The 110,455-nt window shown below is 71.8% G+C and carries 103 protein-coding genes and 1 pseudogene (1 of these 104 cut by a window edge); 47 read left to right on the plus strand and 57 right to left on the minus strand.

All coding sequences use genetic code 11. The annotated features are described in order from the left end of the window. Positions 1-149 precede the first annotated feature (149 nt). Positions 150-500 (minus strand): hypothetical protein, encoded by a 351-nt coding sequence (locus tag AC5JJ1_RS12895; protein ID WP_495785508.1) that lies wholly within the window; start codon positions 498-500, stop codon positions 150-152. A gap of 25 nt (positions 501-525) precedes the next feature. Further along, positions 526-981, minus strand: a complete 456-nt coding sequence (locus AC5JJ1_RS12900) for a MaoC family dehydratase (protein WP_495785509.1) — start codon at positions 979-981, stop codon at positions 526-528. Between the two features lie 86 nt (positions 982-1,067). On the opposite strand from AC5JJ1_RS12900, the gene AC5JJ1_RS12905 reads away from it, so the two are divergent. The 6 genes from AC5JJ1_RS12905 to AC5JJ1_RS12930 all read left to right on the plus strand — a co-directional run bounded on the left by AC5JJ1_RS12905 (position 1,068) and on the right by AC5JJ1_RS12930 (position 11,232). Continuing rightward, the gene (locus AC5JJ1_RS12905; RefSeq protein ID WP_495785510.1) at positions 1,068-2,642 is read left to right on the plus strand and encodes an ABC transporter substrate-binding protein; all 1,575 of its coding nucleotides are present in this window, start codon (positions 1,068-1,070) and stop codon (positions 2,640-2,642) included. Between the two features lie 5 nt (positions 2,643-2,647). Then, positions 2,648-3,361: a metallophosphoesterase gene (locus AC5JJ1_RS12910; protein WP_495785511.1), complete on the plus strand. Its 714-nt coding sequence runs from the start codon at positions 2,648-2,650 to the stop codon at positions 3,359-3,361. A 281-nt stretch (positions 3,362-3,642) separates the two neighbouring features. After that, positions 3,643-4,734, plus strand: coding sequence for a carbohydrate-binding domain-containing protein (locus AC5JJ1_RS12915; RefSeq protein WP_495785512.1), 1,092 nt, complete (start codon positions 3,643-3,645; stop codon positions 4,732-4,734). A gap of 498 nt (positions 4,735-5,232) precedes the next feature. Beyond that, positions 5,233-6,960 (plus strand): ATP-binding protein, encoded by a 1,728-nt coding sequence (locus AC5JJ1_RS12920; protein ID WP_495785513.1) that lies wholly within the window; start codon positions 5,233-5,235, stop codon positions 6,958-6,960. A gap of 190 nt (positions 6,961-7,150) precedes the next feature. After that, the gene (locus AC5JJ1_RS12925; protein WP_495785620.1) at positions 7,151-9,478 is read left to right on the plus strand and encodes a helicase-related protein; all 2,328 of its coding nucleotides are present in this window, start codon (positions 7,151-7,153) and stop codon (positions 9,476-9,478) included. Between the two features lie 80 nt (positions 9,479-9,558). Continuing rightward, positions 9,559-11,232: a DEAD/DEAH box helicase gene (locus tag AC5JJ1_RS12930; RefSeq protein ID WP_495785514.1), complete on the plus strand. Its 1,674-nt coding sequence runs from the start codon at positions 9,559-9,561 to the stop codon at positions 11,230-11,232. 256 nt (positions 11,233-11,488) lie between these two features. Here the strand turns inward: AC5JJ1_RS12930 and AC5JJ1_RS12935 are convergent, their stop codons facing one another. Beyond that, complete coding sequence (locus AC5JJ1_RS12935) at positions 11,489-11,872, minus strand: response regulator (protein WP_495785515.1); 384 nt, start codon at positions 11,870-11,872, stop codon at positions 11,489-11,491. Between the two features lie 300 nt (positions 11,873-12,172). On the opposite strand from AC5JJ1_RS12935, the gene AC5JJ1_RS12940 reads away from it, so the two are divergent. From AC5JJ1_RS12940 to AC5JJ1_RS12950, 3 genes are all read left to right on the plus strand, one after another. Next, entirely contained in the window at positions 12,173-12,655 is a 483-nt protein-coding gene (locus tag AC5JJ1_RS12940) for a HutD/Ves family protein (protein WP_495785516.1), read from the plus strand. Positions 12,656-12,794: 139 nt separating this feature from the next. Then, positions 12,795-13,871, plus strand: a complete 1,077-nt coding sequence (locus tag AC5JJ1_RS12945; protein ID WP_495785517.1) for an LLM class flavin-dependent oxidoreductase — start codon at positions 12,795-12,797, stop codon at positions 13,869-13,871. Beyond that, positions 13,868-15,544, plus strand: a complete 1,677-nt coding sequence (locus tag AC5JJ1_RS12950) for a M3 family oligoendopeptidase (protein ID WP_495785518.1) — start codon at positions 13,868-13,870, stop codon at positions 15,542-15,544. Before AC5JJ1_RS12945 ends, AC5JJ1_RS12950 begins: the two co-directional genes overlap by 4 nt. 304 nt (positions 15,545-15,848) lie before the next feature. On the opposite strand, the gene AC5JJ1_RS12955 is transcribed toward AC5JJ1_RS12950, so the two are convergent. Further along, positions 15,849-16,118 carry a twin-arginine translocase TatA/TatE family subunit gene (locus AC5JJ1_RS12955; RefSeq protein ID WP_495785519.1) on the minus strand — a complete coding sequence of 90 codons (270 nt, stop codon included), beginning with the start codon at positions 16,116-16,118 and terminating at the stop codon, positions 15,849-15,851. Positions 16,119-16,421: 303 nt separating this feature from the next. On the opposite strand from AC5JJ1_RS12955, the gene AC5JJ1_RS12960 reads away from it, so the two are divergent. Then, a complete protein-coding gene (locus AC5JJ1_RS12960; protein ID WP_495785520.1) occupies positions 16,422-17,378 on the plus strand; it encodes a TerC family protein in 957 nt (318 codons plus the stop codon). Between the two features lie 12 nt (positions 17,379-17,390). Here AC5JJ1_RS12960 and AC5JJ1_RS12965 read toward each other — a convergent pair whose 3' ends face one another. From AC5JJ1_RS12965 to phnD, 5 genes are all read right to left on the minus strand, one after another. Beyond that, a complete protein-coding gene (locus tag AC5JJ1_RS12965) occupies positions 17,391-18,362 on the minus strand; it encodes a Bug family tripartite tricarboxylate transporter substrate binding protein (RefSeq protein WP_495785521.1) in 972 nt (323 codons plus the stop codon). 65 nt (positions 18,363-18,427) lie between these two features. After that, positions 18,428-19,261: a phosphonate ABC transporter, permease protein PhnE gene (gene phnE, locus AC5JJ1_RS12970; protein ID WP_495785522.1), complete on the minus strand. Its 834-nt coding sequence runs from the start codon at positions 19,259-19,261 to the stop codon at positions 18,428-18,430. Beyond that, positions 19,258-20,133, minus strand: coding sequence for a phosphonate ABC transporter, permease protein PhnE (gene phnE / locus AC5JJ1_RS12975; RefSeq protein WP_495785523.1), 876 nt, complete (start codon positions 20,131-20,133; stop codon positions 19,258-19,260). The genes phnE (AC5JJ1_RS12970) and phnE (AC5JJ1_RS12975) overlap by 4 nt, the downstream gene beginning before the upstream one ends. 118 nt (positions 20,134-20,251) lie before the next feature. Next, the gene (phnC, locus tag AC5JJ1_RS12980; protein WP_495785524.1) at positions 20,252-21,142 is read right to left on the minus strand and encodes a phosphonate ABC transporter ATP-binding protein; all 891 of its coding nucleotides are present in this window, start codon (positions 21,140-21,142) and stop codon (positions 20,252-20,254) included. Between the two features lie 7 nt (positions 21,143-21,149). Beyond that, positions 21,150-22,136, minus strand: coding sequence for a phosphate/phosphite/phosphonate ABC transporter substrate-binding protein (phnD, locus tag AC5JJ1_RS12985; RefSeq protein WP_495785525.1), 987 nt, complete (start codon positions 22,134-22,136; stop codon positions 21,150-21,152). Between the two features lie 139 nt (positions 22,137-22,275). Here phnD and AC5JJ1_RS12990 point away from each other — a divergent pair, with 139 nt between their 5' ends. The 5 genes from AC5JJ1_RS12990 (at position 22,276) to AC5JJ1_RS13010 (ending at position 27,846) form a co-directional block, all read left to right on the plus strand. After that, entirely contained in the window at positions 22,276-23,241 is a 966-nt protein-coding gene (locus AC5JJ1_RS12990) for a Bug family tripartite tricarboxylate transporter substrate binding protein (RefSeq protein WP_495785526.1), read from the plus strand. A 222-nt stretch (positions 23,242-23,463) separates the two neighbouring features. Then, positions 23,464-24,468 carry an ATP-grasp fold amidoligase family protein gene (locus tag AC5JJ1_RS12995; RefSeq protein ID WP_495785527.1) on the plus strand — a complete coding sequence of 335 codons (1,005 nt, stop codon included), beginning with the start codon at positions 23,464-23,466 and terminating at the stop codon, positions 24,466-24,468. Between the two features lie 81 nt (positions 24,469-24,549). Next, a complete protein-coding gene (locus tag AC5JJ1_RS13000) occupies positions 24,550-26,184 on the plus strand; it encodes a long-chain fatty acid--CoA ligase (protein ID WP_495785528.1) in 1,635 nt (544 codons plus the stop codon). Further along, on the plus strand, positions 26,177-26,740 hold the full coding sequence (locus tag AC5JJ1_RS13005) for a nucleotidyltransferase family protein (protein ID WP_495785529.1): 564 nt from the start codon (positions 26,177-26,179) through the stop codon (positions 26,738-26,740). Before AC5JJ1_RS13000 ends, AC5JJ1_RS13005 begins: the two co-directional genes overlap by 8 nt. Beyond that, positions 26,740-27,846, plus strand: a complete 1,107-nt coding sequence (locus tag AC5JJ1_RS13010; RefSeq protein ID WP_495785530.1) for a DSD1 family PLP-dependent enzyme — start codon at positions 26,740-26,742, stop codon at positions 27,844-27,846. Before AC5JJ1_RS13005 ends, AC5JJ1_RS13010 begins: the two co-directional genes overlap by 1 nt. Before the next feature lie 92 nt (positions 27,847-27,938). Here the strand turns inward: AC5JJ1_RS13010 and AC5JJ1_RS13015 are convergent, their stop codons facing one another. After that, complete coding sequence (locus AC5JJ1_RS13015; protein WP_495785531.1) at positions 27,939-29,093, minus strand: D-alanyl-D-alanine carboxypeptidase family protein; 1,155 nt, start codon at positions 29,091-29,093, stop codon at positions 27,939-27,941. Between the two features lie 346 nt (positions 29,094-29,439). Here AC5JJ1_RS13015 and AC5JJ1_RS13020 point away from each other — a divergent pair, with 346 nt between their 5' ends. The 4 genes from AC5JJ1_RS13020 to AC5JJ1_RS13035 all read left to right on the plus strand — a co-directional run bounded on the left by AC5JJ1_RS13020 (position 29,440) and on the right by AC5JJ1_RS13035 (position 33,581). Continuing rightward, complete coding sequence (locus AC5JJ1_RS13020) at positions 29,440-29,961, plus strand: phasin family protein (protein WP_495785532.1); 522 nt, start codon at positions 29,440-29,442, stop codon at positions 29,959-29,961. A gap of 271 nt (positions 29,962-30,232) precedes the next feature. Further along, positions 30,233-30,574 carry an ATP-dependent Clp protease adapter ClpS gene (gene clpS / locus AC5JJ1_RS13025; protein ID WP_495785533.1) on the plus strand — a complete coding sequence of 114 codons (342 nt, stop codon included), beginning with the start codon at positions 30,233-30,235 and terminating at the stop codon, positions 30,572-30,574. Positions 30,575-30,800: 226 nt separating this feature from the next. Continuing rightward, the gene (gene clpA / locus AC5JJ1_RS13030) at positions 30,801-33,155 is read left to right on the plus strand and encodes an ATP-dependent Clp protease ATP-binding subunit ClpA (RefSeq protein ID WP_495785534.1); all 2,355 of its coding nucleotides are present in this window, start codon (positions 30,801-30,803) and stop codon (positions 33,153-33,155) included. 87 nt (positions 33,156-33,242) lie between these two features. Beyond that, positions 33,243-33,581 carry a carboxymuconolactone decarboxylase family protein gene (locus AC5JJ1_RS13035; RefSeq protein ID WP_495785621.1) on the plus strand — a complete coding sequence of 113 codons (339 nt, stop codon included), beginning with the start codon at positions 33,243-33,245 and terminating at the stop codon, positions 33,579-33,581. Here AC5JJ1_RS13035 and AC5JJ1_RS13040 read toward each other — a convergent pair. The 4 genes from AC5JJ1_RS13040 to AC5JJ1_RS13055 form a co-directional block, all read right to left on the minus strand. After that, positions 33,570-34,016: an NUDIX hydrolase gene (locus AC5JJ1_RS13040; RefSeq protein ID WP_495785535.1), complete on the minus strand. Its 447-nt coding sequence runs from the start codon at positions 34,014-34,016 to the stop codon at positions 33,570-33,572. The two genes, AC5JJ1_RS13035 and AC5JJ1_RS13040, sit on opposite strands and share 12 nt — an antisense overlap. A gap of 95 nt (positions 34,017-34,111) precedes the next feature. Continuing rightward, complete coding sequence (gene upp, locus AC5JJ1_RS13045) at positions 34,112-34,741, minus strand: uracil phosphoribosyltransferase (protein WP_495785536.1); 630 nt, start codon at positions 34,739-34,741, stop codon at positions 34,112-34,114. A gap of 10 nt (positions 34,742-34,751) precedes the next feature. Then, a complete protein-coding gene (locus AC5JJ1_RS13050; RefSeq protein ID WP_495785537.1) occupies positions 34,752-35,867 on the minus strand; it encodes a URC4/urg3 family protein in 1,116 nt (371 codons plus the stop codon). After that, positions 35,864-37,114: a GTP cyclohydrolase II gene (locus tag AC5JJ1_RS13055; protein ID WP_495785538.1), complete on the minus strand. Its 1,251-nt coding sequence runs from the start codon at positions 37,112-37,114 to the stop codon at positions 35,864-35,866. Before AC5JJ1_RS13055 ends, AC5JJ1_RS13050 begins: the two co-directional genes overlap by 4 nt. 127 nt (positions 37,115-37,241) lie before the next feature. Here AC5JJ1_RS13055 and AC5JJ1_RS13060 point away from each other — a divergent pair, with 127 nt between their 5' ends. Then, on the plus strand, positions 37,242-38,330 hold the full coding sequence (locus AC5JJ1_RS13060; RefSeq protein ID WP_495785539.1) for a TRAP transporter substrate-binding protein: 1,089 nt from the start codon (positions 37,242-37,244) through the stop codon (positions 38,328-38,330). Between the two features lie 9 nt (positions 38,331-38,339). Here the strand turns inward: AC5JJ1_RS13060 and AC5JJ1_RS13065 are convergent, their stop codons facing one another. From AC5JJ1_RS13065 to AC5JJ1_RS13090, 6 genes are all read right to left on the minus strand, one after another. Beyond that, on the minus strand, positions 38,340-39,971 hold the full coding sequence (locus AC5JJ1_RS13065) for a GMC family oxidoreductase (RefSeq protein ID WP_495785540.1): 1,632 nt from the start codon (positions 39,969-39,971) through the stop codon (positions 38,340-38,342). 26 nt (positions 39,972-39,997) lie between these two features. Beyond that, positions 39,998-40,789 carry a 2-keto-4-pentenoate hydratase gene (locus AC5JJ1_RS13070; RefSeq protein WP_495785541.1) on the minus strand — a complete coding sequence of 264 codons (792 nt, stop codon included), beginning with the start codon at positions 40,787-40,789 and terminating at the stop codon, positions 39,998-40,000. 23 nt (positions 40,790-40,812) lie between these two features. After that, positions 40,813-41,823: a zinc-binding alcohol dehydrogenase family protein gene (locus tag AC5JJ1_RS13075; protein ID WP_495785542.1), complete on the minus strand. Its 1,011-nt coding sequence runs from the start codon at positions 41,821-41,823 to the stop codon at positions 40,813-40,815. Beyond that, positions 41,820-42,986, minus strand: a complete 1,167-nt coding sequence (locus tag AC5JJ1_RS13080; protein ID WP_495785543.1) for an epoxide hydrolase family protein — start codon at positions 42,984-42,986, stop codon at positions 41,820-41,822. Before AC5JJ1_RS13080 ends, AC5JJ1_RS13075 begins: the two co-directional genes overlap by 4 nt. A 90-nt stretch (positions 42,987-43,076) precedes the next feature. Then, entirely contained in the window at positions 43,077-43,994 is a 918-nt protein-coding gene (locus AC5JJ1_RS13085) for a glycosyltransferase family 2 protein (RefSeq protein WP_495785544.1), read from the minus strand. Continuing rightward, a complete protein-coding gene (locus AC5JJ1_RS13090) occupies positions 43,991-45,079 on the minus strand; it encodes a glycosyltransferase family 2 protein (RefSeq protein ID WP_495785545.1) in 1,089 nt (362 codons plus the stop codon). Before AC5JJ1_RS13090 ends, AC5JJ1_RS13085 begins: the two co-directional genes overlap by 4 nt. A 320-nt stretch (positions 45,080-45,399) precedes the next feature. On the opposite strand from AC5JJ1_RS13090, the gene AC5JJ1_RS13095 reads away from it, so the two are divergent. The 4 genes from AC5JJ1_RS13095 to AC5JJ1_RS13110 all read left to right on the plus strand — a co-directional run bounded on the left by AC5JJ1_RS13095 (position 45,400) and on the right by AC5JJ1_RS13110 (position 50,540). Further along, positions 45,400-46,845, plus strand: a complete 1,446-nt coding sequence (locus tag AC5JJ1_RS13095; RefSeq protein WP_495785546.1) for a UbiA family prenyltransferase — start codon at positions 45,400-45,402, stop codon at positions 46,843-46,845. Between the two features lie 11 nt (positions 46,846-46,856). Further along, entirely contained in the window at positions 46,857-48,218 is a 1,362-nt protein-coding gene (locus tag AC5JJ1_RS13100; RefSeq protein WP_495785547.1) for an FAD-binding protein, read from the plus strand. Continuing rightward, complete coding sequence (locus AC5JJ1_RS13105) at positions 48,215-48,958, plus strand: SDR family NAD(P)-dependent oxidoreductase (protein ID WP_495785548.1); 744 nt, start codon at positions 48,215-48,217, stop codon at positions 48,956-48,958. Before AC5JJ1_RS13100 ends, AC5JJ1_RS13105 begins: the two co-directional genes overlap by 4 nt. Positions 48,959-49,103: 145 nt before the next feature. Continuing rightward, positions 49,104-50,540: an oligosaccharide flippase family protein gene (locus AC5JJ1_RS13110; RefSeq protein WP_495785549.1), complete on the plus strand. Its 1,437-nt coding sequence runs from the start codon at positions 49,104-49,106 to the stop codon at positions 50,538-50,540. A gap of 18 nt (positions 50,541-50,558) precedes the next feature. Here AC5JJ1_RS13110 and AC5JJ1_RS13115 read toward each other — a convergent pair whose 3' ends face one another. Genes AC5JJ1_RS13115 through AC5JJ1_RS13125 form a run of 3 tightly spaced genes read right to left on the minus strand, consistent with a single transcriptional unit; the run spans position 50,559 to position 52,642 of the window. Then, positions 50,559-50,840, minus strand: a complete 282-nt coding sequence (locus tag AC5JJ1_RS13115) for a hypothetical protein (protein ID WP_495748548.1) — start codon at positions 50,838-50,840, stop codon at positions 50,559-50,561. Positions 50,841-50,879: 39 nt separating this feature from the next. Then, on the minus strand, positions 50,880-51,761 hold the full coding sequence (locus AC5JJ1_RS13120; protein ID WP_495785550.1) for a polyphosphate kinase 2 family protein: 882 nt from the start codon (positions 51,759-51,761) through the stop codon (positions 50,880-50,882). A gap of 11 nt (positions 51,762-51,772) precedes the next feature. Continuing rightward, positions 51,773-52,642 carry an endonuclease/exonuclease/phosphatase family protein gene (locus AC5JJ1_RS13125; protein WP_495785551.1) on the minus strand — a complete coding sequence of 290 codons (870 nt, stop codon included), beginning with the start codon at positions 52,640-52,642 and terminating at the stop codon, positions 51,773-51,775. Between the two features lie 45 nt (positions 52,643-52,687). Between AC5JJ1_RS13125 and AC5JJ1_RS13130 the strand changes: the two genes are divergently transcribed. From AC5JJ1_RS13130 to AC5JJ1_RS13145, 4 genes and pseudogenes are all read left to right on the plus strand, one after another. Further along, positions 52,688-53,278 carry a hypothetical protein gene (locus AC5JJ1_RS13130; protein WP_495785552.1) on the plus strand — a complete coding sequence of 197 codons (591 nt, stop codon included), beginning with the start codon at positions 52,688-52,690 and terminating at the stop codon, positions 53,276-53,278. A gap of 7 nt (positions 53,279-53,285) precedes the next feature. Next, positions 53,286-54,071, plus strand: coding sequence for an SDR family oxidoreductase (locus AC5JJ1_RS13135; protein WP_495785553.1), 786 nt, complete (start codon positions 53,286-53,288; stop codon positions 54,069-54,071). Further along, on the plus strand, positions 54,068-54,517 hold the full coding sequence (locus AC5JJ1_RS13140; protein ID WP_495785554.1) for a MaoC family dehydratase: 450 nt from the start codon (positions 54,068-54,070) through the stop codon (positions 54,515-54,517). The genes AC5JJ1_RS13135 and AC5JJ1_RS13140 overlap by 4 nt, the downstream gene beginning before the upstream one ends. 57 nt (positions 54,518-54,574) lie before the next feature. Continuing rightward, positions 54,575-55,566: pseudogene (locus AC5JJ1_RS13145) on the plus strand (IS481 family transposase). Here AC5JJ1_RS13145 and rfaE1 read toward each other — a convergent pair. The 5 genes from rfaE1 to uraH all read right to left on the minus strand — a co-directional run bounded on the left by rfaE1 (position 55,563) and on the right by uraH (position 60,793). Continuing rightward, positions 55,563-56,999 (minus strand): D-glycero-beta-D-manno-heptose-7-phosphate kinase, encoded by a 1,437-nt coding sequence (rfaE1, locus tag AC5JJ1_RS13150; protein ID WP_495785555.1) that lies wholly within the window; start codon positions 56,997-56,999, stop codon positions 55,563-55,565. The pseudogene AC5JJ1_RS13145 and the gene rfaE1 sit on opposite strands and share 4 nt — an antisense overlap. Before the next feature lie 92 nt (positions 57,000-57,091). Further along, complete coding sequence (gene fusA, locus AC5JJ1_RS13155; protein WP_495785556.1) at positions 57,092-59,173, minus strand: elongation factor G; 2,082 nt, start codon at positions 59,171-59,173, stop codon at positions 57,092-57,094. Positions 59,174-59,344: 171 nt separating this feature from the next. Continuing rightward, positions 59,345-59,944: an NAD(P)H:quinone oxidoreductase gene (gene wrbA, locus AC5JJ1_RS13160; RefSeq protein WP_495785557.1), complete on the minus strand. Its 600-nt coding sequence runs from the start codon at positions 59,942-59,944 to the stop codon at positions 59,345-59,347. 58 nt (positions 59,945-60,002) lie between these two features. Beyond that, positions 60,003-60,410: an ankyrin repeat domain-containing protein gene (locus AC5JJ1_RS13165; protein ID WP_495785558.1), complete on the minus strand. Its 408-nt coding sequence runs from the start codon at positions 60,408-60,410 to the stop codon at positions 60,003-60,005. Positions 60,411-60,442: 32 nt separating this feature from the next. Beyond that, entirely contained in the window at positions 60,443-60,793 is a 351-nt protein-coding gene (gene uraH / locus AC5JJ1_RS13170) for a hydroxyisourate hydrolase (RefSeq protein WP_495785559.1), read from the minus strand. A 90-nt stretch (positions 60,794-60,883) separates the two neighbouring features. Here uraH and AC5JJ1_RS13175 point away from each other — a divergent pair, with 90 nt between their 5' ends. Continuing rightward, positions 60,884-62,164 carry a M20 family metallo-hydrolase gene (locus tag AC5JJ1_RS13175; protein WP_495785560.1) on the plus strand — a complete coding sequence of 427 codons (1,281 nt, stop codon included), beginning with the start codon at positions 60,884-60,886 and terminating at the stop codon, positions 62,162-62,164. A gap of 202 nt (positions 62,165-62,366) precedes the next feature. Then, positions 62,367-63,221, plus strand: coding sequence for a hypothetical protein (locus AC5JJ1_RS13180; RefSeq protein WP_495785561.1), 855 nt, complete (start codon positions 62,367-62,369; stop codon positions 63,219-63,221). 160 nt (positions 63,222-63,381) lie between these two features. Here the strand turns inward: AC5JJ1_RS13180 and AC5JJ1_RS13185 are convergent, their stop codons facing one another. The 6 genes from AC5JJ1_RS13185 to AC5JJ1_RS13210 are packed head-to-tail and all read right to left on the minus strand — an operon-like array spanning position 63,382 to position 66,839. Next, on the minus strand, positions 63,382-64,389 hold the full coding sequence (locus AC5JJ1_RS13185) for a TauD/TfdA dioxygenase family protein (RefSeq protein ID WP_495785562.1): 1,008 nt from the start codon (positions 64,387-64,389) through the stop codon (positions 63,382-63,384). Positions 64,390-64,421: 32 nt separating this feature from the next. After that, complete coding sequence (locus tag AC5JJ1_RS13190) at positions 64,422-65,390, minus strand: MBL fold metallo-hydrolase (RefSeq protein ID WP_495785563.1); 969 nt, start codon at positions 65,388-65,390, stop codon at positions 64,422-64,424. Then, complete coding sequence (locus tag AC5JJ1_RS13195; protein WP_495785564.1) at positions 65,381-65,743, minus strand: DUF2155 domain-containing protein; 363 nt, start codon at positions 65,741-65,743, stop codon at positions 65,381-65,383. The genes AC5JJ1_RS13190 and AC5JJ1_RS13195 overlap by 10 nt, the downstream gene beginning before the upstream one ends. Then, positions 65,740-65,958, minus strand: a complete 219-nt coding sequence (locus AC5JJ1_RS13200) for a hypothetical protein (RefSeq protein WP_495785565.1) — start codon at positions 65,956-65,958, stop codon at positions 65,740-65,742. Before AC5JJ1_RS13200 ends, AC5JJ1_RS13195 begins: the two co-directional genes overlap by 4 nt. Beyond that, positions 65,955-66,479, minus strand: a complete 525-nt coding sequence (gene mlaD, locus AC5JJ1_RS13205; RefSeq protein WP_495785566.1) for an outer membrane lipid asymmetry maintenance protein MlaD — start codon at positions 66,477-66,479, stop codon at positions 65,955-65,957. The genes AC5JJ1_RS13200 and mlaD overlap by 4 nt, the downstream gene beginning before the upstream one ends. A gap of 3 nt (positions 66,480-66,482) precedes the next feature. Continuing rightward, complete coding sequence (locus AC5JJ1_RS13210; protein ID WP_495785567.1) at positions 66,483-66,839, minus strand: NADH:ubiquinone oxidoreductase subunit NDUFA12; 357 nt, start codon at positions 66,837-66,839, stop codon at positions 66,483-66,485. Positions 66,840-67,036: 197 nt separating this feature from the next. Between AC5JJ1_RS13210 and AC5JJ1_RS13215 the strand changes: the two genes are divergently transcribed. From AC5JJ1_RS13215 to AC5JJ1_RS13230, 4 genes are read left to right on the plus strand one after another with little or no spacing between them, the layout of a single operon-like run. Continuing rightward, positions 67,037-68,593, plus strand: coding sequence for a TSCPD domain-containing protein (locus AC5JJ1_RS13215; protein WP_495785568.1), 1,557 nt, complete (start codon positions 67,037-67,039; stop codon positions 68,591-68,593). Between the two features lie 10 nt (positions 68,594-68,603). Beyond that, positions 68,604-69,068, plus strand: coding sequence for a RidA family protein (locus AC5JJ1_RS13220; RefSeq protein WP_495785569.1), 465 nt, complete (start codon positions 68,604-68,606; stop codon positions 69,066-69,068). 49 nt (positions 69,069-69,117) lie between these two features. Then, entirely contained in the window at positions 69,118-70,050 is a 933-nt protein-coding gene (locus AC5JJ1_RS13225; protein WP_495785570.1) for a dihydrodipicolinate synthase family protein, read from the plus strand. Positions 70,051-70,099: 49 nt separating this feature from the next. Further along, positions 70,100-71,260: a GNAT family N-acetyltransferase gene (locus tag AC5JJ1_RS13230; RefSeq protein WP_495785571.1), complete on the plus strand. Its 1,161-nt coding sequence runs from the start codon at positions 70,100-70,102 to the stop codon at positions 71,258-71,260. Here the strand turns inward: AC5JJ1_RS13230 and AC5JJ1_RS13235 are convergent, their stop codons facing one another. Then, complete coding sequence (locus AC5JJ1_RS13235; RefSeq protein ID WP_495785572.1) at positions 71,261-72,856, minus strand: ABC transporter substrate-binding protein; 1,596 nt, start codon at positions 72,854-72,856, stop codon at positions 71,261-71,263. A 115-nt stretch (positions 72,857-72,971) separates the two neighbouring features. Between AC5JJ1_RS13235 and AC5JJ1_RS13240 the strand changes: the two genes are divergently transcribed. The 6 genes from AC5JJ1_RS13240 to AC5JJ1_RS13265 are packed head-to-tail and all read left to right on the plus strand — an operon-like array spanning position 72,972 to position 77,995. Further along, a complete protein-coding gene (locus AC5JJ1_RS13240; RefSeq protein ID WP_495785573.1) occupies positions 72,972-73,841 on the plus strand; it encodes a DMT family transporter in 870 nt (289 codons plus the stop codon). Further along, a complete protein-coding gene (locus AC5JJ1_RS13245; protein ID WP_495785574.1) occupies positions 73,838-75,835 on the plus strand; it encodes a DNA/RNA helicase domain-containing protein in 1,998 nt (665 codons plus the stop codon). Before AC5JJ1_RS13240 ends, AC5JJ1_RS13245 begins: the two co-directional genes overlap by 4 nt. A gap of 28 nt (positions 75,836-75,863) precedes the next feature. Next, complete coding sequence (locus tag AC5JJ1_RS13250) at positions 75,864-76,820, plus strand: SPFH domain-containing protein (RefSeq protein ID WP_495785575.1); 957 nt, start codon at positions 75,864-75,866, stop codon at positions 76,818-76,820. Further along, a complete protein-coding gene (locus AC5JJ1_RS13255; RefSeq protein WP_495785576.1) occupies positions 76,805-77,236 on the plus strand; it encodes an NfeD family protein in 432 nt (143 codons plus the stop codon). Before AC5JJ1_RS13250 ends, AC5JJ1_RS13255 begins: the two co-directional genes overlap by 16 nt. 45 nt (positions 77,237-77,281) lie before the next feature. Beyond that, a complete protein-coding gene (locus tag AC5JJ1_RS13260) occupies positions 77,282-77,626 on the plus strand; it encodes a hypothetical protein (RefSeq protein WP_495785577.1) in 345 nt (114 codons plus the stop codon). Positions 77,627-77,635: 9 nt separating this feature from the next. Beyond that, on the plus strand, positions 77,636-77,995 hold the full coding sequence (locus AC5JJ1_RS13265; RefSeq protein WP_495785578.1) for a hypothetical protein: 360 nt from the start codon (positions 77,636-77,638) through the stop codon (positions 77,993-77,995). 6 nt (positions 77,996-78,001) lie between these two features. Here the strand turns inward: AC5JJ1_RS13265 and AC5JJ1_RS13270 are convergent, their stop codons facing one another. The 12 genes from AC5JJ1_RS13270 to AC5JJ1_RS13325 all read right to left on the minus strand — a co-directional run bounded on the left by AC5JJ1_RS13270 (position 78,002) and on the right by AC5JJ1_RS13325 (position 94,469). Continuing rightward, positions 78,002-79,033, minus strand: a complete 1,032-nt coding sequence (locus tag AC5JJ1_RS13270) for an LLM class flavin-dependent oxidoreductase (protein WP_495785579.1) — start codon at positions 79,031-79,033, stop codon at positions 78,002-78,004. 91 nt (positions 79,034-79,124) lie between these two features. After that, the gene (locus AC5JJ1_RS13275) at positions 79,125-80,399 is read right to left on the minus strand and encodes a DUF445 domain-containing protein (protein ID WP_495785580.1); all 1,275 of its coding nucleotides are present in this window, start codon (positions 80,397-80,399) and stop codon (positions 79,125-79,127) included. A 2-nt stretch (positions 80,400-80,401) separates the two neighbouring features. After that, positions 80,402-81,136 (minus strand): PIG-L deacetylase family protein, encoded by a 735-nt coding sequence (locus tag AC5JJ1_RS13280; protein ID WP_495785581.1) that lies wholly within the window; start codon positions 81,134-81,136, stop codon positions 80,402-80,404. Next, positions 81,133-81,666 carry an inorganic diphosphatase gene (gene ppa / locus AC5JJ1_RS13285; RefSeq protein WP_495785582.1) on the minus strand — a complete coding sequence of 178 codons (534 nt, stop codon included), beginning with the start codon at positions 81,664-81,666 and terminating at the stop codon, positions 81,133-81,135. The genes AC5JJ1_RS13280 and ppa overlap by 4 nt, the downstream gene beginning before the upstream one ends. A gap of 101 nt (positions 81,667-81,767) precedes the next feature. Beyond that, positions 81,768-84,101 (minus strand): xanthine dehydrogenase family protein molybdopterin-binding subunit, encoded by a 2,334-nt coding sequence (locus AC5JJ1_RS13290; protein ID WP_495785583.1) that lies wholly within the window; start codon positions 84,099-84,101, stop codon positions 81,768-81,770. A 78-nt stretch (positions 84,102-84,179) separates the two neighbouring features. Next, complete coding sequence (locus tag AC5JJ1_RS13295) at positions 84,180-85,427, minus strand: glycosyltransferase (RefSeq protein ID WP_495785584.1); 1,248 nt, start codon at positions 85,425-85,427, stop codon at positions 84,180-84,182. Next, a complete protein-coding gene (locus AC5JJ1_RS13300) occupies positions 85,424-88,618 on the minus strand; it encodes an efflux RND transporter permease subunit (RefSeq protein ID WP_495785585.1) in 3,195 nt (1,064 codons plus the stop codon). The genes AC5JJ1_RS13295 and AC5JJ1_RS13300 overlap by 4 nt, the downstream gene beginning before the upstream one ends. A gap of 6 nt (positions 88,619-88,624) precedes the next feature. Then, positions 88,625-89,812, minus strand: coding sequence for an efflux RND transporter periplasmic adaptor subunit (locus tag AC5JJ1_RS13305; RefSeq protein WP_495785586.1), 1,188 nt, complete (start codon positions 89,810-89,812; stop codon positions 88,625-88,627). Between the two features lie 161 nt (positions 89,813-89,973). Next, positions 89,974-90,804 (minus strand): universal stress protein, encoded by an 831-nt coding sequence (locus AC5JJ1_RS13310; protein WP_495785587.1) that lies wholly within the window; start codon positions 90,802-90,804, stop codon positions 89,974-89,976. 10 nt (positions 90,805-90,814) lie between these two features. Then, positions 90,815-91,996 carry an MFS transporter gene (locus AC5JJ1_RS13315; protein WP_495785588.1) on the minus strand — a complete coding sequence of 394 codons (1,182 nt, stop codon included), beginning with the start codon at positions 91,994-91,996 and terminating at the stop codon, positions 90,815-90,817. Positions 91,997-92,161: 165 nt separating this feature from the next. Continuing rightward, entirely contained in the window at positions 92,162-93,553 is a 1,392-nt protein-coding gene (locus tag AC5JJ1_RS13320) for an FAD-binding oxidoreductase (RefSeq protein ID WP_495785589.1), read from the minus strand. Between the two features lie 55 nt (positions 93,554-93,608). Continuing rightward, positions 93,609-94,469 carry a dimethylarginine dimethylaminohydrolase family protein gene (locus AC5JJ1_RS13325; RefSeq protein ID WP_495785590.1) on the minus strand — a complete coding sequence of 287 codons (861 nt, stop codon included), beginning with the start codon at positions 94,467-94,469 and terminating at the stop codon, positions 93,609-93,611. Positions 94,470-94,743: 274 nt separating this feature from the next. Between AC5JJ1_RS13325 and AC5JJ1_RS13330 the strand changes: the two genes are divergently transcribed. The 3 genes from AC5JJ1_RS13330 to AC5JJ1_RS13340 are packed head-to-tail and all read left to right on the plus strand — an operon-like array spanning position 94,744 to position 97,265. Next, complete coding sequence (locus AC5JJ1_RS13330) at positions 94,744-95,508, plus strand: HpcH/HpaI aldolase family protein (RefSeq protein WP_043337841.1); 765 nt, start codon at positions 94,744-94,746, stop codon at positions 95,506-95,508. Continuing rightward, positions 95,509-96,447 (plus strand): ABC transporter permease, encoded by a 939-nt coding sequence (locus tag AC5JJ1_RS13335; protein WP_495785591.1) that lies wholly within the window; start codon positions 95,509-95,511, stop codon positions 96,445-96,447. After that, on the plus strand, positions 96,447-97,265 hold the full coding sequence (locus AC5JJ1_RS13340) for an ABC transporter permease (RefSeq protein ID WP_495785592.1): 819 nt from the start codon (positions 96,447-96,449) through the stop codon (positions 97,263-97,265). The genes AC5JJ1_RS13335 and AC5JJ1_RS13340 overlap by 1 nt, the downstream gene beginning before the upstream one ends. Here AC5JJ1_RS13340 and AC5JJ1_RS13345 read toward each other — a convergent pair. From AC5JJ1_RS13345 to phaR, 6 genes are all read right to left on the minus strand, one after another. After that, positions 97,213-98,268 (minus strand): EamA family transporter, encoded by a 1,056-nt coding sequence (locus AC5JJ1_RS13345; RefSeq protein ID WP_495785593.1) that lies wholly within the window; start codon positions 98,266-98,268, stop codon positions 97,213-97,215. The genes AC5JJ1_RS13340 and AC5JJ1_RS13345 overlap by 53 nt on opposite strands. A 268-nt stretch (positions 98,269-98,536) precedes the next feature. Continuing rightward, positions 98,537-99,247, minus strand: coding sequence for a ribonuclease activity regulator RraA (locus AC5JJ1_RS13350; protein ID WP_495785594.1), 711 nt, complete (start codon positions 99,245-99,247; stop codon positions 98,537-98,539). Beyond that, positions 99,244-100,002: a hypothetical protein gene (locus AC5JJ1_RS13355; RefSeq protein WP_495785595.1), complete on the minus strand. Its 759-nt coding sequence runs from the start codon at positions 100,000-100,002 to the stop codon at positions 99,244-99,246. The genes AC5JJ1_RS13350 and AC5JJ1_RS13355 overlap by 4 nt, the downstream gene beginning before the upstream one ends. 120 nt (positions 100,003-100,122) lie before the next feature. Next, positions 100,123-100,878, minus strand: a complete 756-nt coding sequence (locus AC5JJ1_RS13360) for a hypothetical protein (RefSeq protein ID WP_495785596.1) — start codon at positions 100,876-100,878, stop codon at positions 100,123-100,125. A 93-nt stretch (positions 100,879-100,971) separates the two neighbouring features. Further along, positions 100,972-101,454, minus strand: coding sequence for a helix-turn-helix domain-containing protein (locus AC5JJ1_RS13365; protein WP_495785597.1), 483 nt, complete (start codon positions 101,452-101,454; stop codon positions 100,972-100,974). Positions 101,455-101,543: 89 nt separating this feature from the next. Beyond that, positions 101,544-102,164: a polyhydroxyalkanoate synthesis repressor PhaR gene (gene phaR, locus AC5JJ1_RS13370; RefSeq protein ID WP_495785598.1), complete on the minus strand. Its 621-nt coding sequence runs from the start codon at positions 102,162-102,164 to the stop codon at positions 101,544-101,546. Between the two features lie 264 nt (positions 102,165-102,428). Here phaR and AC5JJ1_RS13375 point away from each other — a divergent pair, with 264 nt between their 5' ends. After that, positions 102,429-103,634 (plus strand): alpha/beta fold hydrolase, encoded by a 1,206-nt coding sequence (locus tag AC5JJ1_RS13375; RefSeq protein WP_495785599.1) that lies wholly within the window; start codon positions 102,429-102,431, stop codon positions 103,632-103,634. Positions 103,635-103,695: 61 nt separating this feature from the next. Then, complete coding sequence (locus tag AC5JJ1_RS13380; protein ID WP_495785600.1) at positions 103,696-104,871, plus strand: acetyl-CoA C-acetyltransferase; 1,176 nt, start codon at positions 103,696-103,698, stop codon at positions 104,869-104,871. A gap of 74 nt (positions 104,872-104,945) precedes the next feature. On the opposite strand, the gene AC5JJ1_RS13385 is transcribed toward AC5JJ1_RS13380, so the two are convergent. The 3 genes from AC5JJ1_RS13385 to AC5JJ1_RS13395 form a co-directional block, all read right to left on the minus strand. Continuing rightward, positions 104,946-106,031, minus strand: a complete 1,086-nt coding sequence (locus AC5JJ1_RS13385; protein WP_495785601.1) for an SMP-30/gluconolactonase/LRE family protein — start codon at positions 106,029-106,031, stop codon at positions 104,946-104,948. 187 nt (positions 106,032-106,218) lie between these two features. After that, positions 106,219-107,829 carry an ABC transporter substrate-binding protein gene (locus tag AC5JJ1_RS13390; protein ID WP_495785602.1) on the minus strand — a complete coding sequence of 537 codons (1,611 nt, stop codon included), beginning with the start codon at positions 107,827-107,829 and terminating at the stop codon, positions 106,219-106,221. A gap of 212 nt (positions 107,830-108,041) precedes the next feature. Next, positions 108,042-108,767, minus strand: a complete 726-nt coding sequence (locus tag AC5JJ1_RS13395) for a methyltransferase domain-containing protein (protein ID WP_495785603.1) — start codon at positions 108,765-108,767, stop codon at positions 108,042-108,044. 62 nt (positions 108,768-108,829) lie between these two features. Here AC5JJ1_RS13395 and gloB point away from each other — a divergent pair, with 62 nt between their 5' ends. Together gloB and AC5JJ1_RS13405 are read left to right on the plus strand one after the other, a co-directional pair. After that, positions 108,830-109,558 carry a hydroxyacylglutathione hydrolase gene (gene gloB / locus AC5JJ1_RS13400; protein WP_495785604.1) on the plus strand — a complete coding sequence of 243 codons (729 nt, stop codon included), beginning with the start codon at positions 108,830-108,832 and terminating at the stop codon, positions 109,556-109,558. Positions 109,559-109,590: 32 nt separating this feature from the next. Beyond that, on the plus strand, positions 109,591-109,995 hold the full coding sequence (locus AC5JJ1_RS13405) for a cupin domain-containing protein (protein WP_495785605.1): 405 nt from the start codon (positions 109,591-109,593) through the stop codon (positions 109,993-109,995). A 7-nt stretch (positions 109,996-110,002) separates the two neighbouring features. Here the strand turns inward: AC5JJ1_RS13405 and AC5JJ1_RS13410 are convergent, their stop codons facing one another. Beyond that, a protein-coding gene (locus AC5JJ1_RS13410; protein ID WP_495785606.1) for an ATP-grasp fold amidoligase family protein crosses the window boundary here: on the minus strand, positions 110,003-110,455 show its 3' portion. Its footprint extends 477 nt past the window's final position; the window shows 453 of its 930 coding nt (coding positions 478-930); the start codon falls outside the window, past its right edge — the gene reads right to left on this strand; the stop codon is at positions 110,003-110,005.

Below are 110,455 nucleotides of genomic sequence, written 5' to 3' on the forward strand. Positions count from 1 at the left end.
ACAATCCAACGGACCCGTCGCCAGCAAACCCAAACCCGACAGGCTGCTAGAGCGGGTCCCGTTCGACATGGCGCACGGAACCGGCTCCGGCCTGTCGCTTGGCCGAGCAGCTGCCTCCGGTCAGGTGCTCCCGCTGGCCGGAGCTTGCTCTACCGCTTGTACCCGCCATCCGCCCCGGCCGGCGGATAGGGATTGGCCCCCGGGATCACCACCACGGGCGGCGCATAGAGGACGGGCGGGGGAAGGGCCAGATAGGCCGGCGGCGCATAGACGACCGGCGGCCCGTACCCGTAGCCATAGTATCTCGGCCCGTAATGGCGCGGCCCGTAGAACCCGACCGGCGGCCCGAGGCGGGGGCCGAAGCCCCCGCGATAGCCGTAGCCGCCAGGATAGCCATGGCCGCCCCGGTAGCCGCCGCCGTGATGGCCACGCGCCCCGGCCTCGCCCGGCGCCAGCGCGAGGAAGGCGGCCAGCCCGGCCGCGAGACAGGCGAAGCGCATCGACAGGCCTCCCTTGGCGTCCTGCCTACTCATACACCAGCGACAGGGTCTCCGCGACCAGGGCCGGCCGGCTGGACCCTTCCACCTCCACCGTCGCCTCCATCGTCAGCCGCGCCCCGCCCTCGACCGGCTCGACCGCCTTCAGCGTTAGGTGCCCCCGCACCCGCGACCCCGCCGGGACCGGCGCCGTGAACCGCACCTTGTTCGAGCCGTAATTCACCCCTCGGCTCCGCTTCTTCACCTGGAAGATGCTGGCGTTCAGCCGCGGCAGCAGGGAGAGGGTGAGGTAGCCATGGGCGATGGTCTTGCCCCCCGGCATCTCCCGCCGCGCCCGCTCCACATCGACATGAATCCACTGGTGGTCGCCCGTCGCCTCGGCGAACTGGTCGATCATCCGCTGGTCGACCGTCACCCACTCCCCGGCGCCCAGGCTCTTGCCCAGATAGGCCTGCAGATCCCCGATCGTCTCGATCTCCAGCATGCGTCCGCTCCCTTGTTGCGCGTCGTGACTGGAATTCCTGGCACACAAGGCTAGGCTTGCCCATCATCGGACCGAGGAGAGACTGCGTGCCGCCCATCCTCCGGGCCCTGGCCCTGATGGGGCTCGCCGGCCCGGCGCTTGCCCAGCGCCCGGCCGATGCGGTGACGATCGGCGTCGCCGCCCCCGCCACCTCGGTCGACCCGCATTTCTTCAATGCAGTGCCGAACGCCCAGCTCGCCGCCCACATCTTCTCCCGGCTGATCGAGCGCGATGCCCGCGTCCAGCTCCAGCCCGGCCTTGCCGAAAGCTGGCACGCCGTCTCGCCCACCCTCTGGGAGTTCCGCCTCCGCCCCGGCGTCACCTGGCATGACGGCCGCCCCTTCACGGCGGAGGACGTCGCCTTCACCCTCGCCCGTGCGCCCAACGTGCCGAACAGCCCGGGCGGCTATGGCAGCTTCCTCCGCATGGTGAAGGCGGTGGAGGTGGTCGACCCTCTGACCATCCGCCTGCACACCAGGCAGCCGCATTCCCTGCTGCCGACCGAGATCGCCTATATCGCCATCATCGCCCGCCACGCCGCCCAGGGTGCTGCGACGGAGGACTTCAACAGCGGCCGCGCCGCCATCGGCACCGGGCCCTACCGCCTGCTCGCCCACACCGCCAACGACCGCACCGAGCTTGCCCGCAACGAGGCCTATTGGGGACAGCGCGAGCCTTGGTCCCGCGTCACCCTCCGCTTCCTCGGCAACGACGCCGCCCGCACCGCCGCGCTGATCGCCGGCGATGTCGAGATGATCGATCAGGTCCCCTCCGCCGACCTCGCCCGGCTGCGCGCCGACAGCCGGGTCGGCCTGTTCGAGACCCAGGGCCTTCGCCTGGTCTACCTCCAGGCCGATTTCTCGCATGACACGGCGGTACCCTTCGTCACCGACCAGGCCGGCCAGCCCCTGCCGGGCAACCCCTTCAGGGATGTCCGCGTCCGCCGCGCCCTCTCCATCGCCATCAACCGCCAGGCGCTGGCCGAGCGGGTGATGGAGGGCGCCGCCCGCCCGGCCGGGCAGTGGCTGCCGCCGGGCGTCTACTCCTTCGACCCCGGCACCCCCGTCCCCGCCTACGACCCGGAGGGCGCCCGCCGCCTGCTTGCCGAGGCCGGCTATCCGGAGGGCTTCCGGCTGACCCTGCACAGCCCCAACGACCGCTATCCGAACGACGCCCGCACCGCCCAGGCCGTCGCCCAGATGTGGAGCCGTATCGGCATCCGCACCGAGGTCGCGGCGCTGCCCTGGGCCGCCTTCTCGGCCCGCGCCGCCCGGCAGGAATTCGCCATGCGCCTCTCGGGCTGGGGCAGCACGACGGGGGAGGCGAGCTACCTGCTGGCCAATGTGCTCGGCACCTACGACCCGGTGGCGCGCCGTGGCGCCTCCAATGCCGGGCGCTATTCCAACCCGGCCCTCGATGCGCTCACCGACCACGCTACCGCGACCCTCGACGCGGAGGAGCGCGAGGCCCTGCTCCGCCAGGCCGTCCGCATGGCGAGCCAGGACGTGGCGCTGATCCCGCTCTTCCATCTGGTCAATGCCTGGGCGACCCGCGCCGGCCTTCGCTACGAGGCGCGGATGGACGAGCGCAGCCTGGCCATGGGCCTGCGCCGGGCCGAATGAGGCCGATGCCGGAGTTCCAGCCCGCCCCCGCCAGCCTGCCCCCGGGGCATCGCGTCTATGCGGTGGGGGACATCCACGGCCATGACGCGAAGCTCGCCGCGCTGCATGCGCAGGTCGCCGCCGACCTTGCCGCCCGCCCGGCCGAGGCGCCGCTGCTGATCCATCTCGGCGACTATATCGACCGCGGCCCCGACAGCGCCGGCGTCATCGCGCGCCTCGCCGCTGGCCCGCCCGTCGACGGCCTCCCCACCGTGAACCTCCTCGGCAACCATGAGCGCAGCATGATCGACGCGCTGGCCGGCGAGCGCGCCGCGGTCACCGACTGGCGCCTGCACGGCGGGCGCGAGGCGCTGGCGAGCTGGGATATCGATGCGGACAGCGACCCCGCGACCTGGCCGGCGCTGATCCCGGCCGCGCATCGCCGCTTCGTCGAGGGCCTCGCCCTGATGCACCGGCTGGGCGGCTACCTCTTCGTCCATGCCGGCATCCGCCCCGGCCGCCCGCTCGAGGCGCAGTCGGCCGACGACCTCATCCGCATCCGCGGCGGCTTTCTCGACTCCGAGTCCGATTTCGGCGTCGTCGTGGTGCACGGCCATACCCCGACCCAGGGCCCCGTGGTACGCCGCAACCGCATCGGCATCGACACCGGCGCCGCCTATGGGCGCGAGCTGACCTGCCTGGTGCTCGAAGGCGAGCGGATGGGCTTCCTCCACGCCTGACGCCCGCGGTCCGGACCGGTGCCTGGACCTTCTCCGGGCAGGCTCGGGCCAGCTGGAACCGGCCGCCCCGGTGCTCGACGGACCAGCACGTGAAGACGGCTTCCGCCCCCCAGCTAGAGCAGACGGCGCCATTCTTGCAGCACGCTCCTGGTTTATGAGACAGCATGTTTATTTTTGTATACGATTTTTCAGTCCTTTGCTAAGACCGAGACGCTTTTTCAAAGCAGCGCAAGAGTTCCATTGCAGAATTCTCACATTCATTTAAGGGACGGGTTGCAGCCATGGATCTGAACGTTCTGGTGCGTGGTCAGAGCAACGCCCTTCTTTTCGTCCAGAATGGCGGTGCGGCCCGCCTTGAGACCGACCTCGAACGGTCCTTCGGCAGCCAGGTCGATGTCCGCATTATCGCCTCCTGGGGGACCGGCAAGGAGCAGACGATCCAGTCCGGCACCGCTTTCCTGAACTGGGACACCAGCGGCTACACCGCGGGCATGGGCACCTATCTCGGCAAGCAGCCGGAGACGGTGAAGGACGACCCGACCATCACGGTCTGGATGCACAACGAGTATGACGGCAACACGCTGGGCGTGACGACCGAGAACTGGGTGCAGGAGGTGAAGGCCGACGCCACCATCATGCGCGGCGCGCTGAACCAGTCCGCCGGCACCACGCCCTATGTCTTCACCTACATCCCTTATCCTTATAGCCAGGGCAGCTCGCCGGCCGCCATCAAGGCCGGCATGACGCAGCTGGCCGCCGACCCGGCCTTCAACGCGAAGATCGGCCCCAGCCTCGACGACCTGGTGATGGACGGCGACGGCTACCCGCGCAGCTCGCATATGGGGACGGCCGATGCGTTGCTGACCGGGTCGCGCCTCGCCACCGCCCTGACCCCGACGGTCGCCGACCTAACCGGCAGCTCCGTGGCCCCGCCCTCTGCTGCGCCGCCCTCGACCCCGGTGCTCGGCAGCTTCGCTGCCGGCAGCGGGCCGGACGCGCTGGTGCTGAAGGTCAGCCAGGATGCCTGGCAGGCGGCGGCGCAATACAAGGTCTGGGTGGACGGGGTGCAGATCGGTGGCACCTTCTCCGTCACCGCCAATGCCCTGCACAAGCAGGGTCTGGCGGACACGCTGACGCTGAAGGGCGACTGGACAGCTGGCGCGCACAAGGTCGAGGTGGCCTTCCTCAACGACGGCTGGGGCGGCAGCGCCGCCACCGACCGCAACCTCTATGTCGAGGCCGCGACCTACAACGGCACGACCGTGGCCGGCGCCGCCAACTCCTTCTACAGCAGCGGCACCAAGGCCTTCTCCTTCACCGAGGCAGCCCAACCGCCTGAGCCGCCTGCTCCCGTCACTGACTATATCGGCTGACGCCAGGGCCAGCGGGGGTGACGCCGGTCGCACTGACGGCGCATCGGAGCGGTTTCCGTTAGCCTCGACTCACGGAAGCCGCTTCAAGCTGTTTTTCGGTCGAGCAAATTACGCCGCTCAGGTGCTTCCATCTGATCGGAGTCCGCTCCCGGACCTTGCAACCATGGCGTGATTCCTCGTCGCGCCCGCAGCCTACGCGAAGCGTAGCGGACCGGCTGGAAAGCTTAAGGCTTTATGTATCACCAGCTGTACAACGCGCCGTATCATAACTTTAGGTTGAATAGCTGAGCGGTTCAGCTAGGTTGTCGCCCCTTCTGGCGGGTGCTTCATTTGCAGCTTCGATATTCTTTTACGCAACGACTCGGCGGTCTGCGGTTGCGTGTGACCTCTTCGATTCTGCTCGCCGCGCTGCCGCCTACGGGGCTGGCCCTGTCCGAGCAGCATCGCCTTGCCGAACCAGCTCTCGCTGGGCCGAGCCTTGCCCTCCAGAACCCCGCGATGCCGACCGCGCCCAGCCGCGCCGACCTCATCGGCCTGGCGGAGGCCTTGCCGGCCAGCCTTGCTTGGGTGCCGGCCCTGGCCGTGGGCAACGCCCTCGCCCGAGCCGAGGAGCGGCGTGGCCTCGACGGGACCATGTCCTGGCCGGCCTCCGCCGGCCTCGATGACGCCGAAGCCCGGCCAGTCTGCGCCGCCGGCGGCCTGGCCACCTCCGACCCGACCCTGCTCGAGGCAGGCCCGCCGGCCACGCTCGTGCTGAGGCCGGAGCCGGTCGCCGAAGGCCGGCTGCTCCTCGCCACCCTCCCTACCGGCCGCGCGGTCGAGGCCGCCGAGGCGGGGCGGCAGACGCCTCTCCGGCTCCTCGGTGCCTGCCTCCTCGGCCTGACGCTGGCGCTGCCCCTGGGTCATCGGGCGTTGATGCGGCCCGTGGCGCGCTGCTCCGCCGGCCCTCGCCGCCTCGCTGCCGGGACCGGCCGCCCGGCCAGCGGCTTGGGCGCGCTTGCCGTCGAGTTGGACGGCATGGCCGCCCGCCAGGCCGCGCTGGAGGCGAGGAACGCCGGGCTTGCCGCCCTCGCCGAGCGGCTCGGCACCGCCCGTGACAGCGCCGAGGCCGCCAGCGCCGCCAAGACCCGCTTCCTCCGCATGCTGAGCCATGAGCTGCGCACTCCGCTCAACGGCATCCTCGGCCATGCCCAGATCCTGCAGGCCGATTCCGGCCTCACCCCTGCCCAGCGCCGCTGCGCCGAGCAGGTCACCGAAAGCGGCGAGCACCTCATGGCGATGATTCGGGAATTGCTGGACCTCGCCGCCATCGAGGCCGGCAAAGTGGCGCTTGAGCCGGCGCCGGTCCGCCTCGTCACCCTGGCCGAATCCTGCGCCGCCCTGATGCGCCCGGTTGCCGCGGCGAAGGGCCTCGGCCTCCGGGTGGAGGTCTCGCCCGCCGCCGGCTGGGTCTCTGCCGACCCGGTCCGGCTGCGCCAGATCCTGCTCAACCTGCTGGGCAATGCAGTGAAGTTCACTGCCGCGGGCGAGGTTGCCTTACGCATCCGCCCCGGCGTCGGGGGCCTCACCCGCTTCGAGGTGAGCGACACCGGCCCCGGCATGACCGAGGCCGAGCGTGCCTCGCTCTTCCAGGAATTCCTCCGCCTCGCCGGCGCCGGGCAGACCGAGGGCAGCGGCCTTGGCCTCGCCATCACCGCGAGGCTGGTCGGGCTGATGCAGGGCACGATCGCCTGCGAGAGCGCGCCGGGGCAGGGCAGCCTGTTCCGCGTCGAGCTTCCCCTGCCGCCCGTCGCCCCCGGCGAGGCCGGGCCCGTGCCGGCGCCGCCCCGCCTCGGCGAGCCGCTCCGCCTGCTGCTCGCCGACGACGTCCTGGTCAACCGCGAGGTCGCCCGTGCCCTGCTGAACGCCGCCGGCCATGAGGTGGAGCTGGTCGCCGACGGCGCCGCCGCCGTCACCGCCGCGCTCGCCCGCGACTGGGACGCCGTGCTGCTCGATGTCCACATGCCGGTGATGGACGGCCTCGCCGCCGCCCGCCATATCCGGGCCGCGTCCGGCCCGCGCGGGCGCGTCCCCATCCTTGCCGTCACCGCCAGCGCCAACCAGGCCGAGGTCGAGGAATGCCTCGCCGCCGGCATGGACGCCCATGTCGAGAAGCCGCTGCGCATCGCGGAGCTGCAGGGCGCCCTGGCCGCCATCCGCGCCCGCAGCCTGGCCACGGCGCCCTGACGATCCCCCTGGTCAAGCGGCGGCGGATGCCCCATATGCAACCGGCAGGCCTGCATCACGTTGCCGAGTTGCCCCGTCCGGGCCCGTAGGCGGCAGGTCCGATCCCCCGCTTCGTTCCAAGGCGTGGCTTCCCCGAGGGGAAGGCCGCGGAGTTGCCGATTTGACCGAACCCGATGGCGCCCCCTTCGCAATCGCCGAGAATCCCGCGCCACGCCATTCCCCCGCCGAGGCCGCGATCCTCGCCTCCGGCCTCGCCGTCAGCCCGCGCGAGATGCCCGCCCTCATCCGCCGCGTCGAGCGCCGCCTGCCGGCCGATGCCGAGGCCGTCCGCGCCGCGCTGGTCGAGACCCGGCGCCGCGGCTGGATCGCCCGGCTGAACGACCTCGCCAACCGCGCCGGCCGCGTCTGGGTCCGCCGCGCCGAGGTGGAGACCGCGGCCGGCACCATCGCCGAGCTCGAGCCGGAGGACGGCGCGCTCCTCGCCGCCCTCGATCAAGCGGTGGGCAACCGCCTGCGCGGCCTCGGCCCGACGCCGGAGGTCGCCCTCGACGCCATCGCGGCTGAGCTGGTGGAGGGCGGCTCCGGCAGCCTCTCGGCCGATCGCCACGCCATGCTGGCCCGCGAGGTCGCCGCGGCCTTCAGCCTCGAAGGCGGTGTGGAACTGGCCTTCCTCGACTCCGTCGCTGCCGTCGAATCCCGCCGCCGCCGCGACCTCCGCGAGGCCGAGACCGCCGCCCGCGCCAGGCGCCGCGAGGAGGTTCAGCGCCTTCGCGACTGGGAGCGCAGCCTCGTCGAGTTCCGTGCCCTCCCCAACCTCCTCGGCGCCACCGAGAAGGAGGTCCTGCGCTGGATCGGGGCCGGCCTGATCCCCGTCGCCCGCCGCATCCCGACCCGCAACAAGGGCCAGGAGAAGTGGGAGTTCGACCCCAAGGAGGTCACTGGCCTCCGCCCCCAGGTCCCGGCCTGGCGCGAGGCCGAGGCCCCCGGCACCCGTCTTGCCCGCCCAGCCGTGGCGAAGCCGAGCCGCGCCGGCAATGCGGCCGTGGCCCGCGTCGCCGCGCTTGACCGCTATGCCGGCCACTTCGCCACCGCCCGCGCGCTGAACCGCCGCATCACCCTCGTCACCGGCCCGACCAATTCCGGCAAGAGCCACACCGCCCTCGACCGGCTGGCGAAGTCGGAGAGCGGCATGGCCCTCGCCCCGCTCCGCCTGCTCGCCCATGAATTCCGCGAGGCCCTGGCGACCCGCGGCGTCCTCGCCTCCCTCTCGACCGGCGAGGAGCGCCTGCCCATCCCTGGCAGCCGCCACCTGGCGGCCACCGTCGAGATGTGCCCCTTCCACAACCCGGTCGACGTCGCCCTGATCGACGAGGCGCAGATGCTCGGCGACCGCGACCGCGGCGCCGCCTGGACCGCCGCCATCATGGGCGCCCCGGCGCGCGAGGTCTTCGTCCTCGGCGCCCCGGAATGCGCGACCCTCGTCCGCCGCATCGCCCGCCTCTGCGACGACGAGATGGACGAAGTGAAGCTGCAGCGGAAGAATCCGCTGGTCGCCGCCTCCAAGCCCGTCGCCCTCGGCGACCTCCGCACCGGCGATGCGCTCGTCGCCTTCTCCCGCCGCGACGTGCTCGACCTGCGCGCGGAACTCGTCAAGCGCGGCAAGCGCGTCGCCGTCGTCTACGGCGCGCTCAGCCCCGAGGTCCGCCGCGCCGAGGCCGCGCGCTTCCGCAACGGCGATGCCGATGTGATCGTGGCGACGGACGCCATCGGCATGGGCCTCAACCTGCCCATCCGCCGCGTCGTCTTCTCGACGCTCCGCAAGTTCGACGGCGAGGCCCGCCGCGAGCTGAACACCCAGGAGGTGAAGCAGATCGGCGGCCGCGCCGGGCGCTTCGGCCAGCATGAGGAGGGCGTCGTCGCCGTCCTCGCCGGCGGCGGCAGCCCCGACTTCGTCAAGATGATGCTGAACGCCGCGCCCGAGATGCCGGAGGACCTTCGCCCCCAGGTGCAGCCCGATGCCGACATCATCGCCGCCGTCGCCGCCGAGATCGGCTCCGACAGCCTCTTCGGCGTGCTGGCCCGCATCAAGCGCGCCGTGCTCCGCACCGACGACCCGAACTACCGCCTCGCCGACCTGACCCAGGCCATGGCCGTTGCCTCAGCCATCGACGGCGTGCCCGGCCTCTCGCTGCTCGACCGCTGGACCTATGCCCTCTGCCCGGTGGACGAGCGCGACAACGGCGTCGCCCGCCTCGCCCGCTGGGCGGTGGAGCACGGCGCTGGCCGTCCCGTGCCGCCGCCCATGGCCGGGCGCCTGCCGGCGCCGGACCGTGCCGCGCGCGAGGAGCTCGAGCGCGCGGAGAAGGTCCACAAGCGCCTGGTCGCCTGGCGCTGGCTCTCGCTGCGCTTCGAACTCGCCTATCCCGACCGCGCCGAGGCCGAGGCGGAGACGATCCGCCTCGATCGCTGGATCGAGGATGTGCTGCGGCAGCAAAGGCGGTCGAAGCTCGTCATGTAAGTACGGGGGCGCTGCCCCCGTGCCCCCGCCGGGGGGAAAGCTCCCCCCCGGGCCCCGCCGTAAGTTGTCCGGATACCTTGATGCCCTTTCCCCCGCTCCCCGCTCCGTTGCAGGCCGCGCTCGCCGAGCGCGGCTATGCCGAGCCGACCCCCGTCCAGGCCGCCGTCCTCGAGCCGGAGACCGAGGGCCGCGACCTGCTCGTCTCTGCCCAGACCGGCTCCGGCAAGACCGTCGCCTACGGCCTCGCCATGGCGAGCCTGCTCATGGGCGGGACGGACCGCTTGCCGGCGCCCGGCCAGCCGCTGGCCCTTGTCGTCGCCCCGACCCGCGAGCTGGCCCTCCAGGTCCAGGGCGAGCTCGCCTGGCTCTATGCCAAGGCCGGCGGCCGCGTCGTCACCTGCGTCGGCGGCACCGACCCGATCGCCGAGCGCCGTGCGCTGGAGCGCGGCGCCCATCTCGTCGTCGGCACCCCCGGCCGCATCCGCGACCACCTGGAGCGCGGCAACCTCCGCCCGCAATCCCTCCGCGCCGTCGTGCTGGACGAGGCCGACGAGATGCTCGACCTCGGCTTCCGCGAGGAGCTGGAGGCGATCCTCGAGACCACGCCCGAGGACCGCCGCACCTTCCTCTTCTCGGCGACCGTCCCCGCCGGCATCGCCGCCATCGCCCGCACCTACCAGAAGGACGCGCTGCGCATCGCCGCCGGCGATGCCGGCGCCCAGCATGGCGACATCGAGTACCGCGCGCTGCTGATCGCCCCGCACGAGATCGAGCGGGCCGTGGTCAACAGCCTCCGCTTCTTCGAGGCGCGCTCGGCCATGGTCTTCTGCCGCACCCGCGCCACGGTGACGCGCCTGCACGGCAACCTCGCCGAGCGCGGATTCGCCGCCGTGGCGCTGTCCGGCGAGCTGTCCCAGGCCGAGCGCAACCGCGCCATGCAGAGCCTCCGCGACGGCCGCGCCCGCGTCTGCGTGGCGACCGACGTGGCGGCGCGGGGGATCGACCTGCCCGATCTCGGCCTCGTCATCCATGCCGAGCTGCCGAACGACCCGGAGACGCTGCTGCACCGCAGCGGGCGGACCGGCCGCGCCGGCCGCAAGGGCATCAGCGCGCTTCTCGTCCCCCATAACCGCCGCCGTGCCGCGGAGCGCCTGCTCCAGGCCGCCCGCGTCCAGGCCGCCTGGAGCCCGGCCCCCTCCGCCGAGGCCATCCGCGAGAAGGACGACGCCCGCATCCTCGCCCAGGCGACCGAGCTCGCCGCCGAGGAGCCGACCGATGGCGACCTGGCGCTCGCTCGCCAGCTCCTTGCCGCCCAGCCGCCCGAGGCCCTGGCGGCAGCCCTGATGCGCACCCTCCGCGCCCCGCTCCCGGCGCCCGAGGACCTCGCCGAGATCAGCGACCGCCCGCCGCCCCGCCAGCCCCACGCGGCGGCGGCCGGCAATGCCCCCGGCGCCTGGTTCCGCATGAATCTGGGCCGCAACGGCAATGCCGATCCGCGCTGGGTGCTGCCCTTCCTCTGCCGCCGCGGCAACGTCACGCGCCAGGAGATCGGCCGCATCCAGGTGCAGGAGCGGGAGACGCGCTTCGAGGTCGCCCCCTGGGCCGCCGACCGCTTCGCCTCGGCCCTCCGCCGTCCGGGCGATGCCAAGGACGCGCATATCCGCATTCAGCCCTCGGACCCGCCGCTCGCCGACACCCCGCGGCCGCGCCCGCCCCGCCCGGTGGCCCCTCGCCGGCAATACGAAAAGCGGTAACGAGCGCCCGGCGCCCCATCGCTGGCCCCGTCGGCCCGCGGCTGCCGCCGACCTTCGCCGACAGGCTGGAGCGCCAGGGGCAGCTCGCAGGCGGCTTCGGCCGGCGCACCGGGCACCGTCGGCTCGATCGGCTTCCGTTCGCACCGGTGCACGGAAGCCGCTCCGGCTTGTCGTCTTGGCGAGCGAATACCTCCGATCGGGTGTTTCCACCTGATCGGAGCCTGCTTCAGGCTGCGTCTCAGTCCGCTGGCCGGCCTCAGATGATGGCGACGAGCGCCGAGGTGAGGCGGGCGAGATCGAAGGGCTTCTGCAGCATCGGCGCATCCACGTATTGGGCGGCTGCGCATTCTGCGCCGTAGCCGGTGGTGATGACGAAGGGCACCTTCATCGCTTCCAGCCGGTCTGCGACGCGCGTCACCGGCTCACCGCGCAGGTTGAGGTCGAGTACCGCGGCGTCCACCCCGCCAGTCTCGATCAGGGCCAGTGCCTCGTCGACGGTGGAGGCGGGGCCGAGGACGGTGGCGCCGGCATCCTGCAGGCTATCCTCCACCAGCATGGCGACGAGCGCCTCGTCCTCGACGAGGAGCACGCGTTGCCCGGTCAGTTCCTGGCGCGGCCTGGGCGCGCTCTGGTGACGCATGACGCTTCCCTTTCTCGGGATCACTTCAGCCCGTTGGACGTCGAGAACATTGCGAAGGCACAAGCAGCGGAATTGATAGAGGACCTTCCCACTCGCCTGGTCTGTTCACTGGCGGACAACCGCTGCGAAAAATGCAAGCTCGCCGGTTACGGCGTCCGCCCGGCGCCCTGCGGCGGCGAGGTCCGGGCCCGCTCCGGACCGGTAGGGCCGGTTATGGTGATCCACCCCGGCGGTTGAGGCTTGCCCCGGCCCCTCTCTCCGATAGGGTGATGATACCCGACCCAACCGCGCCGGATCCGCATGCACCTCCGTCAGGCCGACCTTGCCATCACCCCCTGGCGCAACGGCGCCGGCCGCAAGGCGGATGTGGTCGGCGGCCCCGGCTGGCTCATCACCTTCGCCTGGGCCGACCGGGATGCGGAGTTCTCCGACTTCGCCGGCCAGGACCGCACCATCACCCTGATCGAGGGCGACGGCTTCACGCTCGACTTCCCGGGCCAGGCCCCGCTCGTCCTCGACACGCCCTATCAGCCACGCTGGTTCGACGGGGGCTGGCCTGCCCGCTGCCGCCTGCATGGCGGCCCGAGCATGGTGCTGAACGCCATCTCGGAACGCGCCGCCTGGCGGCACAGCGTCGAGATCCGCGCGCCCCGCCCGGAGGATACCGGCTTCGCCGTGCTGCTCGAGGAGGCCGGCCCCGGCTATCGGCGCCTCGACACCATCGCCCTGCCGGCCCCGGTCGCCGCCCGCTGCGCCATCATCCGCTTCGACGCCAGGCGCTGAGCCGGGCCGCCGGGCAGGGCCTGGCCCGTCGCCCGGCCACGGGCACCGCCTCCGGCCGTTCCGGCCTCCGCCGATGGCGCGTCGAGGCTTGAGGCCGACGCCCGAAGCGCCGACACTCCGGCAAAACGGGAGGCGCCCCATGGATTTCGGCCAGTTCAACCTGATGGGCTACCGCGAGCCGGGCACGGACCTCGCCGGCCTCTACGACGGCGCCGTCGCCCAGGTGAAGGCCGCCGAGCAGGCCGGCTTCGCCATTTCCTGGTTCGCCGAGCATCATTTCTCGAATTACTGCGTCTGCCCCTCGCCGCTGATGATGGTCGCCCGCTGCGCCGGCGAGACCAGCCGCATCAGGCTCGGCAGCGGCGTCATCATCGTCCCGCTCTACCAGCCGGCGCGGCTGCTGGCCGAGATCGGCATGGTCGACCAGCTGACCCATGGCCGCCTGGTGCTCGGCATCGGCAGCGGCTACCAGCCCTTCGAGTTCGAGCGCTTCGAGGCCGACCTCGCCGAGAGCACGCCCCGCCTCGTCGAGTTCATGGGGATGCTGGAGCAGGCGACGGCCCACGAGACCTTCACCCATGAGGGCCGCTTCTACCGCCTGCCCGAGACCCATATCGCCGCCCGCCCGGTCCGCGGCCTGCCCGAGGTCTGGGTTGCCGGCGACAATGCCGAGCTCCATCGCATGGCGGCGCAGCGCGGCTACGTCGTCATGGTCACGCCGCGCCACTACACCGCCGAGATGCTGGCGAAGGCCCGCGCCCGCTTCGAGGCCACCTACCGCGAGGCCGGGCAGGACCCGGCGCGGATGCGCTTCGGCGCGCTGCGCCACATGTGCGTCACGGACGACCGGGGGGAGGCCGAGGGCTTCCTCGAGAACATCCGCTACCAGATCCGCCTCTCGCAGAGCCTCCGCCACCGCGAGCAGCACATGCAGGGCGGCATGCTGCTCGAGAAGCCCTGGCCGGGCGAGATGAGCCTCGAGGACATGGCCCGCCACATGCTGGTCGGCGACGCCCACACCATCGCCGAGCGCATGGTGGCCGAGATCCGCGCCGCGCAGCCCTGCCACTACCTGCTGCATTTCCAGGCCGGCGCCTCGACCACCGCGCAGGCGCTCCGCAGCATCGAGCGCTTCGCCACCGAGGTCCGCCCGCTGCTGGAGCGCGAGCTCGGCCCGCTCGAGCGCATCGGCCTGCCGGAGAGCCTCGCCGCATGAGCGCGCCCCGCTTCGCCGACCTCGCCTTTCCGACCCCGACGCCGGACAGCCTCGCCGCCGAGCACGCCGCGCTCGACGCGCAGCTCGACGCCGGCCGGCTGGACGAAGCCCTCTCCGACTGGGATCGCCAGCGCCGCGACTACGAGAGCTGGTCGAGCCTCGTCCATCTCCGCTTCTCCCAGGACACGTCGAGTGCCGAGGCGAAGGCGGCGCGCGAATATGCCGACACGCTCTCGCCCGAGGCCACCGGCCATGAAGTCGCGCTGAAGCGCCGCCTCCTCGCCTGGCCCGACCGTGCCGCGCTGGAGGCGGCGCTCGGCGCGCATACGCTTCGCCTCTGGGAGACCGACGTCACCACCTTCGACCCCGTCATCGCCGGCGACCTCGAGGAGGAGGCCAAGCTCACCGCCCGCTACACCGAGCTGCTGGCCTCGGCGAAGCTCAGCATCCGCGGCAGGGAGACCAACCTCTCCGGCCTCGCCCCCTATGCCGAGGATGCCGACCGCGCCACGCGCCATGAGGCGGAGAGCCTCCGCTGGTCCTTCTTTGCCGAGCATGGCGACGAACTCGATGGGATCTACGACGCCCTCGTCCGCCTGCGCCACGGCATGGCCCGCAAGCTCGGCTACGAGAACTACCTGCCCCTCGGCTATCGCCGCCTCCGCCGCACCGACTACGACGCCGCCGACGTCGCCCGCTATCGCGACCAGGTGGCCGAGCACGTCGTCCCCCTCATCGCCCGCCTGCTGGAGGCGCGCCGCCAGCGCTTCGGCTGGGACCGCCTGCGCGCCTGGGACGAGGCGCTGGTCGACCCGGAGGGCAACCCGAAGCCGATCGGCGACCACGATACGCTGGTCGCCGCGGCGCAGGCCATGTTCGACCGGATGGAACCGCGCCTTGCCAGCTTCTATCGGCTGATGAAGGAGGGTGGCTTCCTCGACATGCGCAACCGCCCCGGCAAGGCGGGGGGCGGCTTCTGCACGTCGTTCCCCTCCGTCGGCTTGCCCTTCATCTTCGCCAATTTCAACGGCACGCATCACGACATCGGTGTCTTCACCCATGAGATGGGGCATGCCTTCCAGAACTGGGAAAGCCGCGACCTGCCAGGAATCGACCAGCTCTGGCCCACCATGGAGGCGGCCGAGATCCACTCCATGAGCCTCGAATTCCTCACCTACCCGCATATGGCGTTGCTGGTGGGGGAGGGGGCGGCGGAGCGCTTCCGCCGCATGCATCTCGAGACCTCGCTCGCCTTCCTGCCCTATGGCGTCTGCGTCGACCACTTCCAGCATGAGGTCTACGAGAACCCCGAGGCGACGCCCGCCGAGCGCCATGCCATCTGGCAGCGCCTCGAGCGCCGCTACATGCCCTGGACCGACTACGGCGACCTCGCCTATCCGGCGAAGGGCGGCCGCTGGCAGGCGAAGCAGCACATCTACAACTCGCCGCTCTACTACATCGACTACACGCTGGCGCAGTGCTGCGCGATGCAGTTCTGGGTCAAGGCGCGTCACGACGCGCCGGCGGCGCTTGCGGATTACGTCGCGCTCTGCGCCCGCGGCGGCAGCGCGCCCTTCCAAGACCTGGTGCGCTCGGCAGGGCTGATCTCGCCCTTTGCCGCGGGCGCGCTCGCCGATGTGGTGCGCGAGGCGGAGGGCCTGCTGTCCGGGTAGCTCGCCCGGGCCCTGAACGGCATCGCCTTGGGGTCCGCCGCCATCCATTCCCACGGCACGGAGCCGGGCTCCCGCCCCGGCGCGGGGACGCGTAAGGCAGCCTCGCCTCGACGGAAGGCCGTCGAGGCCCAGACGGATCGGCCCTTCGGCCTCCACAGGAAGCCCATCCGCCCGCCGGAGCGGGTGATGTGGACCGTCCCGCAGCCGGGCCGAGATGTCCTGGCCGTCGCCGGGACCTAGCCGCTACGGTCCGGCCGCTGCCCGGCGGCGATCATCGCCGCCGTGGCACCAGCCGGATCCGGCATCAGGCGGCCGGGCGGCTCGTCGTGCTGGTGGTCGAGGCGTGCGGCGTGGTCGTCGCGGCCGGGCCCTGGATCGTCCCGGTCGGCTGGGTGCCCGGCGCCGGCGGCGCGCCCTCGGCGAGCGAGGCGTCATCCTCCTCCTTCATGTTCTTCTTGAAGGATTTGATGCCGGTGGCGAGGTCGCCCATGAGGGTGCTGATCTTGCCGCTGCCGAAGAGCAGAAGCACGACCAGCAGCACGATGAGCCAGTGCCAGATGCTGAAGGAACCCATGTGACGCCCCGATAACCCTTTGTTGCTGGCTGCGGTTGGCAACCCTGACCGGGCCGGACACTACTGCCCCGGCATCCGTAGAGCAAACCCGCAGATGGCGTGGCGGGGTCCTGGCGACAACGGGCTTGAAACCGGCATCGGCCGGAGCCATCTCGACGCCGATCCGGGCCCCTCTGGCCGCCCGGCGCCGGGCCTCGGCCCGCTGCCGGGTGAGCGATGTCGGATCGCGTGCAACGTCGCGCGATCGGGCCCCATCGTTACCTGGAAGGCCAGCCCATCGCGCCAGTGAGGAGCTCTCCGGCGATGGAGCCGTCCGTCTGGTTCTGGGTCTGGTTCAACGCGGCCGTTCTCGGCCTTCTGCTGCTCGATCTCGGCGTCTTCGCCCGCCGCGGCGCCGATGGCCAGCCGGCCCCCGTGCCGGTCCGCACCGCGCTCTGGAAGTCGGCTGCCTATGTCGGCCTCGCGCTCGGCTTCTTCGCCTGGCTCTGGACCGGCTACGGGCCGGAGGAGGGGCGGCAGACCCGCGCCCTCGAATTCCTGACCGGCTACGTCATCGAGTGGTCGCTCTCGGTCGACAACATCTTCGTCTTCGTCCTGATCTTCGCCAAATTCGGCGTCCCCGCCGCCTACCAGCACCGGGTGCTGTTCTGGGGCATCCTCGGCGCGCTGGCGATGCGCGCGGCGATGATCCTGCTCGGCACCAGCCTGCTGCGCGAGTTCGACTGGCTGATGATCGTCTTCGGCCTCTTCCTCGTCTTCAGCGGCTGGAAGATGCTGCAATCCGTCAACGCGCCGGAGGGCGATCCGCGCGACAACCCCGTCCTGCGCTTCCTGCAGCGCCGCCTGCCGGTGAGCGACGGCTTCCGCGGCACCGCCTTCACGGTGCGGGAGGCGGGGCGCTGGATGCTGACGCCGCTCGCCCTGGTGCTGATCCTGGTCGAGCTGACCGACCTGGTCTTCGCCCTCGACAGCATCCCGGCGATCTTCGCCGTCACCACCGACCCGTTCATCGTCTACACGGCCAATGTCTTCGCCATCCTCGGCCTGCGCGCGATGTACTTCGCCCTCGCCGGCATCATCCACCGCTTCCGCTACCTGAAGCACGGGCTGTCGATCGTGCTGATGATCGTGGGCGCCAAGATGCTGGCCAACTACTGGGCCGGCGGCAAGGCGGTGCCGGTGGAATGGGCCCTGCTGCTGACCGGCAGCATCATCGGCGGCTCCATCGCGCTCAGCCTCTGGCGCACCCGCGCCCTGTGAGCGGGGAGGGGATCAGGCCTCGGCCCTGATCCCCAGGCGGCGGATCAGCCCGCCCCAGCGCTCCGCCTCGGCGGCCATGAAGGCGCGCAGCTCCTCCGGGCTGCTCGCCACCACCTCGAAGCCCGCCGTCTCGAGCGCCCTGCGCGCCTCCGGCACGGCGAGCGCCCGCTGCGCCTCCGCCGCCAGCCGCGCCACCCGCTCCGCGGGCGTCGAGGCGGGCCCGATCAGGCCGATCCAGGCATAGCTCGCCGCGCCGGCGATTCCCGCCTCGGCCAGCGTCGGCACCTCCGGCGCCTGGGGGATGCGCGCCTCGGCGGTCACCGCCAGGGCCCGCGCCTGCCCCTCGCGCAGCTGCGGCAGGATGCCGGCGGCGATGATCACCATGGCGTCGATCCGCCTGGCGACGAGGTCGACCACCGCCGGCGGGAAGCCGCGATAGGGGACGTGCAGCATCTCCCCGCCCGCCCGGGCCAGCAGGTCCATCATCGCCAGGTGCCCGCCCGAGCCGGAGCCCACCGAGCCGAAGCTGTACTTCCCTGGCTCGGCCTTCACCGCCGCCAGGAAGTCGCCGAGGCCGGTGAAGGGCAGGCCCGACCGGACCACCAGCAGCTGCGCCCCCCGCATCAGCAGCGAGATCGGCGCGACGTCCCGCGCCGGGTCGTAGGCGAGGTTCGGATAGAGCGCCGGCGCCGTCGTCAGCGGGCCGTTGATGGAAACCCCGATTGTGTGCCCGTCCGCTGCCTTCGCCACCGTCTCCGTGCCGATATTGCCCCCGGCGCCGGCGCGGTTCTCGACGACGCAGGACTGCCCCAGCACCTGGCCGTAATGCGCCGCCACCGCCCGGCCGGCGATGTCCGGCGTCGAGCCGCCGGGGAAGGGGACGACGAGCCGGAGCGGCCGCTCCGGCCAGGGCGCCTGGGCCAGGGCGGGGGCGGCCAGCAGGGCAGGGGCGACAGCCAGCAGCGCGCGGCGCGGGATGGGCATGATCGGCTTTCCTCGGCGGGGATTTGGGTGCGGTTGCAGCACGAAGCGCCGCCCGCCGGCAAGCCTCACCCGCCCCCGATTAGCCGCCGCCTGAGCCTGGCCGAGACCCAGTCGATCGCCGCCACCGTCGCCACCATCAGCAGGATGATGAAGGCCACCTCGTCCCAGTGGCGGACGCGGATGCGCTCCGAGATCTGCAGCCCGATCCCGCCCGCGCCCACCACGCCGAGGATCGCCGCCGAGCGGGTGTTGCTCTCGAAGAAGTAGAGCGCCTGCGCCAGCACCACCGGCAGCACCTGCGGCAGCAGGCCGAAGCGGAGCCGGGCGAGGAACCCGCCCCCCGCCGCCGTCACCCCCTCCACCTGCCGCCGCTCGGCATTCTCGATCGCCTCGGCATTGAGCTTGGCCAGCACCGCCACGTCGGCGGTGGCGATGGCGAGGACGCCCGCCAGCGGCCCGAGCCCCACCGCGCGCACGAAGGCCAGCGCCCAGATCAGCTGGTCCACCCCGCGGAACCCGTCGAAGACGCGCCGCAGCGAGAAGCGGAAGAGCGTGTTCGTCACCACGTTCCCGGCCCCGAGGAAGCCAAGCGGCAGGGCGATCAGCGCCGCGACGAAGGTGCCGAGGAAGGCCATGGCGACGCTCTCGGCCAGCCCCTGGAGGATGTCCAGCCAGAGCTCGCCCGGCGAGGGCGGCACCATCAGCCGGAGGATGACGGCCAGCCCCGTGAGCCCGTTCCACAGCCGCCCCGGCGCGAAGTCGAAATGCCAGAGCGCCCAGCCCAGCCAGGCGAGGAAGGCCGCCCAGCCGAGCGCCTTCAGCAGCCGCCCGCGCGGCGTGCCGCCGAAGGCGCCGGGGATGCGCGCCCGCCAGGCCGCGATCTCGGGCGCCCCGCTCACTGCATCGCCCCGATGACGCGGTGCCGCAGCCGCTCCGACAGCATGTCGATGGCGAAGACGGCGAGGATGATCAGCAGCAGGATGGCGCTGATCTCCTCGTAGTAGTTGAAGGAGATCACCTTGTAGAGCTCCTCCCCGATCCCGCCGGCGCCGACGAAGCCGATGACGCTGGCCGAGCGCAGGTTGATCTCGAAGCGCAGCAGGGCATAGCTCAGCAGGTTCGGCGCCACCTGCGGCAGCACGGCGAAGCGGCAGGCCTGCACCCAGTTGCCGCCCGCCGAGCGCACCCCGGCCCAGGCGCCGAGCCCGGTATTCTCGATGCTCTCGGCGAAGAGTTTGCCGCAGGCCCCGGCGGTGTGCAGCGCGATGGCGAGGATGCCCGCCAGCGCCCCGACGCCGAAGGCCCAGACGAAGATCAGCGCATAGACGATCTCGGGCACCGTCCGCATCGCCTCCAGCAGCCGCCGCGCCGCGATGTTGAGGAGGCGCCCGGCGCCGAGGTTCCGCGCCGCCGGGAAGGCCAGCAGCAGCGCCGCCCCGACCCCCATCAGCGTCGCCAGCGCCGCCATGTTCGCCGTCTCGAGCAGCAGCCAGGCCCAACTGTCCAGGCGGTACATCCAGAAGGCGAGGCTGCCCTCCGTCTCGGTGCCGCCGAGCAGCGCTTCCCAGCGCAGCGTCGGCAGGATGCGCCCGAAATACTCGCCGATGCGCGGCAGGCCGGCGAGCAGCGTCGCCGGATAGGCCTCGCTCAGCCTGGCCGAGAGCAGGAGGCAGAGGCCGAGGATCAGCAGCCCGAGCAGCGTCGCCCGCCGCTTCTGCCGTACCGCCGCTCGGTATGCCTCCTCGCCGCGGAGGACGGCACCCGCGTTCACCGGCGCTGCCGGCGCATCGCCGCCTCCTGCCGCTGCCCATCGGTGATGACCTTGCCGTCCATCCCGGCGGCGCCCCGGCCCGCGTATCGCATCGCCATCGCGGTCCCGAAAGTCCGGACTATGCCAGCGCCAGCCGCGCCGGGGCGGGCTGGGCCGGCCGCAGCCGCGCCTCCGCCTCGGCGGCGAATTCCTGCTCCGTGACGCCGTAGATCGCCCGCACCCGCTCGGCCGTCAGCGCCGCCGGCGCGCCGTCGAACACGACCTTGCCCGCCTGCATGGCGACGATCCGGTCGCAATACTCCCGCGCCGTGTCGAGGTGGTGCAGGTTGACCAACACCGTCAGCCCGTCGCGGCGGTTCACGTCGCGCAATGCATCCATCACCAGCTGCGCGTTGCGCGGGTCGAGCGAGGCGACCGGCTCGTCCGCCAGCACCAGCCGCGGCTCCTGCAGCAGCGCCCGGCAGAGCGCCGCGCGCTGCTGCTGCCCGCCCGAGAGCGTCTCCGCCCGCTGCAGGGCGGTGTCGGCGAGGCCGAAACGGTCGAGCGCGGCCAGCGCCATCGCCCGCTCCTCCGCGGTGAAGCGGGCGCCGACCAGCACCATCGCCGCCCGCCAGCCGCGCTGCCAGGCGAGCCGCCCGATCAGCACGTTGGTCAGCACGTCGAGCCGCTGCACCAGGTTGAATTGCTGGAAGACCATGGCGCAGTCGCGCCGCCACTCGCGCAGCGCCCGGCCCTGGAGCGCCGTGACCTCCCGTCCGCCCGAGAGGATCCGGCCGTCGCTGGCCGTCTCGAGGCGGTTGATCATCCGCAGCAGGGTGGACTTGCCGGCGCCCGAGCGGCCGATGATGCCGACCATCTGCCCTGCCGGCACCTCGAGGTCCACGTGATCGACCGCGACCTTCGCGCCGAAGCGCCGGGTCAGCCCCTGCAATGCCAGCATGCCGCGCGCATTCCCCAAGGCCGCGGCCTCCCGATCCGGCGCCGCCGCCTGCCGCAACCCCACGATCATTCCCCGCTCAGGACCGGCGCCGCCGCTCGTTGGCCTCGGCCTTGCGGAGGTCGACGATCAGCTGGAAGTCCTCGTGCTTCGCCTCGCGGTACCCGGTGCCGCCGCCGCGCTCGACGTCGCGGTAGATGGCGGGGTGCGACTTCGGCAGCGCCAGGTGGAAGAGCGTCATGTCCTCCTTGAATTCCGCCGGCAGGTCGGTCCGCACCGCGGTCGGCCCGTTCGGGATCGGGGTGGAGCGCCAGATGATGCGGAGGTCCTTCATGTCGAGCATCTTCTTCTCGACCATGGCGTGCAGGTTGCCGCGGCTGAAGCCCTCGGCCTCGTTGCCCTGGCCGGAGGCCCAGGTCACTGCCGCATCATACTGCCTCTGCAGCACGGCGACGACGCCCTGCTCGTGCCCGCCGGCGAAGCCGGTGCGCGAGAAGTACTTGCTGCCCTCGGGGTCGATCCCCCCCTGGCGCAGCGCGAAGCGCGGGATCAGGTAGCCCGAGGTGGAGTTCGGGTCCGCCCAGGCCAGCGACTTGCCGCGCATCTGCTCGAGGCTGGTGATGCCGCTGTCGGCCCGCACCACCATGACCGAGATGTAGGAGACGGAGCCGTCGCTCTCCTCCGGCACCACGATCGGCTCGATGCCGCCATTGGTGTCGAGCCAGGCGCCGGCATAGGCGGAGGCGCCGAGCCCCGCCATCTCGATCTGCCTGGCGCTGAAGGCCTGCAGCACGCCGGCATAGTCGGAGGCCGGGAAGAGCCGCACCGGGACCTTGAAGGTCTCCTCCAGCAGCTTCTGGTAGCCGCTGAACCGCCCCATCCGGTCGCTCTCGTTCTCGCCGCCGAGCAGGCCGATGCGCAGCACCGGAATCTGTGCCTTCCAGGCGCGCTCGCCGGCGGCCGGCATGGCCGTGGCGGCATCGAGCGTGCGGCGCTGGGCGAGGGCGGCGCCCGGCAGCAGGGCGGCCCCGGCGAGGAGGCCGGCGAGATGGCGGCGGGTCAGCATGGGGGTCTCTCCCGTCTGGGCGTTGCGCCGCCTCTACCAATGCCGGGTGACAAACGGATGACGCATCGATGACATCCCCATGTCCCTTGCCAAGGCCCCTTCGCCGGCCCAGCCTCCGCGCAACCACAGGAGGAAACCGATGCCGCACCGCCGCAGCGTGCTTGCCTTGCCGATGCTGCTCGCCGGAGGGGTGGCCCGGGCGCAGGACGCCTTTCCCGCCCGCGCGGTCGCCGTCTATTCCGGCTATGCCCCGGGCGGGGTGACCGACATCACCTCCCGGGCGGTGGCCGAGCGCATGGCCCGCGAGCTCGGCGTGCCCGTCGTGGTCGAGAACCGGGTCGGCGGCGCGACCTCGGTCGCCAACACCGCCGCGGCGGCGGCCCGGCCGGATGGCTACGTGCTGCTGATGGGCACCTCGTCGCTGGCGATCAACCCGGCCCTCCAGCCGAGCCTCACCCCCCGCGAGCCGATGCGGGAGCTGGCGCCGGTCGGCCTGGTCTTCCGCAGCGCCTTCGTGCTCCATGTCCATCCGAGCGTGCCGGCGCACAGCACGGCGGAGCTGATCGCCTGGTGCCGCGCCAATCCCGGCCGGCTCAATTTCGGCAGCAGCGGCACCGGCGCGGTGAACCACCTGTCGATGGCCCTCTTCGCCCAGCGGGCCGGGATCGAGGTGACGCACATCCCCTATCGCGGCGGCGCCCCGGCGCTGCTCGACCTTCGCGCCGGCCGCATCGGGGCAATGTTCCAGGCCGTGCAGGAGGCCCTGCCGGCCCTGCAGGAGGGCGCCACCCGTGGCCTCGCCATCTCCTCCGCCAACCGCGAGCCGCTCCTCCCCGACCTGCCGCCCGTCGCCGAGGCGCTGCCAGGCTTCGACGCCGTTTTCTGGCAGGGCCTCTTCGCCCCCGCCGGCACTCCGGCCCCCATCCTCGCCCGCCTCGGCGTCGCGCTCCGCGCCGCCACCGAGGATGCCGAGCTGCGCGCCCGCCTGGCGCAGCAGGGCGTCGCGCTCACCACCGGCGATGCCACTGCCCTGGCCAGCCTGCTGCAGCAGGACACCGCCCTCTGGAGCCGCCTGATCCGCGAGGCCGACATCCGCCCCGACTAGGGAATGTTACTGTTCATCCATGTTGTGACTATGCGGCTTCGAAATAGCTACGCAACCGATCGGTCCGCAACAAACCGATGGATTTCAGAATGAAATAGTCTGTAACCGAGATTGACGGTCTGTCATGCGGATAGTGCCGGTAACATCCCGGACAAGCCTATTAAAAGAGACTGCCCTGCCTGCCCCCCGAAGCTTAAGGTTTGGGCATAACGAGGTACGTCCATGTCCGCGATCCTGCAGTCCAGTGGGCATCCGCTTGAGCATCCCCCCGGGTTCCGGGGCGAGGCGCCACTCGGCCCGGTGGAGATCGCCGCCCCCGCCCGTGCCGCTGTCGAAGGGCTACGTCAGACCATTCCCGCCGCCCTTCGCCGCGCCGCCGACGCCATCCCCTTCCTCGACCGGCCCCGCGCGACCCGGCGCCTGGTCCGGCGCATGGAGGCTGCGCTCGGCTATACCCCCAACCTCCGCCGGCCGCGCACCTTCAACGAGCACGTTGCCTGGAAAATACTCAACGATCGCAACCCGCTCATCCCGCTGACGACGGACAAGGTCACGGCCCGCGACTACGTGGCCGCCAAGGCCGGATCCGACCTCCTCCTCCCGCTCCATGGTGTCTGGGAGCGCGCCGAGGACATCCCGTGGGACGACATGCCGGAGCAGTTCGCCCTCAAGGCCTCGCATGGCTGGCAGATGAACCTGCTGGTGCGCGACAAGGCGGCGCTCGACCGGGCCGCCGCCATCCGCGAGGCGAATGCCTGGCTCGCCGAGGACCACTACCGGCGGACCGGGGAATGGGGCTACCGCAACCTCCGCCCGCGCCTCATGGCCGAATCGCTCATCACCGGCGACCGCCCGAGCGGCGTGCCGGAGGATTTCAAATTCTACGTCTTCCGCGGCCGCGCGCGCCTGCTCAGCATCCATCTCGACCGCGGGACGGAGCAGTACGGCTACCGCTTCTACGCGCCGGACGACCTGCGGCCGCTGCCCTTCATGGGTGGCGGCTGGCGCGGCCCCGTCCCCTACACGCCGCCGCCCGAGGCCCGGGAGCTCGCCGCCATCGCCTCCCGCCTCGGCGAGGATTTCGACTTTGTCCGGGTCGACCTCTACCTCGCCGGGGGCAGGCCCTGGTTCGGCGAGCTGACCCACTACCCCGCCAGCGCCTGCATCCGCTTCCCGAGCCGCGTCCAGGACCGCTTCATGGGCGACATGTGGTCCGGCCGGATCTGACGGACTTGCACCGGTAAGGCCCCAGCCGCGATAGTCTCCCCAACCAATCGTTCGGGGGAGACATCCACGATGCTGGGCCTGATGCAGGACCGACCGCTGCTGATCTCGAGCCTGCTGGAACACGCCGCCCGCCACCACCAGGGCTCCCGCGTCGTCTCCGCCCGGCCCGACGGCACGCTGGTGCGCCACACCTGGGCCGAGATCGCGGCCCGCGCCGCCCAGTTGGCCCACGCCCTTGCCGCCCGCGGCGTCCAGCCCGGCGAGCGCATAGCGACGCTCGCCTGGAACGAGCACCGCCACCTCGAGGCCTACTACGCCATCTCCTCCATGGGCGCCGTCCTCCATACGGTGAACCCGCGCCTGTTTCCCGGCCAGATCGCCTATATCCTGGCCGATGCCGAGGACACCCACCTGCTGGTGGACCCGACCCTGCTCGCCGGCGCCGAGGCGCTGGCCGACAAGCTGCCGCCCAGCCTCCGCGCCATCATCGTCATGGGGACGGAGGCCGACATCCCGGCCAACTGCCCCCTTCGCGGCCGCTTCGAGCTGCTGGCGCAGGAGAGCCTGATCGCCGGCCAGCCCACCAGCTTCCCCTGGCCCGAACTCGACGAGCGCAGCGCCTCCTCGCTCTGCTACACCTCGGGCACCACGGGCGAGCCGAAGGGCGTGCTCTACAGCCACCGCTCCACCCTCATCCACGCCATCAGCACCTTGCAGAAGGACTGCTTCAACATCGGCGCGCAGGATGTGGTGCTGCCGGTGGTGCCGATGTTCCATGTCAATGCCTGGGGCATCCCCTATTCGGCGGCGGCGGCCGGCGCCTCTCTCATCCTCCCCGGGCCGAAGCTCGACCCGGCGAGCCTGCATCGCCTGTTCGAGGAGGAGCGCGTCACCGTCTCCGCCGGCGTGCCGACCATCTGGACGGCGTTGCTGAACTGGCTTCGCGCCGACCCCTCCCGCCGCTTCGCCAACCCGCCGCGCCTGATCGTCGGCGGCACCGCGCTGCCGACCGCGATCAATGCCGGCTTCCTCAAGGACTACGGCGTCTCCATCCTCCATGCCTGGGGCATGACGGAGACCAGCCCCCTCGGCACCACCAATGCCCGCAAGCCGGAGAATGCGGACTGGGACGACGACCGCTTCCTCGACTATGCCCGGAAGCAGGGCCGCCCGCTCTTCGGCGTCGAGATCCGGGTCCGCGACGGCCAGGGCCAGGAGATCGCGCATGACGGCGTGGCCTTCGGCGAGCTCGAGGTCCGTGGCCCCTGGATCGCCGGCCAGTACTTCAACCGCCCGGGCGACGCCGCCTTCACCGAGGATGGCTGGTTCCGCACCGGCGACGTGGTGACGGTGGACGAGCTCGGCTGCATCGAGATCGTCGACCGCGCCAAGGACGTCATCAAGTCGGGCGGCGAGTGGATCAGCTCCATCACCCTCGAGAACCTGATCATGGGCCACCCGGCGGTGCAGGAGGCGGCCGTCATCGCCATGGCCCATCCGAAATGGGACGAGCGCCCGCTGCTCCTCATCCAGCCGAAGCCGGGCGCGAGCCCGACGGCGGAGGAGATCCTCGCCTTCTACGAGGGCAAGGTGGCGAAGTGGTGGATCCCCGACGCGGTGGAATTCGTCGAGAGCCTGCCGCACACCGCGACCGGCAAGCTGTGGAAGGCCGACCTCAAGGCCCGCTACAAGGATGTGCGGCGCGCGGGTGGGTGAGGGGGCTGGCCTCGGCGCCTTCATCGCCGCCCGGCCCGAGCTGCTGGCGCCGCTCCGCATCCTTGCCGGCCTGGGCCTGCCCGATGCGTGGATCGGCGCCGGCGCGCTCCGCAACCCGGTCTGGGACGCGCTCTCCGGCTTTGCCTCCGGCACCAACCCGCCGGAGGATATCGACGTCGTCTGGTTCGATTCCGCCCGCGCCACCCGCGAGGCCGATGCCGCGATCGAGGCCCGCCTGTACGCGCTCGCCCCCGGCTTTCCCTGGTCGGTCCGCAACCAGGCCCGCATGGCCGCGCGCAACGGCGACGCCCCCTGCGCCTCGGCCGCCGACGCCATCGCCCACTGGCCGGAGACCGCGACCGCCATCGCCGCCCGCTGTACCGAGACCGGCATCGAGGTCGCGGCGCCGCACGGCACCGGGGACCTCCTCGCCCTCATCCTCCGCCCGACCTCCCCGGCCAAGGCTGCGGCGATGGCCGCCCGCGCCGCCGCCAAGGGCTGGACGCGCCGCTGGCCGCGCCTGACCATGGCCCCGACCAACCGGAGCCATCCCTGATGCTGCAGCCCCCGCCCGCCGAACCCGGCATGCACGAGCAGGAGGTCGACACCCCCGCCCTGGTGCTCGACCTCGACGCCTTCGAGGCCAATCTCGACCGCATGGCGAGCCTGCTCGAGGGCACCGGCGTCAGGCTCCGCGCCCATGCCAAGACCCACAAGTCGCCGGTCATCGCGCGCCTGCAGATGGCCCGCGGCGCCGTCGGCCAATGCGTCCAGAAGGTCGCCGAGGCAGAGGTGCTGGCCTGGGGCGGCATCCCCGACATCCTGGTGAGCAACCAAGTGGTCGGCCATCGCAAGCTCGCCCGCCTCGCCGCCCTCCAGCGCATCTGCCGGGTCGCCATCTGCGTCGACGGGCCGGAGCAGGTCGAGTCCCTCGAAGCCGCCGCCGCGGCGGCCGGCACCCGCATCACCGCGCTTGTCGAGATCGATTGCGGCGCCTCCCGCTGCGGCGTCGAGGCCGGGCCGCCCACCGTGGCGCTCGCCCGGCGCATCGCCGAGAGCCCGCACCTGATCTTCGGCGGCCTTCAGAGCTACCACGGCAGCGCCCAGCACATCCGCGGCCCCGCCGAGCGCGCCGCTGCCATAGCCCATGCGGTGGAGCTGACCCGCCGCAGCGTCGAGCAGCTCCGTCAGCAGGGCCTCGACTGCGCCATCGTCGGCGGCGGCGGCACCGGCACCTTCCGCGACGAGCTGGCGAGCGGCGTCTATACCGAGATCCAGGCCGGCTCCTACGCCTTCATGGATGCCGACTATGCCCGCAACGCCGAGCCGCCGCCCTTCCGCCATGCCCTCTTCGTGCTGTCGACGGTGATGAGCCGCGCCATCCCCGGCGTCGCCGTGCTGGATGCTGGGCACAAGGCGGTGGCGATCGACAGCGGATTGCCGCTTGTCGCGGACCGCCCCGGCCTCCGCTACGCCGGCGCCTCCGACGAGCACGGCAAGCTGCTGGTGGAGGACGGCGCGCCGCCCGCGCTCGGGGAGAAGCTCCGCCTCGTCCCCGGCCATTGCGACCCGACGATCGACCGCTACGACTGGTATGTCGGGGTGCGGGGCGGCCGGGTGGAGTGCCTCTGGCCGGTCGCCTCGCGCGGCGCGATGGCCTGACGGGGGCGGGGGCGGCCCTCGCTCGCCCCGGCCCGCGGAGGTGGCGCCGGATCTCGGTCCCGGCGAGCCGGTGACGCCGGTCGCGGTTCGCCCTACCGGCGCGTCCGGTGATGGTGCCGGACGGTCGGCGCGGCGGGCTTGGGCGGCCGCGCCACCACCCGGCTGTCGCTGTCGCCCTGCTCGATTCGCGCTGCTGGCCGCAACGTCGTCCGCGTGCCGACGGCCCGGAGCAGCCCCGGCCGGGCCGCAAGGGTCGTCGCCCGGGCCGGACGGACCTCCGGCTTCGCCGCGGCGACCGCGACGCGCCGCCCCGCCCGCGGCGCCGCCGCCTGCGCCGTCGCCAGCACATGCCGGCCCCGCAGCGAGGCTGCCTGGGCCGAAGCCATGACGGCGGGCGCGCGCCGTGCCGCGACGGCGACGCCCATCTGGCCGAAGCCCTGGTCGAGCAGCGCCATCATGTGCCGGTCCCGCTCCCGGCCGGTCTGCCCGCCGAAGACGGCGGCCACCAGCCGCACCCCGTCCCGCTGCGCGCTGGCGACGAGGTTGAAGCCGCTGTCGTTCACGTAGCCGGTCTTGATGCCGTCCGCCCCGTCATACTCCTGGAGGAGGCGGTTGTGGTTCCAATGGGTCCGGCCCCGGAAGACGAAATGCGGGGTGGAGAAGAAGGTGTACCGCTCCGGGAAGTCCTGCATCAGCCGCCGGCCGAGCAGCGCCATGTCGCGCGCCGTCGTCACCTGGTCGAGATCAGGAAGACCGGAGGCGTTGCGGAAGGTGGTGCGCGTCATCCCAAGCGCCCGGGCCTTCATGGTCATCAGCTGGGCGAAGCGGTCCTCGCTGCCACCACCGAGGAACTCGCCGAGCGCCGCCGCCGCGTCATTGGCCGACTTGGTGACGAGGGCGAGGATCGCCTCCTCCACCGTCAGCGTCATGCCCGCGGTGAGGCCAAGGCGCGACGGCGCCATGGAGGCGGCATTGGCCGAGACGCGGATCGGGGTGTCGAGGGTGACGCGGCCATCGCGCAGCGCGTCGAAGGCAAGGTAGACGGTCATCATCTTGGTCAGCGAGGCCGGGTAGCGCTGCTCGTCCGGGCTGGCGGCGATCAGCACGTTGCCGCTGCGGGCATCGGTGACGATGGCGGCGTATCGCTCGCTGCCGATCTGCGCCCGGGCGGGTGGGGCCGTGGCCAGGCCACAGGTGACGGCAAGGGCCATGACGGCCCCGAAGCGCGATGCGCAGGTCCCCAACATACCAATCCCCCGATACGCGGCCCATGCCCCCCGGCCGACCTGCGAATCGAGGATAAGCTACGCCTTCGTAAGGCTCCTTGTCCACTGGAATGGGATAAGAACCACAGGAAAGCAGGGAGTTACTGGCCTTGTTTCATAGGTGGCACGGAATCTTCGGGTGTCGGCCTCGGGAGCCGTCCCAAGATCCGGGACCTATCTCACGACAGAGTGATGTTGCGGCGCGATAGAGGCTTGCTAAAGCCCCGGGCCCCGACCTACATAGCGTCATGTTGCAGCGCAGCAAAAGGCGTGCTCTCCGGGTCGTCAGTGACCCGGGCTACGCCTCAACCCATTGAGGAGCAAGGCGATGGCGGTAGTTTCCGAGGCCAAGCTGGCCGATGTGAAGAAGCTGGTGAACGAGGCTGCCGCGACCGGCGCCGCGAATACCCAGAAGGTTGTCCAGGAAAGCGCCGCCCCGGCGCATGCGACGATGGAGAAGACGATGGAGCAGGCGACTAAGGCTACCGAAGGCATGATGAAGGCCGCCGAGCAGGCCGCCGAGTTCAACCGCGGCAATGCCGAGGCGATGGCGAAGGCCGCGCAGGTCTACATGACCGGCGTGCAGGACCTCTCCAAGCAGACGCTCGCCATGATGCAGAGCCTCAGCGAGCACGCGATCGCCAGCGCCCGCGCGCTCTCCACGGTGAAGAGCCTGAAGGAGGCGACCGAGATCCAGACCTCCTACGCCCGCAGCGCGATGGAGAAGACCCTCTCCGAGACCACCAAGCTGCAGGAGGCCTCGCTGAAGCTGGCCGAGGCGACCTTCGCGCCGATCACCGCCCGCATGCAGGTTGCGGTCGAGACGATGTCGAAGCCGATCGCGGCCTGACCCCGCCCGGCCCCTCGGGGCCGGACGAGCTGGGGCCCGGCCCCGGCATCCCCGTCCTGGGGGTGCCGGGCCGGGCCCTTCATGTTTCAGGGCTTTTTCCGGGGCGCCCGCTGACCATATCCTGCGCGACCGCCCTGCTTAGCCCTTCACCTCATGCCATCCGGGGCGATATCCTGTTCGAGAGGCCGGGCCGCGCGCCCGGCTTGCCCGGATGCCCGAAGGCAGGCGAGGCCTGACCACCAGGAAGCTCATGATCGCTCAGGACAAGCCGTTGATCGAAGGGGCCACCCCGCCCAGCACGCCACCTGGGGACACCACGCCGAATACCGGCGTCGTCGTGAAGACCCGGCCGCGCACCAAGAAGCCGGCCATGTACAAGGTCTTGATGCTGAACGACGACTACACGCCGATGGAGTTCGTCGTCCACGTCCTCGAACGCTTCTTCCAGAAGAACCGGGAGGAGGCGACCCGTATCATGCTCCATGTCCACAGGCGCGGCGTCGGCGTCTGCGGCGTCTTTACCTATGAGGTCGCCGAGACCAAGGTGACTCAGGTGATGGACCTCGCCCGGCAGAACCAGCACCCGCTCCAGTGCACGATCGAAAAGGAATGATCGCCGGAAGAGCTCGTTCCGGTACATTATCGGATGGCCGAGAGCCGCGGCGCCGTCACAAGACTGCCACCCCGCCGAATGGGGGGCTCGTCGAGCCTGCCGGGACGACCCAGATCATGCCCACGCCTATCGCCGGTTTTCCGATCGGCGCAGAGTTCAGCGGAAACCCACCCATGGCCCTGGATGTTCCAGGTTTGTTGGGTTCCATCGGGGAGCGTCGCTAAGCATGTTGTCCCGCAATCTCGAGCAGACGCTCCACCGCGCCCTCGGCCTGGCCAATGAACGCCGGCACGAATACGCGACACTGGAGCACCTCCTTCTCGCCCTCACCGACGACACCGACGCGGCCACCGTGCTGCGGGCCTGCGGCGTCGACAACGACAAGCTCAAGCGTGACCTGACCGAGTTCCTGGACAAGGACCTCGCGGGCCTCGTGACCGAGCGTGCCGGCGACCCGAAGCCGACCGCCGGCTTCCAGCGCGTCGTCCAGCGCGCCGCCATTCACGTCCAGTCCTCCGGCCGGGACGAGGTGACGGGCGCCAATGTGCTCGTCGCCCTGTTCTCCGAGCGGGAGAGCCATGCCGTCTACTTCCTGCAGCTACAGGACATGACGCGGCTGGACGCGGTGAACTTCATCTCCCACGGCATCGCCAAGGCGCCCGGCCGCGCGGCCAACCGCCCGGTGCAGGGCACGCCAACCACCAGCCAGGCGCCTGAGGAGCCGGAGAAGGAGGAGAAGCCGCGTGGCGGCCGCGGCCAGGACGCGCTCTCCAACTACTGCGTCAACCTCAACAAGAAGGCGCAGCAGGGCAAGATCGACCCTCTGATCGGCCGCGACCACGAGATCGAGCGGACGATCCAGATCCTCTGCCGCCGCACCAAGAACAACCCGCTCTATGTGGGCGACCCGGGCGTCGGCAAGACGGCGATCGCCGAGGGACTGGCCAAGCGCATCATCGAGGGCGACGTGCCCGAGGTGCTGGCCAAGTCGACCATCTACGCGCTCGACATGGGCAGCCTGCTCGCCGGCACCCGCTACCGCGGCGATTTCGAGGAGCGGCTGAAGGCCGTCGTCAACGAGCTCGAGCAGCAGCCCGGCTCCATCCTCTTCATCGACGAGATCCACACCGTCATCGGTGCGGGTGCGACCTCGGGCGGGGCGATGGACGCCTCGAACCTGCTGAAGCCGGCGCTGGCCCAGGGCACGCTGCGCTGCGTGGGCTCGACCACCTACAAGGAATACCGCAACTACTTCGAGAAGGACCGGGCCCTCGTCCGGCGCTTCCAGAAGATCGACGTCAACGAGCCGACGGTCGAGGATGCGGTGAAGATCCTCCAGGGGCTCAAGACGAACTACGAGAAGCACCACAAGGTCCGCTACACGCCGGAGGCGATCCGCGCCGCCGTCGAGCTCTCGGCCAAGTACATCCATGACCGGAAGCTGCCGGACAAGGCGATCGACGTGATCGACGAGGTCGGCGCCTCCCGCATGCTGCAGCCCGAGGGCAAGCGGAAGAAGACCGTCACGCTGAAGGACGTCGAGGAGATCGTGGCGAAGATCGCCCGCATTCCACCGAAGACCGTCAGCAACGACGACAAGGAGACGCTCAAGACTCTCGAGCGCGACCTGAAGTCGATGGTCTTCGGCCAGGAAGCGGCAATCGAGGCGCTGTCCGCCGCCATCAAGCTGTCCCGGGCTGGGCTGCGCGATGCGGAGAAGCCGATCGGCAACTACCTCTTCTCCGGCCCCACGGGCGTCGGCAAGACCGAGGTGGCGAAGCAGCTGGCGAAGACCCTCGGCATCGAGCTGATCCGCTTCGACATGTCCGAGTACATGGAGCGGCACTCGATCAGCCGGCTGATCGGCGCGCCCCCGGGCTATGTCGGCTTCGACCAGGGCGGTCTGCTGACCGACAGCATCGACCAGCACCCGCATGCGGTCCTGCTGCTTGATGAGATCGAGAAGGCGCATCAGGATCTCTACAACATCCTGTTGCAGGTGATGGACCACGGGAAGCTGACCGACCACAACGGCAAGACGGTCGACTTCCGCAACGTGATCCTGATCATGACTACCAATGCCGGCGCGGCCGACATGGCGAAGCCCGCCATCGGCTTCGGCAGCAGCGTCCGGGTGGGCGAGGATACGGAGGCCATCCAGCGGATGTTCACCCCCGAATTCCGCAACCGGCTGGATGCGGTGGTGCCCTTCTCCGGCCTGTCGCAGGAAATCGTCGGCCAGGTGGTCGAGAAGTTCGTGATGCAGCTGGAGGCCCAGCTCGCAGACCGCAACGTGACCATCGAGCTCAGCTCGGCGGCCAAGGAGTGGCTGGCCGAGAAGGGCTACGACCCGCTCTATGGTGCGCGGCCGCTGGCCCGCGTCATCCAGGAGCACATCAAGAAGCCGCTCGCCGAGGAGCTGCTCTTTGGCAAGCTCGCCAAGGGCGGTTCGGTGAAGGTGAACCTGCGCGACGGCGCGCTGGCCTTCGACTACCAGGAGGCTGCGCCGCCCGCCTTGCCGAAGCCCGAGGAAGGGCCCGGCGATGGCGAGGCGGAGAAGGAGCCGGAGGCGGTGGAGTAGCGCTCCACCCCATCCTGACGGAGACTGGACGGGCGCGGGGGACATCCTCCGCGCCCGTTTTCATTCGGGGAGAAGCCAGTGAGCGCCATCAAGGATTGGGATGCCTACAACGCCGCCGAGCGGGCACGCGGCAAGGAGCTCAGCGAGCTGCATCCGGAGCTGGTGAAGGGCTTCGGCGCGCTCAGCCGCGGCGCGGCGGCGACGCAGCATCTGGATGCCAAGACGCGGGAGCTGATCGCCCTCGCGGTCGCCATCACGACGCGCTGCGACGGCTGCATCGACGCGCATGTGCGGAAGGCGAAGGTCGCCGGCGCCAGCAAGGCGGAGATGGCCGAGGCGATGGGCGTCGCCGTCGCGCTCAATGCGGGCGCCGCCTTCACCTATGCGCTGCACGTCCTCGACGCGGCGGGCGAATCAGGCGGCTGAACGGGTCCAGGAGCCGGCCAGGCCCAGCATGAGGGCGCCGAGGCTGCCCTCCTGCACGGCGCTGGCGGCTTCGGCCAGGGGGAACCAGCGGCGCTCGCGCTGCGCCTTCTCCGGCCAGTCCTCCAGCAACTCCTCGACGGCAAGGGGGAAGACATCCACCTTGCAGGTCACGGTGGCGCCGTCGCGGAGCCGCTTCGGATAGGCGTAGGTGCCGATCGGCTTCTCGGCAATGCGGCCGCGGATGCCGGCCTCCTCATAGGCCTCGCGCTCGGCCTGGCGGGCGGGGCCGCATTTCTCGGTCCAGCCCTTGGGCAGGACCCAGCGCCGCGTCTCCCGGCTGGTGACCAGCAGGACCTGCATCTCGCCCTCCGCCTGCCGGAAGGGCAGGGCGGCACATTGGCGTCCGCGGCGGGATGGCTTCGACGAACGGGACATGGCCTATAGATATGCAATCTAGTTGAGCGATGCTGTGCGAATGTTAACACAACCCTTGTGACACGTGGTCGTGAAAAGGCGCCAGCGGCCGGTTGCTACCGCGTACCGAACATCCGGTCGCCGGCATCGCCGAGGCCTGGGACGATGTAGCCATGGCCGTCCAGATGGCTGTCGATGGCGGCCGTCCAGATCGGCACCTCCGGATGGGCGCCGTGGAAGCGCTCGATCCCCTCCGGCGCGGCGAGCAGGCAGACGAGGCGCAGCTCGTGGCAGCCGCGCTCCTTCAGCCGGTCGACCGCGGCGACGGCGCTGTTGGCGGTGGCCAGCATCGGGTCGAGGACGATCACCAGCCGCTCCGCCACGTCGGGCGGCGCCTTGAAGTAGTATTCGACGGCCTGGAGGGTCTTCGGGTCGCGGTAGAGGCCGATATGGGCGATGCGGGCCGAGGGGACGAGGTCCAGCATCCCGTCGACGAAGCCCATCCCGGCGCGGAGGATGGGGGCGAAGACCAGCTTCTTGCCAGAGAGGATCGGCGTCCTCATCCGGGCCAGAGGGGTCTCGATCTCGACCTCCTCCAGCGGCAGATCGCGCGTCACCTCATAGGCCAGCAGCATGCCGATCTCGTTCAGCAGGCGGCGGAAGCCCTGGGTGGAGCGCTCGGCGCTACGCATCAGCGAGAGCTTGTGCTGCACCAGCGGGTGGCGGACGACATGGACCTGGCGCATCGGGAACCCTTCAGAAGACGGTGCCATCGCTGGCGATGCGGAGCGGCGGGCCGCCATCGGCGCGGCGCTCGGCGGCGAGGCGCCGACCGGCCCACCAGGTGCCGCCCTCCAGCACGCGGGCCAGCGGGAAGGCCTCCGCGGTGACGCCGAGGCGCGCGCGGACCAGCGGCGCGATCCGGTCGAGCAGCGCGACGGTCAGCGCCCGCCAGCCGACGATGAGCGGCGAGCCCGGCGCGTGCTCGCGCCCGGCATCCGTGGGGTCGGCAAGGCGGATGACGCCCATGTCGAGGAAGAGGCCGCCATTGCGGTACTCCGGCAGGCCGGTCAGCGCGTCGATGGCGGTGACGCGGATGCCCGCCTCCTCCAGCGGCTCGATCAGCGAATAGGCGAGCCATTGCGAGAGCTTGTGGAAGGGCACCGGCCCGTCCGCGATGGCCGGATGCGGCCAGGCATCGGCGCCATGCGGCCAGATCGGGCCGAGCCGGTGGAGCAGGGCGATGAGGATCGCTCGCGCCGGCAGCGCACCGCCCTCAGCCTCCGCCGCCAGATGGTCGAAGAGCGTGCCCGGGCGGCCGGGCACCGCCTCGCCCAGGCGGCGCAGCAGGGCGGCGCGGCCCTCGAGGCCGACCAGCGGATTGTCCGTGCTCACCTGGAAGCCCGCGGCCAGGTCGGCGGTGGTGATTGTGGCAAGCCGCGCCGCATCCGCCCGCGCGCTGCGGCCGTCGGTGGCGAAGGCGCCAGCCATCATCATGCGGAAGCTGGCGACGGCGAGGCCTTCCGACCGGGCGAAGACCTGGCCCGTCTTCGCCTCGCGGTAGCGCCAGGCCATGCCGGCGCCGGCATCGAGCAGGACGGAGGTGATGGCAAGGTCGAAGGCCATCCGCGGGTCGCGGTGGGGGAAGGCGGCCCAGCGGTCGACGCCGCCCACGGCGAAATGCCGCCAGCGGGCATGGAAGGGGACGGCGAGGTCCGGGTAATTCTCCCGCACCACCTGCGCGACGAAGTCGGCGGTGGCGGGCAGCCGGCCGAGATCGAGGACCCAGCCCTCCAGCCGCCCCGCCTCGGCGAGGGCGAAGAGCGCCTCGCACCGCTCCCGCACCGCCTCCGGCGTCAGGAGATCGCTCACATGCTCTCCAGCGGCCGGCCGACGGTGCGGGCGAGGTCGGCGGGGCTCGGCGCGTCGGGGGCGAAGTAGCCGGCCGCCTTCTTCGCCTCCATCTCCACGGCGGCATCGGGCGGGATGCGGTCGGGCGGGATGGGGATGCGCTCCAGCACCTCGATGCCCTGCTCCACCATCGCCTCGTATTTCATGTTGGACATGGAGACGAGGCGGTGGATGCGCGTCACGCCGAGCCAGTGCAGCACATCCGGCATCAACTGCTGGAAGCGCGCATCCTGCACGCCCGCGACGCATTCCGTCCGCTCGAAATAGGTGGCGGCCTGGTCGCCGCCCTCCTGGCGCTTGCGGGCATTGTAGACGAGGAATTTCGTCACCTCGCCGAGCGCCCGCCCCTCCTTGCGGTTGTAGACGACGAGGCCGACGCCGCCCTCCTGCGCCGCCCGCACCCCCTCCTCGATCCCCTGGATGAGATAGGGCCGGCAGGTGCAGATGTCGGAGCCGAAGACGTCGGAGCCGTTGCACTCGTCGTGCACCCGGCAGGCGAGGCGGGTATGGCGGTCCGCCAGCGCCCGCGGGTCGCCGAAGATATAGGCGGTGATGCCGCCGATGGGGGGGAGGAAGACCGAGAGGTCCGGCCGCGTCACCAGCTCCGGATACATCCCCCCCGTCTGCTCGAAGAGGGTGCGACGGAGGTCGTGCTCGGCGACGCCGAAGCGCTCGGCAATCCCCGGAAGCCACCAGACCGGGTCGATCGCCGCCTTGGTGACCGAGACATCGCCATTCGGGTGCAGCACCTGCCCGTCCGGCGCCAGCTCGCCGGCGCCGATCAGCGCGTTCAGCTCCGCCATGTTCAGCCGGGCGCGGGTGATGGCGATGGTCGGGCGGATGTCGATGCCCTCGCCGATCGCCTGGCCGAAGGCCTGGCCGGTGACATGGCCCCAGGGGTCGAGCGAGACGATGCGCCCCGGCTCGCCCCATTGCGGATAGGGCCCGATCTCCGTCACCGGATGGGTGTTGGCGAGGTCCGGCCGCTGCAGCGGCGAGAGGGCGCCGGCCGAGACCGCGAGCGCCCGGTAGAGCGAGTAGGACCCGCCATGGGTGCCGATGACGTTGCGGTCGGAGGGCCGGGTGACGGAGCCGATGACCGGCCCGCGCACCTCCGGCGTCGCCGCCCCCCAGCGCAGCGGCCAGCGATGCGCCTGGGGCTCCGGGTGGGAGGTGAGGCGGATGTGGCGCGGGGCGTTGCTGCTCATGCGGCGCAGCTTGCCAGGATGCGTGCCCGGTTCAAAGTGCCGCTTCCGTGGTAGCAACGGACGGTGCCGGCACCCTATCCTCCCCGCATGCCCCCGGCACGAGGGGCTCCACAGGGAGGAGATACGCATGGAACGCCGCATCCTCGCGGGCGGGATCGCCGGTCTTGCCGGCGCCGCCTCGCTTGCCGCCCCCAACCTCGCCAGCGCGCAGCCACGCATCCGCTGGCGCTGCCCGAACAGCTTCCCGAAGACCCTCGACACCCTCTACGGCGCGGCCGAGATCGTGGCGCGCCGGGTGCGGGAGATGTCGGACGGCGCCTTCGAGATCACCGTCTCCGGCCCCGGCGAGATCGTGCCCGCGCTGCAGATCATGGATGCGGTGGGGCAGGGCTCGGTCGAGTGCGGCTTCACCTCCAGCCTCTTCTACTTCGGCAAGGATCCGAGCCTGGCGATCAGCACGACCCTGCCCTGGGGGATGCCGAGCCGGGCGATGTTCGCTTGGCTCAACTACGGCGGCGGGCGCGACCAGCTGCGCGAGGTGTTCCGCGACCAGGGCGTGGTCGCCATCCCCGCCGCCTGCACCGGCGCACAGATGGGTGGCTGGCTGAAGAAGGAGATCCGCGCGCCGGAGGACCTCCGAGGGCTGAAATTCCGCATCGCCGGGCTTGGCGGCAGCGTCATGGCGAAGCTCGGCGTCGTCGCCCAGCAGATCGCGCCCGGCGACATCTACCCGGCGCTGGAGCGCGGCGTGATCGACGGCGCCGAGTATATCGGCCCCTATGACGACGAGAAGCTCGGCTTCGGCCAAGTGGCGAAATACTACTACTACCCCGGCTTCCAGGAGATCGGGCCCAGCACCGACTTCATGATCAACCAGCGGGTCTGGGACGCGCTGCCGAAGCCCTACCAGTCCATGCTGGAGACCGCCTGCGCCGAGGCCTGGCATGCGACGACGGCGAAATACGACGTGCTGAACCCGCCGGCGCTGCGGCGGCTGGTGGCGGCCGGCACCCAGCTCCGCCCCTATCCGCGGGAGGTGATGGCGGCGCTCTACAAGGCGGCGCAGGAGCTCTACGCGGAGCTCGGCGCGCAGAATGCCCGCTTCAAGCGCATCCACGAACATTGGGACAAGTTCCGGCTGGAGCAGGTCCAGTGGTTCCGCGTGGCCGAGGACAGCGCGGCGAACTTCGTCGCCGTGACCACGGCGCAGCGCTGACCGGACCCGTCAGGCGGCTTCCGCCGCCTGGCGCCCGAGGATGAAGTCCGCCGCCCGCTCCGCGATCATCAGCGTGGTCGCATAGGTGTTGGCAGAGGGCATGCTCGGCATGATCGAGGCATCGACGACGCGCAAGGCCTGCATGCCATGCACCAGCAGCCGGTCGTTCACCACCGCGGTCGGGTCGGTCTCCGGCCCCATGCGGGCGGTGCCGATCAGGTGGTAGGTGGTGCTGCCGTTGCGCTTGGCGAAGTCGAGCAGCTCGTCATCCGTCTGCGCCTGGGGCCCCGGCAGCGTCTCGGCCTCGAGATACCGGCTGAGCTCCGGCGTGTTCAGCATCCGCCGCACCAGCCGCATGCCGCCGAGATGCACGCGCACATCCATCGGGTCGGAGAGGTAGTTCGGGTTGATCACCGGGTCCTCGAAGACATCCGTGCTGCGCGCGGTGACCCAGCCGGTGCTCTCCGGCCGGTGCTGCCAGGCGCCGGCGGTGACGCCCGGATAGTCATCCAGCACATAGACTTTGCCCTCGACATAGGAGCCGGGGGTGAAGACGCATTGCAGGTCCGGCACGTCGAGCCCCTCGAAGCTCTTCCAGAAGACATGCACATGGGAGGGCGCGACGGCCAGGATGCTCGGCCGGCGCAGCCCCCAGCGGGCGATCTGCATCCCGAGCTTCACGCCGCGGCCGAGCTGGTTCAGCGTCTCGACGCCCGGCTTCGCCCGCATGACGAAGCGCGAGGCGTAGTGGTCGCGGAAATTGGCGCCGACGCCGCGCAGCGCGTGCACCACGGGCACGCCGAGCCGCTCCAGCAGGTCGGCGGGGCCGACGCCCGAGACCTGCAGCAGCCGCGCCGTGTTCACCGTGCCGGCGGAGAGGATGACCTCGCGCCGCGCCCGCACCTCGCGCGGCGGGGCGCCGCGGGCGGCGAGGTAGCGGATGCCGACCGCGCGCTTGCTCTCGAAAAGGATGGCGCTGGCCCGCGCATTGGTCCGCACCTCGAGGTTCGGCCGCTTCATGGCCGGCTTGAGGAAGGCCCGCGCCGCCGAGACGCGCCGCCCGTTGCGGATCGCCCGCTGGAAGTAGCCGACGCCCGCTTGGTCGCCGCTGTTGTAGTCGCGGGCGCGAGGGATGCCCAATCCGACGCAGCCCTCGATGAAGGCCTCCGAGACCGGGTGGATCCAGTCCATGTCGGTGACGGGGATGCCGTCCTCGTTCCGCCCACGCGACTCGTCGCCGTCGCCGATGCGGTTCTCGCTGCGCCGGTAGTAGGGCAGGCAGTCCGCATAGCCCCAGCCGCGGTTGCCGCGCTGCGCCCAGTTGTCGAGATCCGCCGGCTGGCCGCGGTTGTAGACCATGCCGTTGACCGAGGAGGAGCCGCCGAGCGTCCGCCCCTGCGTGGTGCTGATGCGCCGCCCCCCGGTCATCGGCAGCGGCTCGGTCTTGAACTGCCAGGTGACGCCTGGGTCGACCAGCGTCTTGATGAAGCCGGCGGGGATGTGGATGAAGGGGTTGCGGTCCGGCGGCCCTGCCTCCAGCACGCAGACGGTGACGCGCGGGTCGGCGCTCAGCCGGTTGGCGAGGACGGAGCCGGCGGCGCCCGACCCCACGATCACATAGTCGAAGCTGTCGGCATCCATGGGCGGCGTCCTGCTGATCCGTCCCCTCAGGCTATAAACCGAACCCCGACGCTGCCAAGCCGCCCGAACTCCGCCCGAACCGCATCCCCTGGCCGGATCTCGAGCGGCACCATGCAGGTGCCCGTCGTCACATAATGCCCGGCAACGAGGCCAGGCCCATGGCCCGCCAGCTCATTCGCCAGCCAGGTCAGGGCGATGCGCGGGTCGCCCAGCACATTGGCCCCGATCCCCTCGCGCCCGTAGCGCCCGCCGACCTGCGCGCTGACGGGATGGGCGGCGAGGTCGACCTCGCGCCAATCCGCCGGCGCCTCGGGGCCGAGGACGAACTGATGGGCGCATGCATTGTCGGCGATGAGCTGCGGGCCGCCCGCCGTGGCGAAGTCCTCGAAGCGGCTGTCCGGCACCTCGATGCCGAGATGCAGCGCGCCGACCGCCGCCATCACCTCGGCCTCGGCATAGGGCGCCGGCCTCGGCGGCAGGTCGCGCGCGAGGCGGAAGACGAATTCCGGCTCCGCGACCAGCATGGCATTGGCGCCGAGCGGCACGGCGGCCCCATCGGCGAAGACGCGGCTGGCGAGGATGCGGCCGGCGAGCGGACCGTCCACCCCGATATGCGCCTGCCCGGCCTTGCTCGTGGCGGCGATCTTCCAGCCGAAGAGCGGCCGCCCGTCGCGGCCCTCCAGCCGGGCCTGAATCGCGTAGCCCTCGGCCCGGCTCGCCGGCCGCATCGGGGCGGGGAGCGCGGGCAGGCGGGTTCCCTCCCGCCAATGCTGCCAGAGCAGCGCCGCGGCGGCCTCGGCCGCGCCGTCGTCGAGCATCCTCGCCTCTCCCAAGCCTGCCGTCAAAATCCTTCAAGCACGATCTTGCCCCGCACGCGTCCCGCCCCGATGGCGGCATGGGCGCGGCGCAGGTTCCCGGCGGTGATCCGGCCGTAATGCTCCGGCGCGGCCGGGCGCAGGACGCCACCGTCGATCAGCGATGCCGCCTCGGTCAGGATGGCGTGCTGGCGCTCCATATCGGCGGTGCGGAACATCGGCCGGGTGAACATCGCCTCCCAATGGATTGAGACGCTCTTGAACTTGACAAGACGCAGGTCGAGCGGCTCCGGGTCGTCGATCAGCCCGAAGCGGCCCTGCGGCGCGATCAGCTTGGCGATCTGGGCCCATGCGGCGGCATCGGTATGGGTCGAGAAGACGTAGCGCACCGGGCCGAAGCCCTTCACCTGCGCGGCGAGCGGCTGGCCGTGGTCTACCACCTCATGCGCCCCGCACGCGCGCACCCAGGCGGTGCTCTCGGGGCGGGAGGCGGTGCCGATGATCCGCAGCGAGGTCAGCGCCCGCGCCAGGGCGATGGCGATGGAAGGCACCCCGCCGGCGCCCCCCAGCATGAGCAGCGACTCGCCTGCGCCACCGCCACGGGGGATCTCCAGCCGGTCGAACAGCATCTCCCAGGCGGTCAGCGTGGTCAGCGGCAAGGCCGCCGCGGCGGCATGGGAGAGCGTCGCGGGCTTGCGCCCGACAATCCGCTCGTCGACCAGTTGCAACTCGGCATTGGAGCCCGGACGGTCGAGGACGCCGGCGTAGAAGACCGCGTCGCCGGGGCGGAAGAGCGTGCAGTCCGGCCCCACCGCCTCGACGATGCCGGAGGCGTCGTAGCCCAGCACCCGGGGCGCCTCGGCCGAGGCCTCGAAGACGGCCCGGCTCTTCGCATCCCGCGGATTGACCGAGACGGCCTGCACCCGGACCAGCAGGTCGCGGCCTTCCGGCACGGGCGGCGCCGGGAGGTCGAGGTCCTGGAGCGAGCGCGGGTCGGCGATCGGCAGGCCGCGCTCGGTATAGCCGACGGCCTTCATGCGGCGCCCTCTCGCAGCGGCCGGAAGAAGGCGGCAATCTCCTCCGCCAGCGCCACCGGCTGCTCCATGGCGGCGAAATGCCCGCCGCGCTCCATCGGCGTCCAGCGGCGGATGTCGGTATAGGTCCGCTCGGCGATGCTGCGGGGCGGGCGCCGGATCTCCTTCGGGAAGGCGGCATAGCCCATCGGCACATCCACCGTGCGCCCCTCCGGGATCGGCCAGGCTCCGTGCAGCCGCGCGTAATAGGGCCAGAAGGAGGCACCGATGCAGCCGGTGAACCAGTAGAGGGCGATGTTGGCGAGCAGGCGGTCGCGCGGATGCACGCTCTCCACGTCGCCGTCGCAATCCGACCAGGCGCGGAATTTCTCGACGATCCAGGCGGCGAGGCCGGCCGGGCTGTCATTCAGCGCGAAGGCGAGCGTCTGCGGCCGCGTGCCCTGGATCCACTGGTAGCCGGTCTCCTCCCGCGTCCAATAGGCAACCTCCTCGAGGTAGCGCCGCTCCTCCGGCGTCGGGTTTTCGGGCGGCGGCTGGTCGGGGCGGAGGGAAAGCAGGTTGAGATGGATGCCGACCAGCTTCTCCGCATGCGCCACGCCGAGGCGGGAGGCGGTGAAGCCGCCCCAGTCGCCGCCCTGCGCGCCGAATCGCTCATAGCCGAGCACCCCGGTCATCAGATGGGCGAGGCAATCCGCCACCGCCTCGATCGGGAAGCGCGGCTGGCCGGGGCGGAAGGAAAGGCCGTAGCCGGGCAGCGAGGGCACGACCACGGTGAAGGCATCCGCCGGATCGCCGCCGAAATGCGCCGGGTCGGTGAGGCGCGGGATGATGTCGAGGAACTCGAAGACCGAGCCGGGCCAGCCATGCATCAGCAGCAGCGGCATCGGCGCCGGCCCCTGGCCGGGGACGTGCAGGTAATGCAGGTCGATGCCATGGAGGGGGACGGTGAATTGCGGGAAGGCGTTCAGCCGCGCCTCGGCATGGCGCCAGTTGAAGCCGGTCTGCCAATAGGCGAGCAGCCCGCCCAGGTAGTCGACATCCGTGCCGGTGGCCCAGGGCTCGCCCGGCGGCTGGTCGGGCATGCGGGTCAGGGCGAGGCGGGCTTTGAGATCGGCGATCGCCTGGTCGGGAATCTCGAGGCGGAAGGGCCGGGGGGTCGGGACCATGGTGTCCTCCTGCGCGCAGGCGAGCGCGAGGGGCGGCGCGCGTCAAGCGATGGAACGCTTGGCGATGCATCGCGGCCGGGCAGGGCGGCCTCAGCGCGGCGCGGCATTCTCCGGACTCGCCGGCCGCCCGGCGGCGACGCCGGCCAGCCAGCGGTCGCGGTAGCGGATGCGCAGGCGCCGCGGCGAGGGCGGCATCAGCCGCATCCCCTGCGCGGCGACGCGGTAGACGACGCGGCGGAGGATGTCCTTTGGCGTCCCGCCGCCGGCATAGTTGCGGCCCTCGCCGACGCCGTAGCGGAAGGCGCGGTCGAGGATCCAGCCCTCCTCCATCTGCTCCGGGCGGATGATGTGGCGGACGCGGGCCGAGGCCTCGAACCAGCCGCGGTGCCCGGCCGCCTCCAGCCGGCGCAGCAGCTCCGTCTCGCTGCCCATGGCGTAGAGCGGGTTGGTGCCGTCCGGCCCGACATGCTCGGCGAAGCGGGTGCCGGCGCGGAACAGGTCGGCGCGGATCGCCATGTTCGGGCCGAAGATGTCGGCGAAGCCGCAGGGCCCGCTCGGCCGCCGCTGCTGCGCGTAGAGCACGCTGAACTCGACGACCGCCTCCGACAACCAGTCCGGCTTCGGCCGCGGCCAGTCGGGCAGCACCGTGCCGCCGAAGAGGTCCGCCTCGGAATGCTGGTCGGCCGCCGCCTGCAGGCGGACCAGCCAGTCCGCATCCGGCAGCACGTCGTCATCGGTGAAGACGGCGAGGCGGCCGGCGAGCTCCGGCAGGGCGAGGTTCAGCGCGCGGTTCTTGCCCGGCTTCGGGCAGGAGAGGATGGTCAGCGGCAGCCGCCCGGCGAAGCCCTGCAGCACCTCCGGCGTGTTGTCGCCGCTGCCGTTGTCGATAACGACGAGCTTCCAGCCGCCTTCGGGCGAATCAAGCCCGGTGAAGGCTTCCAGCACGCGGGGAATGGCCTGCGCCCGGTTGCGGGTGGCGAAGAAGACGGTCAGGGCAGGCTCGGTCATCGATGCGTCTTGCCGGCTTCATCGGCGCGGGCACCGATGTCGAGGGTCGGGATGATCGGCTCGGCATCGCGCCGCAGCAGCGCGCGCAGCAGCCGGGCCGGCAGCGTGCGCTTCCTGTGCTCGCCCATCAGCGCCATGCGGGTGAAGCCGCGCGCATAGGCGAGGCGCCAGCGCAGCCCGAGCAGCGCCGTGCTGCCCGGCGGCAGCAGCGCCGTCGGCAGGGTGATGGCCTCCACGGCGAGGCGGCGCGGCAGCTCGCGCCAGACCTGCCCGGGGGCGCCGAGGATGCGCCGCGTGGCGACCGTCGAGGCGCCCTGCCAGTAGAGCCGGTCGAGCAGCCATTCCGGCCGCAGGCGCTTCGCCTGGATCTGGTGACGGACCACGATCCGGCTGTCGTACCAGGCGGAGAAGCCGCGGTCCTGCAGGCGCCAGCCGACCTGAACATCCTCGTCGGAGAGCAGCAGCTTGCCGACGCGCCCGAGGCGGTCGGCGAAGCCGCCCATCTCGAGCAGCGGCCGGCGCTGCACGATCATGTTGACGCCGTAGGGCTCGAGCCCCTGCGGCACCTGCGGCGTGCGGAACTCGCCCTCGCCCTCCCATTCGATGATGGAGAGCACGCCGCGCAGGCTTTCCGGCCACCAGTCCGGCAGCGGCGCCTCCCAGACCGGCAGCACGCGGCCGGCGAGCACGCCGGGCCACGGGTCGCGCCGCGAGGTGACGTCCTGGATGCGCTCGATCCAGTCCGGCATCGCCAGCGCGTCGTCGTCGAGATAGGCGATGAAATCCGCGTCGCTGGCCTCGGCGCCGCGGTTGCGCGCGGCGCTGGCGCCCGGGCGGTCGACGCGCAGCAGCCGCGCATTGGGCAGCGGCCCGACCATGCTGGCCAGTTCCTCGCTCACCGAGGCGCTGCAGCAGCTGTCGACGACGATGATGTCGAAACCGTCGGACCCGACCGTCTGCTGGCGCAGGCTCTCGAGGCAGGTGCGCACGTAGTGCGGCCGGTCATGCGTGACCAGGCAAGCGGTGACGCTCGGCACGCGTCCGGCGGATGGCGGTGCCGCCCCGCCCGGGTGTGTCGCTGTCATCCTCACCTCGGCAGTGACCGTATCCCGCATCCGCCATCATGTCCCGGAAGTCGCCGGAAAATAGGTGTGATAGGCATGTGAAGGAAAGGTCGCGTCGCCCTTTCGACGCCGGGGAGGCAGTCACTTTGCGTTGCGCGCGCACATCGTAATGCCGGCGCGCCAGGGTTGCATGCAGCCGGCGAAAAAACGGTCAATCCTTGGTGTCCAAACCGGGACGTTTCTGCGTGATGGCACGGGTCTCACGCCAATGGCATTACCCGAAACGGGGGGCGGGTGGGATTTTGCACTGCGTCAAATGATCGGGTTGCTGAATGCAAGGCGTGCAGACGAGCGAGGCGCTCCCTGGAACGAAGCGGCTTCTGCCGCTGGCCGTCGATCTCGACGGGACGCTTCTGGCGACCGATACGCTGCATGAAGGGCTGGTAGAAGCGCTGCTGCGCAGCCCGGGCGCCTTCCCCGGCCTATTGCGCAGCCTGCCGGAAGGCCGCGCCGCCTTCAAGCGCCGCGTCAGCCGCCAGGCGCCGGCCAATGCGGCGGGGCTGCCGCTGCGGCAGCCCTTCCTCGACTGGCTGCGCGAGCAGCATAGCCTCGGCCGCGAACTGCATCTTGTCACCGCCGCCGACCAGGCGATCGCCGATGCGGTCGCCGCGCATCTCGGCCTGTTCCGCAGCGCGACCGGCAGCGACGGCACGCGCAACCTGCGCAGCGAGGAGAAGGCGGAGTTCCTCCGCCGCTCCTTCCCCGGAGGCTTCGCCTATGCCGGCGACAGCCAGCACGACCTGCCGGTCTTCGCCGCCGCCTCCGAGATCGTGCTGGTCAATGCCAGCGCCGCCACCGCGGCCGCCGCGCGGGGCCTCAACCCGGCCGTCATCGCCGAATTCCCGCCCGAGGGCTCGAGGCTGCGCACCTGGCTCGGGGCGCTGCGCCTGCATCAGTGGTCGAAGAACGTCCTGGTGCTGGTGCCCCTGCTGCTCGGGCACAAGCTGCACGATTCGACGGCGATCCTTCATTGCGTGCTCGGCATGCTGCTGCTGAGCCTCGCCGCCTCGGGCACCTACCTACTGAACGACCTGGCGGACCTCAACGCCGACCGGCAGCACCGCAAGAAGCGGCATCGCGCCATCGCCTCGGGCCGCATCCGACCGCTGCATGCGCTGGCGGCCGCGATCGGGCTGATCGTCTTCGCGCTACTGGCGCCGCTGCTGTTCCGGCCGATGCTCTCCGTCGCCATCATCGGCTATTGCGGCCTGTCGCTGCTGTATTCCGGCGGGCTGAAGCGCATCGCGCTCGTCGACACGCTGACCATCGCCGCGCTCTTCACCATGCGGCTCTGCCTCGGGATCGAGCTCGCCGACGTCCCCTATTCGCCCTGGCTCGTCGCCTTTGCCAGCTTCTTCTTCTTCTCCCTCGCGCTCGCCAAGCGGCATTGCGAGCTCATGGAGGCGCGCGACGGCGGCGGCCTCGCCCGGCGCGGCTGGGAAGTGGAGGACTGGCCGCTGACGCTCGGCTTCGGCGCGGCGGCAGGGCTCGGCGCCCTGCAGATCATGATCCTCTATGTCGCCAACGACGCGCTGCCGTCGCGCATGTACTCGCATCCTGCCTGGCTCTATGTCGCGCCCGGGGCGGTCGCCCTCTGGTTGATGCGCATCTGGCTGCTCGCGCATCGCAAGCAGTTGCAGCATGATCCGGTGGTGTTCGCCTTGCGCGATCCCTGGTCCTGGGGCATCGGCACGGTCGCCGCCACCGCCATCGTCCTGGCGCTGTAGGACAGGAAGGCATGCCCGATACGCTGGCCGCGCGCGCGGCAATGCGCACCATTGGCTGGAAGCAGACGTCGTTGCAGGGCTGGGGCCGTTCGAGCCTCAGCCCCTGCCTCGCCGCGCGGCCGGAGCGGCTGCGCGAGCTGCAGGCCGCTCTCGATGCGCCGGAGGGGCGGACGCTCATCGCCCATGGCGGCGGGCGGAGCTATGGCGACGCGGCGCTCAACACCGATGGCGCGGTGGTCGTCACCGGGCGGCTCGACCGCATCCTCGGCTTCGATCCGGCGACGGCCGAGCTGATGGCGGAGCCGGGCGTCACCTTCGCCGACCTGCTCGAGGTCTTCCTGCCGCGCGGCTTCGCGGCGCCGGTCTCGCCGGGCACCTCCCATGTGACGCTCGGCGGCGCGCTGGCGAATGACGTGCACGGCAAGAACCACCACCAGGCCGGCAGCTTCGGCGACCATGTGCGCTGGTTCGACCTGCTGCTGCCCGATGGGCGGATGCAGCGCGTCTCGCCGGAGGGCGACCCGGCCCTGTTCCAGGCGACGGTTGGCGGCATCGGCCTCACCGGCCTCATCGCCGCGCTCTGCCTCCGCCTGATGCGCGTCCCCTCCAATGCGCTCACGGTACACCGGCGGCGGGTGCGGGACCTCGACGACTTCCTCGCCGGCTTCGAGGCCGCCGCCGGCGCGACCTGGTCGGTCGGCTGGATCGATGCGCTGGCGGGCGGCGCCTCGCTCGGCCGCGGCGTGCTGGAGACAGCGGAGCCGAGCGAGGCGGGGCTCGAGGCCCGCCCGCCCAGGGCACGCCGCTTCCCCGTCGATGCGCCGGGCTGGCTGCTGAACGGCATGAGCGTCCGCGCCTTCAACGAGCTTTACTGGCGCCGCGTGCCGCCCTCCGGCCAGGAGGTGACGGTGCCCTACCGGCAGTTCCTCTACCCGCTCGACGCGGTCGAGGGGTGGAACCGCATGTATGGCAAGCAGGGCTTCCGCCAGTTCCAGTGCGTGGTGCCGCCCGGGCCCGGCGAGGCGGCGCTGCGCCGGCTGCTGGAGACGGTGGCGGAGGGCGGCGCCGCCTCCTTCCTCGCCGTGCTGAAGGTGATGGGGCCGGAAGGGCAGGGGATGCTGTCCTTCGGCATGCCCGGCTACTCGCTGGCGCTCGACATCCCTGCCCGGCCGGGCAGCGAGGCCCTCTTCGCACGGCTGGAGCGCATCACCCGCGATGCCGGCGGGCGGATCTACCTGGCGAAGGACAGCCTGCTCTCGGCCGAGGGCTTCGCCGCCATGTATCCGCGGACCGCTGAGTTCCGGGCGGTGCGCGAGCGGGTCGATCCCGACCGGCGGCTGTCCTCCGACATGGCGCGGAGGCTCGGCCTGTGAGCGAGACCTGGCTGATCCTCGGCGCCTCCTCGGCGGTGGCGCGGGCCTTCGCGCGGGAGGCGGCCTCGCATGGCGCGGCGCTGCTGCTCGCCGGGCGCGACATGGAGGATCTGGATCGCCAGGCCGCCGACCTCGCCATCCGCCACGGCGTGGCGGCCATGCCGATGCGCTTCGAGGCGGGCGACCTCGCCAGCCATGCCGGATTCGTCGCCGAGTGCCGGCGCCGGGCGGGCGATGGCCTGCTCAACGTCTTTCTCGCCTTCGGCGTCATGCCGGACCAGGCGGAGGCGGATGCTGACCCGGCAGTCGCCGCCGGCATGGTCGAGGCCAATTTCACCGGCGCCGCCTCGGTGCTCGGCGCGCTCGCCCCGGTGCTCGAGGCGCAGCGGGGCGGCAGGGTGGTGGCGCTCGGCTCGGTCGCCGGCGACAGGGGGCGGAAGCGCAATTTCCTCTACGGCGCCACCAAGGCGGCGCTGCTCGTCTATCTGCAAGGCTATGCGGCCCGGCTGTCGGGCGCCGGCGTCCGGGTGCTCTGCATCAAGGCCGGGCCGGTGGATACGGCCATGACCTGGGCCCTGCCGAAGCTGCCCTTCATGGCCTCGCCCCGCGGCTTCGCAGCGGCGGCCTGGCGACGGGCGGGGAAGGGCGGGGGCAGCGCCTACCTGCCCGGCATCTGGTGGCCAGTGATGACCATCATCCGGCTGCTGCCGACACCGATCTTCAACCGCCTGAACATCTGACCCGCGCCGGGCCGCAACGAATGCATCTCGCCGAATACTCTATTAATATGCATGGAACACCGAGGACATGGATGGCGCAAGGAATGGCGCGGTTGACGAACGAGGACCGGGCTTCGCCCTTGGCGGCAGCGGGCAAGGGCGGCCGATGATCGGGGGGGGGCGACGGGCGCTTCCCGGCCCGGGCTCGCCCGCCTGGGTGGCGGCGGAGACGCTGGGCGCGGCCGCCTTCTCCCTGGTCGGCCTGCTCTTCATCGCCCGGCTGATCGGGCCGGAGGCGGCGGGCATCGGGGCGATCGCGGCCAGCGCCTTCCTCACCATCGACTTCCCGATCGCCGCCCTCTTCGGCGACGCGCTGCTGCAGCGGCGGGACCTGGAGGAGCGGCACCGGTCTTCCGCCCTCTGGGCGACCATAGGCGTGGCGCTGATCGCGCTGGTCGGCCTCGGCCTTGCCGCGCCGCTGATCGCGCATGCCATCGGCGCGCCGATCCTCACCGACATGATCCATGTGCTGGCGCTGCTGCTGCCCTTCTCCGCCTGCTCCGGGTTGATGGCGGCGCTGGCGCTGCGGGCGCGACGCTACCGGCTGCTGGCGCAGCGGGTGCTGATCTGCCAGCCGCTCTCGGTCGGGCTCGGCATGCTCGCCGCCCATGCCGGCTGGGGCTCCTGGGCAATGGTGGTGCAGCAGGCGGCGGCGACGCTCAGCGTCTTCCTCCTGCTCAGCCTGCTGTCCGGCTGGCGGCCGCGGCTGATGCTCGACCGCGCGGCGATCAACGACCTTTGGCCCATTGCCGGGCCGCAGATCCTGGCGCTGCTGGTGCTGAACGGGCGCTACCGCATCTTCATCCTCGTCCTCGGCACGCTGGTGGCGGAGACGGTGGTGGCGGTGACGCACATCGCCTTCCGCCTGCTCGACGTCTCCATGTCGGTAGTGGCCGGCGCCTCCTCCCGCCTTGCCATGCCGCGCCTCTCCGCCCTGCAGCATGACCGGGATGCGATGGCCGAATGCTATGGCGACTTGGCGCAGCTCCAGGCGCTGATCGGCCTGCCGATCGCGGTGGGCCTCGCCATCACCGCGCCGCAGCTCGTCACCCTGCTGATGGGCGGGCCCTGGGTAGCGGCGGCCGAGCCGGCGCGGCTGGTGGCGCTGGCGGCGGTGCCGGCCTTCCTCATCGGCCCGGCGCCGGCGCTCTGGCTGGCGCTCGGCCGGACGCGGATGAACCTCATCACCCAGCTCATCGCCTTCTCCGTGCCGCTGGCGGCGCTGCTGATCATCCGGCCGACGGATGCCGCCGGGGCGGCGGTCTGCTGGGTGGGCGGGACGCTCGCGGTGGTGCCCCTGCAGGTGATCCTCGGCCTGCGCGCGCTGGACCGGCCGCTGCGCTGGCTGGGGGCGCAGCTCATGATCCCGCTGGTGGCGACCGCCGCCATGGCGGCGGTGGCCCTGCTGGTCGCCGAGCATGTGCAGGGCAAGCCGGCGCTGACGGCGATCGTCATGATCGGCGGCTGCGGGGCGACGACCTATGTCGCGATGCTGGCGCTGCTGCTGGGCGGCCGGTGGCCGAGGGCCCTCAGGGAGGCCTGATCCGGGCCTTCCCCCGCCTCAGATGAACTGGCCGCGGAGGAAGCCCAGGGCCGGCAGCGGGGTCCATTTCCGCGGCAGCTCGGCCCGGGTGATGGGTGCCACGCTGTAATGCGGCACCGGCTGGCGGCTGCGGCGGAGGAAGTCCTCATAGGCCTTCACCTGCTGCGCCCGCCAGTCGCGGTCGGCCAGCGCCGCGGCGCGGCTCCGATACACATCGGCCACGCGGTTGGTGCGCCCGACCGTGGCGTAGACGGCCCAGAGACGGTCATCGTCGCGGCCGACGGGGAAGAGGTCCCTCACACCGCATAGGTCGCAATCGGCGCGGCGCGGGTCAAGGCCTCAGCCCAGTTCCCTTCGGCCTTCCTCGAGCCGCGCGCGCTCCTCCTCGGTCACCGCCGGGTAGTGCAGGTCGAGCGACTCGAGCGTCTGCGCCAGCGCCTCCGCCACCACCAGCCGGGTGAACCACTTGTTGTCCGCTGGGACGACGTACCAGGGTGCCGCCGGCGTCGCCGTCGCCCGGATCGCCTTCTCGTAGGCCTCTTGGTAGGCGTCCCAGTGGCGCCGCTCGGCGATGTCGCCGAACTCGAATTTCCAGTTCTTCTCCGGCTCCTCAATCCGCTTCAGGAAGCGCTCCCGCTGCTCGTCACGGCCGAGATGGAGAAAGAACTTCACCACCACCACACCCTGCCGGCCGAGATAACCCTCGAAGGCGGCGATGTCGGCCAGCCGCTCCTCCCAGATGCGCCTGGTCCGCAGCGCGGCGGGCAGCTTCTGCCGCTCCAGCACCTCAGGATGGACGCGGGCGACCAGCACCTCCTCGTACCAGGAGCGGTTGTGGATGCCGATCTGCCCCCGCCCCGGCAGCGCCTGCATATGCCGCCAGAGGAAGTCGTGGTCGAGCTCCACCGGCCCTGGCGCCTTAAAGCTGGTGGCGTGGCAGCCCTGCGGGTTGACGCCGGTGAAGACGTGCTTGATCGCGCCGTCCTTCCCCGCCGCGTCCATCGCCTGGAAGAGGCAGAGCACCGCCCAGCGGTCCTGCGCGTAGAGCATGTCCTGCAGGCCGGAAAGGCGCTCCACCCCCTCCTGCAGCAGCTCCGCCGCCTTCTCCTTGCCAAGGTCGAGCCCGGCGGTGTCGCCGCTGTCCCAGTCCTTGAGGTGGAAGCCCTTGCCCTGCTCCACCCGGTAGCGGGCGACCAGCTTGCGGCGCTGCTTGGCATCCATGGTCTATCTCCTCAAGGCACCGCCAGGCGGATGCTGAGCGGGCAGTGGTCCGACAGCCGCTCGCGCCAGTCGCGCCCCTGCTCGGCATAGACCAGGACGCGGAGGCTCCCGGGCACCAGCCATTCGCGCGCCGGGCCGCCGAGCAGGATGTGGTCGATGAAGGCCCGCCCGCCCCGCGGTCCGGCCCAGCAGGGGTTGGAGGTGCCCGCCGTCACCCGCGTCAGCGGCGCCGCCGATTCGAGCCGGCGGTACAGCGGCTCGCCCGGCGCCTCGAAGCTGCGGTTGAAGTCGCCGAGCAGGGTGAAGGCCACGCCCTCCCGCCGCCGCGCCGCGATCCAGCCGGCGAGGATCTCGCCCTGCCGGGCCAGCTGCTCGCAATCCGGCTCCTCCCGCTCCAGCCGGCCGCTGCTGCATCCGGCCTTGAGGTGCAGCGAAAGCAGCCGCAGCCGGGCCCCGCCCGCCTCCACGGTGACGTCCGTGCCGCGGCGGAGCGAACGGTGGGCCTCAGGATTGAGGTCGAGCGCTGCGAGGTCCGGGTTGCGGATGACACGCAGGCCCCGCCGGATGGCGAAGCCGGAGCGCTGCAGGTCCTCCTCCTCGGGGAAGTGGAAGGCATAGGCCTTCGGGTCGAGCAGCAGCGCCGCCGCCTCCGGCCCGTCCACCTCCTGCAGGGCGATGATGTCGGCATCGAGCCGCCGCCCATACTCGGCGAGGCGGGCCAGGTCGCCCCGCTCCCGCGGCCGCCGGTCCCGCGGCAGGAGCGCCGTGCGGGTGGTGAGCCAGGCGATGTTCCAGCTCGCCAGCTTCAGCTCCGCCCCCGTGGCGCGTCCGGGTGCCAGGCCGGGAAGGAGCAGCAGCAGGGCAAGGATCAGGACGCGCATGCCAGGGAGCTTGCCGGGCGGAGGCCGGGGTGCCTAGCCTGCCGCATGACCCGTCCGCTCGTCGCCCTCCTTCTGTTGATCGCCCTTCCCGCCGCTGCCCCCCAGGGGGCGAGCCAGGAGGCGAAGGCTGCCGAGACGCCCCTGCAGCGCATCGCCGGCCTGCCGGCCGAGGCCTCTGGCTGGCGCCGCGCCAATGTGACGGATTTCGAGGCGAGGCCGAACGGCGCCGGCCTCGGCGCGGCGGCGGAGTACCGCCCCTCGCTCGGCGGGCCGGGCGTTGCGACCCTCTACATCTACGACCGCGCCATCCCCGGCGGCGCGACGGCGGAGAGCCTCGCCGCCGAGCTGAGCCAGGCCACGCGCGAGATCGAGATGCTCGGCCCGATGCGCCGCTACCGCGTCGAGGCGCGCCAGCCCGGGCCGGTCATCACCCTGCCCTCGGGCGCCGAGGCGATGCGCTGCGAGGCGCTGACCCTCGCCTTCGACGGCGGCAGCAAGTCCGACAGCTATGTCTGCCTCGGCCTCGCGGGGCGCCGCTTCCTGAAGCTGCGGATGAGCCTCCCGGCCGGCGTGCCGGCGGTGGAGGAGCAGCAGCTCCAGATGCTCGGCGGCCAGCTGGCCGCGGCCATCCGGTAGGAGAGGGATGATGCAAGGCAACACGGCGCCGCTCACGGTGCGGCTCGATGGGTTGCGGGTGGCGATCACCGCGGGGGCCGGCGGCATCGGCCGGGCCATGGCGGACGGGTTCGCCAGTTGCGGCGCGAAGGTCTTCCTCTGCGACGTCGACCGCGAGGCGCTGGCCGCCTCGCCGCACCCCTCGATGCTGGCCGACATGGAGAGCGTCGAGGGTTGCGAGGGCTTCGTCGACGAGGCGGTGGCACGTCTCGGCGGCCTCGACGTGCTGGTGAACAATGCCGGCATCGCCGGCCCCACCGCCCGCGTCGAGGACGTGGCGCCAGAGGCGCTGAGCCGCACGCTGAAGATCGACCTCGAGGCCATGTTCCACTGCGCCCGGCGGGCGGTGCCGGCGCTGCGGGCGGCCGGCGGCGGCTCCATCGTCAACCTGTCCTCGGCGGCGGGACGATTCGGCTTCCCGCTGCGCAGCCCTTATGCGGCGGCGAAATGGGGCGTCATCGGTTTCACCAAGTCGCTCGCCATCGAGCTCGGGCCGGAGCGGATCCGGGTGAATGCCATCCTCCCCGGCCTGGTCGCCGGCGACCGCATCCGCCGCGTGCTGGAGGCCAAGGCCCAGGCGAATGGCCGCAGCTTCGCCGAGCAGGAGGCGGAGGCGCTCCGCCCCGTCTCGCTCCGCTGCTACGTGACGCCGCAGGACATCGCCAACATGGCGCTCTACCTCTGCTCGCCCTTCGGGGCGACGATCAGCGGCCAGTCCCTCTCGGTCGATGGCGACATGCAGGTGCTGATGTGAGCCTCGCGCCCATCGCCTCCTTTGACGAGCTCGAGGTCGGCCAGCGCTTCGACTTCGGCACGCTGGAGATGACGCGCGACGAGATCCTCGATTTCGGCCGCCGCTTCGACCCGCAGCCCTTCCATGTGGACGAGGCGGCGGCGGCGGAGGGGCCCTTCGGCGGGCTGATCGCCTCCGGCCTGCACACGCTCTCGGCCGCCTTCGCCACCATGATCCGCACCGGCCTGCTGGCGAAGGTCTCGATGGGCGGGGCGGGGATGGAGATCGCCTGGCCGGCGCCGGTGCGGCCGGGCGACGTGCTGCGCGTCTCCGGCCTGGTGGAAGAGCTGACGCCGAGCCGCAGCAAGCCCGACCGCGGCGTCGCCAAGCTGCGCTTCACCGCCCATCGCGCCGCAGACGGGGCGAAGGTGCTGGACGTGCTGGGGACGGTCCTCCTGAAGCGCTAGATGTTTGATCCCAGGGTTTGATGGTGCAGTCTTCCAGCAGGCGTGGAAGGACGCGCTATGGGTCAGGTTCACCATGGGAGCGCCACAACGACAGCGGCGGTCCGTCGAGCGATACAGCATAGTCAAGAGAGCCTGAGAGGGCTCGCCAGGCGCTACGGGATCAACCCGAAGACCGTGGCCAAGTGGCGGAGGCGCACCTCCGTCTCCGACCTGCGCACCGGTCCCCAAGAGCCCAGGCCAACGGTCCTGTCGGCCGAGGACGAGGCCGTCGTCGTTGCCTTCCGCCGTCACACGCTGTTGCCACTCGACGACTGCCTCTATGCCCTCCAGCCCACCCTGCCGCACCTTACCCGCTCCAGCCTGCATCGCTGCCTCCAGCGCCACGGCATCAGCCGGTTGCCGGACACCGAGGGCGACAAGCCGAGCCGATCCAAGTTCAAGCGCTACCCCATCGGCTATTTCCACATCGACATCGCCGAGGTCCGGACGGAGCAGGGCAAGCTTCACCTCTTCGTTGCCGTCGACAGGACTTCGAAGTTCGCCTTCGTCGAGCTGCACGAGAAGGCCACGCGGCGTGTCGCAGCTAACTTCCTCCGGGCGCTCGCCGCAGCCGTTCCCTACAGGATCCACACCGTGCTCACCGACAACGGCACGCACTTCACCGAGCCGACAGGCGATGGCTGGACGCCGAGGACATCAAGCAGTTGCCGGCGAGCCAGCAGCCATTCCTCTGCCACGACTTCGAATTCGCCTGCGCCGAGCTCGATATCGAGCACAGGCTCACCAAGCCTCGGCACCCATGGACCAATGGTCAGGTCGAGCGCATGAACCGCACCATCAAAGAGGCCACGGTGAAGCGATTCTACTACGAGAGCCACGAGCAGCTCCGCCAGCATCTCGCCGACTTCGTCGCCGCCTATAACTTTGCACGTCGGCTGAAGACCCTACGCGGCCTCACCCCCTACGAAGCCATCTGCAAAGCCTGCACGGAGGAGCCGTCCAGGTTCACCCATGACCCGCACCACCAAATCCCGGGACCAAACATCTAGGTTCTGGCCCGGGCGATGATCCCCGTGGTCGAGCGCCCCGGCAGCAGGTCGAGCAGCACCACCTCGCCGCCGGCCGCTTCCACCTCGCGGGCGCCCACCACCGTCTCCTTGGTGTAATCGCCGCCCTTCATCAGCACATCCGGCAGCAGCAGGCGGATGAGCTCGATCGGCGTGTCCTCCTCGAAGGCGAGCACCGCATCGACCGAGGCGAGGCCCGCGACCACGGCCGCGCGGTCGGCGAGCGGGTTCACCGGCCGCGTCGGGCCCTTGAGCCGGCTGACGCTCGCATCCGAGTTCAGCGCCACCACCAGCCGGTCGCAGCGCCGCCGCGCCGCGCGCAGCGAGGCCACATGCCCGGCATGGAGGATGTCGAAGACGCCGTTGGTGAAGCCGACGCGCAGCCCGTGCGCCCGCCATTCCGCCACGAGCCGCCGCGCCGCCGCCCGGTCCAGCAGCGCGCCCTCATCCGGGGCGGAGCCGCTCTCGGCCCGCAGCGCGTGGGAGAGCTCGTCGACGCCGACCGTCGCGGTGCCGAGCTTGCCGACCACGATCCCGGCCGCGGCATTGGCGATGCGCATCGCCTCCTCCAGCGGCTGGCCGGAAGCATGGACCAGCGCGAGGGTCGCAATGACCGTGTCCCCGGCGCCGGAGACGTCGAAGACCTCCCGCGCCAGGGCCGGCACGCTGCTCGCCCCCGCCCCGGCGCGGACCAGCACCATCCCATGGCCGGCGCGGGTGCAGAGCAGGGCGGCGAGCCCCGCCTCCGTCATTACCCATTCGGCGGCCGCCGCCACCTCCGCCTGCGTGCCGACCGGCATGCGGGTGGCCCGGGCCAGCTCCCGCGCATTGGGCTTCACGCAATCGGCGCCGCGATAGATGCGGAAATCCTCGCTCTTCGGATCGACGAGGACCGGGATGCCCTGCGCCCGCGCCGCCGCGATCGCCTCGGCGATGACCGGGGGCGAGAGCACGCCCTTGGCATAATCCGAGAGGATCATCGCCTGGCACCCGGGCAGCGCGGCCCGCACCGCCGCCAGCATCGCCTCCGCCTCCGCCGCATCGGCGGGGCTGGTCGCCTCGTCATCGACGCGGACGACCTGCTGCGTGCCGGCGATGATGCGCATCTTGCAGATGGTCGGGCGGCCTGGGCTCTCGACCATCCGATCCTCGATCCCCGGATCAGCGCCGAGCAGGGCGCGGAACTCCGCCCCCGCCGTATCCCGCCCGAGCAGCCCGACCAGCACCGCCCGGGCGCCAAGGGCAGTGATGTTGCGCGCCACGTTGCCGGCGCCGCCCGGCATCGCCATCAGCCGGCGCTGGCGCAGCACCGGCACCGGCGCCTCCGGCGAGATCCGCTCCACCTCGCCATAGAGGAAGCGGTCGAGCATGGCATCGCCGAGGACGAGGATGCGGAGGGCGCTGAAGTCGAGCATGGGAGGGGGAATAGCCCCCGAAGCCGTTCCTGAAAAGCAAACGGCGCCTGGGTTGCCCCAGGCGCCGTTGCGATCAGCCCCGACCGGAGGGATCAGGCGGAGTTCTTCATGATCTCGTCTGCCACGTTCCGGGGCACTGGATCGTAGTGGTGGAACTGCATCGAGAAGGAGGCGCGCCCCTTGGTCATGCCCCGCAGGTTGGAGATGTAGCCGAACATCTCCTTCAGCGGCACATGCGCCCGGACGATGACCGAGGTGCCGGCCATGTCCTGGCTCTGGATCACGCCGCGGCGGCGGTTGAGGTCGCCCACCACGTCGCCGACATGGTCCTGCGGCGTCGTCACCTCGACATCCATGATCGGCTCGAGGATGACGGGACCCGCCTTCTTCATGCCCTCGCGGAAGCAGGCCTTGGCCGCGATCTCGAAGGCCAGGGCCGAGGAGTCGACGTCGTGGTACTTGCCGTCCACCAGGCTGTACTTGAAGTCGACGGTCGGGAAGCCCGCGAGCACGCCGGTATCGGCCTGCACCTTGATACCCTTGTCGACCGCCGGGATGTACTCCTTCGGCACCGCGCCGCCGACCACGGCATTGACGAACTCGATGCCGGTGTTCCGCTCCTTCGGCTCGAAGGTGATCTTCACCTCGGCATACTGGCCCGAGCCGCCCGACTGCTTCTTGTGGGTGTAGATCTCGGTATGCGGCTTGGTGATCGTCTCGCGATAGGCCACCTGCGGCGCGCCGATATGCGCATCCACCCCGTATTCCCGCTTCAGCCGGTCGATGATGATCTCGAGATGCAGCTCGCCCATGCCCGAAAGGATGGTCTGGCCGGTCTCCTGGTCGGTCTTGAGGCGGAGCGAGGGGTCCTCGCCGGCCAGCTTCTGCAGGCCGAGCGTCATCTTCTCCACGCCTTCCTTGGTCTTCGGCTCGACCGAGATGTCGATGACCGGGATCGGGAAGGCCATGCGCTCGAGCACCACCGGGTCCGACTGGTCGGCCAGCGTGTCGCCGGTGCCGGTGTCCTTCAGCCCGACGAAGGCGGCGATGTCGCCGGCGAAGACCTCCTTGATCTCCTCGCGCTTGTCGGCATGCATCTGGAACATGCGGCCGATGCGCTCTTTGTGGCCCTTGGTCGTGTTCATGACCATGTCGCCCTGCTTCAGCACGCCGGCATAGACGCGCACGAAGGTCAGGTTGCCGTACTTGTCGTTGATGATCTTGAAGGCGAGGCCGGCGAAGGGCAGCGTCTCGTCGGCCGGGATCACGCGGCGGTCGGCGGTCTCCTCCTCACCCTCCTCGGCGGCGACCTTGATGCCGGCGATGTCGATCGGGCTCGGCAAGTAGTCGAGCACGCCGTCCAGCAGCGGCTGCACGCCCTTGTTCTTGAAGGCGGTGCCGCACATCACCGGGCGGAAGGTGCCGTCGATGGTGCCGCGCTTGATGGCGCGCTTCAGCGTCTCGACCGAGACGTCGCCCTTGTCGAAATACTCCTCCATGCCGGCGTCGTCGACGCTCAGCGCGGTGTCGAGCAGGAGCTGGCGGTACTCGGCTGCCTTCTCCTTCAGGTCCTCGGGAATGTCCTCGTAGTGGTAGGCGGCGCCGAGCTCGTCGCCCTCCCAGATGATCGCCTTCATCTCGACCAGGTCGACGACGCCCTTGAAGGTGTCCTCGATGCCGATCGGCAACTGCAGCGCGATCCAGGTAATGCCGAGCTTCTCGGTGAGCGTCGCCGCGGCGCGGTAGAAGTCGGCGCCGGTCCGGTCGAGCTTGTTGATGAAGATCAGGCGGGGGACGTTGTAACGGTCCGCCAGGCGCCAGTTGGTCTCGGACTGCGGCTGCACGCCCGCCACGCCCTCGATGATGAAGACGGCGCCGTCGAGCACGCGGAGGCTGCGGTTCACCTCGATGTTGAAATCGATGTGGCCGGGGGTGTCGATGATGTTGATCCGGTGGTCCTTCCACACGGCGGTCACGGCAGCGGAGGTGATGGTGATCCCCCGCTCGCGCTCCTGCTCCATGTAGTCGGTCGTGGTGTTGCCGTCATGGACCTCGCCGATCCGATGCGACTTGCCGGTGTAGTAGAGGATCCGCTCGGTCGTCGTGGTCTTGCCCGCGTCGATATGCGCGGTGATGCCGATATTGCGGATTCGGTCGAGCGGGGTGCGCGCCACGATGGGCCTCCATAGGCAAAAGCGGGCCCGGCCGCGGATATCTCTCCGCACCGCCCGCCGAGGTCTGACTCAATCGGTCTGGTATCGCGGGGGGAGATGCCCCCTCCGGCCCGGTTTTGCAAGCGGCTTTCGCGCAAACCGGGCCGAAAGGCGGGGCCTGGGCCCGCAGTCCTAGCCGTGGAGCTTCGCCGCGATCCCCGCCACATGCCCGCCCTGGAAGCGGGCCAGTTCCAGCTCATTGGCGCTCGGCTGCCGCTCGCCCTTGCCGCCGGCGATGGTGGTGGCGCCATAGGGGCTGCCGCCGGTGATCTCGTCGAGCGTCAGCTGCCCGGCCGCGGCATAGGGCAGGCCGACCAGCACCATGCCGTGGTGGAAGAACATGGTATGCATGGCCATCAGCGTCGTCTCCTGCCCACCATGCTGGCTGGCGGTGGAGGTGAAGGCGCTGCCCACCTTGCCGAGCAGCGCCCCACGCGCCCAGAGCCCGCCCGTCTGGTCCCAGAACTGCGCCATCTGCGCCGCCATCCGCCCATAGCGGGTCGGGCAGCCGAGGATGATGGCGTCGTACTGGTCGAGCTCCTGCGGCGAGGCCTCGGGCGCCGCCTGGTCGAGCTTGGCGCCGGCCTGCTCCAGCACCTCGCGCGGCGCGATCTCCGGCACGCGCTTGACGGTCACCGTCGCGCCGGCCGCGCGGGCGCCTTCGGCGACGGCCCCCGCCATCGTCTCCACATGGCCATAGGTCGAGTAATACAGCACCAGTACGCGCGCCATCGGTCCCACTCCGGTCGTTGCGGCGCGGCCGATACGCACGGAAACCGGAAGGGTTCCGCTACCAGATCAGGCGTTCCGTCTCTGCATCGGTATAGAGGCGCCGGGCGAGGTCGGCATGCCCGGCCTCGGTCGCGTAATCCGCGGCGCTCCGCCCCTCGCGGTCGCGCAGCGCGGGGTCGGCGCCGAATTCCAGAAGCAGGGCGATGGCATCCTGCCGCCCGGCGGCGGCGGCCTGCATCAGCGCCGTCGGCGCCTCGCGCGGGTCGCCCTCCGGCGCGCCCTGGCCGCCGCGCTCCAGCAGCAGCCGCAGCACGGCCAGGTGGCCGAGGCGCGCGGCCAGCGCCACCGGGTCATCCACATGCCCACCGCGTGGCGCGGCGAGGCCGGGATCGGCATCGAGCAGCCCGCCCACCGCCACCGCATCGCCCCGGCCGACCGCCGCGAGGAATTCCTCCCGCTCCGCCATGCCTGCCTCCCTTACCGAGGCAGGCGCAACGCTCAGGACCCCCGGTAGGTTGTGTAGCCGAAGGGCGAGCAGAGCAGCGGCACATGGTAATGCCCCTGGCCCGCCTCGAGCCGCACCCGCACCGGCACCACGTCATAGAAGGCCGCCAGCCCGCGCTCCGCAAAATAGGCGCCGATGCCGAAGCGCAGCTCGTGCAGCCCGGCGACGAAGCCGGCGCCCTCCGGATAGAAGGCATCCCGGTTCCGGCCATCCGTCGTCGTCACCGTGGCCGCGACGAGCACCGGCGCCGGCTCCAGCCGCCAGAGCTCCACCGCGATGCCCGCCCCCGGCAGCCCCTCCGCCGTGTTGAGCACATGCGTGCTGAGATACCCCGCCATCGCCATCCCCCATCCTTGGCAGAGGGCGCTCTAGCACGGCTTGACGCCGCCCCGCCGCCTGCGGTTTGTCGGGGCCGGCAAGACGGGATGGGGACGATGAGCGGGACGGTCGCGCCGAACCTGGTATCCGCGGTGAGCGAGCAGCGCCAATGGGACCGGCTGATGGAGATGGCGCGCCTCGGCGCCATCACCGGCGCCGACGGCTCCCCCGGCGTCAACCGCCCCTGCCTCTCCCCGCTCGACCGCGAGGCCCGCCGCCTGCTGATCGGCTGGGGCGAGGCGATCGGCCTCGCCCCCTCGATCGACGCGCTCGGCAACCTCTTCCTCCGGATGGAGGGGCGCGAGCCCGGCCTCGCCCCCGTGCTGACCGGCAGCCACATGGACAGCCAGCCGGCGGGCGGGCGGTTCGACGGCATCTGGGGCGTCCTCGCCGGGCTGGAGGCGATCCAGGCGCTGCGCGAGGCCAGCATCACCCCCCGCCGCCCCATCGAGCTCGTCGCCTGGACCAATGAGGAGGGCGGCCGCTTCGCCCCCGGCTGCATGGGCAGCATGGCCTATGCCGGCCACAGCGCGTCCGACACCTGGGACGCGGTGGAGGATGGCGAGGGCATCCGCTTCGGCGAGGCGCTGCGCGAGCAGCTGTCGCTCGAGGCCGACATCCCACGCCGCCCGCTCGGCGTGGTCGAGGGCCCGGCGCCGCATGCCTATGTCGAGGCGCATATCGAGCAGGGGCCGCGGCTGGAGACGGAGGGCCAGGACATCGGCATCGTCACCGGCATCCAGGGCAGCCGCTGGTTCCTCGTCGAGCTGCGCGGCGAGAGCGCCCATGCGGGCACCGCGCCGCTGTCGACGCGGCGGGATGCGGTGCAGGACATGCTGCGTGCCGTCACCGCGCTCAACGCGCTGATGGACGACCCGACGGATGTGCTGCGCTTCACCGTGGCGCGGATCGAGGTGCACCCCAACAGCTCCAACAGCGTGGCAGAGCGGGTGCGCTTCACCATCGACTTCCGCCACCCCTCGGCCGCGGTGCTGGCGGAGCGGGGCGATGCCATCGAGGCCACCATCCGCGGCGCCGTGCGGCATTGCGAGGTGGTGGTGACGGAGCGCTTCCACGCCCTGCCGGTGGAGTTCGCGCCCGAGGTGACGGAGGCGGTGGCGCGGGCGGCGGCGGCGCAGGGGCTGCGCGCGCTGCGCATGCCCTCCGGCGCCTTCCACGATGCGCAGTTCATGGTGCCGCTCTGCCCGAGCGGGATGATCTTCGTGCCGAGCCGCAAGGGCATCAGCCACAACCCGGCGGAGTATTCCTCGCCCGCGCAGCTGGCGGCGGGGGCGAGGGTGTTGGCGCAGGTGCTGGGGGAGTTGGCGGAGGGCTAGGGGAAGAGGCCGCGGCAGGCGTCTCACGCTCGACCTCTGCTACCGGCACCGAGAGGGCCTTCGCCTGAAAGCCTGCCCAGGAGGCTCCCGACTGCCCCCTGCCGGGAACGGCAGCGCCTTCGGAACGAGGGACGCCGTCCGGGGTTCAACCACCAAGCTTGGCACCCTGGCGCGACAGTCGCCTCCGCCACCGGGAGTCCCGATGCTCTACCGCTTGCTGCCCGCTCTCGCCCATGCGGCGGTCTTGCTGCCGCTCCATGCGGTCGCCGTCCGGTCCGCGGTGGCGCAGGACGAGCCGATCGAGCTGGCGGACGACCCTTTCGAGATCACCGATCCCATCGCCGCCCCGCCCGGCGCTGCAGAGCTTGGCTTTGTTGGATCCTATGAGCGGGCTCGCCGCGGCCGCGTCCGCGACACCGGGGGAGTGGAGGCGGAATTCGAGATGGGCGTCGTGCCGGGCCTCGAGCTCCGCCTCGGCCAGACCGGCGCCTACGGCAACCTCGAGACCCGGCGCAAGCTGGGTACCGTGACAGACCTCTCGGGCAGCTCGGATGATGCGGGCCGAGCATTGTGGGGTGGCGCCACGCGGCTCGGGGCATTGTACCAGCTCAGCGACGGCCGGGGCGGCTTGCCGGCGGTGGGCCTGCTCGGGCGGGTGCGGACGCTCTACGGACCGGGCAGGACCGGCTACGAGACCGAGGCCGTCGCCCTCGTCGGCAAGACCCTCTGGGGCGGGGAACGACCGCTCGGCCTCCATGTCAACCTCGGCTGGGTGGCACGCATCGATCCCCAGCCTGGAGAGCGGCCGAACCGATTCCTCGTCAACGCCTCGGTCGGGCAGGCCGTGTCCCGTGATACGGCGCTGGTTCTGACCTATGCGCGGGAGCAGCAGGAGCGCGGAGATCGGGATTACAGCGTGGTCCAGGCGGGAATCCGTCACAGGCTGCAGAGCGGGACAGTGCTCGGCCTGGCTGCGGGTGCCGGGACCAACCGGGACTCGCCGAGCTTCCAGATAGCCTTCGCCGTGCAGTGGCAACTCAGCGAGGGCTGGCGCTGATCCATGGGCGGGTGCGAGTCTCTGCCTTGTACCAATACCGAAATCCAGTTGGCGCCACTCGGTCCTGGCTCTCTATCAACTCCCCCTGGCTATGGGAAAACGATCACCTTTCCATCCCCTTGGCATTGGTCCGAAATCTGCCGCCTCAACTCCATTGACCTCACGCCGCCACCCAGCTCTTCGCCTCACCTGCATAGGCCGCGCCCGGGTTCCCGCTCACCGTCGTCCGCCACATCACCCGCTCCAGCCGCTCGGCATCGAACCAGGTCGCCGCATGCACGGTGCAGCGGTTGTCCCACACCACGAGGTCGCCCGCCGTCCATTCATGGACATAGACGAAGCGCGGCTGGGTCAGGTGCGTCACCAACGCCTCCAGCAGCAGCGCCCCCTCGCCATGCGGCCCGGGCTCGAGCTCGGCGATCGGCCCATCCAGCCAGTCCATTTGCCCGTATTCGCAGAGATAGAGCGCCCGCCGCCCCGTCACCGGATGCAGCCGGGCGAGCGGCTGGCGCTGCGGGCGGTGGTGCGGGGCGAGGGGCTTCGGCGCCGCACCCTCCAGCACCGCCTCCCGCCGCCGCCCGGCCGTGCTGCTCACATGCAGCCCGTCCAGCCCGTCGACCCGCGCCCGCAGCGCCTCCGGTAGTGCGTCATAGGCCGCCGCTCCATCGGCGAAGAGCGTCTGCCCCTGCCCCTGCGGCACCGGGACGACGGCGAGGAAGAGCGAGATGTCAGGCGGCGGCCGCCGGTAGCTTTGGTCGGTATGCCAGCCGCGCCGGTGCGGGAACTGCACGGGCAGCCGCCCCTCCGCGGTCAGCGGCGGCTCCGGCCGGGCGGGCGGCGCGCGGTGCACGGGCGGGATGTTGGAGACGACGAAGATCTCCGGCACCTCCGGGTGGATCATGTTCGGCTGCATCCCGGTCTCCCGGTAGTTCTCCACCTCCGGCCCGAAGAGGCGGCTGAGGCGGAGCAGCAGCGCCGCATCCTCCGCCATCGCCCCCATGCCGGGGATGAGCAGCACGCCGCCCGCCTCGGCGAGCGCCCGGGGCAGCGCCTCCGGCTCCGCCTCGGCGGCGGCGACCAGGGCGGCGGCGCCCGGCGGTCCACAGGAGCGGATGCGCCCGCCGAAGCCGGCACCGGGCAGGGGCACGAGGCAGTCGAACCGGCTCATCGGCACACCCTCCAAGGGGGAGGGCAGCGAGCCTATCGGGGCGATTCGGGGAGGTCCAGGCTGCCGCCGAAGGGCAGGGTGCCGAACACCTCCGCCGGCACGCCGGCGGCCGCGCGCGCCTCGGCAAGCCAGGCCTCCGGCCCGTCGATCGCCTCGTCGGTCAGCCCGGCGAAGGTGCCGAAATGCATCCCCACGCTCCGCCGCGCCCCGAGGGCGAGATGCGCCTGGACGGCCTCGCCCGGGTCCATGTGCTGGGTGCGCATGAAGAAGCGCGGCTCATAGGCGCCGATCGGGATCAGCGCCAGGTCGATGCGCGGGAAGCGGGCCCCGATCTCGGCGAAATGCGGGCACCAGCCGCTGTCGCCGGCAAAGTAGACGGCAGCCCCCGCCGCCTCGATGACGAAGCCGCCCCAGAGGCTGCGGTTGCGGTCGGAGAGGGTGCGGGCGGAGAAGTGCTGCGCCGGCACATAGGTGACGCGCAGCCCCGCCACCTCCACCTGCTGCCACCAGTCGAGCTCCGTGGCGCCGCGGATGCCCGCCTTCGCCAGGTGCCGCCCATTGCCGAGGCCGGTGACGGCCGGCGGCGCCCAGCGGCGGCGGACCTCGCGCAGCGTCGGCATGTCGAGATGGTCGTAGTGGTTGTGGCTGACCAGCAGCAGGTCGCAGCCCGGCAGCGCCTCCAGCCGCTGCCCCGGCGCCCGCACCCGCCGCGGCCCGGCGAAGGCGAGGGGGCTCGCCCGCATCGACCAGACCGGGTCGGCGAGGATGCAGCGCCCGCCGATCTGGATCAGGAAGGAGGCATGGCCGATGAAGGTCGCGCCGATCCGCCCGGGCGGCAGGCGGGTGGGCGGCGGTTGCGGCGCATCCTCGATCCAGCGCGGCCAGGGCACTGGCTTGCTCTCGCGCCGCCAGCGGAGGACGTCGCGGAAGCTCTTCACCGTCCGGTCATGGACGTTGTGGAAGACCTGCCCGTCCCAGTGGTCGGACGGCGCTATCGGCAATCGAGGACCCGGAGGTCATAGACCGGGTGCTCCAGCATGCTGACGCCCGGCGCATTGGCGAACATCCAGCCGCGGAACACCTGCTGGAAGCCCTCGGCGCGGCGGCTGTCGCTCACCTCGAGGAAGGCGGCGGCATCCGGCACCTCGTCCGGCGGGCGGGCATTGCAGGCGGCGACCCGGACGGTGAGCGTGCCGAACTGCGTCGCCTGCCCGACCGGGGCGCGGAGGACGGAAACGCGGGCCGTCACCTTGTCGAGGAGCTGCAGCTCGGCCTGCCCCTTCGGCAGCCAGTCCTGCGACTGCGCCCAGGCGGCCATGGGCAGCAGCAGGGCGAGGGCGGCGAGGCGCCTCACGGCTTGCGCCTGGGGCTCGGCAGCTCGGCGACCATCTCGGCCAGCATCCGCCGCAGCGCCGCCTCGTCGACGCCCATGAGCACGGCATCCTCGAAGGCGTCGCGCATCACCTGCACGAGCTCGGCATGGTTCTCGGCCAGGACCTTCAGCTTCTCCCGGCAGGAGATCGGGCTGCCATCCGCCCCCGGCCAGGTCTCGGGCGGGGCGAGGCTCATCGCGCCGGGGCAGGTGCGGGGGCGGGCGCCGGCCCCCCGGACTCGGTCTGCTGTTGGTTCTGGCTGTTCATCTGCGTCACCGAGAAGATGAAGCGGCCGAGCAGCGATTCCAGGCTGACCGAGCCCTGGGTCTCGGTGATGCGCCCGCCATCGGCGAGGAACTTCTCGCTGCCGCCCGGCACGAGGGAGACATACTTGCCGCCGAGCAGCCCCTCCGAGGTAATCTCGGCCGAGGTATCCTCCGGCAGGCGGAGGTTGCGGTCGACGCGCATGGTGAGCACGGCGCCGAAGCTCTGCGGGTCGATCCGGCTGTCGGTCACGCTGCCGACCTTGACGCCGGCGATGCGCACATCGGCGCCGTTGGAGATGCCGTCGATCTTGTCGAAGCGGGCGGTGAGCGTCATCCCATCGGCACTGGCGCTGCCGCGGCCGCTATGCAGCACCGCATAGGCGAGGAAGACGGCGGCGATGACGAGCACGATGCCGCCGGTGGCGACCTCGGCGAGGCTGCGTCCCCTCATGCCTTACGAACCCGGGGTCCAGGCTTCGTAGTCGCCGGTGGTGGCGGGGCGGGCGCCGCCGACATAGTCGTGCCCCGCCGGGCGGTAGGAATGCGCCGTGCCGGTGAGGTTTGGCAGGTGCTCCTTCTGCCAGGGGTAGCGCTTCACCTCGGGCATCGGCGCATCGGTGGTGTGGTGCAGCCAGGCATGCCATTCGGGTGGCACCACGGTCGGGTCCGAGCCCGTCACGAAGATGGCCCAGCGCCGGGTGCGGTTGTAGATCGGCTGCTTCGACTTGCTCTCGTAATAGGTATTGCCGAAGCGGTCGGTCCCGACCTTGCGGCCGAAGAGAGCGGATTGGAGGCGCAGCAGGACAGGCATGGGGCCGGGAGAGCTCCTCGGGGGGGATGGCCGCCCAGCAGATGGGGGCGGGATCGCGGCCGGACAATCGCATAAGCCATGCTGCGGCGCAAAGGCGGGCGGAAAGGGGGAACTATCCACAGGATGTTGCGTCCCTGGTGCCGATCCACCACCAGATACGGCTTTCCGCCCGGCGCGTTCCGCCCTAGCATCACGCCATGGCACTGATCACCGGAACCCTGTGGGAAGAGGTCGCGCTGCGCCGGACCCGCGCCTGCGCCGACCCCGATGCGCCGCCCCGCGCCGTCGCCTTGCCGCTCGGATGGGATGCGGAGGCGGCCGCGGCGCTCGCCGCCCTCGCCCCGGGGGAGAAGCCGGTCGCCCTGCCGCGCCTGGCCGAGGCCTGGATCGCCCGCGTCGCCCGCGGCGGGCAGAAGGCCGGGATCGTCGATGCCACCGGCGCCGCCCGCCTCGCCGACGGGCTGCGCGCCCTGCTGCTGACCCGGCGCGGCGCGCCGGGCCGCGAGGTCTGGCGCGGGGAGGGGGGCAAGGCGGAGCCGCGCTTCGTGCTCAACCTGCCGGCCTTCCTCGAGCCCGAGGGAGGCTTCGACCTCGAGGGCTATGCGGAGGCCTGCGCGCTGGCCGTCCGCGCGCTGGACGCGCTGGGCGGCGCGAAAGCGAACCGGTTGCGACTCGGCTTCGCCGATCTCGCCGGGCTGCTGGCCGCGCTTGGTCTTGTCTATGACAGCAGGGAAGCCCGCGCCACCGCCGCCGCCATCGCCGCCCTCACCCGCGGTGCGGCGGAGGCCGAGTCGGGCCGCATCGCCGCGAAGCTCGGGGCGCGGGAGCCGGTCGCCCTGCTCTGGCCGGCGCCGCCCGCCGAGACGCCGGTGCCCGGCCTCGCCGCCGCCGCCCGCGCCGCGCTCGATGCCGCCGCGGCCTCGCCCGGCCTCCGGCACCAGGGCCTGCTCGCCCTCGCCCTGCCGGATGCGGTGGAGGCGCTGCTCGGCGCCGAGACGGGCGGCCTCGCCCCCGCCGCCGGCTCCACCCGCGCCGTGCTGACCGAGAGCGGCGAGGTGGCGGAGGTGCCGACCCGCGCCGCCCTCCTCATCGCCCGCGACCATCAAGCCCGCGCCGGGGCCCTGCTCGCCCCAGTGCCCGAGCGCGCCCGGGCGGCGATGCGGGAGGCGGTGGCCCAGTTCCTCCACGCCGCCCCGCCGGCGCCCATCGCGCTGCCCGCCCCGGCCCAGCCGGTGCCGAAGCCGCAGCCCATGCTCCGCCGCCATGCCGGGACGACGCTGCATGTCACCGTCGGCGGCCACAAGGTCGCGCTGCGGACGGCGGAGGATGCCTCCGGCCGGCTGCTCGAGATCGCCTTCACCCTGTCCAAGGAAGGTGCCGCCTATCGCAGCCTGATGGATGGCTTCGCCCAGTCCGTCTCGCTCGGCCTGCAGGGCGGCGTGCCGCTGGCCGACTATGTGGAGGCCTTCGCCTATACCCGCTTCGGCCCGGCCGGCGTGGTCGAGGGCGACCCTGCCATCCCGCGCGCGACCTCGGTGCTCGACTGGGCCTTCCGGCGGCTGGCGCTCGACTATCTCGACCGGCGCGACCTGCCGCAGCCTTCCGAGGAGGATTGCCTGCCGGACACGCCCGGCACCGCCTCGCAGCAGGCGCCGCTGCTGCCGCTCGACCTGCCGACCCAGCCGGCGCCGGGGCGGGAGGCCGCCGCCTCCGGCCCACGCGGGCGGCGGCGGACGCTGCGGCTCGTCGGATAAGGAGAGCATCATGGCCGGACGCATCGAATCCCGCTTGGCCGAGCTCGGCATCACCCTGCCGGTGCCGGCAGCGCCGATCGCCAACTACGTGCCCTTCACCGTGAGCGGCAAGCTGGTGGTCGTCTCCGGCCAGATCCCGCTGAGGGAGGGGAAGATCGCCTATACCGGCAAGCTCGGCGCCGCCGTCCCGATGGAGCATGGCGTCGCCGCCGCCCGACTCTGCTTCGTCAACTTGCTGGCGCAGCTCAAGGCGGCGGCGGGCGACCTCGACCGGGTGGCGCGCATCCTCCGCCTCGGCGGCTTCATCGCGGCGGGCCCGGACTTCACCCAGCATGCGGTGGTGATGAACGGCGCCTCCGACCTCGCCGTCGAGGTCTTCGGCGATGCCGGGCGGCATGCCCGCAGCACCATCGGCGTGCCCTCCCTGCCGGGCGATGCGGCGGTCGAGGTCGAGGGGATGTTCGAGCTGGCTTGACGCCGGGCGCGTCGCGTCGCCTCCTCGCCGGCAAAGGCAGGAGACGCACATGAGCCAGACCACGCCGAGGCCCCGCTACCGGGGCGTCTTCCCCGTCGTGCCGACCATCTTCGACGAGCGCGGCGCCCTCGACATCGAGGGCCAGAAGCGCTGCATCGACTTCATGATCGAGGCCGGCTCCGAGGGCCTCGCCATCCTCGCCAATTTCTCCGAGCAATTCCTCCTCGCCGATGAGGAGCGGGAGCGGCTGACGCCCCTCATCCTCGACCATGTCGCCGGGCGCGTGCCGGTGATCGTGACGACGACCCATACCTCACCGCGGATCTGCGCCGAGCGCTCCCGCCGGGCGCAGGCGGCAGGGGCGGCCATGGTGATGGTGATGCCGCCCTATCACGGCGCCAGCATCCGCTTCGGAGAGGCCGCGATCCACGCCTTCTACCAGGCGGTCTCGGATGCGATCGACATTCCGATCATGATCCAGGACGCGCCGGTCGCCGGCACGCAGCTCTCGGCGCCCTTCCTCGCCCGCATGGCGCGGGAGATCGAGCAGGTCGCCTATTTCAAGATCGAGGTGCCCTTCGCCGCCAGCAAGCTGCGGGAGCTCATCGCCCTCGGCGGCGAGGCGATCGAGGGGCCCTGGGACGGCGAGGAGGCGATCACCCTCATGGCCGATCTCGAGGCGGGGGCGACCGGCTCCATGACCGGCGGCGGCTATCCAGACGGCATTCGCCAGGTCACCGATGCCTGGTTCGCCGGCCGCCGGGAGGAGGCGGCGGCGGCCTACCAGCGCTGGTTGCCGCTCATCAACTACGAGAACCGGCAATGCGGGCTGCTGGCAGCCAAGGCGTTGATGAAGGAGGGCGGCATCATCGCCTGCGACGCCCCGCGCGCGCCGCTCGCCCCGTTGCATCCGGCGACCCGGGCCGGGCTGATCGAGCTCGCCCAGCGCTGCGACGCCATGGCGCTGCGCTGGGGGAGGTGACGGGAAGGCCACTTGCCCTCCCGCTGCGGCGCAGCACATGCTTCCGGCAATGGCCTCCACCAACCTGACCCTCAGCCTCCACCGCGCCATCGCCGAGGTGCCGGCCGCGGACTGGGATGCCTGCGCCGGCGGGGGCAACCCCTTCGTCAGCCATGCCTTCCTGGCCGCGCTCGAGGAAAGCGGCAGCGCCACCGCCCGCACCGGCTGGCTGCCGCAGCATGCGGTGCTGCGCGACCTCGGGGGCCGGATGCTGGCCTGTGCCCCCTGCTATGCGAAGAGCCACAGCCAGGGCGAATACGTTTTTGACTATGGCTGGGCCGACGCCTTCGAGCGGGCGGGCGGCCAGTACTACCCGAAGCTGCAGGTCTGCGCGCCCTTCAGCCCCGTCCCTGGGCCGCGGCTGCTGGTCCATCCCGAGGCTGGCATCGGCCCCGCCGCCATGGCGCAGGGGCTGGCCCAGGCCTGCGAGGATCTCGGCCTTTCCTCCGCCCATGTCACCTTCTGCGAGGGGGCGGAGTGGGAGGCGATGGGCGAGGCCGGCTGGCTGCAGCGGCTGGGGACGCAGTTCCACTGGCACAACAAGGGCTATGCGAGCTTCGAGGACTTCCTCGGCGCCCTGTCCTCGCGCAAGCGGAAGGCGATCCGGCGCGAGCGGCGCGATGCCGCGGCCTCCGGTTTCGTGCTGAAGACGTTGCGCGGGCCCGAGATCACGCCGAAGCACTGGCGCGCCTTCCACCGCTTCTACCGCAGCACCACCGACAAGAAGTGGGGCCGCAGCGCCTACCTCACCCAGCGCTTCTGGCCGCTGTTGGGCGAGGCGCTGGGCGATTCGGTGGTGCTGATGGTCGCCGAGCAGGATGGCGAGCCGGTCGCCGGCGCGCTGAACCTCCTGGGGCGGGAGGCGCTCTACGGCCGCAACTGGGGCAGTCTGGTCGACGCGCCCTTCCTGCATTTCGAGCTCTGCTACTACCGCGCCATCGACTTCGCCATCGAGCACGGCTTGCCGCGCGTGGAGGCCGGCGCGCAGGGCGAGCACAAGATCCAGCGCGGCTACCTGCCGGCGCCGACCTATAGCGGCCACTGGATCGCCCATGCCGGGCTGCGCCGCGCCGTCGGCGACTTCCTCGAGCGCGAGCGCCCGGCCATGCTGCGGGAGATGGAAGCCCTCGCCACCCTTTCCCCGTTCAGGAAGGATGGCGAGAGCGATTAGCTAGGCCCGCTTCACGCCCCAGAAGGAGATCACCTCCGAATTCGGCTCGGTGATCGTCCGCCGCCAGGCGGTGGGGGAGAAGTACTGGCCGAGCGGAAGGTAGGGCGCCTCCTCGAGTATCACCTGCTGGATCTCGGCGGCGATCTTCTGCTGGCCCTCGAGGTCTGGCGCATCAAACCAGGACAGCCGCAGCGCCTCCAGCCTCGGCAGGTTCGGCCAGCCGAACCAGGCATTCTGCCCATTGGCCCGCAGATAGGTCATGACGCCCGGATTGATGCCGTCCACCCCGTTCCAGGTGGTGTGGAACATGCTCCAGCCGCCCTTCTCGACCGGCTCCTTGCTGGAGCGGCGCTGCACCAGCGTGCCCCAGTCGCTCACCCGGAAATCGACCTTCATGCCGAGCTTCTTCAGGAGGTCCTGCCCGACCTCGCCGAGCGCGGTCAGCGCCGGCTGGTCGGTCGGGCTCAGCACTACCACCGTCTCGCCATTGTAGCCGGCCTCGCGCAGCTCGCGGCGGGAGCGTTCGAGGTCGCGCGGCCCGGTGATCGCCTCCATCCCCGCATCATTCGCCAGCGGCGTGCCCGGCGTGAAGACGCCGGCCCCCGCCTTCCAGAGTGAGGGATCGGCGCCCGCCGTCGCCGTCATGTAGTCGGCCTGCGACATGGCGCGGAGGATGGCGCGGCGGACCGCCGGCTTGTCGAAGGGCGGATGCAGCGTGTTGAAGATGCCGGTGCCGATGGTGCCGAGCGGGTTCCCGGTCTTCATCATGACGTCCCGCGCGCGGCGGAGGAGCGGCACCATGTCGTTCTGCGGGTTCTCCCACCAGTCGACCTCGCCGCTCTGCAAGGCGGCGACGGCGGTGGCCGGGTCCGGCATCACGACCCACTCGACGCGGTCGAAGAAGACCTGCTTCGGCCCGGCGGCCCATTCCGCCTTGCCGCCCTCGCGCGGCCTGTAGGCGGGGTTGCGCTCATAGACTACGCGGGCGCCGACGACGCGCTCATCCGCCTTGAAGCGGAAGGGGCCGGAGCCGATCGTCTCGCGGATCTGGGTGTTGGCATCGACGCTGGCGATGCGCTCCGGCATGACGAAGAGAGCGGAGGGCCCGACCTTCGCCAGCGTGGTCAGCATCGGGCCGAAGGGCTTGTTGAGGCGGATGGTGAAGACCCGGTCCTCAGGCGCCGCCATCTCCGCGACGCGGGCCATCAGCGCCTGGCCCAGCGCATCCCGCTGCGCCCAGCGCTTGATGGAGGCGACGCAGTCACGCCCACGCACCGGCTCGCCATCATGGAAGAGCAGGCCCTCGCGCAGGGTGAAGCGCCAGAGCAGCCCATCCCCTTCGACCACATGCCCTTCGACCATCTGCGGCTGCGGCTTCAGCTTGCTGTCGAGGCCGTAGAGCTGGTCGTAGACCATCATCGAGTGATGGCGCGTGATGTAGGCGGTGGTGAAGACCGGGTCGAGCACGGTCAGGTCCGACTGCGGGACGTAGCGCAGCACCCGCGAGGCGGCGGGCTGCGCCAGGGCTGGGTGAACCAGGGCGGGGCGGGCCAAGGTTGCGGCGGCGGCCCCTGTGAGCAGGGTGCGTCTCAGCATGATCGGTCTCTCCCGGCTGGGTTTTCGGGACCGGCGTCTCCGGCCGGGAGGCAAGCACCCCCCGATGCGTGGCGCAAGCGCCATGCTATGACCGGGGCGAGGGGGATTGCCGCCGGTGCTGCCTGCCTATGCCCAGCTGGCCGGCGCGATGGCGCTGGTCGGCGCCAATGTCGGCGTCGCCAAGCTGCTGGCGGTGGCGCTGCCGATCCCGATGATCGCCTGCCTGCGCTGCCTCCTCGCCTGCCTCGTGCTCTGGCCGCTGGCACGGGCGATGGAGGGGCGCGTCCGGGTCGGGGCCGCGGCGCTCCGCAACCTCGCCCTCCAGGCCTTGTTCGGCACCGCGCTCTACAATGCCGGGCTGCTGGCCGGCCTTCGGCTGACCACGGCGCTGGAAGGTGGCCTCGTCCTGGCGACGCTGCCGGCGGTCGTCGCCCTCGGCAGCGCGCTCTGGCTGCGGGAGCGGTTGGCGCCCCGGCAATGGGCGGCCGCCGGGTTGGCGGCGGGGGGGATGGCGGCGATCACCCTGGCGCGGCTCGGCGGCGACGGGGGCGGGCATTGGCTCGGCAACCTGCTGGTCTTCGGCGGGGTGATGGGGGAGGCGGCCTATGTGCTGCTCGCCAAGCGCATCGCGGGCACCGTGCCGGTGGTGACGGCGAGCCTCTGGATGCAGGCCTTCAGCGCGGCGATGCTGTTGCCGCTCTCCCTGCCGGGGATCGGCGCCCTGGCCGCGCTCGCCGAGCCCCGCCTCGCCGGGCTGCTCGTCTTCCACAGCCTGACGGCGAGCGTCGTCTGCCTGCTGCTCTGGTATGCCGGGCTCCGGCGCGTGCCGGCGGCGGTGGCCGGGGTCTTCACCGCTTTCCTGCCGGCCAGCTCCTCGCTGGTGGCGGTGGCGGTGCTGGGGGAGACGTTCACCATGGTGCATGGGGTGGGGTTCGTGCTGATGGGGGCGAGCCTGCTGCTGGCCACCTGGCCGAGGCGGCGATGAGGGCCTGGCTCCCCCTCTCGCTCGCCGAGTTCCGGCGGCTCGCGCCGGAGGATGTGGCCGCACGCCTCGCCTATGCTCAGGCCGGACGCTTCGCCACGCTGGAACTCGCCCAGCGCGCGGCCTGGGAGGCGGAGGCGCGCATCCTCGGCGTGGCGCTGGCGGAGGCCGACCCGGCCTGGCGGCTGCTCTTCGAATTCGACCTGATGCGGCTGGAGCGGCGGGCCGATGCGGTGCTGCTGACCGACCGGGCGATCTTCGCCATCGAGTTCGAGCATGGCGCCCGCGGCTTCGCCGCCGCCGACCTGCGGCAGGCGGAGGATTACGCGCTCGACCTGCACGACTTCCATGCCGGCAGCCGGCGTCATGCCGTAGTGCCGGTGCTGGTGGCGACCGAGGCGGCGGCGCCACGCCTCGCACCGCCGCTCTTCTGGCATGGCGTGGCGCCGGTGCAGATGGCGAATGCGGCGACGCTCGGCACCCTGATCGGCGGCATCCAGGCCGCCATCGGGCCGCCTTCCGTGCCGCTCAGCCCGCTCGCCTGGGAGGCCGCGCCCTACCGCCCGGTGCCGACGGCGCTGGAGGCAGCGACGCTGCTCTATCGGCGCCATTCCGTCGCCGAGCTTGCCGAGGCCAGGGCGGACGCGCCGAACCTGACCCGCACCACGGCAGCGATCGGCCGCGCCATCGAGGCGGCGCGGCGGGATGGCGCGCATTGCGTCGTCTTCGTCACCGGCGACCCGGGCGCGGGAAAGACGCTTTGCGGCCTCAACGTCGTCTTCGGCGCGTTGCGCGAGCACGGCGCGGCCTTCCTCACCGGCAACGTGCCGCTGGTCAGCGTGCTGCGCGAGGCGCTGGCGCGGAATGCGGCGCCACTGGGCGGCAAGCCCCGGGCCCGTGCCCATGCCGAGGCCAGCCGCGTGCTGCAGAACGTCCATCGCTTCCTCGACGAGCATGTGACGACGCGGGCGCATGAGGCGCCGGAGCATGTGATCGTCTTCGACGAGGCTCAGCGCGCCTGGGACGCGAGGCAGGCGACACGGGCCACGCAACGCCGGGTCAGCCGCCTCACCGCCAGCGAGCCGGCGCATGCGCTGGAAATCATGGGGCCGCATGCCGACTGGTCGGTGATCGTCGCGCTGATCGGCAATGGGCAGGAGATCAATACCGGCGAGGCGGGTCTGGCCGAATGGGGCCGCGTCATCGCCGGCGATCCGCGCTGGCGCGCCGTCGCCGCCCGCCGCGCGCTGGAGGCCGCCGAGCCGGCGCAGCGCCTGGCCGAGGCCCATCCGGGCGGGCTCGCCATCGACGACGACCTCGACCTCACCGTGCCGATGCGGAGCGTCCGCGATGCCGCCGGAGCGCCCTGGGTGGATGCCGTGCTTGCCGGCGAGGCCGAGAGCGCCCGCCACATCGCCGAGGCGGCGGGCGGCGTGCCCTTCTTTCTCACCCGCGACCTCGCCGCCTTGCGTGCCGGGTTGCCCGGCTTCCGCCGCGGGCTGCGCCGGGCCGGGCTGGTCGCCTCCGCCGGGGCGAGGCGGCTGCGGGCGGAGGGGCTCGGCGTGCAGGTGGCGGATGTGGCGGACTGGTTCCTGAACCGCTGGCCCGATATCCGCGGCTCCGAGGAGCTCGAGACCTTCGCCACGGAGTATGACTGCCAGGGGCTGGAGCTGGATGTGGTCGGCCTCGCCTGGGGCGGCGACTTCATCCGTGGCGAGGGCGGCTGGCAGCCACGGCGCTTCGCCGGCGATGGCTGGCAGCGCGTGCGGGGCACGGAGGAGCGCCTCTTCATCCGCAACACCTACCGCGTGCTTCTCACCCGCGCCCGCTACGAGACCATCCTCTGGGTCCCGCCCGGCTCCCCGGCCAGCGACCCCTTCCACGACCGCACCCGGCCAGCGGCGGAGATGGATGCGATCGCCGGCTTCCTGCTCGCCTGCGGCGCCCGGCCGCTGCCCGCGCCATCCCCGCCCCGGCCGGCCGTTTCGTTGCTATGATCGCCACCCAACCTCCGCGGAGCCCTCCATGACCGGCGCCACGATCGTCCTTGTCGTCCTGCTGCTGCTTGCCATCGTCACCGCGGCCCGGGGCATCCGCACCGTGCCGCAGGGCCAGGTCTGGACGGTGGAGCGCTTCGGCGCCTTCACCCGCCTGCTCCAGCCGGGGCTGAACTTCCTCATCCCGTTCATCGACAATGTCGGCCACAAGCTGAACGTGCAGGAGGTGGTGCTCGACATCCCCGAGCAGTCGGTCATCACCAAGGACAATGCGACGGTCGTGGTCGACGGCATCGTCTATTACCGCGTGATGGACCCGGCCAAGGCCGCCTACCAGGTGCAGAACCTGACCCAGGCGCTGAACGCCCTGGCGATGACCAACATCCGCGCCGTCATCGGCGAGATGGACCTCGACGCGACGCTCTCCTCGCGCGAGCGCATCAACTCCTCCCTGCTCAACATCCTCGACGGCGCGACGGACCCCTGGGGCGTCAAGGTCAGCCGCGTCGAGCTGCGCAAGGTGGAGCCGCCGGAGAACCTCGTCCGCGCCATGAACCTGCAGATGACCGCGGAGCGCGAGCGCCGCGCCGCGGTGATGAAGGCCGAGGGCGACCGCGCGGCCGCCATCCAGCGCGCCGAGGGCGAGAAGCAGGCCCTCGTCCTCCAGGCCGAGGGGCGGCAGCAGGCGGCGATGCGCGATGCCGAGGCCCGCGAGCGGCTGGCCGAGGCGGAGGCGCGCGCGACCGAGATGGTCGCCGCCGCGGCCGCCGGCGCGGGCGGCGATGCGCTGCGCTACTTCATCGCCGACAAATACGTGAAGGCCTTCGAGGCCCTGGCGGCCAACCCGTCCAGCAAGCTGGTGGTGGTGCCGATGGAGGCCTCCGCCATGGCCGGCGGCATCGCCCAGGCGATGGAGCTGCTGCGGCAGGGCCTGCCCGCCTCCGGGGCCGCGCCGGCGGGGAGCAATCCGTGGAACCGGGGCTGATCTGGATCCTCGCCGGCCTGCTGCTGCTGCTGGCGGAGCTGGCGATCCCCGGCGTCTTCCTGGTCTGGATCGGCCTCGCCGCCCTCGGCACCGGGGTCCTGCAGCTGCTGACCGTGCTGCCCTTCGGGATGGTGGTGGCGGTCTTCCTGCCGCTGCTCGGGGCCGGCATCTGGCTGTCGCTGCGGCTGCGCCGGGCGGCGCCCGCGGCGGCGCTCAACACGCCCGGCTCCGGCCTCGTCGGGCGGAGCGGGATGCTGCTGCCGCTCGGCGAGGCGGAGGGGCCGGGGCTTCGCGTCCGCATCGGCGATTCCGAATGGCAGGCGCGGCTGCCGCTCGAGATCAAGGCGCCGGAGCGGCCACTCCGCGTCCGGGTGGAGGCCGTTGAGGGCACGACGCTGATCGTGCGGCCGGAATAGCGGGGCGGGCTTGAACCGGGCAGGGGATGCGGCAACATCCTCCCCATGGACGCATTCCGGCGCCCCGGCCCGCCTGGCCGGGACCCATCCCCGCCCGTGCTCGACATGACGCCGGAGGGGGAATTCCGGGACCCTCTCCCACCGCGCCGGACTTGGCTGGACCGGGCGCTGGGCCGGGTCGGCGGGCTTGCCCTGCTGGTGACGCTCGCCACGGGCGGGCTGCTGGTGGTGGCGCTGGCCGTCGTCTTCATCGGGCTGCTGCTGCCGGTGCTGATCGGCGCGGGGCTGGTTGCCTTCGGCACGCTCTGGTGGCGGGTGCGGCGCGCGCGCCGGGCCGGCGGGCTCGGGGGCGGACCAAGGCCGGTGCGCTTCGTCGTTATCCGGCGCTGAACCCGCCCCATGCCTGCGACCATGGCGGGCGAGCGGCCTCCCTTCCGCATCGACCCCGCGCGGCTCTATGAGGTCGGGCGGGATGGCACGCCTCATACCGACACGAGCGAGGCGCCGGAATGGCTTGGCCTGCGCCACCGGCGCCTCCTCGGCTGGGTGATGCTCAGCGGAGGGGTTGTGGGCGTGCTGGCAGGCCTGTCGGCGCTCTGCCTCCTGCTCGGGGCGAGGCTTTGGGCAGCGGGCTTCGCCCTGGCGATGCTGGCGGCGGCGCCCCTGGTCGCGGTCGGGCCGGGGCTCGACTGGTGGCGGCACCGCAGGCCGCATCGGCGGCGGCATCGCAGCCGCAGCCCGGACTTCCCGCCCGGCTGAAGGCGCCTATTCGGCGGCGAGGGGCGCCGCGGTCCGCAGCCCGAAGGCCTCGGCGAGCAGCCGGTAGCTGCGCTGCCGCGCCGCCGGGTCGTGGCAGGGGCTGAGCACCGCCACCTCCTGCGCGCCATGCGCCGCGGCCAGGGCCTCGAGCCTCGCCTTCACCTGCTCCGGTGCGCCGACGATCGCCCTGGCACGGATGCGGTCGAGATGCGCCCGCTCCGCCTCGGCATAGGGGTAGGCCTCCGCCTCCTCAACGCTCGGCAGGGGCGGGAAGTGGCCGGCATCGCGGAACAGCCGCCAGAGCTCGCGCGACTTGTAGAGCCGCCAAGCCTCCGCCTCGGTGTCGGCGGTCAGTGCGAAGACGCCGAGGGCGCAATGCGGCGCGGCGAGGCGGCCGGGCTGCGGGCGGAAGCCCTCGCGGTAAAGCGCCGTCACCCCCTCCGACCCGCGGTCCGAGATGAAATGCGCGAAGCAGTAGGGCAGGCCGAGATAGGCCGCGAGCTGCGCCCCGTAGTCGCTGGAGCCGAGGATCCAGACCTCCGGCCGCGTCGGCACCTGCGGGTTGGCGGCGACCTGGCGGAAAGGGTGCCCCTCCGGCAACCCGTCGCCGAGCCAGCCGAGCAGGTCCATCACCTGGCTGGGGAAGCGGTCCGCCGCCTCGCGGGCCTGCGGGTTCAGGGCGAAGGCCGTGCGCCCGTCGCTCCCCGGCGCCCGTCCGAGGCCGAGATCGATCCGCCCCGGCGCGATCGCCTCCGCCACCTTGAACTGCTCGGCGACCTTCAGCGCCGCGTAGTGCGGCAGCATCACCCCTGCCGTGCCGACGCGGATGCGCCGCGTGGTGGCGGCGATGGCTGCGACCAGCATCTCCGGCGCCGAGCCGGCATGGGCTTCGCTGTTGTGGTGCTCGGCCAGCCAGTAGCGGCCATAGCCCCAGTCATCGGCGAGTCGGGCGAGGGCCAGCGTCTCGCGGATCGCCGCATCGGCGCCGCGGCCCGAGGCGATGGTCGATTGGTCGAGGATGGCGAGGCGGAGGGTCATGGCGGAACTCTAGCCGCCCTGGTCGCCGGCGGAAGGGGCTCAGGCCGGTGGAGTGGCGACGGCATCACCACCCGACGCAACGGCGGCCCGGTCAGAAGGACACGCGGCCGAAGACCGCCGTCAGCACGGCGAAGAGCGCGCCGCCGACCAGGAAGCCGACCAGCGTGCCGTTCATCCGCACATATTGCAGGTCCCGCCCGACGCGGAGCTCGATCTTCTCCGTCACCTGCGCCGTGTCCCAGCCGGCGACGACCTGGGCGATGAAGCCCGCGAGCTGCGCCCGGGCAGCGGGCAGGACGGTGGCGATCAGCCGCTCCGCCGCGCGGTTCAGCCTGTCGCGCGCCGCCTGGTCCTGGGCCAGCAGGGTGCCGGCATTGGCGAAGGCGCCCTCCAGCAGCGCGACGGTGCGGCCCTGCGGGTTGCCGGCATCGGCCGCCAGCGCGGCCTTCAGCCGGTCCCAGATGTCACCGATCCAGGCCGCGACGGTGGGATGGGCGATGGCCTGGCGCAGCGCCCGGCCGACGGCGGCCGCCCGCTCCGGGTCGCTCTCCAGCCTGTCGATCTCGCTCCGGAGCCAGGTCTCGAAGGCGGCGCGGAGGTCGCTGTCGGAGGGCTCCACCCGCGCCAGCTCCGCATTGACGGTGGTGAGGACGCGGCGGGCGACCGCGGCACCGGCCAGCCAGCCGACCAGGGCGCCGCCCTCCGCCCGGACCCGCGTCTCGATGGCGGTGCGGAGCTGGTCCTCCTTGCTGGCGAGGATGGTCCGGAGCTGGCCGATGGCGAGGTCGAAGACCTCGTTGTGCCGCCCGCCCGCCATCAGCGTCCGCAGCGCCTGGGCGATGATGCGCGCCCCGCCCGGCCCGGCCGCCATGCGCGGCAGCAGCCGGCCCAGCAGGCGGCGCGCGCGGCCATCCTCGATGCTGACCAGCAGCTTCGGCAGGCTGGCGGCGACCGCCTCCGCGGCCGGGCGGGCGGCGGCCGGGTCGGCCATCACCTCGCGCAGGATGCCGGCGACATCCAGGCGGCCGATCACCCGGCGGACCTCCGCCTCGGTGAAGACATGGTTGGCGACGAAGCGGCCGAGTCCCTGGCCCAGCCGCTCCTTCTGGCGGGGGATGATCGCCGTATGCGGGATCGGCAGCCCGAGCGGCCGGCGGAACAGGGCGGTGACCGCGAACCAGTCGGCGATGCCGCCGACGACGCCGGCCTTGGCCGAGGCCTGGAGCATGTCCGTCCAGTAGCCCGGCGGCAGCCAGTAGGCGAGCACCAGCAGCGCCGCCATGCCGATCAGCAGGCCGGTGGCGATGGCACGATGGATGGCGAGCGCACGGCGAAGCGGCGCCTCGGGGTCGGCGACGGGCGGCAAGGTCAGGCCAGGCTCTCCACCACATGCGGGAAGACGGATTGATAGCCCTCCCCATGCACGACGGCACGCTCGGAATTCCGCGCCGCCTGGGCGCCGCGCTGCAGGGCGACGCGGGTATAGTACTCCCAGAGATGCTCCTGCCCCGCCATGCAGCGGATGGCGGCCCGCTTCCGCTCCCAGACCGGGGTGATGTCGAGCAGCATGTCGGGCATCCAGCCGCACTGCTCCGGCTGGTGCGGCTCGAACAGGTAGACGGGCGGCGCGCCGATCACCGGCACCCCCGGCTCATGCCCATGCGCCTGGGCGATGATGCGGGCATGCTGGGCGAAGTCGGTCGTCGTGGGATGATCGTGGTTGTAAGGATCCTCCCGGCTGTGCGTCAGCACGAAGCGCGGGCGGATGGCGCGGTAGAGCCCGGCCATCCGGAAGAGGCTCTCCTGCGAGAGCGTCAGCGGATAGTCGCCGAGATCCCAGAATTGCAGGTCGTGCACGCCGAGCGCGGCCGCGGCCCGCTCCGCCTCGCCCCGGCGCTCCGACTTGACGCGGTCGAGCGTCATGCCGGGCTGGCGCCAGAGCTTGGCGCTCTCGCCCCGTTCGCCGAAGGAGAGGCAGACGACCGTCACCTGCCAGCCCCGCGCCGCATGGAGGGCAATGGCACCGCCCGCCCGCCACACGAAATCCGCCGAATGGGCGCTGACGACCAGGGCGTTTCCGATGGGGGCCGTGCCGGCGCTCACCCCGCCGCCTTGGCCCGCTCGACGGCTTCCTGGATCAGCTGCTTGGCCTCCGCCGCGTCGCCCCAGCCGATGATCTTCACCCACTTGCCGGGCTCGAGATCCTTATAGTGCTCGAAGAAGTGCTTGATCTGGTCGAGCGTGATCTGCGGCAGGTCGGAATAGTTGGCGACCTTCTCGTAGCGCCGCGTCAGCTTGGTCGAGGGCACGGCAATGATCTTCTCGTCGACGCCGCCGTCGTCCTCCATCTTGAGCACGCCGACGGGGCGGACATTGATGACGGCGCCCGGCACGATCGGGCGGGTATTGGCGATCAGCACGTCGATCGGGTCGCCGTCGTCGCTCAGCGTGTGCGGGACGAAGCCGTAATTCCCGGGATAGCGCATCGGCGTGTAGAGGAAGCGGTCGACGACGAGCGTGCCGGCCTCCTTATCCATCTCGTACTTGATCGGCTCGCCGCCGATGGCGACCTCCACCACCACGTTGATGTCCTCGGGTGGGTTCTTGCCGATGGCGATGGCGTCGAGGCGCATGGACCGTGACTCTCCGGAAAGGGGCCCACAGGATGGGCGGTACCCCTTTCCTTACCATTGACCGGCCCTGCCGGGCGACTCCCCGGCAGGACGGGCAGTCCTCAGGCGGCCTTGGCCAGGTGGATCGCCTTCCACACGCTCTCCGGCGTCGCCGGCATGTCGACATGGGTGACGCCCATGGTCGAGAGCGCATCGACCAGCGCATTCATCAGCGCCGGCGGCGAGCCGACCGCCCCCGCCTCGCCGGCGCCCTTGACGCCGAGCGGGTTGGTCTCGCAGGGGACGGAGAGGAACTCCACCTCGATATCCGGCAGGTCCTCCGCCCGGGGCAGGGCGTAGTCCATGAAGGAGGCGGAGAGGAGCTGGCCGCTCTCCGGGTCATAGGCCGTCCGCTCATGCACCGCCTGGCCGATGCCCTGCGCCACGCCGCCATGTACCTGGCCGCGCACGATCATCGGGTTGATGGCATGGCCGACATCGTCCACCACGACATAGCGCGGCACGTCGATCAGCCCGGTATCCGGATCGACCTCGACCTCGGCGATGTGGCAGCCATTGGGGAAGGTGTGGGACTTGATCTCGGCCACCTCCGCCGCGTCGAGCAGCGTCGCCGGCTCGCCCCGCGCCGCCCGCTCCCGCTGGATGGTGGCGAGCGAGAGGATGTCGACGCCGCGATCCGTGCCGACCACCGAGAAGCGGCCGCCGGTCGTGGTGAACTCGATATCGGCGACCGAGGCCTCCAGATGCTCCGAGGCCGCCTGCTTGCCCTTCTCGATGACGGTCGCCGCCGTCAGCAGGATCGCCTGGCCCTCGGAGTAGAGGCTGCGGGCGCCGCCGGTGCCGCCGCCCGTCGGGATCTCGTCCGAATCGCCCTGGACGATGCGGATCTTCTCCATCGGGATGCCGAGCTCATGGCTGGTCAGCATGGCATAGGCGGTCTCGTGCCCCTGGCCGGTCGACTGCGTGCCGACCAGCACATCGACCATGCCGTCGGCCGCGAAGCGCACCTCGGCCCGCTCCGTCGGCCCGCCGCCCGTGGCTTCCAGGTAGTAGGCGACGCCGATGCCGCGGCGCTTGCCGCGCGCCTCGGAGGTGCGGCGCCGCGCGGCGAAGCCGGCCCAGTCGGCATTCTTCAACGCAGCATCGAGCACCGCGCCGAATTCGCCGCTGTCATAGCGCTGGCCGACGGCGGTGATGTAGGGCATGGCGCTCGCCGGTACCATGTTGCGCTTGCGCAACTCGATGCGGTCGATGCCCATCTCGCGCGCCGCGGCATCGATCAGCCGCTCGACGACATAGTTGCTCTCCGGCCGTCCGGCGCCGCGATAGGCGTCGACGGGAACGGTGTTGGTGAGCACGCCGATGACATGGGCGTGGATCGCCTGGAAGTTGTAGACGCTCGCCAGCACCTTGGTGCCCGCGCCGGTCGGGATCATCGGCGCGAAGGTCGAAAGATAGGCGCCCATGCCGGCATAGTTGGTGGTGCGCAGCGCGAGGAACTTGCCGTCCTTGTCGAGCGCCAGCTCCGCCTCGGTGATGTTGTCGCGTCCCTGGGTGTCGGACTGGAAGGCCTCCGTCCGCTCGCTCGTCCACTTCACCGGCCGGCCGAGGCGGCGGGCCGCCATGCAGACCAGCGCATACTCGCCATAAAGGTAGAGCTTCATGCCGAAGCCGCCGCCGACATCGGGCGTGACCACGCGGAACTTCTCCGGCGGCAGGTGGAAGACGCTCTCGGCCAGCAGGTTCTTCACTAGCCAGCTGCCCTGGGTGCCGCAGAAGAGGGTGAACTTCTCGTTCGCCGCATCGTATTCGGCGGTCGCGGCGCGGACCTCGAGGCTGTTCACGATGACGCGGTTGTTGACGACCGTCAGCTTCGTCACATGCGCGGCCTGCGCAACGAGGGCGTCGGCCTTGGCCTTGTCGCCCGTCTCCCAATCGAAGACGACATTGTTCGGGATCTCGTCCCAGACCGCCGGCGCACCGGGCTTGTAGGCCGTGGCGAGCTCGGTCGCGGCCGGCAGCAGGTCGTAATCGACCATCACCGCCTCGGCCCCGTCCCGCGCCGCCTCATGCGTCTCGGCGACGATGAAGGCGACCGGGTCGCCGACATGCCGCACCCGGTCCGTCGCCAGCGCGCCGCGCGGGGTGTTCGAGCGTTCAGTGCCGTCGCGGTTCTTCAGCGGAATGACGCAGGGGATCTCGCCGAGGCCCTCCTCCTGCCAGTCCTTGCCGGTGATGACGGCGAGCACGCCCGGCACCGCCATGGCGGCGGAGGTGTCGATCGACAGGATCTTCGCCGCCGCATGCGGGCTGCGCAGCACCATGCCATGGGCGACGCCCGGCATGGCGATGTCGTCGGTATAGCGGCCGCCGCCGATCAAGAGGCGCGGATCCTCGATGCGTCGCACCGGCTGGCTCAGACCGAATTTGGCCATGGGGAAACCCCTCCCGTTCGAATTCTCTTCCATCATCTGCGGAGGAAGGGGGGAACGGGAAGGGGGGTGGGCGTGAAATCACCGCGTGCGGAGCGCGGCCTCCACCCGGTCGCAGGCGGCGCCGACCCCGTCCTCGGCCCGGACCTCCCGGCCGATGGCACCCGCGCAGGCCTCCACCTCCGGGTTCTCCAGCAGCGGGGCGAGGGCGCGGGCCGCCCGTTCTGCCGTGTAGCGCCCGGCCGGCAGGCTGGCGGCGATGCCGAGGCGGGCGAGCCGCGCCGCATTGTCCGGCTGGTCGTGGCTGAAGGGCACCACCAGCATCGGCCGCCCGGCCCGCATCGCCTGCGCCGCGGTGCCGATGCCGCCCTGGTGGATGATGGCCGAAGCCGCCGGGAAGAGCGCGGCATGCGGCAGGTAGTCCATGGCCAGCACCCCTGGGGGGAGGGGGCCGAGCGCCGCCCGGTTCTCCGCCGTCCCGGTCAGCAGCACGGCGCGCTGGCCGAGGCGCCTCGCCGCATCCAGGCTCTCGGCGAAGAAGCGGCCCGGCGCGTAGATCGCGGCCGAGCCCAGGGTGAAGACCAGCGGCGGCGGCCCGGCAGCGAGGAAGCGGCCGAGCTCCCGCGGCATCGGTGCCGGCTCGTCCCAGAAGGGGAAGCCGGTCGGTGCCGGATCGGTCTGCATCAGCAGCGGCGAGAAGAGGGCGAGGGAGAAGGCCGGCGGCCGCGCGGCGTTGAGGAAAGGGTCGGCGGCAGGGGCAAGGCCGAGTTCCGCCCGGAAGGCCGCGACCTCGCGCGACCATCGCCCGACCGTCCATCGCCCGATGCCGCGGATCACGGGCCCTGCCAGCCGCCGCAGCCACTCCACCCGCCAGAGCCAGTCATAGCCGCCCGGGATGCCGGGATCGGTCGTCGAGAACAGGGTGAAGGGTTGGAGGTAGGCCGGCGCCCAGGGCAGGCCGCGCCGCTCCGCCACCATCGGGGCCGCGGCGGCGACCGGGCTGGCGAGGATGAGGTCGACGCCCTCCGAGGCCGCCATGAGGTCAGCATGGGCCTCGCGGATCGGCTCCACGACCAGGGTCCGCCAGACGAAGGCCGGCCCCGTCCGCGGATCCATCGCCCGGGCGAAGGCCTCGAGGTCCGGCGCGCCCTCCGGCATGGTCGGGCGCATCGGGGCGAAGCCGAGGCCCGCCGCCTCGACCTTGCCGCGATACCCCTCGGCAGTGGCGACCGTGACCCGGTGCCCCCGCCGTTCCAGCCCCGCCGCCACCGCCAGGTAGGGGAAGAGGTCCCCGAGCGAGCCGGTGGTGGCGAGGAGGATGCGGCTCAACGGCGGGTGCTGTCCGTCTTGTCCGGCGCCGGCTGCGGCGACTGGCCGGGGCCGATCGAGGCCGGCTCCACCGGGCGGACGCCCATCCAGCCCTTCACCCGCTCCCGGGTGCCCTGGAAGACGACATAGAGCATCGGGATCATGAAGATGCCGATGAGCGAGGCCGCCAGCATCCCGCCGAAGACCGGCGTGCCGACCGCGCGGCGCGAGAGCATTGCCGCCCCGCTCGCCGTCACCAGCGGCACCAGGCCGAGGACGAAGGCGATCGAGGTCATCATCACCGCGCGGAACCTGAGGCGCGATCCCTCGATCGCCGCGTCGCGGATGGACATGCCGCGCTCCCGCGCATCCTTGGCAAACTCGATGATCAGGATGCCGTTCTTCGCCGCCAGCGCGATCAGCACGACGAGGCCGATCTGCGCGTAGACGTCGAGGCTCAGGCCCGCGATCAGGATGGCGAGGAAAGAGCCGAGGCCGCCCACCGCCACCGACATCAGCACGGGGACGGGGATGGTCCAGCTCTCGTACAGCGCGACGAGGAAGAGGTAGGCGAAGAGGATGGCGAGCGCGACCACGTAGATGGTCTGCCCCGCCGCCAGCTTCTCCTGGTAGGCGGTGCCGGTCCATTCATAGCCGTAGCCGGACGGCAGGACCCGGCGCGACAGCTCCTCCATCGCCGCCAGCGCGTCGCCGGAGGAGACGCCCGGCTTCGGCGCGCCGTTGACCAGCACCGCACGGTAGTTGTTGTAGCGGCTGATCGTCTGCGGCCCGACAATGATCCGCACATCGGCGAAGGCGCGCAGCGGCACCATGTCGCCGCGGGTGCTGCGGACCCGGATGCGCCAGATGTCGTCGATGTCGTCGCGGTCCTGCGCCTCGGCCTGGATGTTCACCTGCCAGGTGCGGCCGAAGAGGTTGAAGTCGTTGACGTAGAAGCCGCCGAGCGAGGCCTGCAGCGCCGAGAAGATGTTGGAGATCGGGATGCCGAGCGCCTGCGCCTTGTCCCGGTCCACATCGAGGAAGAGCGAGGGCGTCGCCGCCGAGAAGGTCGAGAAGACCTGCTGCAGGCGGGGATCCTGGTTCGCCGCGATGACAAGGCCCAACATCGCGCTCCCCAGCTCCGCCGGGTCGCGGCCCTGGAGGTCCTGCAGCTGGTACTCGAAGCCGCCGCCGGTGCCGAGGCCGATGATCGGCGGCAGGTTGAAGGCGACGACCGTCGCGGTGCGCACATTGGCCCCCGCGCCGAAGACCCGCCCGATGGAAGCGAAGACCGAATCCGCCGGGTTGGTGCGCTGGTCGAAGGGCTTCAGCCGCGCCACGATGAAGGCGGAGTTGGACTGCGCGCCCTGGTCGATCAGCGAGAAGCCGACGATCGCCAGGATGTTCTCGACCGCCGGGATCCCGCGCAGGATGCCCTCGACCTGCTCCACCGTTGCCCGCGTGCGGGAGAGGGAGGCCGCCTGGGGCAGCGAGACCTGGATGAAGAAGGTGCCCTGGTCCTCCTGCGGCAGGAAGCCCTGCGGCGTCTTCGAGCCGATGGAGAAGATGCCGAAGGCGATCGCCGCCGTCAGCACCAGCGAGACGACCGAGAGCCGGACGATCCGCCGAACGACCGCCGCATAGCCGTCGCGCACCTTGTCGATGCCGCGCAGGACATACTTGATCGGCCCGCGCTTCGGCCCGGTATGGCGGAGGAAGAGGACGCAGAGCGCGGGCGAGAGGGTCAGCGCATTCAGCGCCGAGATCACCATCGCCGCCGAGATGGTCACCGCGAACTGGCGGAACAGGACACCCGACAGGCCGGGGATGAAGGCGATGGGGACGAAGACCGAGAGCAGCACCAGGGTGATGGCGATGATCGGCGCGGTGATCTCGGCCATGGCCTGCTTCACCGCGCGGTTGGGCTCCCAGTCAGGGTGCTCCTCCATCACCCGCTCGACATTCTCGACGACGACGATCGCGTCGTCGACGACGATGCCGATGGCCAGCACCATGGCGAGCAGCGAGACGGTGTTGGCGCTGTAGCCGATGGCCAGCAGGATGGCGAAGGCGCCAATCAGGCTCACCGGCACCGCGATGGTCGGGATGATCGTTGCCCGGAACGAGCCGAGGAAGAGGTAGACCACGATCACGACGAGGACGAAGGCCTCGATCAGGGTCTGGATGACCTCCTCGATCGTCTCCACCACGAAGGTCGAGCTGTCGTAGAGCACCTGCGCCCGCATCCCCTCGGGGAAGCGGGTCGACATCTCGTCCAGCGTGCGCTTCATCGCATTCGAGACGGTCACCGCATTGGCGCCGGGCGAGAGGTAGACGCCGACGGTGACGGCGGGCTGGCTGTTCAGCCGGCTCACCGTGTCCATGCTCTGCGCGCCGAGCTCGACCCGCGCCACGTCCCTCACCCGCAGGACGGAGCCGTCCGGGTTGGCGCGGATGATGATGTCGCTGAACTGCTCCGGCGTGATCAGCCGCCCGAGCGTCTGGATGTTCATCTGAAACTGCTGCGTGTCGGGGATCGGCTGGGCGCCGATGCGGCCGACCGCGGCCTGGATGTTCTGGCTCTGGATCGCCGTGATCAGGTCCTGCGGTGTCAGGTTGAGGCTGGTCAACCGGTCGATCTCGAACCAGACGCGCATGGAGTAATTCTGCGCGCCGAAGATGTTCACCTGGCCGACGCCCGGCACGCGCGCCATCCGGTCGACCATGTTGATCGTCAGGTAGTTCGACAGAAAGAGCGGCGTGTGGTCCGGATTGGTCGAGGTCAGCGCGATGAACTGCAGCACCGAGGAGGACTGCTTGCGCACGATCAAGCCCGCGCGCTGCACCTCCTGCGGCAATCGGGCGATGTTCGCCTGGATGCGGTTGTTGACGTTGACGGTGTTGATGTCCGGGTTCGACCCCAGGGCGAAGCTGACCGAGAGCTGGTAGGTGCCGTCATTGGCGCTGTTCGAGCGCATGTAGATCATGTTCTCGACACCGTTGACGGCGCTTTCGATGATCTGCGCGACGGTCGACTCGATGACGGCCGCCGAGGCGCCCGGGTAGTTGGCCTGCACCGAGACCTGGGGCGGGACGATGTCCGGGAACTGGGCGACGGGGATCCGCAGCAGGGCCAGCAGGCCGGCCAGGGTGATGACGATGGCGATGACGATCGCCAGGCGCGGGCGGTCGACGAAGACGCTCGAGATCATGGCGCGTCAGCCCGGCCGGCCGCCGGGGGCTGGGGCGCCGGGTGGCCTGGCGCCTGGCGGCGGCGCGCCGGCCGGGCCCGCATTCACCTCCTGGCCCGGCCGCACGCGCTGCAGCCCCTCGCTGATCACCTGCTCGCCCGGCTGCAGCCCGTCCTCGATCACCACCTGGTCGCGGATGGTGCGGCCGAGGCGGACCGGGCGGCGCTGCGCCTTCTTCTCGTTGTCGACGACGAGGACGTAATTGCCTCCCTGGTCCTGGAGGACGGCGGCGCGCGGCAGGACGATGGCCTGCACCGGCTCCACGCCCTCCACCGCGACGGTGACGAACTGGCCGTCGATCAACTCCCGGTCGCCGGGGCTGCCGGCCTGGACGCCCGGGCGGCGCGGGTTCGGGATCAGGGCGCGGATCAGCAGGCTGTCGGTGTTGCGGTCCACCTGGGTGTCGATGAACTCGATGCGCCCGGCCTGGGGATAGGGGCGCCCATCGCTCAGCCGGACGCGGACGACCACCGCGTTGACGCCGCCGCGCGGCTCGTAGCGCGCCTGCAGCTCGCCGGCGGCGCGGGAGCTGACGGTGAAGACGACGCGCATCGGGTCCTGGCTGACGACGACGGCCAGCGGCTCGGTCAGCGTCGGCGTGACCACGTTGCCCGGCGTCAGGCTGGCGCGGCCGATCTTGCCGTCGATGGGCGAGAGGATGTCGGTATAGCCAAGGTTGATCTCCGCGACGCGGACGGCGGCCTGGGCGCCGAGCAGCTGGGCATTCGCCGTCCGCTCCTGCGCCTGGGCGTTGTCGAGGGCGACCCGGGTGCCGGCGCCGGTCGATTGCAGCTCCCGCGCACGGGCCAGCGCCACGCGGGCATTCTCGAGCGTCGCCTGGGCGGAGGCGACATTGGCCCGGGCCTGCTCCAGCTGCGCCTCGAAGGGCGGCTTCTCGATGCGGAAGAGCACGTCGCCGGCCTTCACCTCCTGGCCCTCGGTGAAGGCACGCTCCTGAAGGAAGCCAATGACGCGGGCGCGGATCTCGACGCGGTTCACCGCCTCGATGCGGCCGGTGAACTCGGTGCTCTCGGTGACCGGCTGGCGGTTGGCCGGGGTGACGCCGACCGCGGGCGGTCCCTGCGGCCCGAACTGGGCCTCGGCCGGCAGGGCGAGCACCGTGAGCAGGAGGGCAGCGGACAGTCGACGCATCATGCGAGTCATCCGGGACAAGACGGCTGGCGATACCAGGGCGTCCCCCCCGGGACCAGAGACTTTATCTCAAATGGCGACCAATGACCGGGGCGCAAGCTTGCGAAAGTGTCACGGCCGTGAACCCTGGGCTGCGCGCCGCGGCCGCCCTTTGCAGCCGGATGTCAGGGCACTGCGAGGATGGGGCAGGGCGCCCCGTGCAGCAGCCGGCGGCTCGTCGACTCATGCAGCAGGGCGCTCAGCCCGGCGGTCCCGAAGCCGCCCATGACGAGCAGCCGGGCCGGCAGCCGCGCCGCCTCGGCGAGCAGCAGCGCGGCCGGGTCGTGGCCGCGGGCGGCGCGCTCCTCCACCGCCAGGCCATGGCGGCGGAGGAAGGCGGCGCCCTCGGCGGCGAGGCGGGCGGCCACGGCGGCATGCGGGTCGGCGGCGAGCAGCGTCACCGCCGAGCCCTCGGCGAGGCCAAGCTGGGCCAGGGAGGCGAGCGCCCGCTGCGCCGGGGCGGAGCCGTCATAGCCGGCCAGCACCGGCCCCTCGGCCGGGGCGGCGGCCGGGATGACGAGCAGCGGCCGCGCGCCGTCACGCAGCAGGGCGGGGATGACGGGGGCGAGCCCGTCATCCGCCCGCTCGAGGCCGAGGGTGCTGTCGCGGCCAAGGATCAGGAGGTCGTGCCGCGCCCCGGCGCGCAGCAGGGCGGGCTCCGGCGCCTCCTCCAGCAGCAGCGCCTCGACGGGGAGGTCGCCGGCGGCCTGGCGGGCGGCGGCGAAGGCGGCCTCCGCCTCGGCCTGGAGGCGGGCGGCGCGGGCGGCGTCGCGCTGGGCGGCGAAGGCGGCGCCGCCGATCGGCATGGCCTCATGGCCGCCCGAGGTGTGGGGGCGGTCGAGGATGGCAGCCGCCGTCAGCGCCGCGCCGCTGCGGCGGGCGAGGGCAATGGCGGCATCGCGGGCGGCAAGGGCCCCCGGCGTGTCGTCGAGGGCGAGGAGGAGGCTCTGCAGCATCCCGGCGAGCTTAGGCCCGGTGTCGGAGCAGGAGGAAGCCGCTCGTGCAGAGGATCAGCGCGACGGCGAGGCTGGCCAGCGCCGCGCCGACCCCGGCCCAGGCGGCGGCGAGGCCGGAGACCGCCTGCATCACCGCCGCCCCGCCGAAGAAGGCGATGTTGACCGCCGAGAGCGCCCGCCCCGCCCGCTCCGGCGGCACCGCGGCGCGGACCTGGCCGAAGACGACGGACTGGACGGAGATCAGCGCGCCGATCAGGGCGAAGATCGTCGCATCCCAGGCGGAGGGCAGGCTGCGCCCGGCGATGAGGGCGAGAACCAGCCCCGCCACGGCATAATGGCTGGCGGCGAGCATCAGCACGGGGCGGCCGATCCTCCGCTCCGCCCAGCCGCAGATCACCGGGGAGACGGTCAGCGCGAGGGCGCAGAGCGAGAGGATGTGCCCGGCCTCGATGCGGGTGAGGCCCTTCGCCTCCATCAGCCAGGGCCCGCCCCAGAGGCCGCGCAGGCCGAGCACGACGGCGAGGCTGGCGAAGCCGAAGACCATCAGCGGGCGGAGGCCGGGCGAGGCGGCCATGGCGACGACCTCGCCCGCATCCTGCCAGATCGAGCGGCGCCCGCCCTGCGGCGGGGGCGGGTGGCGGACGGTCAGCGCCACCGCGAGGAAGGCGAAGGCCGCCATCCCCGCCGTCGCCAGGAAGCCGGCGCGCCAGCCCTGAAGGTCGACCAGCCAGGCGAGCGGGCTGCCCGAGAGCAGCATTCCCGAATTGCCGAGGGTGAGGATGATGCCGGACCAGAGCGAGAAGCGCGCGGCGGGCACGGCGCGGGCGGCATAGGTCATCGGCCCCATCAGCATCCCGGCGCAGCCGATGCCGAGCACGATCTGCGCGGCCAGCATGCCGAGCGCGTTCGGCGCGAGCGAGGCGAGCACCGCGCCCGTTCCGGCGATGCCGAGCACGGCAAGCGCCGTCCGCCGCACCCCGAAGCGGTCGAGCGCGACGCCGACCGGCACCATGGCCAGGGCGAAGGCAAAGGCGAAGGCGCCGGTGACGGCGGCGAGGCCATCGGGCGAGAGGCCGAGGTCGCGCTGCAGCACGTCGGCGGCGAGCGCGGGGAGGGTGCGCACCGCGTTCGAGAAGACATGGCCCAGCGTCAGCGCCAGGATCGGCACTGCCGGCCCGCGGATCGGCGGCATCGGCTAGGGCGTGCCAGCGAGGGGCTGCGGCGCGCCGCGGCGCGCCCTGTCCGTCATGGCGGCGTCCCCGGGCCTGCCGATGCAGCCGGCATCGGCTGCATCCGCCTCCTGGCCGCGCGGAAACATCCCTCGCCGATCCATCGCCGGTTCCTGCGCAGGCATGCCCTAGTTCCGGAACATCTTGCCTGGGTTGAGGATGCCCTTGGGGTCGAAGCTGGTCTTGATGCCGCGCATCAGCGCCAGCGCCTCCGGCCCGTGCTCCTGCTCCAGGAACTCCCGCTTGCCAAGGCCCACGCCATGCTCGCCGGAGCAGGTGCCGCCGAGCGCCAGGCCGCGCGCCACGATCCTGCGGTCGATCTCCCAGGCCTTTTCATGGCCCTGCGGGTCCTCCGGGTCGTAGAGGATGACCTGGTGGAAATTGCCGTCGCCGACATGGCCGACGATGCAGGTCGTGGCCCCCGCCGCGACCGCATCCGCCTTGGCGCCGAGGATCGCCTCGGCAAGGCGCGAGATGGGGACGCAGACATCAGTGGTGATGGCGCGGTAGCCGGGGATCAGCGCGACGGCGGCCCAGTAGGCGTCGTGCCGCGCCTTCCAGAGGCGGTTGCGGGATTCGGCATCCGTCGCCCAGGCGAAGCCCTCGCCGCCCAGCTCGGCGGCGATGGCCTCGACTGTCTCCGCCTGCTCCTGCACCGCCGCCGGGCTGCCGTGGAATTCGAGGAAGAGGGTCGGCGTGGCGCGGTAGCCCTCGAGCTTCGAGTAGTTGATGGAGGCCTGCATCTGGTCGGCGTCGAGCAGCTCGATGCGGGCGACGGGGATGCCGGCCTGCATGGTGGCGATGGTCGTCTCGACCGCGGATTTCAGGTCGGGGAACTGGCAGACGGCGGCCGACATCGCCTCCGGGATGCCGTGCAGGCGGAGGCGGACCTTGGTGATGACGCCGAGCGTGCCCTCGGAGCCGATGAAGAGCCGCGTCAGGTCGTAGCCGTTGGCCGCCTTGCGGGCGCGGCCGCCGGTTTGGATGACGCGGCCGTCGGCGAGCACGACTTCGAGGCCGAGGACATTCTCCCGGATGGTGCCGTAGCGCACGGCGGCGGTGCCGCTGGCCCGCGTCGCGCACATGCCGCCGATGGTGCAGTGGCTGCCCGGGTCGACGGGGAAGAACATGCCCTGGTCGCGCAGGTAGTCGTTGAGCTGGTGGCGGGTGACGCCGGGCTCGATCAGGCAGTCCATGTCCTCGGCATTGACCTCGAGGATGCTGGTCATGCGGCTGAGGTCGAGCGAGATGCCGCGCCGCACCGGGTTCACATGCCCCTCGAGGCTGGTGCCGGCCCCGAAGGCGACGAGCGGGACGCCGTGCTGGTTGCACAGCGCCAGGATGCGGCTGACCTCCTCCGTGCTCTCGGGGAAGGCGACGGCGTCGGGCAGGGTGGGCGGCGTCTGGTCCTCGCCGCGGCTGTGCTGCTCGCGCACCGCCTGGGCGGTGGAGAGACGGTCGCCGAGCATCGCGCGGAGGGCGGCGATGACGGCATCGGCGGGGGAGGCGATGGTGTTCATGGCGGTCCTTTCCGGGCCGGCCGATTCAGACCCATGGGTGCACGGCGCCCTTCGGTCATCGGACGGCATCCTCCTCCCGCGCGAGCGGGCAGGTCAGGCAGTGCGGGCCGCCGCCGCCGGCGGTGAAGAGCGAGAGGGCAGGGTCCAGCACGGTGAGGCCCTCGGCGCGGAGGGCGGCGTTCAGCTCGCGGCTTTCGGCGGCCGATATCACGCGGCCCTCGCCGAGGGAAAGGATGTTGCAGCCGAGCGCCATCGCCGCCCGGTAGGGGACGGGGAGGCAGCGGATGCCATGCGCGGCCAGCCACTCGCGGAAATCCTCCGGCAGCACGTCGAGGCAGGCGACGGCGAGGCCGGGGGCGGCCAGACAGAACAGCACGTCCAGATGCAGGAAATGCTCGTCGAAGGGCTGGATGCGGACCTCCCAGCCCTCGGCGCGGAGCCAGCCGGCGAGTTGCTCCGCGCCGTCGAGGTCGGTGCGGCCGCCCGAGGCGCCGATCAGGGCGAGGCCGGGGCGGAGGATGTGGACATCGCCGCCCTCCAGCGTCCCGGCCGAGGATTTCCGCCAGAAGCGGCCGCGGTGCCAGTCGATCAGGGCGGCGTATTCGCCGCGGCGCTGCGGGCGCTCGAGCTGGCAGAGGACGGGGCCGCGATGCGTCACCACCACGCTGTCGCGGGTATAGGCCATGTAGGGGAGGTGCGGCTCGGGCGGCAGGTGGTGGACCTGGGTGCCGGCCCCCTCCAGCGCGGCGACGAGCTCGCGGTGCTGGGCCTGCAGGCCCTGGAGGTCGGGCTGGCCGCTGCCGGCCAGCGTGCGGCGGGCGATGCTGTTGGTCGGCAGCCACCGGTAATGGTCGGGGGCGCAGACCAGGACATCGGTCAGGCGGCCGGTTTCTGAGGCGACGATCCAGTCGGGCATGGGCGCAGCGTGCCGGGCCGGCGGGGCGGCGTCCAGTGACGGGCTCCAAATGCCTCAAGGGCTCAAGGTGAGGGCGAACCAAGCCCTTGATATCGCACGGCTTCGGCAAGAAATTGAGGGTTTGAGGGTTTGAGGAGGGGCCGGGCGGGGCGTGGCCGGTGGCGGCGCGCATCCTAGCAGGGATCAGTACAAGTACGCAATGTCCTCCCTCCGTTGACGCCCCTGCGGCCCGCGCCTAGCGTCGATCTCGCGAACGGAATCCGAGGGGGAAACGATGCCCAACAAGGTCAAGGCAGCATGGCAGGCCGGCAAGGCCGTGGTGAATGGCTGGCTCGCCATTCCGAACGCCTTCAGCGCCGAGATGTACAGCCAGGCCGGCTGGGACAGCGTCACCGTCGACATGCAGCACGGCGTGCAGGACTACCTCTCCTGCGTCGCCTGCTTCCAGGGCATCCAGCCCTCCGGCGCCACGCCCATGGTGCGGGTGCCGTGGAACGAGCCGGGCATCATCGGCAAGGTGCTGGATGCCGGCGCCTATGGCGTCATCTGCCCGATGGTGAACACCGAGGCCGAGGCGCGCGCCCTCGTCCAGTATTCGAAGTACCCGCCGCGCGGCACGCGCAGCAACGGGCCGATCCGCGCCGGCGTCTATGGCGAGGCGGGCGGCTACCAGAAGACCGCCAATGACGAGATCCTGGTCATCCCGATGATCGAGACGCAGACGGCGCTCGACAACCTCGAGGCCATCCTCGACGTGCCGGGGATCGACGCGATCTATGTCGGGCCCTCCGATCTCGGCCTCTCGCTCGGCATGATCCCGATCCTCGACCGGGAGGAGCCGGAGATCCTCAAAATCTACGAGCGGCTGATCAAGGAGACCTCGAAGCGCGGCATCGCGGCGGGGCTGCACAATTCCTCGCCGAAATACGCGAAGAAGATGATCGACATGGGCTTCAAGCTCGTCACCGTCGGCGGCAACGATGTCGGGCTGATGGTCAATGCGGCGAAGGCCGCGATCAAGGAAGCCCGCGGCGGCTGAATGCTGCGCCTTGTCGCCGGCAGGCTGGTGCAGATCGGGGTGGTGCTTGCCCTGCTCTCGGCGCTGGTCTGGCTGGCGATGGGGCTGATGCCCGGCGACCCGCTCGACCTCGCCATGGCCGCCGACCCGCGGCTGACGCCAGCCGATGCGGCGCGGCTCCGGGCGCTGCACGGGCTCGACCGGCCGCTCGGCGAGCGCTACCTCGCCTGGGCGGCGGCGGTGCTGCGCGGGGAGTTCGGCTTCTCGCGCCTCTATGCGGTGCCGGTTGTCGAGGTGCTGGGGCCGGCGCTGCGCTCGACCCTCGTGCTGCTCGGTTGGGCGCTGCTGCTCTCGGCGGGGATCGGCATCGGGCTCGGCGTGGTCGGGGCGGTGCGGCGAGGCGTCGGCGTCCTCGCCGAGGGGCTGGCGCTGCTGGCGCAGGCCATGCCGGGCTTCTGGCTCGGCATCCTGCTCATCATCCTCTTCGCGGTCGAGCTCGGCTGGCTGCCGGCGGGGGGGACCGGGGAGGGCCAGGGCCTCGGCGAGGCGGCGCGCTTCCTGCTGCTGCCGGTGGCGACGCTCGCCTTCGTCAACATCGCGGCCTATGCCCGGCACAGCCTCTCCGCCATGCGGGAGGAGATGGCGCAGCCCTATATCCGCACGGCGCGGATGAAAGGGCTCTCGCCGCGGCAGGTGATCTGGGGGCATGCCTTCCCCAATGCGGCGATCCCGGTGGTGACGGTCGCGGCGCTCGATGCCGGCAGCCTCGTCTCCGGCGCGCTGGTGACGGAGACCATCTTCGCCCGGCCGGGGATGGGCAAGCTGATCTACGACAGCATCATGGGCAACGACTACAACCTGGCGCTGCTCGCCCTGCTGCTGGCGGCGCTGGTGACGATGCTGGCGACCCTCGCGGCCGACATCGCGCAGCGGCTCATCGATCCGCGGCTGACGCGCTGATGCGGCTGTGGCTGGGCCTGGCGCTGATCGGGTCGCTCGGGCTTGGGGCGGCGGCGGCGGGATGGGCGCAGGCGTTGCTGGGGGCCGATCCCTTCGCGCCCAACCTGCTGGCGCGCTACGGCGAGGCCGGCGCCGCGCATCCGCTCGGGACCGACGAGCTGGGGCGGGACGTGCTGCTGCGGCTGCTGCATGGCGGGCGGGTCTCGCTCGCCGTCGGGCTGGCCGTGGCGCTGGGGGCGACGGGGCTCGGCACGGCGGCGGGGCTGCTGGCGGCCTGGCGCGGGGGCTGGGTCGATGCGCTGCTGATGCGGGTGGCGGATGGGCTGCTGGCGCTGCCAGCGCTGCCGCTGCTCGTCGTGCTGGCCGCCGTCGACACCGGGCGGTTCGGCCTGCCGAGGGGGGAGGCGGCGTCGGACATCCTGCGCATCGTGCTGATCCTGGTCGCCTTCGGCTGGGTCGGGACGGCGCGGCTGGCGCGGGCGGCAGCGCTCACCCAGCTCTCGCTCGACTATGTGGCGGCGGCCCGGGTCTGCGGGGCCAGCGGGGCGCGGGTGCTGCTGCGGCATGTGCTGCCGAACATCGCGGGGCCCATCGGGGTCGCCGCGGCGCTGGCGGTGGCGGGGGCGATCCTCGCCGAGAGCACGCTGAGCTTCCTTGGCTTAGGCATCCAGCCGCCGGCGCCGTCCTGGGGGAACATGCTCTCCAACGCGCAGGAGATGGTGTTCTCGGCGCCGCTTCAGGCGGTATGGCCGGGGCTCTGCATCCTCATCGCGGTGGCGGGCTGCACGCTGGTGGCGGATGGGGCGCGGCGGCGCTGACCGGGGCGGCCTCCCCCAGCGGATAGGGCGTGACGATCAGGCGGCGGTGGCCGTGGCCCGAGGTCAGCGGGTGCCGCGCCGGGCCGGAGTCCCCCGACTGCGCGGAGACGATGAGGCAGACGCCGGCGACGACGATGGCCGTGGCCAGCATCGCCTGGGCGGTGAGGGGCTCGGCGAAGAGCAGCCAGCCGAGGCCCATCGCCACCACGGGATTCACGTAGGAGAAGGTGGTCGCCACCGAGGGCGCCACGGTGGCGGCGAGGTAGCCGTAGGCGGTGAAGCCGACCACGGCGGTCAGCGTCAGCCAGCCGAGGCCGAGCCAGGATTGCAGCGAGACGGCGTGCCAGTCGAGCGCGGCGATGTCGCCCATGGCGCCGGCGGCGGCGAGCAGGACGGCGCCGCCGCAGAGCAGCTCCATTCCCGCCGCGAGGCGCGGGTCGTCCGGCAGGCCGGCACGGGGCGCGAGCACCGCGCCCAGCGCCCAGGCGCATTGGCTGGCCACCAGCAGCGCGATGCCGAAGGGATCGAGATCGGCGCCGGGGCGGAGCAGGAGGCCGAGGCCGGCGACCCCGACCACCAGGCCGATCAGGGCCCGGCGGGCCGGCCGCTCGCGGAAGAGCAGGTAGCCGAGGCAGGCGGCGACGATCGGCAGCAGGGCGGACATCACGCCGGCGACGCCGGAGGGCACAGTCTTCTGGCCGAAGGTGGCGACGCCGGCGCCGAGGGCGAGGATCAGCATCCCGATGCCGCAGGCGGCGAGCCAGTGGCGCGGGCCCGGCCGCGGCGCGCCGGCGGCGCGGGCCCAGGCGAAGAGGATCGCGCCCCCCGCAATCCCGCGGATGCCGACGAGGAGCAGCGGCGGCAGCGTGTCGAGCGCCGCCCGGGCGCCGGCCGGGCCGGAGCCGAAACTGGCATAGGTGGCGAGGAGGGCGAGCGGGATGCGCCAGTCCCTGGCGCGCGGCAGCAGGCGGGCCAGGGGTGCCGGCGCGGCCCGGGCGCTCAAGGCCGGGCGGCTCCGGCAGGGCGGCGGCGGCATGCTTCGCAGTCTGGACGGGCCATCGACGCCTCCGGCAATCACCGCAAGCAGGGCCGAACACGGGAGGCGGGCGAAAGTTCGGGCCCTGGGCCGGTTTCCGCCCGGCCGGGCCCGCGGACGGCGATCCAGGCCCCCGTCCTGGGTGGTCCGCCCCGCGGCATGTCCGTTGCACGCGGGTTCGCCGGCCATGCCGCGGGCTGTTGCCGTCGGGGCAGGTTCACGCCCCTCGGCCGGCCTATCGGCCTCTCTCGCTCCGCCAGGCGGCGAGGAGCTCGCGGTTCCGCGGGTCCGTCATTGGGTAGAGGCCGCGGAGGCCCGCGCCGGCCGCAACCCGCTCCTGCACGAAATCCTCGACGACGGTCTGCTCGAAGGCCTCCTCAGCGACCTGGTCGGCGAGGTGGGCGGGGATGCAGACCACGCCCTCGCCGTCGCCGACCATGATGTCGCCGGGATAGACCGGGACCTCGCCGCAGGCGATGGGGATGTTCAGGTCGGCGGCATGATGGCGGATGAGGTTGGTCGGGGCGCTCGGGGCGGCGTGGTAGATGGGCCAGGGCATCTGCGCGATCTCGGGCGTGTCGCGGAAGCCGCCATCGGTGACGGCACCGGCGGCGCCGCGGGCCATCAACCGCGTCAGCAGGATGCCGCCGGCGCTGGCGGCCTTCGGGTCGCCGCGGCTGTCGACGACGAAGACGCTGCCGGCCGGGCATTCCTCGATGCCCCTGCGCTGCGGGTGGCCGGGGTCGAGGAAGGCGTCGAGCCTGTCGAGATCCTCGCGCGCCGGGATGTAGCGGAGGGTATAGGCGGGGCCGACCATGCGGGGGGCCGAGGGGTTCACCAGGCGCGGGCCCTGGAGGAAGAGGTTCCGGAAGCCGTGCTTGAAGAGGACGGTGGTGAGGGTGGCGGTGCTGACCTCGGCAAGCCTGCGGCGGGTTTCCGGGTTCATGGCATCCCCTGGGCGCTGACGTGGCCGGCGCAGTCTGCGGGCAGTGGCGCGTCGCTGTCGAGGAAGCGGGCCAGGCAGGGGCCGAAGCGGGCGTCGAATTCCGGGTCGCGGGCGGCGCCGTGGCCGGCCGGGGCCTCGGGGCGGTCGAGGACCAGGGCCTCGGCGCCATGCCGCCGCATCGCCTCGCGGAAGGCGGCGGCGCGGGCCTCCGGGTCCGGGTCGTAGGGGTCGTCGCGGAACAGGGCGAGGGCGCCGCGATGCAGCGCCTCGGGCGCCATGCCGTCGAGCGCGGCGCGGAAGGCGGCGAGGGCCTCGGGGCGGCGGGCCGGGTTGGTGCCATGGGCGGCGGGGGCGAGCAGCAGCATCGCATCGGCGAGCCTCGGCATGGCGAGGGCGGCGAGGGCGAGGAAGGCGCCGCGGGATTCGCCGAGGATGACGATGCGCCGGTAGCCCTCGGCGCGGAGGCGGGCGCTGCCCTCGGCCAGCGCCGCGGCACCGGCCTGGAGCGGGTCCCGGCCGCCGCCGATGCGGTCGAGGCGCCAGAGGTCGTAGGCGGCGAGGCGCGCGGCGAAGGGCGGCAGGCCCGGCGGCGGGCCCTCGGTGTAATGGGCATGGGCCCAGATCAGCGCGCCCGCGGCATCGGCCGGGCCGCGCATCGCCATGTCCGGGGCGGGGCGGAGGATGCGGCCATCCGCGGCCCGGGCCGCGGTGGCGAGGGGGAGGAGAAGGGCGGCGCGGCGGCCGATCATCGGCATGCCGCCGGGCCGCGCTGCCGGGAGGGCCTCCGCAGGGTTGCGCCCGCAGGCGCTGCCTGAGCTGGTGCCTGAGCGAGCAAACCACCCCTCCCGGGCGATGCCACCCGTCCGGACCCCGCTTTACCGATCCGGCAGCCAGATCTCCAGCGTACCCTGGCTTGGCGCGGGCTCGAAATTGCGGAAATCCTGGATCGCCCAGCCGCGGCCGAGGCGGCCGGCGAGGCGGGCGGCCGCCGCAGCATCCTCGGTGTGGAAGTAGCGCACCACGCGCTGCGAGGGGGTGGCGCCGACGGCGCGCAGCTCGACCAGGTCGAAGCCGCCCTCGCGGAGCTGGGGGGCAAGCTCGCTGGCGATGCCGGCCGCCGCGGCGGAGCCGGCGCGGAGATGGACGTAGACGCGCGGCTGGCTGGGCGGCGCTGCGGCGGCGGCAACGGGCTCCGGCAGACGGAGCGGGCGGGGCGGCGGGGCGAGCTGCTGCGGCGGCGCGCCCGCCTGGGCGGCGGCCAGGTCGCGCCGACTGGCGGCGAGGTCGCGGCGGAGGCCGGCCAGGTCCGTCTCGGCCGCGACGCGCGCCTGGCGGAGGGCGGCAAGCTCGGCCTCGGCCGCGGCGCGGGCCTGGCGGATGCTCTCGAGCCGAGCCTGCTCGGCGGCGATGTCGGCCTGAAGGCCGGCGCGCTGGGCGGCGAGGTCGGCAGGGGGAAGCGCCGGGGGAGCTGCCGTGAGGGCCGGGGCGGCGGGCGCGAGGCTCGGCTGGGGGGTGGGGGCGAGGCTCGCCACCGGGGCCGGGGCGCGCTGCGGGGGCGGGCGCAGGCCGAGGCCAAGCGCCAGCCCGCCCGCGAGCCCGGCCAGGGCCAGCACCAAGCCGGCCGGCCCCATCCAGGAACTACGCTTCTTCGGCCGCAGCAGCGGGGGTGCGGGCGGTCGCCTCGATACAGCCAACGAACTACCTCAAGTCGGTGAGGGAGCGCCTCAGTGGCGCTCCTCCGACTCAACGGCGAGCTCGCGCTCCGGGTTCTCGGCAAGGCTCTGGGCGGCGAGCGCCCTGGCCATCTGGCTCAGCGCCTCTTGATGCTTCTCGTTGTCGATCAGGGCAAAGTTGCGGGCGAGCTCCAGGCACATGCGCTGGCGCGGGGAGATCTCGCTCGGCTCCTGCTCGTCGTTCAAGCCCTCGAAGAACCAGGAGACGGCCACGTTCAGCACCTGGGCAATCTCGAAGAGACGGCCGGCGGAAATGCGATTCAGGCCGCGCTCATACTTGTGAGCCTGCTGGTAGGTAACCCCGATCATACGGGCGAGTTGCTGTTGGGAGAGGCCCATCATCACCCGCCGCTCCCGGATCCGGGCGCCGACATGGCGGTCCGCCGCATTGGCCCGCTGGCCCATCTTGGCGGCGGCCGGGCGCGGCGTACCGGTCTCGGTGCTTGCTGGCATATTGTATCCCTCGGAGCCCATTGTTGTCTCACCTTGGGCAATGCCGTGGGATGGTCCCCGTTCCACCGCAGCGCGTGACGAACGCGTGATGGAGGCAGAACGGTCCGGATTCACCCGGTGCGCGATGCATCAGGTTTGGATTGTTGCAGCGTGGCCAGCTGCTGGCGGAGGGATTCGACCTCGGCCTTGAGCGCCTCGATGGTCTGGGCGGCGCCCTGGTGCCCGCCCTGGGGCGGCTCCGCCTGGCGGAAGGGGGAGAAGAGGTTCATCGCCCGCTCCATCATCGCCATGTTCTGCTTGCTCACTTCCTCGATGGTCGGGAAGGGCATGAGGCCGCCCATCGCCTGCTCCATGGAGTGCCGCATCTGTGTTTGCTGGCGGGCGAAGCCGTTCATTGCCACGTCAAGGTAGCGGGGGAGGACGGTCTGCAGGCTGTCGCCGTAGAAGCCGATCAGGTGGCGGAGGAAGCCCTCGGGCAGCAGGTTGCGGCCTTTCGACTCCTCCTCGACGATGATCTGCGTCAGGACGGAACGGGTGATCTCCTCGCCCGATTTGGCATCGTAGACCACGAAGTCGCGGCCCTGGCGGACCATTCCGGCCAGATCCTCCAGGGTGACGTAGCTCGAGGATTCCGTGTTGTAGAGGCGACGGTTGGCATACTTCTTCACCACCACGGGCGTGCTTGCGGGAGGTTCGGGCGCCGGTTCGGCGCGGGCGGTGCTGTCGGCCATGACGTTTCCGATGCGGTTCTTGCGTGTAGGGCCGAACAGAGTAGCACGGCGGAACGGCCCGCGCGGAAGCGGGTTTTTGCGTCGCACACAATCGCGCGCGGGGGTGCGACATGGCGGAAGAGGGGGAGCTCGACCGGCTGGCGGAGGAATGGATCGGGCTTTGGCAGGAGGAGATCGGGGCGCTCGCGGCGGATGCCGACATGGCGGCGGCCTGGCGGCTGATGCTCGGCGGCTGGCCGAGCGGATGGCCCGGGGGCGCGGCGCGTGAGGCGGGGGCCGCGGCCGCTGCCGCTGCATCTCGGCCTCCTGGCGATGCGGCGGTGGGCGGCGATGGCGGCGCTGCCGCTGGCCTCCTCGGGCGGATCGCCGAGCTCGAGGCCCGGGTGGCCGCGCTCGAGGCCGGAGCTGGAGAGGCTCGCCGGCCGGCTCGCCGCAAGCGGCCATCCGCCTGAAGCCTTCGCTCGCGCGGTCTGGCGGGCGCTCGCCCGGGCCGATGCGGCGCTGCTGGCCGGCATCCGGGCCTATCGGCGGCATGCCTGGCGGCGGCAGGCGCCGGCGCTGCCGGTGCTCTGGGCCGAGGGGGGGAGCCGGCTGCTCGACTATGGCGGGCAGGGCGCGACGGTGCTGGTGGTACCCTCGCTGGTGAACCGGGCGGACATCCTCGACCTGATGCCGGAGGCCTCCATGCTCCGCTTCCTGGCGGGGCAGGGGGTCCGGGTGCTGCTGCTGGATTGGGGCGAGCCGGGGCCGGTGGAGCGGAGCTTCGGGCTGACGGACTACATCGCCGGGCGGCTGGAACGGGCGCTCGGGGCGGTGGATGAGCCGGTGGTGCTGGTCGGCTACTGCATGGGCGGGCTGCTGGCGCTCGGCGCGGCGCTGCGGCAGCCGGGGCGGGTGAAGGCGCTCGGCCTGCTGGCAACGCCATGGGATTTCTGGGCGGAGGATGCCGGGCGGGCCAGGGCGCTCGGGGCGCTGCTGCCGGGGCTGGAGCCGCTGCTGGCGGCGACCGGGGCGCTGCCCGTGGATGCGATCCAGGCGCTGTTCGCGGCGCTCGATCCCTTCTCCATCGCCGAGAAGTACCGCGGCTTCGCGGCGCTGGACCCGGAGAGCGCGCAGGCCCGGCGCTTCGTCGCGCTGGAGGACTGGCTGAACGACGGCGTCGCGCTGGCGGCGCCCGTAGCGCGCGAGGTGCTCGGCCAGTGGTACGGGGCGAATGCGCCGGCGCGGGGGGAGTGGCGGGTCGCGGGCGAGGCGGTGGAGCCGGGGCGGCTCGGCATGCCGGCCTTCCTCGCCATCCCGTCGCGCGACCGGATCGTGCCGCCGGCCTCGGCCCTGGCGCTGGCGAAGTCCCTGCCCGGGGCCCTGGTGCACGGTGCTGCGGCCGGCCATATCGGCATGGTGGCCGGCCGGGGAGCCGAGGATGCGCTGTGGCTGCCGCTGCGGCGATGGCTCTCGGAGCTCGACTTGTAGCCTGGGGCGGCGCGGGTCCAAACTGCGCCGCAGCACAGCAAAAAAGGTAGGGAAGCCAGACATGACCGATATCGTCATCGCCTCCGCGGCGCGCACGCCGGTGGGGAGTTTCTCCGGGGCCTTCGCCAGCTTGCCGGCGCATACGCTCGGCACCATCGCGCTCAAGGCGGCGATGGAGCGGGCCGGGGTGCGGCCGGAGGAGGTGGACGAAGTCATCCTCGGGCAGATCCTGACCGCGGGCGCGGGGCAGAACCCGGCGCGGCAGGCGGCCGTCGCGGCCGGCATCCCGGTGGAGCGGACGGCCTTCGGCATCAACCAGCTCTGCGGCTCCGGCCTCCGCGCCGTCGCGTTGGCGGCGCAGCAGATCGCGACCGGTGACGCCAATATCGTCGTCGCCGGCGGGCAGGAGAGCATGACCCAGGCGCCGCATGCGCAGCAGCTTCGCGCCGGGCAGAAGATGGGCGACCTGCAGCTGGTCGACACCATGATCAAGGACGGGCTGTGGGATGCCTTCCACGGCTACCACATGGGCACCACCGCCGAGAACGTCGCGCAAAAGTACCAGATCACCCGCGAGCAGCAGGACGAGTTCGCCGCCGCCTCCCAGCGCAAGGCGGGCGAGGCGATGAAGGCGGGGCGCTTCCGCGACGAGATCGCGCCGGTGACGGTGAAGACCCGGAAGGGCGAGGTCACCATCTCCGACGACGAGTATCCGAAGCCGGAGACGACGCTCGAGGTGCTGCAGAAGCTGCGCCCGGCCTTCAGCAAGGACGGCACGGTGACGGCGGGCAATGCGAGCGGCATCAATGACGGCGCCGCGGCGCTGGTGGTGATGTCGGCCGAGGAGGCGCGGAAGCGCGGCATCACGCCGCTGGCGCGCATCGCCTCCTGGGCGACGGCGGGCGTCGACCCCTCGATCATGGGCACGGGGCCGATCCCGTCGAGCCGGAAGGCGCTGCAGAAGGCGGGCTGGGACATCTCGACGCTCGACCTGATCGAGGCGAACGAGGCCTTCGCGGCGCAGGCCTGCGCGGTCAACAAGGACCTTGGCTGGGACACCTCGAAGGTGAACGTGAATGGCGGGGCGATCGCCCTCGGCCATCCGATCGGCGCCAGCGGCGCGCGGGTGCTGAACACGCTGCTCTTCGAGATGCAGCGGCGCGAGGCGAAGCGCGGCCTGGCGACGCTCTGCATCGGCGGCGGCATGGGCGTCGCGATGTGCCTGGAGCGGGTGTAAACTGGCGGCGGGGCCCGGGGGGAAGCTTTCCCCCCCGGCGGAGGGTGCGGGGAGGCGGAGCCTCCCGCAATCGTTCAGCAGAAATGCGCGCCGCGCGTCTCGACCGGCACCATGTAGAGCGATTGGCTCGCCGTCATGTAGAGGTGGTTCCGCCGCGCCCCGCCGAAGCAGAGATTGGCGCAGATCTCCGGCAGCCTGATCTGGCCGATGCGCTGGCCGTCGGGCGCGAAGACATGGACGCCGTCATAGCCCTCCCCGACCCAGCCAGCGCCGACCCAGACATTGCCCTGCTCGTCGCAGCGGAGGCCGTCGCCGAAGCCTGACTTCCCGCCCATCTCCATGTCGCAGAAGGTGCGCGGGTTGGAGAGGCGCGGGCCGTCCACGTCGAAGGCCCAGATGATGTTCTTCGCCGCGTCGTAATGCGTCTTGCCGCTGTCGGCGACGTAGAGCCGGCGGTAGTCGGGCGAGAAGCAGAGGCCGTTCGGCTTGAAGGGCTGGTCTGCGACCTTGGCCACCTGGCCGGTCTGCGCGTCGATCCGGTAGATCGCCTCCTTGATGAAGGGGCGGGGGCTGCTGGCGGATTCGGGGGTGCGCTGGCCCTCGTAGTTCATCAGCGCGCCGTAGCCGGGGTCGGTGAACCAGATGGCGCCGTCCTGCGGATGGACGACGCCGTCGTTCGGCGCGTTGAAGGGGCCGTCCGGACCGCGGGCGGCGAGCACGGTGGTGCTGCCGTCCGGCTCGTAGCGCAGCACGTCACGGTGGAAGTGGCGGAAGGCGATCTGCCGGCCCTCGCGGTCGAAGGTGTTGCCGTTGGAGAAGCCGGAGGGGCTGCGGAAGCGGCGATGGACGGAGTGGTCCTCCTCGACGAGGCGGAGGCATTCATCGGCCGGGATGTCGGACCAGATGAGGAAGCGGCCGTTGGCATGCCAGGCCGGGCCCTCGGCCCAGCCATAGCCGGTGCCGAGGCGGCGGATAGCGGTGTTGCCGAGCCTGGCGGTGAAGCGCTTGGGGTCGATGGCGACGATATCGGCATCCGGGTAGCGGACGGGGGCGGCGCCGCGGTCGTAGCTGCGCTGGGCATTGGCCGGGATGGCGGCGCCGGCGGCGAGCGCTCCGGCGAGCGCGCCGAGCGAGCGGCGCCCGATGATGGGATCTGCCATGCGTTTCCTCTCCCTCGCCGCTTCGGGTGCGGCGTGAGCGTGATCGCCCCAGGCCGGAACGGCCGGAGGCGTGAATCACGCGATCAGACGAAGGTCCTGCCCGCCGCCGGCCTACTTGCGAGGACCGGCGGCGGACGGGAGGAAGGCTGGCACGGGCGTTGCGGCTTCGGGCTTCGCGATGGCGTGGTTACGCCAGCGTGGTGAGGTCCTGGAACCAGTGCTGGGCCTGGGTGTAGCCGCGGACCTTGCCGGTTGCCGCATGCGGGTTGGTGTCGTGGACGACGAAGACCAGGAGGGCCTCGTCGACCGCCTTCTCGTGGACCTTCGCCATCAGGCGGTCGACCTCGGCCGGGTCGAAATTCTGCGTCGCGGCGTCGATCAGGCGGTCCATCTCGGCGTCGCGGTAGTGGCTCCAATTCACGCCCGTGGGCGCGATCTGCTTCGAGTGGAAGAAGCGGATCAGCGCATAGAGCGGGTCGCTGGTCACGTAGGCGACGTTGTTGGCGGTGACGTTGCGGGCCAGTTCGCCGCCGGCGCCCTGGCGCCAGCAGGTGTAGAGGACCTCGAGCTCGACGGGCTCGAACTCGACCTCGATGCCAACCTCGCGCCAGCTCTGCTGGACGTACTCGTTCATCGGCATCGACAGCATCTGGCCGCTGCCGCCGGTGGCGACGAGGAAGCGCGTCCTCAGCGGGTTGCGCGGGGTGAAGCCGGCCTCGGCCAACAGGCGCCGCGCCTCGGCCGGGTCGTGGCGGACCTTGAAGCTCGGCTTGCCGAACCAGGGGGAGCTGGGATCGACGACGCCGAGGGCTGGCTTCGCCAGGCCGTTCATCAGGGCGACGACGCCGTCGCGGTCGATGGCGAGGTTGGCCGCTTTGCGAAGGCGGAGGTCGCGCCAGGGCGACTTCTCCAAGAGGCTCAGATGGTAGTTCCAGACATGCGGCGTGACGTTCTCGATGATCCGCGCACCGGACTGCTTGAGGCGCGGGACCAGGTCGGGCGCCGGGCTCTCGATGAAGTCGACCTGGCCGGTGAGGAGGGCGTTGGTGCGTGTCACCGCATCGGGGGCGCAGACGAGGATGACGCGGTCGGCCTTCGGGATGCGCCTCGGGTCCCAGTAGGAAGGGTTGCGGACCAGCTCGGCGCTGGCGCGCGGCGTCAGCTTCGCCAGGCGGAAGGGGCCGGTGCCGCTGGGCTCGAAGGCGAACCTCTCCCAGCTCCGGCCGAGCTTCTCGTACTGCGCGGGGGAGGAAATGAGGAACCAGAGCATCTGGTAGGGGAAGATGCTGTCGACGGACTTGGTCGTGACCTCGACGGTCATGGCGTCGAGCTTGCGCCAGGCGGCGACGGAGGGCAGGCGGGGGCGGACCTGCGCGGCCTGGCGGTTGTCGAAATGCGGCGCCTGGGGGTTCAGGACCTTGTCGAAATTCCAGATGACGGCATCGGCGTCGAAGCTGGAGCCGTCGTGGAATGTCACGCCCTCGCGCAGCTTGAAGGTCCATTTGGTGCGGTCGGCGGGGTTGGCCTCCCAGCTTGTCGCCAGGCCGGGGACCAACTTTCCGGGGCGGTCGGCGACATCCATCTCCCAGGCGACCAGCGGGTCGTAGATGGTGTGGCCGGTGAACTGGTAGGCGCCGGCGCCACGGTCGGGCTGGCCGGTGGTCTGCGGGATGTCGGCCATCGAGATGCCGTAGCGGATCACGCGCTCGGCTTGGGCGGCGGCGGTGGGGATTGCCCAGTCATTGGGCATGAGGGCGAGGCCGGATGCGCCGAGAAGGGCGCGGCGGGAGAGGGACATGCGGGAACCCCGGGCTTGAGTGTCGCCGGGCGGGAGCAATCCCCGTGCCGGAACGGTCAGGCGGGGAGGGTGGCGACCAAGGTGCGGGCGAGCCTGCCGGCGAACGGCATCGCCGCATCGGCCGGCGCGGGGCGAGGGCCGAACTGGCGTCGCCCTCGGCGGAAAGCCTCCCATCGGCGGCCTTGCCGGGAACGGCCGTTTGGCAATGCCAGCTAGGCCGTCTCCGCCGCCACCACCCGGCGCCGGAGCGCATGGGCGGGCGCGGCGCCAGCCGGGACCATCTCGGAGAAGTCCTTGGTGGCCTCCATCAGCGCGACGCCGCCGAAGCCCGGGCAGAGCCGGCCGCCCAGGCGGTCCCAGGCCCCGGCGCCGCGCAGCAGCAGGCGGGTGCGGAAGGGCGGGATGAAGAGCGCGGCCTCGCGCCTCGTGACGGCGAACATCTGCCGGCGGAGCAGGCGCTCGAGCTGGCCGGCCGAGAAGGGCTCGCCATGGCCGAAGGGGGTATGCTCGAGATGCGCCCAGAGGCCGAGCCGATTGGGGACGACGACCAGCAGCCGGCCATCGTCCTTCAGCACGCGCCAGGCCTCGCGCAGCAGGCGGCGGGCATTCTCGGCATGCTCCAGGCCGTGGACCAGAAGGATGCGGTCGAAGAAGAGGTCGGGGAAGGGCAGCGTCTCGCCTTCGCCTATGGCGGTGCGGCTGCGGGCGCTGCGCGGCCAGCGCCATTCCGGCAGATGCGGGGGGAGGAGGCTGACGCAGCGGGCGCCGCCCCGGTGCCAGACCCGCAGGAAGGGGCTGGCATAGCCGAGGCCTAGCAGCGCCGCCCCGCGCGGCAGCTCCGGCCAGACCGTGCGCAGCCGCTCGCGCAGCAGGCGCGCGGCGACCAGCCCCGCCGGGGTGGCATAGAAATCCCGCAGGCCGTGGACCTCATGGCGCATGGGGAGGATATAGGACGGATCGGCCCCCAAGTTCACGGGGCAGCGTGAAGGAGATCCCCGCCATGCCGGTCTCGGCCACCGCCATCCCCTGCCTCTCCGACAATTACGCCTGGCTGCTGCGGGATGCGGCGACGGGGACGGTCGCGGTCTGCGACCCGGGGGAGGCGGGGCCGGCGATCGCGGCGCTGGAGGCGGCCGGGGGGCGGTGCGACCTCGTCCTGCTGACGCACCACCATGGCGACCATGTCGCAGGGGTGGAGGAGGTCAGGGCCAGGTTCGGGGCGAAGGTGGTGGGGGCGGCGGCGGATGCGCACCGGCTGCCGAAGCTCGACCTGGCGCTGAAGCCGGGGGAGGGCGTGAAGGTCGGGGCGACGGAGGGGGTGGTGATCGACACGCCGGGCCACACCGTCGGGCATGTCGCCTTCCATTTCCCGGAGGGCGAGGTGCTGCTCTGCGGCGACACGCTCTTTTCGCTCGGCTGCGGGCGGCTGCTGGAGGGGACGCCGGCGCAGATGTTCCACTCGCTCCAGGCGCTGGCGGCGCTGCCGGAGGCGACGCTGGTCTGCTGCGGGCATGAATATACCGAGAGCAACGCTCGCTTCGCGCTCACTGTCGAGCCGGAGAATGCGGCGCTGGAGGAGCGCGCACAGGAGGTCACGGCGCTGCGGGCGGAGGGGCGCGCGACGGTGCCGACGCGGATCGGGGAGGAGAAGGCGGCCAATCCCTTCCTCCGGGCGCGGGATGTGGCGCGGCTGGCCGCGATCCGCGCGGCGAAGGACAATTTCCGCTGAACCTCCGCGAGCCCGGGCTCGAGGCGGCGGCGGTGATCGCGGCACTCGGCCTCCGCCCGCATCCCGAGGGCGGGCATTACCGCGAGACCTGGCGGGACGCGCCGGCGGATGGCGGCCGGGGCGTTGGGACCGCGATTCTCTACCTGCTCGCAGCCACGGAGCGGAGCCACTGGCACCGGGTCGATGCGGCCGAAGGCTGGCACTGGCATGCCGGGGCGGCGCTGGCGCTCGACCTTTCCGCGGATGGCAGGGCGGTCGAGGGGGTGAGGCTCGGGCCGGATCTCGGGACGGGAGAGCGGCCCTTCGCCCTGGTGCCGGCAGGCTGCTGGCAGGCGGCGCGGAGCCTCGGCGCCTGGACGCTCGCCGGCTGCACGGTGAGCCCGGCCTTCCGCTTCGAGGGTTTCGAGATGGCGCCGGCAGGCTGGGCGCCGGGCTGACCCAGGCTCAGCCGGGCGCCGGGTAGCCGGCCTTGCCGCGCAACCGGCCGGGGGCGGGCCTCGCGCGGCTGCGCTGGCGCAGCGCCTCGCCCCACATCTCGCCGACGGCCAGATCCTTCTCGTAGGAGCCCAGCGAGAGGGAGGCGGCGCCGGTATAGTGCGTCAGCTCGCCGAAGAGCGGGCGGCCGTCGATCAGGTAGAAATCGACGCGGACGGCATCGAAATCCGCGCCGAGCCGGGCGGCGAGGTCGCGGAGCACGCGGGCCTCGGGCGGCGGAGCAGGATCGTCCGGATAGTCGGCTGGGTTGAAGCAGCCAAGATCGAGCGGCTCCAGCGTCTGCGGGTCGTAGTAGAAATGCCGCTTGTCGGTGAAGCGGTCGCGAATCACCTTCAGCAGGCGCGGCTGGCCGCCGAAGACGAAGAGCTTGTAGTCGTCCGGCGCGCCGCCGTCGCGGCCGCG

The sequence above is a fragment of the Belnapia sp. genome, from assembly GCF_059504005.1.

What these genes read in the sequence shown, in the direction of transcription:
- AC5JJ1_RS13305 (WP_495785586.1), bottom strand. Translation starts at nt 89,812, where the DNA reads ATGATGCGTCGACTGTCCGCTGCCCTCCTGCTCACGGTGCTCGCCCTG.
- AC5JJ1_RS13220 (WP_495785569.1), top strand. Translation starts at nt 68,604, where the DNA reads ATGGCCGGACGCATCGAATCCCGCTTGGCCGAGCTCGGCATCACCCTG.
- AC5JJ1_RS12950 (WP_495785518.1), top strand. Translation starts at nt 13,868, where the DNA reads ATGAGCGCGCCCCGCTTCGCCGACCTCGCCTTTCCGACCCCGACGCCG.
- AC5JJ1_RS13290 (WP_495785583.1), bottom strand. Translation starts at nt 84,101, where the DNA reads ATGGCCAAATTCGGTCTGAGCCAGCCGGTGCGACGCATCGAGGATCCG.
- AC5JJ1_RS13185 (WP_495785562.1), bottom strand. Translation starts at nt 64,389, where the DNA reads ATGAGCCGGTTCGACTGCCTCGTGCCCCTGCCCGGTGCCGGCTTCGGC.
- AC5JJ1_RS13350 (WP_495785594.1), bottom strand. Translation starts at nt 99,247, where the DNA reads ATGAACCCGGAAACCCGCCGCAGGCTTGCCGAGGTCAGCACCGCCACC.
- AC5JJ1_RS13135 (WP_495785553.1), top strand. Translation starts at nt 53,286, where the DNA reads ATGATGCAAGGCAACACGGCGCCGCTCACGGTGCGGCTCGATGGGTTG.
- upp (WP_495785536.1), bottom strand. Translation starts at nt 34,741, where the DNA reads ATGCGCCAGGTCCATGTCGTCCGCCACCCGCTGGTGCAGCACAAGCTC.
- AC5JJ1_RS13060 (WP_495785539.1), top strand. Translation starts at nt 37,242, where the DNA reads ATGGAACGCCGCATCCTCGCGGGCGGGATCGCCGGTCTTGCCGGCGCC.
- clpA (WP_495785534.1), top strand. Translation starts at nt 30,801, where the DNA reads ATGTTGTCCCGCAATCTCGAGCAGACGCTCCACCGCGCCCTCGGCCTG.
- AC5JJ1_RS13330 (WP_043337841.1), top strand. Translation starts at nt 94,744, where the DNA reads ATGCCCAACAAGGTCAAGGCAGCATGGCAGGCCGGCAAGGCCGTGGTG.
- AC5JJ1_RS13130 (WP_495785552.1), top strand. Translation starts at nt 52,688, where the DNA reads ATGACCCGTCCGCTCGTCGCCCTCCTTCTGTTGATCGCCCTTCCCGCC.
- AC5JJ1_RS13360 (WP_495785596.1), bottom strand. Translation starts at nt 100,878, where the DNA reads ATGGGGCCGGCCGGCTTGGTGCTGGCCCTGGCCGGGCTCGCGGGCGGG.
- wrbA (WP_495785557.1), bottom strand. Translation starts at nt 59,944, where the DNA reads ATGGCGCGCGTACTGGTGCTGTATTACTCGACCTATGGCCATGTGGAG.
- AC5JJ1_RS13085 (WP_495785544.1), bottom strand. Translation starts at nt 43,994, where the DNA reads ATGACCGAGCCTGCCCTGACCGTCTTCTTCGCCACCCGCAACCGGGCG.
- AC5JJ1_RS13320 (WP_495785589.1), bottom strand. Translation starts at nt 93,553, where the DNA reads ATGAACACCATCGCCTCCCCCGCCGATGCCGTCATCGCCGCCCTCCGC.
- AC5JJ1_RS12910 (WP_495785511.1), top strand. Translation starts at nt 2,648, where the DNA reads ATGCCGGAGTTCCAGCCCGCCCCCGCCAGCCTGCCCCCGGGGCATCGC.
- AC5JJ1_RS13325 (WP_495785590.1), bottom strand. Translation starts at nt 94,469, where the DNA reads ATGCCCGACTGGATCGTCGCCTCAGAAACCGGCCGCCTGACCGATGTC.
- AC5JJ1_RS13380 (WP_495785600.1), top strand. Translation starts at nt 103,696, where the DNA reads ATGACCGATATCGTCATCGCCTCCGCGGCGCGCACGCCGGTGGGGAGT.
- AC5JJ1_RS12945 (WP_495785517.1), top strand. Translation starts at nt 12,795, where the DNA reads ATGGATTTCGGCCAGTTCAACCTGATGGGCTACCGCGAGCCGGGCACG.
- AC5JJ1_RS12990 (WP_495785526.1), top strand. Translation starts at nt 22,276, where the DNA reads ATGCCGCACCGCCGCAGCGTGCTTGCCTTGCCGATGCTGCTCGCCGGA.
- phnD (WP_495785525.1), bottom strand. Translation starts at nt 22,136, where the DNA reads ATGCTGACCCGCCGCCATCTCGCCGGCCTCCTCGCCGGGGCCGCCCTG.
- AC5JJ1_RS12940 (WP_495785516.1), top strand. Translation starts at nt 12,173, where the DNA reads ATGCACCTCCGTCAGGCCGACCTTGCCATCACCCCCTGGCGCAACGGC.
- AC5JJ1_RS13040 (WP_495785535.1), bottom strand. Translation starts at nt 34,016, where the DNA reads ATGTCCCGTTCGTCGAAGCCATCCCGCCGCGGACGCCAATGTGCCGCC.
- AC5JJ1_RS13225 (WP_495785570.1), top strand. Translation starts at nt 69,118, where the DNA reads ATGAGCCAGACCACGCCGAGGCCCCGCTACCGGGGCGTCTTCCCCGTC.
- AC5JJ1_RS12900 (WP_495785509.1), bottom strand. Translation starts at nt 981, where the DNA reads ATGCTGGAGATCGAGACGATCGGGGATCTGCAGGCCTATCTGGGCAAG.
- AC5JJ1_RS13020 (WP_495785532.1), top strand. Translation starts at nt 29,440, where the DNA reads ATGGCGGTAGTTTCCGAGGCCAAGCTGGCCGATGTGAAGAAGCTGGTG.
- AC5JJ1_RS12895 (WP_495785508.1), bottom strand. Translation starts at nt 500, where the DNA reads ATGCGCTTCGCCTGTCTCGCGGCCGGGCTGGCCGCCTTCCTCGCGCTG.
- phaR (WP_495785598.1), bottom strand. Translation starts at nt 102,164, where the DNA reads ATGGCCGACAGCACCGCCCGCGCCGAACCGGCGCCCGAACCTCCCGCA.
- AC5JJ1_RS13010 (WP_495785530.1), top strand. Translation starts at nt 26,740, where the DNA reads ATGCTGCAGCCCCCGCCCGCCGAACCCGGCATGCACGAGCAGGAGGTC.
- AC5JJ1_RS13090 (WP_495785545.1), bottom strand. Translation starts at nt 45,079, where the DNA reads ATGACAGCGACACACCCGGGCGGGGCGGCACCGCCATCCGCCGGACGC.
- ppa (WP_495785582.1), bottom strand. Translation starts at nt 81,666, where the DNA reads ATGCGCCTCGACGCCATCGCCATCGGCAAGAACCCACCCGAGGACATC.
- AC5JJ1_RS13210 (WP_495785567.1), bottom strand. Translation starts at nt 66,839, where the DNA reads ATGCCTGTCCTGCTGCGCCTCCAATCCGCTCTCTTCGGCCGCAAGGTC.
- AC5JJ1_RS12915 (WP_495785512.1), top strand. Translation starts at nt 3,643, where the DNA reads ATGGATCTGAACGTTCTGGTGCGTGGTCAGAGCAACGCCCTTCTTTTC.
- rfaE1 (WP_495785555.1), bottom strand. Translation starts at nt 56,999, where the DNA reads ATGCTCGACTTCAGCGCCCTCCGCATCCTCGTCCTCGGCGATGCCATG.
- mlaD (WP_495785566.1), bottom strand. Translation starts at nt 66,479, where the DNA reads ATGAGGGGACGCAGCCTCGCCGAGGTCGCCACCGGCGGCATCGTGCTC.
- AC5JJ1_RS12960 (WP_495785520.1), top strand. Translation starts at nt 16,422, where the DNA reads ATGGAGCCGTCCGTCTGGTTCTGGGTCTGGTTCAACGCGGCCGTTCTC.
- gloB (WP_495785604.1), top strand. Translation starts at nt 108,830, where the DNA reads ATGCCGGTCTCGGCCACCGCCATCCCCTGCCTCTCCGACAATTACGCC.
- AC5JJ1_RS13070 (WP_495785541.1), bottom strand. Translation starts at nt 40,789, where the DNA reads ATGCTCGACGACGGCGCGGCCGAGGCCGCCGCGGCGCTGCTCTGGCAG.
- AC5JJ1_RS13310 (WP_495785587.1), bottom strand. Translation starts at nt 90,804, where the DNA reads ATGCTGCAGAGCCTCCTCCTCGCCCTCGACGACACGCCGGGGGCCCTT.
- AC5JJ1_RS12955 (WP_495785519.1), bottom strand. Translation starts at nt 16,118, where the DNA reads ATGGGTTCCTTCAGCATCTGGCACTGGCTCATCGTGCTGCTGGTCGTG.
- AC5JJ1_RS12920 (WP_495785513.1), top strand. Translation starts at nt 5,233, where the DNA reads ATGCCGACCGCGCCCAGCCGCGCCGACCTCATCGGCCTGGCGGAGGCC.
- AC5JJ1_RS13165 (WP_495785558.1), bottom strand. Translation starts at nt 60,410, where the DNA reads ATGGCGGAGCGGGAGGAATTCCTCGCGGCGGTCGGCCGGGGCGATGCG.
- AC5JJ1_RS13215 (WP_495785568.1), top strand. Translation starts at nt 67,037, where the DNA reads ATGGCACTGATCACCGGAACCCTGTGGGAAGAGGTCGCGCTGCGCCGG.
- AC5JJ1_RS13245 (WP_495785574.1), top strand. Translation starts at nt 73,838, where the DNA reads ATGAGGGCCTGGCTCCCCCTCTCGCTCGCCGAGTTCCGGCGGCTCGCG.
- AC5JJ1_RS13120 (WP_495785550.1), bottom strand. Translation starts at nt 51,761, where the DNA reads ATGGATGCCAAGCAGCGCCGCAAGCTGGTCGCCCGCTACCGGGTGGAG.
- AC5JJ1_RS13315 (WP_495785588.1), bottom strand. Translation starts at nt 91,996, where the DNA reads ATGCCGCCGATCCGCGGGCCGGCAGTGCCGATCCTGGCGCTGACGCTG.
- AC5JJ1_RS13355 (WP_495785595.1), bottom strand. Translation starts at nt 100,002, where the DNA reads ATGCCGATGATCGGCCGCCGCGCCGCCCTTCTCCTCCCCCTCGCCACC.
- AC5JJ1_RS12965 (WP_495785521.1), bottom strand. Translation starts at nt 18,362, where the DNA reads ATGCCCATCCCGCGCCGCGCGCTGCTGGCTGTCGCCCCTGCCCTGCTG.
- AC5JJ1_RS13015 (WP_495785531.1), bottom strand. Translation starts at nt 29,093, where the DNA reads ATGTTGGGGACCTGCGCATCGCGCTTCGGGGCCGTCATGGCCCTTGCC.
- AC5JJ1_RS13265 (WP_495785578.1), top strand. Translation starts at nt 77,636, where the DNA reads ATGCCTGCGACCATGGCGGGCGAGCGGCCTCCCTTCCGCATCGACCCC.
- AC5JJ1_RS13235 (WP_495785572.1), bottom strand. Translation starts at nt 72,856, where the DNA reads ATGCTGAGACGCACCCTGCTCACAGGGGCCGCCGCCGCAACCTTGGCC.
- AC5JJ1_RS13110 (WP_495785549.1), top strand. Translation starts at nt 49,104, where the DNA reads ATGATCGGGGGGGGGCGACGGGCGCTTCCCGGCCCGGGCTCGCCCGCC.
- AC5JJ1_RS13055 (WP_495785538.1), bottom strand. Translation starts at nt 37,114, where the DNA reads ATGAGCAGCAACGCCCCGCGCCACATCCGCCTCACCTCCCACCCGGAG.
- AC5JJ1_RS13230 (WP_495785571.1), top strand. Translation starts at nt 70,100, where the DNA reads ATGGCCTCCACCAACCTGACCCTCAGCCTCCACCGCGCCATCGCCGAG.
- AC5JJ1_RS13260 (WP_495785577.1), top strand. Translation starts at nt 77,282, where the DNA reads ATGGACGCATTCCGGCGCCCCGGCCCGCCTGGCCGGGACCCATCCCCG.
- AC5JJ1_RS13100 (WP_495785547.1), top strand. Translation starts at nt 46,857, where the DNA reads ATGCCCGATACGCTGGCCGCGCGCGCGGCAATGCGCACCATTGGCTGG.
- uraH (WP_495785559.1), bottom strand. Translation starts at nt 60,793, where the DNA reads ATGGCGATGGCGGGGTATCTCAGCACGCATGTGCTCAACACGGCGGAG.
- AC5JJ1_RS13125 (WP_495785551.1), bottom strand. Translation starts at nt 52,642, where the DNA reads ATGCGCGTCCTGATCCTTGCCCTGCTGCTGCTCCTTCCCGGCCTGGCA.
- AC5JJ1_RS12935 (WP_495785515.1), bottom strand. Translation starts at nt 11,872, where the DNA reads ATGCGTCACCAGAGCGCGCCCAGGCCGCGCCAGGAACTGACCGGGCAA.
- AC5JJ1_RS13335 (WP_495785591.1), top strand. Translation starts at nt 95,509, where the DNA reads ATGCTGCGCCTTGTCGCCGGCAGGCTGGTGCAGATCGGGGTGGTGCTT.
- AC5JJ1_RS13300 (WP_495785585.1), bottom strand. Translation starts at nt 88,618, where the DNA reads ATGATCTCGAGCGTCTTCGTCGACCGCCCGCGCCTGGCGATCGTCATC.
- AC5JJ1_RS13270 (WP_495785579.1), bottom strand. Translation starts at nt 79,033, where the DNA reads ATGACCCTCCGCCTCGCCATCCTCGACCAATCGACCATCGCCTCGGGC.
- AC5JJ1_RS13065 (WP_495785540.1), bottom strand. Translation starts at nt 39,971, where the DNA reads ATGGATGCCGACAGCTTCGACTATGTGATCGTGGGGTCGGGCGCCGCC.
- AC5JJ1_RS13385 (WP_495785601.1), bottom strand. Translation starts at nt 106,031, where the DNA reads ATGGCAGATCCCATCATCGGGCGCCGCTCGCTCGGCGCGCTCGCCGGA.
- AC5JJ1_RS12995 (WP_495785527.1), top strand. Translation starts at nt 23,464, where the DNA reads ATGTCCGCGATCCTGCAGTCCAGTGGGCATCCGCTTGAGCATCCCCCC.
- AC5JJ1_RS13250 (WP_495785575.1), top strand. Translation starts at nt 75,864, where the DNA reads ATGACCGGCGCCACGATCGTCCTTGTCGTCCTGCTGCTGCTTGCCATC.
- AC5JJ1_RS13075 (WP_495785542.1), bottom strand. Translation starts at nt 41,823, where the DNA reads ATGAAGGCCGTCGGCTATACCGAGCGCGGCCTGCCGATCGCCGACCCG.
- AC5JJ1_RS13175 (WP_495785560.1), top strand. Translation starts at nt 60,884, where the DNA reads ATGAGCGGGACGGTCGCGCCGAACCTGGTATCCGCGGTGAGCGAGCAG.
- AC5JJ1_RS13000 (WP_495785528.1), top strand. Translation starts at nt 24,550, where the DNA reads ATGCAGGACCGACCGCTGCTGATCTCGAGCCTGCTGGAACACGCCGCC.
- AC5JJ1_RS13180 (WP_495785561.1), top strand. Translation starts at nt 62,367, where the DNA reads ATGCTCTACCGCTTGCTGCCCGCTCTCGCCCATGCGGCGGTCTTGCTG.
- phnC (WP_495785524.1), bottom strand. Translation starts at nt 21,142, where the DNA reads ATGATCGTGGGGTTGCGGCAGGCGGCGGCGCCGGATCGGGAGGCCGCG.
- AC5JJ1_RS13395 (WP_495785603.1), bottom strand. Translation starts at nt 108,767, where the DNA reads ATGCGCCATGAGGTCCACGGCCTGCGGGATTTCTATGCCACCCCGGCG.
- AC5JJ1_RS13390 (WP_495785602.1), bottom strand. Translation starts at nt 107,829, where the DNA reads ATGTCCCTCTCCCGCCGCGCCCTTCTCGGCGCATCCGGCCTCGCCCTC.
- AC5JJ1_RS13365 (WP_495785597.1), bottom strand. Translation starts at nt 101,454, where the DNA reads ATGGGCTCCGAGGGATACAATATGCCAGCAAGCACCGAGACCGGTACG.
- AC5JJ1_RS13080 (WP_495785543.1), bottom strand. Translation starts at nt 42,986, where the DNA reads ATGGTCCCGACCCCCCGGCCCTTCCGCCTCGAGATTCCCGACCAGGCG.
- AC5JJ1_RS13340 (WP_495785592.1), top strand. Translation starts at nt 96,447, where the DNA reads ATGCGGCTGTGGCTGGGCCTGGCGCTGATCGGGTCGCTCGGGCTTGGG.
- AC5JJ1_RS13200 (WP_495785565.1), bottom strand. Translation starts at nt 65,958, where the DNA reads ATGAGCCTCGCCCCGCCCGAGACCTGGCCGGGGGCGGATGGCAGCCCG.
- AC5JJ1_RS12930 (WP_495785514.1), top strand. Translation starts at nt 9,559, where the DNA reads ATGCCCTTTCCCCCGCTCCCCGCTCCGTTGCAGGCCGCGCTCGCCGAG.